The organism is Mucilaginibacter sp. OK098 (assembly GCF_900142915.1).
Taxonomy (GTDB): domain Bacteria; phylum Bacteroidota; class Bacteroidia; order Sphingobacteriales; family Sphingobacteriaceae; genus Mucilaginibacter.
This window is the reverse complement of the sequence record NZ_FRCM01000015.1, coordinates 1-81789: the sequence shown is the minus strand read 5'-3', so window position 1 is coordinate 81789 and position 81789 is coordinate 1. Positions and strand designations below refer to the sequence as shown.

General features: G+C 42.5%; 57 protein-coding genes and 1 pseudogene. 19 read left to right on the top strand and 39 right to left on the bottom strand.

Features of this window, described 5'->3' with window-relative positions:
- Positions 1 to 377: 377 nt before the first annotated feature.
- The gene (locus BUE31_RS30135; protein WP_073407643.1) at positions 378 to 1043 is read left to right on the top strand and encodes a Type 1 glutamine amidotransferase-like domain-containing protein; all 666 of its coding nucleotides are present in this window, start codon (positions 378 to 380) and stop codon (positions 1041 to 1043) included.
- A 259-nt stretch (positions 1044 to 1302) separates the two neighbouring features.
- Here the strand turns inward: BUE31_RS30135 and BUE31_RS30130 are convergent, their stop codons facing one another.
- The 5 genes from BUE31_RS30130 to BUE31_RS30110 form a co-directional block, all read right to left on the bottom strand.
- Entirely contained in the window at positions 1303 to 1638 is a 336-nt protein-coding gene (locus BUE31_RS30130) for a hypothetical protein (RefSeq protein ID WP_073407642.1), read from the bottom strand.
- A 43-nt stretch (positions 1639 to 1681) separates the two neighbouring features.
- Positions 1682 to 3253: a hypothetical protein gene (locus BUE31_RS30125; protein ID WP_073407641.1), complete on the bottom strand. Its 1572-nt coding sequence runs from the start codon at positions 3251 to 3253 to the stop codon at positions 1682 to 1684.
- Positions 3254 to 4328: 1075 nt separating this feature from the next.
- A complete protein-coding gene (locus tag BUE31_RS30120) occupies positions 4329 to 5195 on the bottom strand; it encodes an alpha/beta fold hydrolase (protein WP_073407640.1) in 867 nt (288 codons plus the stop codon).
- A 269-nt stretch (positions 5196 to 5464) separates the two neighbouring features.
- Complete coding sequence (locus BUE31_RS30115) at positions 5465 to 6382, bottom strand: TIGR01777 family oxidoreductase (RefSeq protein WP_073407639.1); 918 nt, start codon at positions 6380 to 6382, stop codon at positions 5465 to 5467.
- A gap of 38 nt (positions 6383 to 6420) precedes the next feature.
- Entirely contained in the window at positions 6421 to 7245 is an 825-nt protein-coding gene (locus tag BUE31_RS30110; RefSeq protein WP_073407638.1) for a thiol-disulfide oxidoreductase DCC family protein, read from the bottom strand.
- Between the two features lie 229 nt (positions 7246 to 7474).
- On the opposite strand from BUE31_RS30110, the gene BUE31_RS30105 reads away from it, so the two are divergent.
- Entirely contained in the window at positions 7475 to 8149 is a 675-nt protein-coding gene (locus BUE31_RS30105; protein WP_073407637.1) for a porin family protein, read from the top strand.
- Positions 8150 to 8264: 115 nt separating this feature from the next.
- Here the strand turns inward: BUE31_RS30105 and treA are convergent, their stop codons facing one another.
- From treA to BUE31_RS30060, 9 genes are all read right to left on the bottom strand, one after another.
- Positions 8265 to 9842 carry an alpha,alpha-trehalase TreA gene (treA, locus tag BUE31_RS30100; protein WP_073407636.1) on the bottom strand — a complete coding sequence of 526 codons (1578 nt, stop codon included), beginning with the start codon at positions 9840 to 9842 and terminating at the stop codon, positions 8265 to 8267.
- 337 nt (positions 9843 to 10179) lie between these two features.
- Positions 10180 to 11319, bottom strand: coding sequence for a formylglycine-generating enzyme family protein (locus BUE31_RS30095; protein ID WP_083620536.1), 1140 nt, complete (start codon positions 11317 to 11319; stop codon positions 10180 to 10182).
- A 16-nt stretch (positions 11320 to 11335) separates the two neighbouring features.
- Entirely contained in the window at positions 11336 to 13204 is a 1869-nt protein-coding gene (locus BUE31_RS30090; RefSeq protein WP_073407635.1) for an arylsulfatase, read from the bottom strand.
- A gap of 39 nt (positions 13205 to 13243) precedes the next feature.
- Positions 13244 to 14200: a sterol desaturase family protein gene (locus BUE31_RS30085; protein ID WP_073407634.1), complete on the bottom strand. Its 957-nt coding sequence runs from the start codon at positions 14198 to 14200 to the stop codon at positions 13244 to 13246.
- Positions 14184 to 14384 (bottom strand): hypothetical protein, encoded by a 201-nt coding sequence (locus tag BUE31_RS30080; protein ID WP_073407633.1) that lies wholly within the window; start codon positions 14382 to 14384, stop codon positions 14184 to 14186. Before BUE31_RS30080 ends, BUE31_RS30085 begins: the two co-directional genes overlap by 17 nt.
- Entirely contained in the window at positions 14381 to 14554 is a 174-nt protein-coding gene (locus BUE31_RS31260; RefSeq protein ID WP_159440770.1) for a hypothetical protein, read from the bottom strand. Before BUE31_RS31260 ends, BUE31_RS30080 begins: the two co-directional genes overlap by 4 nt.
- 31 nt (positions 14555 to 14585) lie before the next feature.
- Positions 14586 to 16067 (bottom strand): RagB/SusD family nutrient uptake outer membrane protein, encoded by a 1482-nt coding sequence (locus tag BUE31_RS30075; protein ID WP_073407632.1) that lies wholly within the window; start codon positions 16065 to 16067, stop codon positions 14586 to 14588.
- Positions 16068 to 16078: 11 nt separating this feature from the next.
- The gene (locus BUE31_RS30070) at positions 16079 to 19213 is read right to left on the bottom strand and encodes a SusC/RagA family TonB-linked outer membrane protein (RefSeq protein WP_073407631.1); all 3135 of its coding nucleotides are present in this window, start codon (positions 19211 to 19213) and stop codon (positions 16079 to 16081) included.
- Between the two features lie 1057 nt (positions 19214 to 20270).
- A complete protein-coding gene (locus BUE31_RS30060) occupies positions 20271 to 22649 on the bottom strand; it encodes a glycoside hydrolase family 3 C-terminal domain-containing protein (protein WP_073407629.1) in 2379 nt (792 codons plus the stop codon).
- Between the two features lie 495 nt (positions 22650 to 23144).
- Here BUE31_RS30060 and BUE31_RS30055 point away from each other — a divergent pair, with 495 nt between their 5' ends.
- Entirely contained in the window at positions 23145 to 24287 is a 1143-nt protein-coding gene (locus tag BUE31_RS30055; protein WP_073407628.1) for a putative sensor domain DACNV-containing protein, read from the top strand.
- 21 nt (positions 24288 to 24308) lie between these two features.
- On the opposite strand, the gene BUE31_RS30050 is transcribed toward BUE31_RS30055, so the two are convergent.
- Both BUE31_RS30050 and BUE31_RS30045 read right to left on the bottom strand, forming a co-directional pair.
- Positions 24309 to 24683, bottom strand: a complete 375-nt coding sequence (locus BUE31_RS30050) for a hypothetical protein (protein WP_073407627.1) — start codon at positions 24681 to 24683, stop codon at positions 24309 to 24311.
- A gap of 154 nt (positions 24684 to 24837) precedes the next feature.
- Positions 24838 to 25419, bottom strand: coding sequence for a hypothetical protein (locus tag BUE31_RS30045; protein ID WP_073407626.1), 582 nt, complete (start codon positions 25417 to 25419; stop codon positions 24838 to 24840).
- A gap of 374 nt (positions 25420 to 25793) precedes the next feature.
- On the opposite strand from BUE31_RS30045, the gene BUE31_RS30040 reads away from it, so the two are divergent.
- Positions 25794 to 26282 carry a DUF421 domain-containing protein gene (locus tag BUE31_RS30040; protein ID WP_073407625.1) on the top strand — a complete coding sequence of 163 codons (489 nt, stop codon included), beginning with the start codon at positions 25794 to 25796 and terminating at the stop codon, positions 26280 to 26282.
- Between the two features lies 1 nt (position 26283).
- On the opposite strand, the gene BUE31_RS30035 is transcribed toward BUE31_RS30040, so the two are convergent.
- The gene (locus BUE31_RS30035) at positions 26284 to 27489 is read right to left on the bottom strand and encodes a DUF2252 family protein (RefSeq protein WP_073407624.1); all 1206 of its coding nucleotides are present in this window, start codon (positions 27487 to 27489) and stop codon (positions 26284 to 26286) included.
- 597 nt (positions 27490 to 28086) lie between these two features.
- Here BUE31_RS30035 and BUE31_RS30030 point away from each other — a divergent pair.
- Positions 28087 to 28326 (top strand): hypothetical protein, encoded by a 240-nt coding sequence (locus tag BUE31_RS30030; RefSeq protein ID WP_073407623.1) that lies wholly within the window; start codon positions 28087 to 28089, stop codon positions 28324 to 28326.
- A 76-nt stretch (positions 28327 to 28402) separates the two neighbouring features.
- Entirely contained in the window at positions 28403 to 29203 is an 801-nt protein-coding gene (locus tag BUE31_RS30025) for an SDR family NAD(P)-dependent oxidoreductase (RefSeq protein ID WP_073407622.1), read from the top strand.
- An 82-nt stretch (positions 29204 to 29285) separates the two neighbouring features.
- Here the strand turns inward: BUE31_RS30025 and BUE31_RS31520 are convergent, their stop codons facing one another.
- Positions 29286 to 29477 (bottom strand): DUF2252 family protein, encoded by a 192-nt coding sequence (locus BUE31_RS31520; protein ID WP_073407621.1) that lies wholly within the window; start codon positions 29475 to 29477, stop codon positions 29286 to 29288.
- A 202-nt stretch (positions 29478 to 29679) separates the two neighbouring features.
- On the opposite strand from BUE31_RS31520, the gene BUE31_RS30015 reads away from it, so the two are divergent.
- Positions 29680 to 30450 (top strand): SDR family NAD(P)-dependent oxidoreductase, encoded by a 771-nt coding sequence (locus BUE31_RS30015; RefSeq protein ID WP_234997937.1) that lies wholly within the window; start codon positions 29680 to 29682, stop codon positions 30448 to 30450.
- 192 nt (positions 30451 to 30642) lie between these two features.
- Here the strand turns inward: BUE31_RS30015 and BUE31_RS30010 are convergent, their stop codons facing one another.
- A complete protein-coding gene (locus BUE31_RS30010) occupies positions 30643 to 32841 on the bottom strand; it encodes an alpha-galactosidase (RefSeq protein ID WP_073407620.1) in 2199 nt (732 codons plus the stop codon).
- 192 nt (positions 32842 to 33033) lie between these two features.
- Complete coding sequence (locus BUE31_RS30005; protein ID WP_073407619.1) at positions 33034 to 34302, bottom strand: metal-dependent hydrolase family protein; 1269 nt, start codon at positions 34300 to 34302, stop codon at positions 33034 to 33036.
- A gap of 91 nt (positions 34303 to 34393) precedes the next feature.
- Here BUE31_RS30005 and BUE31_RS30000 point away from each other — a divergent pair, with 91 nt between their 5' ends.
- The 3 genes from BUE31_RS30000 (at position 34394) to BUE31_RS29990 (ending at position 36667) form a co-directional block, all read left to right on the top strand.
- Positions 34394 to 34963, top strand: coding sequence for an RNA polymerase sigma factor (locus BUE31_RS30000; RefSeq protein ID WP_073407618.1), 570 nt, complete (start codon positions 34394 to 34396; stop codon positions 34961 to 34963).
- Complete coding sequence (locus BUE31_RS29995; protein WP_143167307.1) at positions 34953 to 35705, top strand: hypothetical protein; 753 nt, start codon at positions 34953 to 34955, stop codon at positions 35703 to 35705. The genes BUE31_RS30000 and BUE31_RS29995 overlap by 11 nt, the downstream gene beginning before the upstream one ends.
- A gap of 146 nt (positions 35706 to 35851) precedes the next feature.
- Complete coding sequence (locus tag BUE31_RS29990) at positions 35852 to 36667, top strand: outer membrane beta-barrel protein (RefSeq protein ID WP_073407616.1); 816 nt, start codon at positions 35852 to 35854, stop codon at positions 36665 to 36667.
- A 165-nt stretch (positions 36668 to 36832) separates the two neighbouring features.
- On the opposite strand, the gene BUE31_RS29985 is transcribed toward BUE31_RS29990, so the two are convergent.
- The 4 genes from BUE31_RS29985 to BUE31_RS29970 form a co-directional block, all read right to left on the bottom strand.
- Positions 36833 to 37924, bottom strand: coding sequence for a DUF6588 family protein (locus BUE31_RS29985; RefSeq protein WP_143167306.1), 1092 nt, complete (start codon positions 37922 to 37924; stop codon positions 36833 to 36835).
- 37 nt (positions 37925 to 37961) lie between these two features.
- Positions 37962 to 38660 carry a hypothetical protein gene (locus BUE31_RS29980; RefSeq protein WP_073407614.1) on the bottom strand — a complete coding sequence of 233 codons (699 nt, stop codon included), beginning with the start codon at positions 38658 to 38660 and terminating at the stop codon, positions 37962 to 37964.
- Positions 38661 to 38779: 119 nt separating this feature from the next.
- Positions 38780 to 39400, bottom strand: coding sequence for a response regulator transcription factor (locus BUE31_RS29975; protein ID WP_073407613.1), 621 nt, complete (start codon positions 39398 to 39400; stop codon positions 38780 to 38782).
- A 70-nt stretch (positions 39401 to 39470) separates the two neighbouring features.
- A complete protein-coding gene (locus tag BUE31_RS29970) occupies positions 39471 to 41441 on the bottom strand; it encodes a tetratricopeptide repeat-containing sensor histidine kinase (protein ID WP_073407612.1) in 1971 nt (656 codons plus the stop codon).
- A gap of 143 nt (positions 41442 to 41584) precedes the next feature.
- Here BUE31_RS29970 and BUE31_RS29965 point away from each other — a divergent pair, with 143 nt between their 5' ends.
- A complete protein-coding gene (locus BUE31_RS29965; RefSeq protein WP_073407611.1) occupies positions 41585 to 42583 on the top strand; it encodes an ABC transporter ATP-binding protein in 999 nt (332 codons plus the stop codon).
- A 256-nt stretch (positions 42584 to 42839) separates the two neighbouring features.
- On the opposite strand, the gene BUE31_RS29960 is transcribed toward BUE31_RS29965, so the two are convergent.
- Positions 42840 to 44567, bottom strand: coding sequence for a thiamine pyrophosphate-dependent enzyme (locus tag BUE31_RS29960; RefSeq protein WP_073407610.1), 1728 nt, complete (start codon positions 44565 to 44567; stop codon positions 42840 to 42842).
- 78 nt (positions 44568 to 44645) lie between these two features.
- On the opposite strand from BUE31_RS29960, the gene BUE31_RS29955 reads away from it, so the two are divergent.
- Positions 44646 to 44963, top strand: coding sequence for a hypothetical protein (locus BUE31_RS29955; protein WP_073407609.1), 318 nt, complete (start codon positions 44646 to 44648; stop codon positions 44961 to 44963).
- Positions 44964 to 45000: 37 nt separating this feature from the next.
- Here BUE31_RS29955 and ispG read toward each other — a convergent pair whose 3' ends face one another.
- Complete coding sequence (gene ispG / locus BUE31_RS29950; protein ID WP_073407608.1) at positions 45001 to 47100, bottom strand: (E)-4-hydroxy-3-methylbut-2-enyl-diphosphate synthase; 2100 nt, start codon at positions 47098 to 47100, stop codon at positions 45001 to 45003.
- Positions 47101 to 47204: 104 nt separating this feature from the next.
- Here ispG and BUE31_RS29945 point away from each other — a divergent pair, with 104 nt between their 5' ends.
- Positions 47205 to 47420 carry a hypothetical protein gene (locus tag BUE31_RS29945; RefSeq protein WP_143167305.1) on the top strand — a complete coding sequence of 72 codons (216 nt, stop codon included), beginning with the start codon at positions 47205 to 47207 and terminating at the stop codon, positions 47418 to 47420.
- Here BUE31_RS29945 and BUE31_RS29940 read toward each other — a convergent pair.
- Both BUE31_RS29940 and BUE31_RS29935 read right to left on the bottom strand, forming a co-directional pair.
- A complete protein-coding gene (locus tag BUE31_RS29940) occupies positions 47413 to 47700 on the bottom strand; it encodes a DUF2683 family protein (RefSeq protein WP_073407606.1) in 288 nt (95 codons plus the stop codon). The genes BUE31_RS29945 and BUE31_RS29940 overlap by 8 nt on opposite strands.
- Positions 47701 to 47768: 68 nt before the next feature.
- Positions 47769 to 48437 carry a hypothetical protein gene (locus BUE31_RS29935; RefSeq protein WP_073407605.1) on the bottom strand — a complete coding sequence of 223 codons (669 nt, stop codon included), beginning with the start codon at positions 48435 to 48437 and terminating at the stop codon, positions 47769 to 47771.
- A 103-nt stretch (positions 48438 to 48540) separates the two neighbouring features.
- Here BUE31_RS29935 and galB point away from each other — a divergent pair, with 103 nt between their 5' ends.
- Positions 48541 to 50982, top strand: coding sequence for a beta-galactosidase GalB (gene galB / locus BUE31_RS29930; RefSeq protein ID WP_234997936.1), 2442 nt, complete (start codon positions 48541 to 48543; stop codon positions 50980 to 50982).
- Positions 50983 to 51089: 107 nt separating this feature from the next.
- The gene (locus BUE31_RS29925) at positions 51090 to 51740 is read left to right on the top strand and encodes a DUF4136 domain-containing protein (protein WP_073407603.1); all 651 of its coding nucleotides are present in this window, start codon (positions 51090 to 51092) and stop codon (positions 51738 to 51740) included.
- A 37-nt stretch (positions 51741 to 51777) separates the two neighbouring features.
- Here BUE31_RS29925 and BUE31_RS29920 read toward each other — a convergent pair whose 3' ends face one another.
- From BUE31_RS29920 to BUE31_RS29910, 3 genes are all read right to left on the bottom strand, one after another.
- The gene (locus BUE31_RS29920; RefSeq protein ID WP_073407602.1) at positions 51778 to 52035 is read right to left on the bottom strand and encodes a hypothetical protein; all 258 of its coding nucleotides are present in this window, start codon (positions 52033 to 52035) and stop codon (positions 51778 to 51780) included.
- Between the two features lie 13 nt (positions 52036 to 52048).
- Positions 52049 to 55951: a LamG-like jellyroll fold domain-containing protein gene (locus tag BUE31_RS29915; RefSeq protein WP_159440768.1), complete on the bottom strand. Its 3903-nt coding sequence runs from the start codon at positions 55949 to 55951 to the stop codon at positions 52049 to 52051.
- Between the two features lie 674 nt (positions 55952 to 56625).
- On the bottom strand, positions 56626 to 60126 hold the full coding sequence (locus tag BUE31_RS29910) for a T9SS type A sorting domain-containing protein (protein ID WP_159440767.1): 3501 nt from the start codon (positions 60124 to 60126) through the stop codon (positions 56626 to 56628).
- A gap of 627 nt (positions 60127 to 60753) precedes the next feature.
- Here BUE31_RS29910 and BUE31_RS31745 point away from each other — a divergent pair.
- Positions 60754 to 60989 (top strand): annotated as a pseudogene (locus BUE31_RS31745) (peptide-methionine (S)-S-oxide reductase).
- A gap of 239 nt (positions 60990 to 61228) precedes the next feature.
- On the opposite strand, the gene BUE31_RS29890 reads toward BUE31_RS31745, so the two are convergent.
- From BUE31_RS29890 to lpdA, 3 genes are all read right to left on the bottom strand, one after another.
- Positions 61229 to 64744 carry a T9SS type A sorting domain-containing protein gene (locus BUE31_RS29890; protein ID WP_073407598.1) on the bottom strand — a complete coding sequence of 1172 codons (3516 nt, stop codon included), beginning with the start codon at positions 64742 to 64744 and terminating at the stop codon, positions 61229 to 61231.
- 262 nt (positions 64745 to 65006) lie between these two features.
- Positions 65007 to 67688, bottom strand: a complete 2682-nt coding sequence (locus BUE31_RS29885; protein ID WP_083620528.1) for a T9SS type A sorting domain-containing protein — start codon at positions 67686 to 67688, stop codon at positions 65007 to 65009.
- A gap of 581 nt (positions 67689 to 68269) precedes the next feature.
- Positions 68270 to 69673, bottom strand: a complete 1404-nt coding sequence (gene lpdA, locus BUE31_RS29880; protein WP_073407596.1) for a dihydrolipoyl dehydrogenase — start codon at positions 69671 to 69673, stop codon at positions 68270 to 68272.
- 278 nt (positions 69674 to 69951) lie between these two features.
- Here lpdA and BUE31_RS29875 point away from each other — a divergent pair, with 278 nt between their 5' ends.
- The gene (locus BUE31_RS29875) at positions 69952 to 70383 is read left to right on the top strand and encodes a hypothetical protein (protein WP_073407595.1); all 432 of its coding nucleotides are present in this window, start codon (positions 69952 to 69954) and stop codon (positions 70381 to 70383) included.
- Between the two features lie 243 nt (positions 70384 to 70626).
- The gene (locus tag BUE31_RS29870; protein ID WP_073407594.1) at positions 70627 to 72918 is read left to right on the top strand and encodes a family 20 glycosylhydrolase; all 2292 of its coding nucleotides are present in this window, start codon (positions 70627 to 70629) and stop codon (positions 72916 to 72918) included.
- A 230-nt stretch (positions 72919 to 73148) separates the two neighbouring features.
- On the opposite strand, the gene recA is transcribed toward BUE31_RS29870, so the two are convergent.
- The 4 genes from recA to BUE31_RS29850 all read right to left on the bottom strand — a co-directional run bounded on the left by recA (position 73149) and on the right by BUE31_RS29850 (position 76373).
- The gene (gene recA / locus BUE31_RS29865) at positions 73149 to 74156 is read right to left on the bottom strand and encodes a recombinase RecA (protein WP_073407593.1); all 1008 of its coding nucleotides are present in this window, start codon (positions 74154 to 74156) and stop codon (positions 73149 to 73151) included.
- 203 nt (positions 74157 to 74359) lie between these two features.
- Complete coding sequence (gene nth / locus BUE31_RS29860) at positions 74360 to 75124, bottom strand: endonuclease III (protein ID WP_073407592.1); 765 nt, start codon at positions 75122 to 75124, stop codon at positions 74360 to 74362.
- Positions 75125 to 75307: 183 nt separating this feature from the next.
- Positions 75308 to 75454, bottom strand: a complete 147-nt coding sequence (locus BUE31_RS31245; RefSeq protein WP_159440766.1) for a hypothetical protein — start codon at positions 75452 to 75454, stop codon at positions 75308 to 75310.
- A gap of 334 nt (positions 75455 to 75788) precedes the next feature.
- Entirely contained in the window at positions 75789 to 76373 is a 585-nt protein-coding gene (locus tag BUE31_RS29850; protein ID WP_073407590.1) for an RNA polymerase sigma factor, read from the bottom strand.
- 467 nt (positions 76374 to 76840) lie between these two features.
- Here BUE31_RS29850 and uvrA point away from each other — a divergent pair, with 467 nt between their 5' ends.
- On the top strand, positions 76841 to 79780 hold the full coding sequence (uvrA, locus tag BUE31_RS29845; RefSeq protein WP_073407589.1) for an excinuclease ABC subunit UvrA: 2940 nt from the start codon (positions 76841 to 76843) through the stop codon (positions 79778 to 79780).
- Between the two features lie 73 nt (positions 79781 to 79853).
- Here the strand turns inward: uvrA and nagB are convergent, their stop codons facing one another.
- Positions 79854 to 81773, bottom strand: coding sequence for a glucosamine-6-phosphate deaminase (gene nagB / locus BUE31_RS29840; RefSeq protein ID WP_073407644.1), 1920 nt, complete (start codon positions 81771 to 81773; stop codon positions 79854 to 79856).
- Positions 81774 to 81789: the final 16 nt, after the last annotated feature.

Here is an 81789-nt window from a genome sequence, read left to right as displayed (position 1 = left end):
ATGGAACGCATGAAGAAAAGCGAAACACGCTGATTATAAACCAATTACATAAACCCATCAAGAAATATTCAATTACGGAACGCTTGATTACCAGGTATTTACAATGTGTAAAAATGTAGTGTGCTGATAATGAGATCATTCCATAGCGTTCCGGGTGTTCCGCTGTGAAAAATGGAACGCTTGCGGTAATTTGCGGGGTGTGCAAAAAGCCGCAGACAATCATGCGGCATTCTGCAAAACATAAACAACGGCAGAAGATGTTGCATTAAATATTTCGCAAATTTGATTTATCTTCAATCTTTGAATTAACATCGGTTATTAACAAATACGATGCGGACTTATCAAACAAAACGATGATATAACCAAAGCAAGAAATTATGAAAATGCTTCTCACTTCCGCCGGCATTAGCAACGCAAGCATCCATAACGCCCTGGTTGAACTCCTGGGCAAACCGGTTGCCGAGTCGAGCGCCCTTTTTGTCCCTACCGCAATATACGGAATCCGCAATGGTGCCGATATCATACGAAGGGTGATCTGCGGAACATTAGGCGACCCTTTCTGCGAAATGGGGTGGAAGTCGATAGGCGTGCTGGAACTTACGGCCCTGCCCAGCATCAAAAAGGAGCTTTGGGTACCCATGCTGCAGGAAACCGACGCCTTACTGGTTGGCGGCGGCGACTGCCAGTACCTATGCTACTGGATGCAGCAGTCGGGATTGGCAGACCTGTTGCCGGCGCTGCTGCACAAGATGGTGTACGTAGGCCTGAGCGCCGGCAGTATGATAATGACCCGCTTTGGAACAACCTACGGCAACCATACGCTGCCGGCTGAAAGCGATAAATCATTGGGACTGGTTGATTTTGCTATACATCCGCACATGGACCATGAGTGGTTCCCGGAGAATTCCCTTGCCAGCCTGGAAAAGCTGGCCGCTACCCTACCGGTGCCGTCATATGCAATTGACGATCAGACGGCTATTAAAGTAACAGACGGCGGTGTAGAAGTTGTGTCGGAGGGGCATTGGAAGTTGTTTAACCCTTGAGATCCCTTCGTGGTGTAGAATGGCGCGCAAGCTAAAGAAGTGGGAGTTGATGCCCATGTTGGTCTTGTGACCAACATGCGATAATCTGCATGGTGTGCAAAAAGCCGCAGATAATCATGTGGTATTCTGCAAAACACAAACATTGTCGGTTATTGATGACAACACCAACAACGGCGGAGAAAGGCCGGCATCCCATCGAACGGATACCAGCCATTCAACCCCATTATTTACTATCCGGGCTACCGGAAATGTTTCCTTACTAATTCTCCGGGCAATTGCGGCTGATCCAGTCGGCAACAGATGCAACCTGGTCATCAGTAAAAAAAGGCGGGCCGACAGCGGGCATCCGACGGTAACCGCCAAAAGGGGCTTTCAAAATGCTGATAAGCGTAGATCCGTCCGGATTTCCCGGAATAAGCACGCGGAGCCTGCCGCCTCCTACCACAGGTACATTACCGGTAGTGAATTGCTGATAAGTCATGTGTTCCCAGAAAACGCCGTGCGGCGCACCGTCGGTATCGTCATACTGGCCGTTGTCAGTAATTACCTTGGTAAGGAAATTCTGCAACTCTTTGTAAGAATTAATTTTTGTCATGATGTGGTTTTATTGAATAAGATTTAGTGTACAATTGGCATAATTAGTGCTTTGCTTTTTTCGGTTCCGGTGTAAGCAGTTTTTCAAGTTCCTGCATCTGCTTACTTTGCGGATGGCCCGCCGCCCGTAAGCTTTTGAATAATAATGCCGGGTCGTTTGGAATTTCCGGTTTCGGACCGGCATGGTTAAACATAGTAAAAAGGAAATCGGCGTTATTTCTTGCTATATCATGACAGTTCATGCAGCCGGTGGAAATCAGCGACTGCTCGTATGTTTCCATCGTAATGTTCGCGAAAGAGGTGGAGTCGCTTTTTGGCCTGGGGTTTGCCGGGTCGTCATTATTTTTAGCACCGGGAATAGTATTCTTAGCCTTGCCGTTCATATCGGGCTTATTGGGGGGAGTAGGCCACTGTGTCATTACCAGCTTGTAATATTGCCCCACAGAGCCTGCATCTTTCAGCGCTTTCTGGTAACGCGCATTAGCCATTTTGGTATACTGGTTAAGCGGTTTGACACGGCTCAGGTTAAAGAATTTAGCAGGCCAGGTTAACGAAGGCAGCAGCACATTGGGGTTCGGGCCTGTAATATCGGCAGTATCGGCGCCCGCCCTGTTATAATTGTAAGGTGCTTCCGCCCCTTCTTCCCCACTAAGGTTATCTACCTGCTCGTATGTCGACCAGATCCATTGCGGGCGTGTTGGGGTCTTTTGCACTATGTGCATCCCTACCAGGCCCACTAACCGCTTCGTATATTTAAAATCGCCTTTAGGATCCTGGTCCATTACCCATGCCATGGTTGTATAATAACGCGCACGCTTTGCATCGCTCAGGCCTTCCATATCCATCCACGCAGTTTTTACGTCTATCGCCCCGTTTTGAAATCTAAGGCCGTCTTTAAGGTTTACTTTTAAGAACCATTTTTTGCCCTTTATCTCGTTAAATTCATTTTCGTTATAACCAGTAAGCACCATGGTATATTTATCATTCGACGTGGCTACCGGGCCATTAAGCTCGCCTGCAACCATACCCGCCTGCCCCAGGAAATCCAGGTGATTGTAGGAGCCGAGGACAATCTCGCCGAATGCGGGTGTAATACGCGCCGGGTTTTTAGCATCATACACATTCCAGTCCGAAGGTTCAGATGCATCCGGCTGGAATACTTCAGATACCGATTTATAGGTTTCGAACACGCGCGGCCCCGGGTCGGTAATTTTCTTTGAGCTGTCGGCTACTCCCCTGGCGCCTTGTTTCGCGGGCCATGTAAGCGCAACAAAAATCCTCCACGAGTAATCGTTAAAAAAAACAATCGGCTGCACTTTGGTACCTGCAGGAATCTGTACATCGCCGGGAATAACAGGTGACAAAACCGTTGCCGGCGTATCGGTTTTGGCAACAGCGGTAGTATCAGCAGCAGCCGATGTTGACTTTGAGCTGTTGTTACACCCCGTAATGAAAACAGATACCATGATAACGAGGGATAAAAACACCTTGTTTGCGGCGCCGCCTTTTTTTAAGAGCGCGGAGTTTCCTTCATGAAAATACAGGTTCAGCCCATCCAATAAGGGGCGAATAGCAATAGCGAATGTTTGTTTTGTGCGATCGGGTTTAGGTTTCATGTTATAAGAGTTAGGATTACTCAAAGCTAAGCTTTTGTTTGCCAGTTGCAACTTTTTCCGAAATAATTTTTACGGTAAAAGTTTGTTCAACTTAAAATATGCAATACGTTAAAAATAGCCCCCGTTTGGTTTAAGCGCATCTTTTTGCATTCTATGGACGATTCACAAGCCCCGAGGCAGCGGCATAGTCTGGCTAATTTGATGCCTATGTTGGCCGCAACACCAACTATGACAGAAAAATCATCAAATTTTGGCAAACTCAAAAACTGAAACACATTGATTATCAGCAATTTAAACCAATTCACCCATTGATAAAATTGAGAAACAACTGATAATCAACATGTTTCACTGCGTTCCGGGTGTTCCGTGTGTAAAAATGGAACGCTTGCGATAATCTGCATGATGTTCAAAAAGCCGCTGACAACCATGCGGCATCCTGCAAAACACAAACATCGTTGGTTGTTGCTGACAACACCACAGGTGTTCGAAAGATTTATAACCCTTCATTTTCATTGCCACAACGCTAAAAAATTACCAGAGACGTAGTCTCGGCCTATATTGTAACAACGGATTTTAATCCGTTGGCCATAAAAAGCAGATAAAAAAGAACCATAGGTTCGGCCCATATAAATTCATGCAAAATGGTAAATGCTTCCTAACATCGATATGCACCGTGCCGACGGCACTCCGTATGTGTGATATGAGTCCTCAACGGGTTGAAACCCGTTGTTACAAGATGGATCGAGCCGAAGGCTCTTACTGTAAGGGCCAATGAATCTTTCGAACACTCTTAGTGACAACACAAACAAGGGCAGAAAACCCGTCAATTTTAGTCAACTAAAAAACCGGAATACATTGATTATAAATAAATTACAGCTGAATATTCAAAACCTTCAATTTTGTATCTGCTGATTATCAGATACTTCCATTTTGATAAAAATTAGAACCACTGATAATGAGCGTGTTTCACAGCGTTCCGGGTGTTCGTGTGCAAAAGTGGAACGCTTTGCCGTCTTTGTCTCTCCGTGTTAAAAATTTTAAAGCAAAGTTCACAGCGGGTTAAGTTTTAAAATACTTACTTTTCCAACGCAATCTTCACCTCTTTAACCAAATCAACAATCATTTCCGGTGATTTCAGGATGCGTTCCTGCCCCGTGCCTTCATAATGCCTGGCATTAACAGATGGATGAGCGTTTAAAAACTCCTGTAGGTAAGGGTAGGGAGCAACAAGGTCGGCATTATCATAGGCCAGCCAATGGTTTGGCTCTATATCAAATAAATATTGCCGGTTTAAATTATAGTACGAAGCAGGGTAACCAAACAACACCTCAAAGCTTTCTAAAAATTCATCCTGCGCCGGCTGTTGAACACCGGCGGCATTCATACTTGCTTCAAAATTTTCTTTCAGGCGCACAAGCGGGGTGAGGCTTACCAGCAATGATGGCGCAATTTCCGTTTCCTTAATCGCCATCACATTGGCCATAGCCCCCAGCGAATGACCGATCAAAACATCCGGCTTTCCATATGCTTTTATGATAGCTTCAGCAGCCAGTATAAACAATAACAGGTTTGATAACTCAGCTTCCGAGCTTCCGTTACCAGGCGCATCAAAGGCAATTATCTCTACGTCTCCTATTTCTCTTAGCGCTGTAATTATATCGCCAAAGTCTGCCGCTTTTGAACCCCAGCCATGGGTGATGAGTATTTTATGTTTACCGTTGCCCCATTTAAAACCGTTAAAGGTTAGTTGTTTTTTGGCGAAGTAATCATCGTTTACTTTTAAACTGAAATGCTCAGCTTCATTCAGCAACTGTTCCTGCTGCAAACGCACCTGCATTTTGGGTGAGTAACAGATCAGTTGCCAAACCAAATCATTAAATCCGGCTGAGTTGGCCGCAGCAATTTCTTTTGTTTGGGTGATGATCTGTTTTAGTTTTTTCATAGATGATAAAATTAATCAAAAAGGATTCACTTTCCAGACACAATGGCGATCTTCTAACACTGAAATGACAAGTATTTCCCCATGTCATTGCGAGCGCAGCGTGGCAATCGCGAACTATACAGAGCGAACAGAAAAGTGTAGATCTTGCACCGGCGGTTGTGTACAGCGTGCGATTGCCGCGCTGCGCTCGCAATGACATGTTTTTCTGTCCCCGCAGGTTCTCCTGAAAGGGAATCTGCGCCGCGTGCCAGGTATGTAAGCGGCTTAATTCATGCCAAGATCTCCCTCACCGCCCCCTTCGCATCTCCATATTCAAACTCAAACCCGCTATCCAGTAATCGCTTTGGCAAAACCCAACGGCTTTTTAATATCAGCTCGCTTTCGGTACCGATAACTACAGAACCCATTTCCAGTAGCCATTTGGGAGCTGGCAAGCCAAAAGGCATTCCAAAGGCTTTGCGGATGATGTGCATCAGCGCTGCATTTTTTACCGGGTTAGGTGCGGTACAATTAAACACACCTTCCAGATACGGGTGATCCAGCAGCCATTCCGTTGTGCGGGCGGCATCATGCTCGTGCACCCATGAAACGTATTGCTCCCCATTGCCCTGCATGCCACCCATACCCAGCTTTACCAGGTTAAGCAGCCGCGGAAAAACGCCGTCTTCACGGCCAAGCACAATCCCCATCCGCAAAGCTACCTTCCGCGTTTTTGGTGTTTCATATTTATTAAAAGCCGCTTCCCACCGGTTACAAACATCAACAGAAAACCCAGTCCCAATTTCGCCCGTTTCTTCGTCCTGCGGGCGATCCTCCGCATGGCGATAAATAGTTGCAGAAGTTATATTGATCCAGAGCTTTGGCGGCTCAAAAAGATCCCGGATCACCTCACCCAGCAGCTCCGTTGGCTGCAATCTTGAAGCAAAGATCTCCGCTTTGTTTTTTTCGGTATAGCGGCAGTTTACATTTTTGCCGCAAAGGTTTACCAACATGTCGGCATTCACCAGTTCGGTGGTCCATTTGCCGCGGGTTTTGCCGTCCCAGGTAACGGTCCGGATATTTTCTTCTTCCTGTTTTTCATGGCGGCTTAATATCACCACCTCTTCCGTTCTATCTTTATAATAATTGGCCAAAACATTACCGAGGTAACCATTACCACCGGCAAGGACTATCTTTTTGTATTTCATTTTTTTAATTGATTGGGTTGGTTAAATTAGATTGGGTTTTAATTAAATAAAAAGATCACACCCAGCAGCATCACCCTATACAAAGCCCATGTTATCGTCATTGTCCAGCCCAGCTGCATTAATTTGGTTCGCCGGATATGTTCTAAAAACATCAACCCGGCAACCGCCATGAAATATAGGATAAAAAACAAAGGTTGGATATAAAACCATTTGCTTATTGCCAGCAGCACCAAAAGCAATAGGCTTCCGACGAAAGAGATAGTCATCATATTGCCCAGATAGTTCCAGCGTTTATCCTTTGCAAAAGTGCCGATAATAAGGCCCTGGAAAATGATCTGTCCCCCGCAGATCAGGTACTCGCGGTACGCATTGCCCAAAGGTACTATAGGGCTTAGCAAATGCGCATATGCCGTAAGAATATAGCCGGTACAAAACCAGGTGAACAACAAATAAGCTATGCGGTAATGTTTTTTAAATATGGGCTGGTAAGCAAATCCGTTGCCCTGTTGCCCGGCTGGGATAATAACCCTGCGGTTATATGATATAAATGCATAAAGCTTGCTCATTAACCAAATAAATGGCTTAAAAGCAAACAGTGGCTTAAATACAGGGCAGGCATTGCCAATAATTTTAAAGAGGCTTGCTACGCCATAGGTTACTTCACCATTTTCTAAATTGACCAAGGCAATTTCATTTACGGCCCTTTGCCTGTCAATCAGCGGACAAACATTATCCATCCCGTTTTGATAGGCCTCCCTGCCGTTAGCATCCAGCATTCCGGTTTTTACAAAGGCCTGGGTATACATTTTACACATGGGGCATTCGCCATCAAACAGTACCATGTGATTTTCTAACGTTTTCATATTTTCAGTAATTAATGAAATATGTGTTTAAAAATATATCAGCGTTTCAAGCTGATACGTGCATTGCGATTGCACATCACAAATATAATACTATTTTTAAACTTTCAGTAATTATTGAAAATAAAATCATACTTGATTTACAACTAATTGCATAGTTATACCTTTGTGATTTAAAAATACTAGCAATATTCTTATTGCCAGTGAGTTATATTGCTAAACAAATCATATCATGAAAAAAATATTTTTAATGCTTTTTGTATTGGCACTCTCGCTGCCAATATTTGCCCAATCTGTAAAATTTGGAGCAAAGGCGGGCTTAAATGAATCAACTGCCGATGTTGGTAAAACATCTTCTGACATTTCAAATCTTTCGGGACTTAACGCAGGTGCATTTGCTGAGTTTGAATTTGGAAAAATTTCTTTACAGCCCGGCTTGTATTTTACCCAAAAGGGATTTAACAGCAAAACATCAATTATTGTTCCAACCCCTCAGGGCGGCCCTTCTGGTTCGTTTAATGCAAGCGGCAGGGTTAGGCTTAATTACCTGCAGTTGCCGGTAAATATTTTATATAACATTGCGATAAAACCGGGTAAAATATTCTTTGGGGGCGGCCCCTATTATGGTTATGCTTTATCAGGTAATGTTAAAGGCAACACTATCAGTATTTATCCGGGGCAGGGCAATTTTACCGATAGCCAGAACAATAATATTGTGTTTGGCGGCGATAATGGATATAAACGATCGGATTTTGGTGTGAATGCATTGGCCGGTATTCAGCTAAAAAATGGCTTATTATTCAGTATTAATTATGAATACGGATTAACTAATATTTATAAATCGGCGAATGCCAACACCATTAAAAACAGGGTGCTGGGATTTTCTACTGGTTTTCAGTTTTTATAACATTTGATAAACTATAGCTAAAATATAATACTTTGTTCATCCCCGGTTTCCTGCAACCATACAGGGAATGGAGATGCACAAAGTTAACGGAACTCAGAAGCCAAACCCCATGTACCTATTGCGCAGGCTTTCCACCAGGCTTATACTTATCCATCAGGTTTAACAATACCCCGTTTGTCCAGCCAAAGCCATCTTGCAGCGGGTATTCGCCGCCGCCTGCTTTGGCAGCTGTATCAACCACATTATATTTCTCCATCAGTTTACCGGTGCTGTTAAATATATTAAGGTTAGTATTGATCCATGACGATGCAAAACTGGCTGCAAGGGTGGTTTTGTTATAATTATTTAAGCCATCAATTGCCATATATTGCAGCGGCGCCCAGGCATTCGGGCTATCCCATTGCTGGCCCGATCTGTTAAAAGTAGTAACCAAACCGCCCGGATGAAAGAATTTAGTTTTTAAGCCTGCGGCGATTTTTGCCGCCTGCCTGCTATCAGCAATCTTAAATTCCAGTGGGAACGTTCCGGCCAGCGTTTGCTGTGTTGACTGATGCTTCAATTTCCAGTTATAATCCATAAACCAGCCTTTGCCAGCGTTCCAGCAATATTTTAATATCGCCTTTTTCCGTGCCGTGGCTTTGTTTAAATACAAGGTGTACATCTTTTCATTTCCTTGCGTTTGGTAGGTCCGTGCAATGGAAAGCTCCAGGTGATATAGTAAACAATTTAAATCAACAGGAATAATATTGGTAGTTTGAATGCTTGCCAGCTTGCCGCTTTCATCAAACCAACGGGTACTAAAATCCCAGCCCGACTCGGCAGCGGCCCTTATATTGCGATAAAAATCTTCCGGTTTTTGTTTAGATAGCCGGGCTGCCGTTACATCCTGTTTATATGATTCCTCACGGGGTTTATCAGAATCATCCCAGTAACGGTTCAGCACTTCACCACCCGGCATCCGCACAACCATGCGATGTGCTTCCCCCGATTTTAATTGCTTGGCTCCCTCCATCCAAAACGCATATTCTTTTAAAAGCTCCGGCTGGTATTTTACCCTTAACTGTTCGCCCTTATCCTTCGCAAGCAGATCGACCATCATTGAAAAAAATGGCGGTTGAGACCGGGTTAAATAATAGCTGCGGTTTCCGTTTGGTATAAAGCCGAATTTATTGATGAGATAGGCAAAATTATCAACCATATTTTGCATAATAACCGTTTGATGGCTTTGCTGCAGCCCAAGCATGGTGAAGTACGAATCCCAGTAATAGATCTCCCGGAAACGCCCACCGGGAACAATAAAATCATTAGGCAAAGGGATCAATGACGAATAGGCGCTTACCTTGCCATGATGCCGGTAAAGCACTTGCCATAAGGTATCAATATGCTTGCGGATGCCGGCTGAAACATCCGTTTTAAAACCACTGTTAGGAACAATAGGCGAAGTAAAGTTTTCATTTACAAACTGTTTCAAATCAAAGCCCGGTTTATCTTTCCGGTCGTTATAATCCTTCATAATAAGCGCCGGGTCACGCATAGGAGTAGCATCAACAAAAGTTTTATTATCCGGGTACACATCCGACAGCTGCACGGCCTCAAACAACCCCGGAAACCACTGCCTCGGAGATTTAATCTGACCAAAAGCCGATACAATAATAAACAGCAGCAGCAGCAGGGTTAACCGTAATTTTTTCATAGTCGCAGGTAATAATCCGATAGCAAAAACGCTGTCAGGCAGGTTTTTATTGGTTCTCAAATATATTCAAATCATTTTAAAGACCCTTCATTGACACAAGAGTAATCAAATATGCCCTTCACCAGCCTAAAAAATCAACGTAATCCTCAAATCATCTTAAAATCAGCAGTCAAAAATCAGCGTAATCCTCAAATCAGCACACATCAGCGATCAAAAATCAGCTCAATCCCTAAATCATCTTAAAATCACTAGTCAAAAAAAGGCCCTGAAGCAAAATTGCTGCAGGGCCCGGTCAGTTAACAGTTAATTATTTTTATGCTGATAATATACAGTACTTTTATAAATCCTTTACACATCTAAAACCCAGGTGTTCCATCCCGCTGTCTTCTGTACTTTTCATCCTCCGCGATACCCTGTAGCCTGTACAATAACTCTCATTGCACAAAAAAGAGCCTCCCCTTATTACGCGTTTTTTAGCATAAGGTTCATCCGGATCAAAACTATTTGCGGGCCCCTTTGGATTAACCGAGCCCTTGGTAAGTGTGCTATAATATTTATTGTTATAATAATCGGCACACCACTCCCATACATTCCCGGCCATATCATACAATCCATACCCGTTAGCAGCAAATGAAGCAACCGGAGCCAGACCGTAAAATTTATCCTTTAAAGTATTCCGGTCAGGAAAGCGCCCCTGCCAGGTATTTGCTTTAACCTTACCCTCGTCAACCAGTTCATTCCCCCAGGGATAAGCCTTATCCTGTAAGCCGCCCCGGGCCGCCCATTCCCACTCTGATTCTGTGGGCAGGCGCTTGCCCGCCCATTTGCAGTACGCAGCCGCGTCGTACCATGAAATATGCACAACCGGGTAATTTGCTTTCCCTTTAATACTGCTGCCCTGTCCATGCGGATGTTTCCAGTCGGCCCCTTTTTTCCAGGCCCACCATTGGCTGTAATCATTTAACCCTACTGCATGATTCGGCGGAGTAAACACAAGTGAAGCCGCCACTAATAAACTGTCGTCAGGCTTAGGTGTTCCCGGCGGCAGCTGTTTCTTCATCTCGTTCCAGTCAGGTTTTCGTTCAGCTGTAGTGACATACCCGGTAGCTTTTACAAAGCTGCTGAACTGCGCATTTGTTACCTCTGTTGTATCCATCCAAAAGCCTTTTACAGTTACTTTATGTCGCGGATATTCATCTTCTTCGGCCTGGCTATTATTGCCACCCATTACAAAAGTACCTGGTTTTATCAAAACCATACCCGGATGCAATTCACTAATAGCACCTGCCTCAATAGCTGCAGGCACATTGAGTTTAACCGAAGCAAAACGGGCAGGGATATTTGATTCACAGCAAAGCTTCTTTTTACTGCTAATTGCTTCGGGCAATGCAGTATAATTGCCGGTAACAGCAACCGGTTTTTGCTTGCAGGCAAAGCAAAAACCGGTTAATAAAACTATTAGTTTTAATGATCTCATCACCAATTGGTTGCGGTTATTTACTTGGGTCAACCGGTGGCTTATCCGTTTTGTGGATCCTGCCTTTAATTACATCTTCCCAGTCAATAAAAGGATAAATATTATTCTTTTTAGCCTGGTCGTCATACAGCGCCTGTAATTCCTTTAACTTCTCCGGGTATTTCGCTGCCAGGTTGATCCGTTCATTAAAGTCGGTTTTCAGGTCATACAACTCCCATACATCCGCATCAAAATTTGTTGAGCCGGGTGCTTTATCAGTATGTGGTTTTGTGAGATCGGTAAAATCAGGATGATGATAAACCTCCGCTTTCCAGCCATCCTTATAAATTGAACGGGATCCAAAAATATAATAGTACTGTAAAGTATGTTTTGACGGAGCAGCAGCATTTTCAAACGAATATACCAGCGAAGTTCCCTGCAACGTATCCTGTTTAATGCCCCTGATATACTCCGGCGCTTTTATGCCCAGGTACTCCAGTGTGGTGGGTAAAATATCGTTTACATGCCCGTATTGTGTACGGATACTGCCTCCGTCTTTTATCCCTTTTGGATAATAAACAATAAGCGGGTTACGGGTACCGCCTTCGGCATTGGCATCCTGTTTCCAGTATTTAAACGGCGTATTGGCAGCCTGTGCCCATCCTAACGGATAGTTGGTTTGTGTTCCTTCAGGCGTTCCTATTTCACCAATTTTATCGAGGTTATGCTGCAGGTTTTCCTGGTCGTTAACCTGCAAACGTACCGCGCGGTCAATATCGCCATTTAACGTCCCCTCTTTACTGGCGCCATTATCGCCTATTACCACAAATATTAAGGTATTGTCCAGCTGCTTGCTGGTTTTCAGGTAAGTGATCAGCTTACCAACCTCGTTATCCGCATAGGTTAAATATCCGGCATACACTTCCATAAAACGCGCATACAACCTCTTTTCATCAGCAGAAAGTGATTTCCAGGCTTTAATGTTTGCGTTACGTTCAGGCAGCACCGCATTTGAAGGGATTATGCCCAGTTTTTTCTGCCTGGCAAAAACCGTTTCCCTGAATACGTCCCATCCTTCATCAAACTTCCCTTTATAAAGGTCGCTCCATTCTTTGGCTACCTGGTGCGGGGCATGGGTTGCACCAGGTGCGTAGTAAAGAAAGAACGGTTTGTCAGGCGCTACTTTTTGCTGCCTGCTGAGGTAGCTGATTGCCTTGTCAGTGATCTGCTCATTCAGGTTTCTGCCGTCAGTAGGTACATGGGCATTATCCTCAACCAGGTCTGGTTTATACTGGTCGGTTTGTGAACCTAAAAATCCAAAGAAATGATCAAACCCTTTACCCGATGGCCAGCGGTCAAATGGACCAGCATCTGTAGCGTCTTCATCAGGCGTTAACCCATATTTACCTACGGCAAAGGTGTTATACCCGTTTTCGCGGAGGATCTCGGCAATAGTGCCTTTGTCTGATGGGATGCGGCCATCATACCCCGGAAAACCTGCTGATAGTGCGGTATGCGCAAATCCGCCCATATGCACATAATGATGATTGCGCCCGGTTAGCAGGGATGAACGTGTTGGTGCGCAAATACCAGCCGTATGAAAATTGGTGTATCTGAGCCCCTTCCCTGCAAGCGAATCAAAATTAGGCGTACGGATAACCCCGCCAAAGGTTGAGCTTGCACCATAACCCACATCATCCAGCAAGATCCAAATCACATTAGGCGCTCCTTTTGGCGCTTTAGTATTAGTGGTCCATGATTCTTTTGAATCTGCAAGGGTTTTACCAACTGTGCCGGTAAACGGCTGTTGCTGCTGGGTAAAGTTTTGTGCCGATGCATAATTAACCATCAATAAGCCAGCTACTAAATAGCTGAGCTTATTGATGGTTTTTACTGATATTTTCATCTTTTAATAATTGATAAGAGTTTATATTTTGATAAACAGTTATGCCAGTTCGGGCGTCAAACTTGGCTGACTTGCTTTGTTATTATATCCTTTCGGCTCCGCTACCGCTAATTTATTAAAATCATCTGTACGCACCACCGGCCCGTTAGCTGCTAGTTCACTACCTTCTACTTTTGATTTAAATATCGGCCACAGTAATTGTGCATACCATTGGTCTCCTTCGTAGTGCGAGATCCCGTAGGCTTTAGGATATTGACGGGAGATCAATGCCGTACCGAAAATAATATCCCACAAAAAGAACATATTACCAAAGTTGCCTTTGTAATGCCCAACGCCGTCATCCGTAGTAGCGGCATGGTGCGCATGGTGGGTTGCCGGGGTTGATATGGTACGCTCCAGCACCCATGCTAACGGGTGCAGCACTTTATATTTGTAAAAAGGTTTATCCCACGGGATGCTTGAATGAGCAAGCGTTGTAATGGTTCCTTTTATGCCCCGCACAATAATGGCCGGGATACCTAAGCCCATATAAACCAAAGCAGCGGTTAAATAAGTTTGCGAAAAGAAAAGCGTATAAATGGCATTTTGCCTGCTTGCCATAGCCATCCCCATATACGAGGCTGAATGGTGCGTACGGTGAAAACGCCACAGCCAGGGAATTTCATGATGCAGCCTGTGATACCAGTATTGGGTCAGGTCGTCTGCCACAGCAATAATTATCAGGCTCCAAAACAGCGGAACCCAGCCAAATTCATTTTTAAATGCCGGAAGCGCCAATGGCAACAATTTAAGTGAGTAATAAGCTACTGCCGGCCTAATGATCAACCGGGGAAGCGTAAAGCAGGCGATATCAACAAATTTTTCATTTTTAGGCCACTTCCTTTTATACAGCCCGAATGAAAATTCGAGCACGCCGATAAAAAATACTAAAAATGGAAAACCATAACTGTCGAGGTTCGCCACTATCTTTTTTACAAATTCAATCGCTGTTTCCATTGTTTGTTGAGTTTTTAGTGTTTACTGATTTAGTTGCTTCGTTTTTATGCTGTTTTTTGTTCCATGGCCTTTGCCCGGTGATAGAAAAGGTGATGAACATAAGTGCTATAGGCAGCACATAAATGAATAAGCTCAGGAACGCATTCCTGATTATTCGCTGCTTGGTGGCTGGTTCTATCTTCATAGTTTATTGGTTATAATTTGTTTTGCCGTGGGTTGTTTAGTTGTTGCATTATCGGATAATAGTTTCCTGGTAAGCCACAATCCGCCGAAAATGATAATGAAAGGTACCAGTGTGACGATAATGCCAACCAGTATTTTCTTTCCTAAAATTGTTACATCTGATACTGTCATACGCTTGGTTTTTTAATGATTATTTATTGAATTAGTTATAGCCCGGATTTTGTTTTAACTGGGGATTTAGCTGGATCTCGACCTGCGGAATGGGGAACAGGTTATTCTTTGAACTTGCGGCAGATTTTGCCGGAATTTTATGCAGCGCATCAACCAGCACGGTGCCGCCCTGCCGCACCAAATCAAACCAGCGGTGCCCCTCCTGGATAAATTCTTTTCTCCGCTCCAGGAAAATCGAATCCCTGAAAGCTGATTGACCTAAACCAGCAGTAAGCCCGGCAACGCCGGCCCTGCTCCTTACCAAGTTTATGGCATTGTAAGCATCGCCATTAGGTGCGCCATTTATTTCATTCAGTACCTCGGCATAAAGCAGTAGCATATCGGCATAACGGATCACCGGGTAGTTAACCCCGCTTTGCGACTGGGTTGATAAGGGCGACAGGCTGTAATCAACAAACTTGTTAAAATAAGGAGTATATGCATTTTTATACACTACATACTTGCCCGTTGCTGCATTATAAACCGAATCGTAAAAAGTTACCGCCCTTCGGGTATCCGTTTTGCTGAATAGCTTAAACACGCTGCTATCTGCGGGTACATCAATGGGAAATGTGCCCGTGTTAAATGAAGTAAAGCTCAGGCTCAAATCCTGTACGCTGTTTGCCTCGCCTAAATTGGTTTCAAATTGCACCGAAAAAATGTGCTCAACGCCATTTTTAGTTGCTTTTTGAAAAACATCCCTGTAGTTAGGGAAAAGTGCATAGCCATAACCGCCATTAATTACTGTTGTAAGCTCAGTAAGCGCATCAGTCCAATCCTCGCGGGTTACATACACTTTTGCAAGTAAAGCATGTGCCGCTCCCCTGGTGGCCCGGCCCACATCAGCGCCTGCATAGGTTTTTGGCAGATTGGTAGCATCTTTCAGATCACTAACTATCTGCGTATAAACTGCATCAGCCGCAGCTCTTGACACAAAAAGTTTATCAAGGTCAATGCTGTTAGGGTTATGCAATACCAAAGGCACATCGCCATATAAGCGCACCAGGTCGAAATATAATAGCGCCCTTATAAATTTTGATTCTCGGATAAGCCTCGACTTTAACACCGTATCTATCTGAATGGCCGGGATGTTATCAATAGCAATATTGGCCCTGTTAATGCCATAATAAAGCTGCTGCCATACTTTTTGTACACGGCTGTTTGAGGCGATATAGGTGGTAGTACCCATGGCCCTTACGTCGGGGTTGGTATTGCTGGGACTGTAAACCTGGTTATCACTGCCGTTTTCAACCAGTAAGTTAAGCTGTCGCCCGTAAAGCGGGAAGTCGCCCGCGGGGTCACTGTTCAATGTGCCATAAACCGCATTTACAGCCGAAACAGCGTCAGATGAGGTCTTAAAAAACTGGGAGCTAACAATAACCGAGCTTGGGTTTTCATTCAGCTTATTGCAGGATGATAACGCAGTTGCCGATATAAGTAATGCTATAATTGTGTAGGTATGTAATTTTTTCATTTCAGTATTGTTTAGAAGGTGATGCTTAAGCCCGCCAGGAAAGTTCTTACCGATGGATAGGTGCCATAATCAATCCCCTGTTTGGTGTTATCATTATCGTAAAAATTTACTTCAGGGTCCTGCCCGGTGTATTTGGTAATGGTGAACAGGTTTTGTGCCGATACATAAACCCTTAGCTGTTTGGCATGAATTTTTGAAAGCAGATCGTTGGAGAAAGTGTAGCCAAACGAAGCGTTCTTCAACTTCAGATACGATCCATTTTCAATATACCTGTCAGTAACCTGCGGAACCGGTGAGTTGGTAGCCCGGGCAACCGTGCCGTTTGGATTTGACGGGCTCCACCTGTTCAGCAAAGTGGCCGATGCGTTGAGTGTAAGGGTAGGCCGCTCTAAACTTTGCTGCAGCAGGTTAAAGATCCTGTTGCCGTATGACCCGGCAAAAAATACCGACAGGTCAAAATGCCCGTAAGTGAACGTGTTGGTAATGCTCCCGGTAAATTTTGGCTGGGCGCTGCCAAGGTTATGTTTATCGGCAGTGGTAATTTTTCCATCGCCATTCTGATCTACATATTTGGTATCGCCAACCTGCTGGGGCACGCCTGCTAAAAGCGGTACGCCTTTAGCTATATCACTTGCACTTAAAAGCCCATGAGTTGTGTATCCCCAAAATGTGCCCACAGGCAAACCAACCTGCACAATCACCGGCGAAACCTGCCCGGTAGGCGCCAATGGATAAAAACTAGTAATTCCCTGGCCCAGATTTAAAATTTTATTCCGGTTTACAGCAAACACAATGTTGGTGTTCCATTTAAAGCCATCGTTTTTAATATTCTCCGTATTTAATGCCAGCTCAATACCCCTGTTTGATACGCTGCCCACGTTTTCAAGCGCGCTGGCATAACCTGTATAAAGTGGAAGCGGAACGTTCAGCAGCAGGTCGGTAGTTTTTTTATAATAGGCATCAAAAACCAGGTTAACGCGGCTGTTAAATAAGCCAATATCAACACCTGCATCATATTGTGTAGTGGTTTCCCATTTCAGATCCGGGTTTGCAAGCTGCACCGGGGCAATACCTGTTACCAGCTTACTGCCAAAATAGTAGTTCGTAGGAGCCAGTGCAGCCAGCGAGCTGTATGGCGGTACTTCCGAGTTTCCTGTTTGCCCTGCGCTTAGCCTTAATTTCAGGTTACTGATGGTTTCTGCCAGCGGTTTAAAAAAATCTTCCCGGCCTGCATTCCACGAAAAGCCTGCTGATGGAAAATACCCCCATTTATTGTTTGCCCCCAGCTTTGATGAGCCGTCTGCACGTTCAGAAAGGGTGAGGTTATATTTGTGCTGATAAGAGTAATTCACCCTGGCCAGGTAGGAGTTCATGGTTGAATTATGTGCCGATGACTGTGGCAGGTTTGCAATCCCGGCGTACGACAGGTTATTGTACGTGATCAGGTCATTCGGAAATTTTTGTGCAGAAGCTATCGACGATTCATCCCTTTCATATTGCGTAGTATAGCCAACCAGTACATTCAAAAAATGAGTGCGGTTAAAGGCATGATCGTAGGTTAACGTATTTTCATTCAGCCAGCTCAATGAATTTCCCGCGCCTATTGATGCATACCCGCTAGCAGCATACCCGGTTGAACCACCTGCCGGCGATCCAGTGTTTGATGGTGCATAATAATCCTGCCCGGTATTTAATATGTCAACGCCGGCAGTTACTTTCAGGGTAAGGTCAGTAGTAAATTTATATTCACCGCCCACATTTCCAAGTACACGGGTTAATGTGGTGGTATTGGTAGTATTTGTGATATCCTGCAGCGGGTTGGTTGGCGACGCGTTAAAAGGATTGGTTATATTATAGCTCCCATCCGCATTTCTTATCTGTGCTACAGGCGATGTAAGTATTAAGTTTGAATAGGCGCTGCTAAAGTTGATGCTGTTATAAGGGCTTCCGTAAAGCTTGTTTTCAATCGACCTGCTGCCGAATAAATTGGTCGAGATCTTAAATTTATCTGAAACATCCTTTTCATAATTTACCCTGGCCGAGTATCTTTTAAAACCGGTATGTAAAATGGTGCCGTCCTGGTCAAAGTAATTCCCGGAGATCAGGTATCTTGATTTTTCATCCCCTCCGGATATTGACAATTCATTGTTTGATACCGGTGCGCTCCTTAATGCGGCTCCCTGCCAGTTTGATCCTGTTCCAAACGCCGCTATCTGTGCATCGGTATGAGTTTTGGCAACGCCATCACTTACATTCACATCATTTACCAATGCTGCCCATTGTGCAGCGTTAAGCAGATCGAGCGTTTTGGCAACCCGCTGTGTGCCGAAATAGCCGCTGAAATTAACGTTATTGGTTCCTTTTTTTCCTCTTTTTGTGGTGATGATAACCACGCCGTTTGCCCCATGCGAGCCATAAATTGCCGTAGCCGATGCATCCTTTAAAACCTCTATCGATTCAATATCATTTGGATTAATGGTTGATAGTGCGTTTACGCTTGTACCATTTGCGCCTATGTTGGCATTATCGTTATTGTTATAAATAATAAAGCCGTCTATCACATATAAAGGGGCGTTACCAAAGGAGATGGAGTTTCCGCCCCTAACCCTTATGGTAGCCGTACTACCCGGCTGACCTGAGTTTTGTGTTACCGCAACTCCCGAAACAGCCCCCTGCAACAAATTATCAAATGATGCCGCCGGCTGATTGAGGATGTTTTTTGATACAGAGCCAATGGCCCCGGTTACGTCGCTTTTTTTCTGGGTGCCGTAGCCTACCACAACCACATCATTAAGCAGACTTACATTTTCGGCAAGCACTATGGCTATGGGGCTTCCGTCTGCTATAACTTCTTTTGTTTTATAGCCAACAAAGGTTATAATAAGTGTATAAGGAAATTTCTGGCCGGTTACAAACGAGAAGCTTCCATTTGCAGCTGCGGAAACGGCATGGGTGGTGCCTTTAATATGAATTACAGCCCCTGCTATGGGTTGTTTGGTTAATGAATCTTTAACCGTACCTATCAGTCTTGAATTAATAAGCGGCACTGTTTCTGTTTGTGCAAAAGCGCCTGATGAGATAAGTAAGAAAAAGAGCAGGTATAAAAACTTGAAAGGTATTGGTTTTGCATGGATATATATTTCCATATATTTAACGGTTTTATGTTAATGAGCAATTGTTAGTAAAACTATTTATGAGGATCGGTTAGTGATTGGCGTTACGGGCCGGTCTCTCGTTGAAATTACCGGCAAGGCTTCCTTGCCGGTATTGTTTTTTATGGGTATTTAAAGTTTCATTACAGTATTTTTAGTTGGATTAGGGGTTATACAGCATGACGGAAATCAACAGGCATAAAAGCCCGTCATATTTTAATTTGCCGGCAAGAATTAATAGGGTTAACGTTGCCGTGATCAGCAACAACAGCAAGTACAACACATTCGCATTTCGCGCGGTTGCATGTGGTATTTTGTACCAGAATGAGGATGTAAAAAAGTCTTCATTACTTTTATTTAACACCGCAAATATATAAATATATTTTATATACTACTAAAACTATAGAAATTATAGAATTTTATTAACATTTTTCTTCTTTTGCTAATAAAATGACCCTTTTCAATGTTTTTTTGATAGATTATAATTGATTACTGTAGTTTTATCGCCTCTTTCCGGCCCTCGCGGGACACAATATTGGTAGAAAAAGGCGAAAGAAAATTTTTCGTGCCATAGGTACGACACTCATACTCAATACAATTGTTTCGTATTAAAACATCAAACAATTGTATTTAGGTATGTCGTACAGGTGTTGCCCCTACAGGGCAAAAAATCATTTTGTTATTTTTTTCTACCAATATTGAGCTCCTAAAGGAGCTGCTTGCATGATGGCAATTTAAGAAATGAATAATTGACAATTCAGATCTTTGCCCGTCTTATGGCCCCGTCGGGGCCCAATATTGGTAGAAAAAATAATGAAAAGATTTCTCGTGTCATAGGTACGACACCTATCGAATATGCATGGTGGTGTTATCTACAGCACGCTATACACCGCTTATTTTTATGCTACCAATATTTGCCCCCAAAGCGGCGATGATACATTTCCTCGCAAACACAAATCAGCGAAATCCCTAAATCATCTTAAAATCAGCGGTCAAAAAACCCCGCAACATAAATGCTGCAGGGTTCAGATCAGTTATAGTTATTATCTTATTATTTGCCTTTCCACTCGCCAATGGCTACCTGCGGTGTGAGGCTTTTATTTGTTTTTTCGGTAACAATAGCCTTTGCAAGCTTAAATGAAACCGTTTTTTCAATGTTACGTGATGATGTACCCACTTTAACCTTATACTCGCCTGCATCAGCTATCCATGCAGATTTATTGGTATAAAAAGATGCAAGGTCGCCGGCATGTAGCTTAAATACTAAAAATTGAGAAGCGCCGGGTGCTAACAGATCTGTTTTAGCAAATGCTTTTAGTTCCTGCTCTGGTTTGTCGATATTTTTAGCAGGAGCGCTTACATAAAGCTGTACAACTTCTTTACCTGCCACATCACCGGTATTGGTAACCGTAACCTTTACTGATACGCTGCCCTTAAAATCAGGTGCGCTTACCTTTATATCGCTCAATTTAAATTTGGTGTATGATAAACCGTAGCCAAACTCATAGGCAGGTTTAACTTTATACGAATCGAAATAGCGGTAACCAACATAAACACCTTCTTCATAAGTAACCTTTTCAGGTTTTTTATCCGGTGTGCCCGGGAAATTTTTGGCTGTTGGCTCGTCTTTATAATCCATGGCAAAGGTTGTTGCCAGCCTGCCTGACGGGTTTACCTTGCCGCTTAACAGATCAGCAATGGCATTACCGCCTTCAAGGCCCGGCTGCCATGCTAATAAAATACCGTCAACGCTATCGCGCCAGCTGGCAGCTTCAATAACACCGCCAATGTTTAACACAACAATAACCTTTTTGCCTTTATCGTGAAAAGCTTTGCTAATGCCGGCTATCATTGCTTTCTCGTTTGAGGTTAGGTAGTAATCATCTTCTACCTTGCGGTCTGCTCCTTCGCCTGCGTTTCTGCCAATAGTTATAATGGCTTCATCTGCACCATCAGCTTCTTTTGCAAGCAGTGCGTTCACATCCATTTCGGGGATGGGCGGCGGCAGCATAAAAAAGTTACGTGGCTTTGGCTGTTTTGCTTTGGCATCGGCAATATAATCGGTATAAGTTTTTGCCAGCTCTTCCTGTACCTTAAACCCTGCATTGCTTAATCCCTGTACCAGCGGTACGGTATAGGCTTTGTTTACATCCCCGCTTCCTGATCCGCCTGCAATTAATTTGTACGAGGTATTCCCAAATACGGCAACTCTTTTGTTAACCGAAAGCGGCAACACACCGTCATCGTTTTTCAGCAATACCATCCCATCGGCAGCCGCCATACGGGCAACTTTTGCATGTGTTGTCAAATCAGGTTTATCTGAATATTTGTATCCTTTAAAGGTTGGCGATTTAAGAATGATCTTCAGCAGCCGCTCCACATTTGCATCCAGTTGTGCCATGCTCAGCTTGCCGCTTTTAACAGCGGCAACAATCGCGTCTGACTGATCAGGATTTCCCGGCATCAGCAGATCATTTCCGGCATTCATCTGGGCAACGGCATCTTTACCGCCAAACCAATCCGTCATCACAAAACCTTTAAAACCCCATTCGTTTTTCAGGATAGTAGTTAAAAGGTCGCGACGCTCAGAAGTAAAGGTGCCGTTCAATTTATTGTATGAAGACATTACCGTCCACGGTTGCGAGGTCTTAACAGCCAGCTCAAAACCACGCAGGTAGATCTCGCGCATGGCTCTTTCACTCACAATGGTGTTAATGCTGTTCCGCTGTGTTTCCTGGTTATTGGCAGCGTAGTGTTTAATTGATGTGCCCACACCATTGCTCTGGATCCCCTGAACAATAGCTGCAGTCATGCTGCCGGCAATCAGCGGATCTTCCGAGTAATATTCAAAATTCCTGCCACCCAGAGGATTCCGGTGAATGTTTAAAGCCGGCGCCAGTAATATATCAACTCCATATTCGCGCACCTCGTTGCCAAAAGCCACGCCAACTTTTTTAACCATTGCCGTATCCCAGGTTGAAGCTAATAAAGTAGCAACCGGGAATGCGGTAGCATAATAAGTGCTAGAGTCGTTTGGCCGTTTTGGCTCAATCCTTAACCCTGCCGGGCCATCAGAAACAGTGATCGATGGGATGCCTAAGCGCGCTACAGCATGCGTTCTGCCTGCTGCGCCCGGCACCTTTTCAGGAATGTTATAAGCATCAGGATCTGACGGGGGCAATTTAAATCCGCCGATATCAATGGCTTTGGGTTTTTCACCTTTAACAGGCGGAGGCACACCGGGCATTTTAAAGCCCATGCCAACTACCAGCTTTGATTTTTCCTGCAGGGTCATGGCATCAATTACCTGCTTTAAAGTGCTTTTACCCAACTGGGGGACTTGCTTTTTACCTTTCTGTTGGGCGTTTGCTGTTAGCTGAACGATGCTGAACAACATAAGCAATGCTGCTAACTTGTAACTTATCTTCATAATTAATAATTTATTGGTTTAATGGTAATTGGTACAGACTGCAATTTATCATTGTGTCATTAATACACAATACTAAAAATTAATTTTTGTAATTGCAATATTATTAGGCAGATATATTACAAACACAGACGGAGAGGTGTTTTTATACGATGAAAAGCTTAACGGATTAAAATCCGTTGTTACAATATAGGTCGAGGCATCGCCTCTGGATTTATCGTTTAATAAAAATAAATCTAAACCTTAATCTAAAGAGCCATCGGCTCGGCATATCTTGTAACAACGGATTTTAATCCGTTGTGCATCAACTGCCAAAAACGAGTGCAGTAGGCACGTCCAATATTTACATCATATTTTCTACAATATTTTGATCCTAAAGGCCCAATATTTTTAACTGATTGCTATTGCCAATCCCATCCTTATGTAATACTTAAGTTATTTGTTTTACATAAAGCATAATTGCGGTATTTTAGCTGTTCAAATCCGTTTTCAGCAAACATGGCTTACAGATCAACATATAAGGCGGCAAGTGCAGCAGCACCGGCAATTGAAAGTCATTTTATAAAGCTTTTGGCAACCGCCCTGGAGCAAGGTGGACAGGACCTTGCTCCCGAACCTTCCATGAATGTAATAGAGGCCATAATTGATGTTGCATTTTGGGCAAGCCTTCGCCGCGAAGAAGGCCGGTCACCAAAAGTTTCGCTTACCTACCTGCCACCACAACTGGCCGGTCAACCCTTAATTTTCGAGGAAAGAATATTGTTAACACCACATGTGCTTACCAAACTGGCCCCGGCTGTTGAGCGGTCAGGCATTCATTTAGGTGTATGGGACGAAGATGGCGAGCTTTATGTTTGGGGCACTACCCGTTCCGTACCCGACTGCAGCTTTGTTTTAGAAACCATTGAACCCGGCCTGCTGGTTATAAAACACAGGCGCATAAAAGGTTTCGGCAAATTTATTAATGTGGCTGTACTTAAGGGCGATGAAGTAAAAATCATAGATGAACTTAGCAAAAGTCTGCCCGACTGCCCTGCTATGCTTACCTCGCTGCTGGATTACAACTCACCAACCGGCTGGAACGATTCGGTAAACGTGCTGGTACAGTTGGCAGCTTCTATGCGGCTTCACGGGCATGGGGGTACTTTATTAGTTGTACCAGCTAACAGCAATGCGTGGCACGACTCTATTGTACACCCGATAACCTACCCTGTAACCCCCGCATTTGACGAGCTTAAAAAACTCATGAGCCAGGTAGTAAATGAACAAACTATGAGCCTTTGGCAGGAGGAGGTAAATCGCTCTGTAGATAGCGTGGCTGGTTTAACTGCTGTTGATGGCGCCACTATTATAAACGATCAGCTGGAACTGCTTGCTTTTGGCGCTAAAATAGGCTTATCATCAAACGGAATGCCTGTTGAAGAAACCCTGGTTACCGAACCCGTAGTTGGGAGCACCGCATCCATTATTCACCCCTCTCAAATGGGCGGCACAAGGCACCTTTCAGCAGCACAATTTGTATTCGATCAGCGCGATGCCATTGCGCTGGTATCGTCACAGGATGGCAGGTTCACTATCTTCTCCTGGTCGCCCTGCGAAAATATAGTGCATGCGCATTTTGTTGACTCGCTGTTGCTGTAAAGTGTAAAAAAAAATAGTTTTTTATATAGATGGAAACATAGTTTGCGCTCTATCACCTAAAAGCGGAATTTCCTTTTTCTCGCCCTGAACTGCACCTATAAAGCCAATTATCCAAAGTATAAAGAAAGCAAGGTCAACTAAACGCAGTAAGGAATATAATGAAATAAAGCCGGTGGATAACCACATGGCGCCTAAAATAATGCTAAGGCCCCACCTAACCACCATAAAAGCGATATGAAAAAGCAATGTTTGCCTTAGCTGGTAGCTGCCCAGGCTTGTTTTATTATTTTGATGAAAAGCAAAATAGGCAATAAGCCAGCCTATAATTGTGAAATAACTAATTATACCTGCCGTTTTACCATTGTCCTGTGTTCCGAAATTGTTGCCTGGTTCCATAAAATTTAAGGTTGAGTGATAATTGAAATTAAATGTAAATCAAATTATCATAACTTACTCATTTAATGATAAATAAATTTACCCGGCCTGAAATTCTATTCAACAAAAAGCCCGCCGTAATTAACGGCAGGCTTAAATAAAATTTCACAAAGGGTTACTTCATGTCGCTTTTAATTTTATTTGCCGTTTTTTGACCCGGCAGATAGATCTGGAGCCCGAATGATAGATCAAGGTTACTCCTGAAAGACTGATTGCCAAAACCTGCAAGTCCGTTAAATTTCAGTAAAGTTTCCAAACCTACATTGGGTGTTACAAAATAAGCAAAACCAGGGCCCACGCTAACCTCAAGGCCGTTGGTACTTCCGCCGCCATCACTTATATTCTGCCCTCCGAAACCTACCGTTGCTTCACCAAAAAAACGGCCATGTTTTAATATGGTAACATCAGACCCTGCATAGTATCTGCCCAAAGCTCCTAAGCCATAGCCGGTTGAAGTACGAGAGTCCTTTGCGGTTACAATACTGAAGTTAACATATCCACCCAGAGCTATATTATCTTCAACAAACCAGGCAGCTTTAGGCGTAATATTAAAAGTGAATACGTGCGGATAATTCAATCCCAGGTTAAGGTCGGCAAAGTTACTGCCCACTAAAATGTTGCCTTTCTGGATCTGCGCCCGGGCAGAAAACCCCGCTGCAAAAACCACTAATAGGCATACTAAAGTAAATCTTTTCATAATATTAAATTTAAGTAAATGTTAAATAATACTGCCATTAACAATACTTGTGCCAACCGGCAATTAAAGTTTTAATCTAATATTTACAAATCCATCCAGCTGCTTTCCTGATCGGATATTGTATTTATTGGTTTACAAGCTTTTAGCTTATTTAATAATTAAATGTTTTAAAGGTATATTAATGTGGAAAACAAAGTATTTGACAGGCCTGTTAAGCCATTTGAAAAAGGCAGGCGTTATTGGTTGAGTATTGAAAACAGGTCATTAAAATCAGCTATAAGAAAAGCCAGTTAAGGGCAGTTTTATCCCTTGTCTCAATTAAACAACTTATATCATTGGCTGTTTTATCTACTTTAACATTAATAACTGTTATAATGGAACTGATAAAAGAAATATTCGGCGAAGGGAAAGATTTGAATGTGCTGCAAATGAGCTGCAGGGGCATTCTTGTATTCCTCATCGCATTGCTGCTCATCCGAATCTCGGGCAGGCGCTCATTTGGCGTACGTACCGCCCTTGATAATATTATTTCCATTTCTCTCGGTGCCATTTTAAGCAGGGCTGTTGTGGGCGCGTCAGACTTTGTGCCTGTAGTGGTTACCTGCTTTGTTATTGTACTTTTGCACCGGTTTTTCGGGTGGATGACCGCTAATAATAAACACTTTAGCCGGATAATGGAAGGCAACAAGATCCTGCTTTATCACGATGGAAAATTTATTCCGCAAAATTTAAAGAGAGCACTGGTTGGTGAAGAAGATATTATGCAGGGCATAAGAAAATCAGCCCTTACGGAAGATCTGGCTAAAATTGATAAAGTTTATATTGAACGTAACGGCGAGATAAGCGCGATCCGGAAAGAATGAACTATCTGTCAAATACACCGTTTTTATAATCTTCCAAATACTGCTGGTAATCAGTTTTTACTTTGTTGCCATATTTAAAACAATAATCAAACAGGGTCTGCTGCCAGTTAATATTATTACCAAATGCTTTAAGCTCATCAATAGTAGCCGAACCATTCATACCGCCACTCCGCAACTGTGCCGAAGCTGTGAGTACAGCCATGTCACTAATCACCTGGTAAATGTCACGGTACTGATCCCGGATAAGCTTAAATTTAATGGCGTCTTTTACCGGCTGCAACTCCTGTATTACAAAAGGTTCACCTTTAAAAAGTGTGCTGCTTAACAATGATGCCGACACATTTTGCATCCGGCGTTGTACAGATATTATCCTGTCGGCATCCGATTCCCATTCCGGCTGCTTAATTTCAACGTATGGCGACAAGGATGATGGTCGGGACTGCTTCATATCAACCAACAGGTATTTATTTTTAGTATTGGTGCTTTTAAGTAAAAAAAGGTAACGCTTTACACCTATGCTCCCTGTACCTGCCAGGCGAAACACTGCGCCCTTAACTTTGTAATTATAAGGGCTGTCGCTGCTTTTTTCAATCCATTGCTGAACATGGTCCATCAAAACCAGCCGTAAATTTTTAGGGATTTTAAGCTGACTCTCGCCACTTAAAGAAAGCACTACTTTTTTCTTTTTCTTGTCCGTACACTTCTGCAAAATTATGGTTTCCTTACTTTCAGCAGCAGCGGTTAAAAAATCACGAACAATGCCTTTCGCGGTACGGGGTTCAATACTGGTAGCCTTTCCTTTACTCAGCGTAGCAGCATAAGTTTTTATAAAAAGCTGTGCCATATTATTTGTTTTTTCCTGCTCAATATCCAGGGCATCAAAAGCTACAAAAATGCTGGTAATCATTCGTGCCAGTTCCCAGGCGACCGGGGCCAGTATACTTTCGTCAAAATCGTTCAAATCAAAATACACCAGTTTATTATCTGCCTTGTAGCTGCCATAGTTTTCCAGGTGCAGATCACCGCAGATCCAGGTTATTGGCGACGTTGGGAACTTTTTACCGGCTGATAGGTCTTCATAAAATAAATGACAGGTGCCGCGATAGTACCGAAACACATTTTCGGCCATTGCATCATATTTCAGCTTAATCATTTCTGGTAGCAGATGATCATTAAATAATTTTAACCGTTCGGAAAGTTTGGCCATGATAATAAGCTGGTTGTATTAATACATTAAAGGTGTGGAATAGTTTGAGCTAATTGAGCGCAGTAGATAAACTCTAATCAAAATCTAATCCGACTTTAATTCATCTCTAATATGAGTAATATAAATTTGAGAAATCAAATTATTCTACCTCCAGAAATTTGATATCAGGGCGTAGATAACCAAGTGTTTAATAAAGCTGAATATCAACATATAATCTTTCAAATATTGCCGGTAATTAGTATCTCTATTTCTGCAATATTTAATTTTTAATTAAACAAAATAGAATTCCGTCAAAAAAAAGATCATTTTTTTGATAAATTAATCAAATAGATAATTTTTTTATTAAAAAATTGTTTATTTTTCGTGATAAAATAATAAAACAGTAGCTTTTTATATTACACTTCTAATTTTCCTAACTAAAAATGATTATTATGCTTAATATAGATAAAATAAAAACTTCAAAAACAGGATAAAAGCTCAACACAGAAGTCAAAATTGACCAAAAGTCCGAATATGTTAAGAAATTTATAAGGAATTGGTAAATTAAATGACAAAACCGCTCTAAATACAAGTAGAGACAGCTGGATTGGCCGGGCGGTGAGCGTACACTTTGCAAAGAAAGGCGACAATACTATTAATACCACTTCGATTACCGCCTATCGCTCATCACCAGGGCCTATTGATTACTCATCAACCAGGGGAGCCATCATAAGCTTTACCGGCACCATGGCGTCAAGCCTGGCCAAAAAAGACCAGGGTAAACGGAGTAGCCCCGGCCAACTATCTGAGCCGGGCCGGCTTATATTTTCCTGGCAAGTGATGATGCTTCATTTATAACAGGGCGGGTTATCCATATTAACGGTAGCGAAGTGGTGAATAGCTGATAAATTAAATGTTAACTAAATAAAACATTATGGAAACAAAGCAAAAATATGCCCTTATTACCGGAGCAACCAGTGGCATAGGCTTTGAGCTGGCAAAGCTATTTGCACATAATAATTACAACCTGGTTATTGTGGCACGCAGCCAGGAAGAGCTGGATGTGACCGCTATAAAACTTGAACTGTTGTTTGGTACAGATGTTATTAAAATTGCAAAGGACTTATTTAAAATGGATGAGGTATTTTCGCTTTGTGAGGAAATAAAAAACGAGGGCATTATAATAGATGTACTGGTTAATGATGCCGGCCAGGGTCTTTATGGCGAATTTAAAGATACCGATATTGAACGCGAGCTTAATATCATTCATCTTAACATTTGCGCAACTGTTATTTTAACCAAGTACTTTATGAAAGATATGCTAACCCGCGGTAAAGGTAAAATACTCAACCTGGGTTCGGTGGCCGACAAGTTGCCCGCACCATGGCAGTCGGTTTACCATGCAACAAAAGCTTTTGTACTATCTTTTACAACAGCTGTTCGTGAAGAATTAAAGGGCACCGGTATTACACTTACCACACTTGTGCCAGGCATTACGGATACCGATTTCTTTAACAAAGCAGGCATGAACGGAAGCAAAAATATGCAGTATAAAGAAACAATGGCTAAGCCCGCCGATGTTGCAATGGATGGTTACAAGGCATTAATGGCCGGTGAAGATCAGGTTACATCCGGCTTTAAAAACAAAGCACAGGGTAACATGCACAACATGGTACCCCATAATGGTGTTATCCATGCGTTATATGAGCAGCAAAAACCAGCGGGTAGCCGTTAATAGTTTTTTAAACTTTGGCTTATTATTTGCTTTTGCCTGCACAATATCTAAAGCATCGAAAACAATAAAAATGCTGGTCACCTCAGATCCAGGTTATTGGCAATGCAGGGAACTTTTTACCGGCAGATAGGTCTTCATAAAATAAATGACAGGTGCCCCGGTAATAACGAAATACATTTTCGGCCATTTCATCATACTTCAGCATATCTATTTCAGGTAGCAGATGATCATTAAATAATTTTAATAGTTCGAAAAGTTTGGCTGTTGCAGACAAACTCTAATCAAAATCTAATCCAGCATTAATATTTGCATAATATGAATAATATAATTTCGAAAAATCATATTATTGTATTTTAAAAGGTTTGGTATTGTTATAAGATGCGTAATTGGCATATTCTTTTAAAGAAGTGCGATATAGGTATTATTTATCAGGGCGTTGGTGGCTAAATATTTAATAAAACTAAATATTAACATACATGTTAACCAACCAAAAATACGCCCTTATTACCAGTGCAACCAATGGCATTGGCTTTGAGCTGGCAAAGTTATTTGCACGCCGTAATTATAACCTGGTTATTGTAGCAAGCAGCCAGGAAGAGCTGGATAATACTGCCGTAATGCTCGAACTCTTTGGTGTAGATATTATAAAAATAGTAAAAGACCTTTCTAAAGTGGACGAGGTGTTTTTGCTTTGCGAAGAAATAAGAACAGCCGGTATTTCAATAGATGTATTGGTTAATGATGCAGGCCAGGGTGTTTATAGCGAATTTGAAGATACAGGCATTCAACAGGAGCTTGACATTATTAATCTTAATATTTGTGCTACTGTTATTTTAACCAAACACTTTGTGAAAGATATGCTAACCCGTGGTGAAGGAAAAATACTCAATCTTGCTTCGGTTACAGATACGCTTCACTATCCATGGCAGGCGGTTTCTCAGGCAAGCGTGTCTTTTGTGCTATCATATACAACACTTGTTCGCGAAGAATTAAAGCATACAGGCATTACGCTTACCACACTTATGTTGGACGTAGCAGGTACCGGTTTCTTTAATAGTGCAGGCATGAATAAAAACAAAGCTGTACAGAATAAAGAAGCTGTAGTTAACCTTGCCGATGTGGCTTTGGATGCTTATAATGCATTAATGGCCGGTGATGACAGCGTAAATACCTGGCTTCAAAAACAAAATACAGGTAAACATGAGCAACATGACGCCCTGCAGTGCAGTTGCCTACAGGCTTCATAAGCAGCAAGACCAATAGAAAGCCATTAATACCTTTTTTGAACCGTGAATTATAGTATTCAGAGGATATTTGATGAATTTTTTATAAGTAAGAAAATCTTATAAACGATGAAACCTTCCTGAACGTCTTGAAAAAATGAACAACTTGTGAAAAATCACATTTCAAAATCATCCGCACATTTGCTTATCCGCATATCAATTCTCCTTCACTGCAATCAGCACGCTTGCTCTGTGTTCACTCACATCCGGGTTGATCCCTATCGTCATTAAAAACTTGCCGGTATAGGTTGCTTCGGTTATGGTTGATCTTGTGCCAGGAAATACATTCACTTCGCTTATGGTATATGTTTTATCCGGGTTTAATCCTTTTAAGCGGAGAGGCTCGTGTGTGCCTGCCTGATACCTGTTGTTTACCAGGTAGTTAAACATAATAGCCGTTGTTTTTGCAGGGTCTACGTACATTATAGATGCCACATCATTTTCGCGCGGATCCTGTAAACGGTATTGGTCGCCGTGCCAGATCTCTTCACTAAATTGCTTATACGTATTAACTGCTCCCTGGCAAAATGCAAGCTCGGCCGGTTTTAGTTTGCCTATCACAATATCAAAACCCAGCTTACCCATCATAGCAACATCAACCCTGAACTTTATAGGCTGTTTGCCCCAGTCGGTAACATGGTTTGAGCTGGCTATTGCCGGATAAAAGTACGAGTACTCCCACTGTATAAAGATCCTTTCAATAGGCTCGGTATTATCACTTGGCCAGTACTCGGTAAAGTATTTAAGGGCGCCGTAATCAACCCTGCCGCCACCGCCGGAGCATAACATCAGCGGTACCTTTGGGTACTTGGCCCTTATCCTGTCAAGCACTTTATACAATCCCAGCACGTAATCGGTATAAAAGTTCGACTGATTTTTTTCGTAAGCCGAGTAAGCGTTAAAAATAATCGAGTTGCAATCCCATTTAATATAAGCCAGGTCGGGGTTTTTAACAAAAAGGTTATCCACCACACCGAACACAAAATCCTGAACTTTAGGATTGGAGAGGTCAAGCACCAGTTGGTTGCGCATATAAATTTCGGGGCGCTGCGGCTGTTTTACCACCCAATCCGGATGCTTCTCATACAGCTCGCTTTTAGGGTTTACCATTTCCGGCTCAATCCAAATGCCAAATTTTACATCATTAGCTTTAGCTTCTTTTGTTAAAAAGGCAATATCATTAGGCAGTTTGGCTTTGTTAGTCTGCCAGTCGCCAAGGCCTGCATGATCGCCGTTGCGCGGGTATTTATTACCAAACCAGCCATCATCCAGCAAAAATAAATCTACACCCAGTTTTTTGGTATCTTTTAAAAGTCCGGCGAGCTTATCCTCGTTAAAATCAAAATAGGTTGATTCCCAATTGTTCAGCAAGGTTAACCGTGAGCCATTACCATCAACAATTTTATATTTACGCGCCCAGGTTTGCAGGTTGCGGCTGGCCTCGCCTTTGCCTTTATTGGTAAGGGTATAAACAAACTTTGGCGTCGCAAATTCCACACCGGCTTTAAGATTGTAATCAGCAGCAAAGTTATTTATTCCGGCTATCAAACGCAGGTTATTGGCAGGGTCAACTTCAAGGTCTATCCGAAAATTGCCGCTCCACTCCAGGTTCCCGTACATCACCTCGCCCTCATCTTCGGTAGCAGGCTTATTTAACGATACCATAAATACAGGCGGCTGAAAAAGATCGGCCCTTGAGCCAAGCTTTGAGTCGAGGGTTTTCAGGCCATGGTTAAGCTGCTCTTCTTCAGGGCGCATTTCCTTTGCCCAATCACCATGGTAATGTTTAAGCCAGTAGCTGTTGGCGTGGATGCAAAGGTTTGCCGATGCATATTTGTTGAGCACTACATCCTTTTTTTCATGATGCTTTATAACGCTCCACTGCTCAGTCACATCCTCGTTATAATAGGTTTGATAATTAAGCGTAACCTCAAAATCATAAACAGAATCTTTAAGGCTGATGCTTAGCAAGCTTACATCATCATTAATTTTTGTAACCGTATGATTAACATATTTTAGCTCTAATGATTTATTGCCATCGGCATGGGTTACTGCAATAGCAGGCTCCATAAGATTGCGGGTGCCGGCTGTTGTATACGCATTATTATAGGTACCAATGGTGCCTCCAAATTGGTATAGTTTAGCAAGAGCGGCGTATTCGTTTTTATCAGATAGCTTGCTGCCGAAATAAACCATGTTCAGCAGCTTGTCGGGCGTTACCTGCAATACCAGCGCATTCTCTTTTGTTTCGATAGGGATAATTACATCCTGCGCCTTTGTAAATGAAACATTGCACAATACATAAAGCGCAATAATTGCCCCTGTTAACAAACCTTTGGAGTTTATTTTATTCATGATGGTATTTTATTTTGATCGGTTTATAATGCAGCTAAGATTCAAGAAGTCAGGAATCAAGAGTCAGGATAAAAAACAAAAGGATTAATACATCACTTTTAAATCTCTGGCCTGATTAGTTTTCTTCGCCAGGAGATGTAAAACTTCTTATTTTCTTGATTCCTGACTCCTGATCTCTTGGCTCTCTTTCTCCTAATATATCACGCCGTCTTTCATCACCAGCTTTACCTGCTTTACTGATTTAATATCATCAGCAGGGTTGCCTTCAACGGCTATAATATCCGCAATATAACCAGTTTTTATATTACCAAGGTCTTTTAATTGAAAAACTGTCGCATTTACATTTGTAGCCGATCGTAATACATCAATTGGCTTCATTCCGTAGTCTGCCATCAGGATCATTTCACGGGCATTATCGCCATGCGGGAACACACCGACATCACCTCCCATACAAATGGTTACACCGGCTTGCAATGCCTCGGTAAACGAGATGTGCTTTTGCTTAACACTTTCCGGATCGGGGTCATTGCCTTTTTCCCAGCCCACATAAGTTGCTATCGCTTCGGTAGCGGCCAGCGTTGGGCAAAGGGCTATTCCCTTTTCTTTCATCAGCTTAAATAATTCCGGGGTACCGTTATCGCCATGCTCAATAGTGGTTACTCCGGCGGCTATAGCTCTCCGCATCCCCTCCGCTGTGCCAGAGTGTACGGCAACTATGCGGCCGCTGCTTTTGGCAACTTCTACCGCTGTTTTTAACTCTGCTTCGGTAAAGGTAGGCTCAGCTGTGCCATTAGGCCCCCAGCGGTAATCAACATAAATTTTAACCACATCAGCACCATAGCCTATTTGCGAGCGCACTGCATGGGTAATGCCATCAATCCCATCAGCTTCTTCGGCACCCTTAATTATGCTGGCTTCGGCAACCGTACTTTTGGGACCGTAGCTACCCGTAGCAACAATAGCACGCGTAGCAACCAGCATCCGCGGACCAGGAATAACACCTTTTATAATGGCTGCTTTTAGTCCCACGTCATCGTACCCTGCCCCCTCAGTGCCCAGGTCGCGAACGGTGGTAAAGCCTGCCATCAGGGTTGCTTTAGCATGTACCACTGCACGGGCCGTGCGCTCGGCACGGCTTTCGGTTAATACCTGGTTGTTCCAGATGGTTTCGCTATACGGGTGCAGAAATAAATGCGAATGTCCTTCAATCATACCGGGCATTAAGGTTTCCCCTTTTAAGTCTATGATCTTTGCCGATGACGGGGTAGTTATGGTATTTGGCTCACCTACAGCTTCAATACGGTTTCCTTTTACCAGCACCCACCAGCCGGCATGCATTTGTTGTCCGTCAAAAACACGGTCGGGTTTTAAAAGTGTGTAAGTATCATTCGGGTTTTGCTGCGCGGCAGAGCAGGTAAATAACACCCAAATAAAAATTAAGGTCAGGTTAAATGTTTTCATGTATTTATAAGTAGATAGAATAGCAAGTTATTAAAATTATTTTTAATCCCATGCAACCATTTCGCTCTCCTTTTCATCTTACCTTTAAATGATGTTTTTGGAGCATAAATATACTATCGACGAGCTGATTAAAAGATGCAAAGCCAACGAGCGAAAGGCCCAGGAATTGCTGTACAAACAATTTGCTTCAAAAATGATGGGCGTGTGCTTACGCTATGCTACCGACCGTATGGAAGCCGAAGACATGCTGCAGAATGGCTTCATTAAGGTTTTTCAAAAGATTGACGACTACCGGGGCGATGGCTCGTTTGAAGGATGGATCCGCCGGATAATGGTGCACAGCTCAATTGAACACTATCGCAAGTACCACAAAATGGTGCAGCTGGTTGATATTGAGGATGCTTCAGGACATACATCAGTTGATGCGCTTGCCATGTCAAAGCTGGCAGCTAGTGAACTGATGGCGTTGATCCAGCAGCTGGCGCCGGGTTACCGCATCGTATTTAACTTATTTGCCATTGAAGGCTATTCGCACAAGGAAATTGCCGAGATGACAGGAATAAGCGAGGGCGCATCAAAATCACAACTGTCGAGGGCGCGGTCGGTATTAAAAGAACAGGTAATAAAAATGGAAGGTAAAAGATATGGATATGCAGGATAAAGAATTTGATCGGTTATTTAGCGCAAAGCTGGATAATTTTGAAGCAGAGCCTACAAGCCAGGTTTGGGATGGCATTGTTGAAGGCCTTGATGGCAAACGCCGTTACAAAATGTTTGTGCCATATTTAAGCATTGCTGCTAACATTATTGTTTTAGCGGCAGCAGGGATCCTGTTGATCCCGCAAAAAACCGCCGTCACTACTAAATCTCCTGTTAAAACCGGGATTGTTAAAACAACACAACCAGCAATTGTTATCGCGGCTGTACAACAACCTGCAGTTGTAAACAGCACAGCTGGTGTTAAACATAGTAACCCGGTTGATAATACAGGTGACAATCATTCTGCCCCGATAGTAGTTGAATCTCAAAGCCCTGAAACACAGCAGCAGGAGCAGCCCTTATTAGCTGCAGCACAACAAAAGCAGGACGTAATTAACCCTGTTCTGCCTGATAATAATACACCATTGGTTACCAAACCAGTTATTGATGATGCACCTGCATTTATAACTAAGTCTGCATTAACTGCAAGCATCCAGCCGACCAGTAACAAGCAGGACGATGCGGCTTCAGTAAAACCCAAACGTAAAGCACACGGCATTGGAGGTTTGCTAAATGCAGTTATAGCTACAGTTGATAAAAGGAAAGAGAAATTAATTGAGTTTACCGACTCGGACGATGATGAAACCAATGTGATGTCGATTAACCTCAGAGCACTGAAATCTAAAAGAGAGAGCAGTAAATAAGGCGAGAATCAAGAATGTAAGAGTCAGGAATCAAGGGTAAAAACCAGGGTTCAGGAACTAAAAAATAGAATTTATAAAAATATCCGATAATCTTTGAATCCTGATTCCTGATCTCTTGAATCATGGTTCTCAATAACACATAAAATATGAAACTATTAATTTTTACCGCAATATTAAGCATAACATTATATGGTGCTTTTGCACAGAATACCCACGCAGACAGCAGCAAAACCAAGTCTGATTCAACAAAAGAGAAGGGCTTTAAACTTACAGTAGGCTATGGCGACGAAGCCGAACACCGCTGGCCAAAAGATACTACCTATCACAGCAAGGCCTATCCAAAGTTTTCTTTCGGCCTTACTTTTTCACGGTTCGACCTCGGTTTGGCTACCCTGGTTGATAATGGCAGCTTTACCCTATCGCCCCAAAATCAATTTTTACGCTACCGGTCATGGAAAACCAGTAACGTAGGCTTCGACCTGGTGCAAATGGGTGTAAGGTTTAACCCTAACTTTAAGATCTACCTTTCAGGCGGGTTCGACTGGACACTGATCCGGCTGCGTGATGACATTACCATCCTGCCCAATCAGCCGGTATTAACTTACCGCCAGGATAATATCGACTACAGTAAAAACCGCTTTTCATCAACCTATTTGCGCATCCCGCTTTCGTTTGATTTCCGTACCAACGAAAACTCAGAAGGTAAAAGAGCGCATTTTGTGATCGGCCCTGATGGCGGCTTTCTTTTAGGTGGCAGGGTTAAACAAATCAGCAAGGAAAACGGCAAACAAAAAATTGATGATGATTACCACTTTACTCATTTCCGTTATGGCGGCTTTGTACGCTTTGGTTACGGCGATATGGGCATCTTCGCCAAATATTATTTTAACGATATGTTTGAGAACAGCCCCGAACAAAAGGGCCTTAAAAACTTCTCATTTGGTTTCACACTAGGGTTTTAAATTAGATAGAGTTGTTAGGGCTATAATTGTTAAAGGTTAAAGTTGTCAGGAAAATCATTATCCCTTTCAAACTTTGCGATGCTTTAACTTTTTACAACCCTATTAAACAACTCCTCCCTAACTATTTTCCATAATATTATACAAGCCCGGGCAACACCAACCGATTTAAAAGCCAAAACCAATGCCTCCGTTAACAGATTGGTATTGTGCAGCGCTGTATGAGGCATAGATCCGGAAAAATCCAAGGGTTAGCTGAAACCCAATATCGGCACGGATGCCGTTTATGCTGGTTTCGTTAATATGTACGGGATCAGTAACAGTTGAATAGACCCCTGCAGATGTGGTAACCGGATAGTTACCAAGTATGCCCAAACTTGTATTGGAGTTTTGGTAAGCAACAGACAGGAACGGTGTAAAGAAAAGTAATTTTTTAGAGACAATGGCCTGTACGCTCGTTCCGCTAAAATGGCCATGAACACGTTGATTTGAAAAATCCGATTCACTTCCGGGTGCAGGTAGGGTGTTATTATCAGGCTGCACATTAAGCGGGGCATTATAGTTAATGCGGTTGTAATTTACTGCTATTGCGAGGTCAAAAGGGATTAATTTCGCCCCTGCTTTCCCGGCAAAATCCTGTATAATATCATGTTTAATGCCAAAGCCGATCATCCCAATAGAGCCTGAATTGTTACCAATATTAATGGTAGGCGTAGTACGTATAGTTAAATCGGTATTTCTTAATATTCCTATCGTAAGCTGAATGTTTGGCGCAGGGATATACTTTATTACCCCATTTGGCATATTAAAAGTTCCTATTGTGTTTCCGCCGTTATCTTTGATATCCATTAATGGCGTTGCTGCATTTTTACTACCCCCAAAGGTTGGTGCAATATTGGTTGATGATGATGGGTCAACCTGTAAATGGTTAGATAACCCTATCTTAGTTACATCAAAACTTTGGTCGCTGGTGGGTACCTGGGCAATATTAGCGGTGATCCGTAAGTCAAAATGTAAAAATTTCTTAGTTTTAGCAGTATTGTTCCATCCGCTGTTTACGCCTGTTCCCAAACCTTTGAACAAAGGTTCTGCAAAGTTTTTAAAAAGCAGCGTGGCATCAGCCGGGTTAGATTTAATTAATTGATCAAAACCACTACCGTTCCCATTGCCATTCCCGTTTCCGTTCCCATTTTGGGCGTTTGCCTTTACTGTCATAAAAATAAGGACAACAACGGCTGATAAGATGTAAAGCTTTTTCATGATTGGTTGGTTTTACTACTGGCTGTTTATTATCCTATCAGGATTTAAAAGACTTTACCAAATCCCCGGTACACCTTGTTATAAATTCTTCTAAAGCATTTACGGTTACGGTTTCTTTTAACTCCAGTGCTTTAGTATGTTTATTATAGGTCCAGTCGGTTAACGGGCAACCATTAGGGCATGGGGTATAATTATATTTATAGTTGCCGGCAACTTCATTCTTCCGTACCATTATCAGCCTGAACTCAACTGCCGCTCCTGGTTTTTTATAGTTTATGGGAGTTATGTTTGAGCTTTCTGCAGCATTACCGTTATTTACCAGTGTTATTTTATTGGTTGAATATAAAATATCAGTATTGATGCTTATCACCTCCAAAATCAGGTCAGTATCGGTTTCCTCTCCTAATTTCGAATAATCAGCCGATTTTGATTTATCCATGATCTCGTTAAACAACCCGCGATCACGAACATTAAAGCCTTCCTTCAAAAGTTCCTTTTCTATTGCATTATAAAGCACATTATTGTTTTGATTAATTATTGTATTGCTGGTGGCCTTATCATTTGTATTTGGAACGCGCAGCACAATTTTAGGGCTGTTATTATTTTTTAAATATTCTTTTAAATTATTGTTGGCATAAACATCGTCAGGCAGTTTTTGATACTTGATCAAACTGGTGTATGAACCGCAGCCGGTTATCATTAAAAAAATAGCGGGTAATAAATAAAGATTTTTCATGACCATTAATTTAGGGTTGGTTTTTTGCAATAGCTTACTATATAAAGGTATGCCATAAAAAAACCGCTATAAAGTACCCAAAGGGGTACCACCCTAAACTGGCGCCGGGAGGAACATGATTACTTGAATTTCCATTTCATTACGGCTTCAACCTTATTTTGCACGTGCATTTTAAGGTAGATATTTTTAATATGCTTTTTAATAGCATGTACCGTAACATCCAGGTTGCCGGCAATCTCCTTCACCAACTTTCCTTCAGCCATCAGGTCAAGCACCTGTTTTTCGCGGGTGGTAAAAATTTGGTGCCCATCCTTAATTAAAGATGGTTGAAAATGACTGATTATTTTACGTGCAATACCGGGGCTCATGGGCGAACCGCCGTTATGGATCTCTTTAATCGAGTTGAAAATTGTTTCGGGCGGGGCGCTTTTAAGCAAATAACCTGTTGCCCCTGCGTTTAAAGCTTCAAATATTTTCTCATCCTCTTCAAACACGGTCAATATCATAAACTGGATACTGGGGCATTCTATTTTTAATTTACGAATGCACTCAATGCCGTTCATGCCAGGCAATTGAATATCAGTTAAAATAACATCAGGTAAAATTTCGGGCACTTTCAATATGGCGCTTTCGGCATCTTTCCAGATCCCGGCAAGCTGTACCTCGTCAGACAATCTGAGCAGAGATGCCACAGCCGCACTGTAATTTTCGGTGTCTTCAATAAGTCCCACTGATATCATTGCATCAAAAATTATGTGAACAGAAAAGTACGGATAGCTATGTTATAATACAACTACCTGTTTGTGTACCCTATAAGTTAAGCTCAATACTAATTAAAGTGCCCCCATCATTCAAAAATTGAAATTTACCATCAATTTTATCCATCCGGCGCTGTATGTTTTTAAGCCCGTTACCAAAAAGCTTACCATCAGAATTACAAGGAAAACCGGTCCCGTTATCTTTAATGCTGATTATAAGTTTATCGGGGTCCAATTGTACTTTCAGTTCAACCCAATCGGCATTTGCATGCTTTATAACATTGTTAAGCGTTTCTTTTATACTCAAATAAACATTACGCCTAATCACTCCTTTAAGCGCAACCGCTGGTATTACTGAAGGAAAAACAATGCTGGTGCGATAAGGCATTGGCTCAAATAATTGTGCAAAATATTGTCTTATAAATATCAGCAAACTTTCAAGGCTATCATTATCAGGGTTTAATGACCATACTATTTCTTTCATTTGCGCCACAAGCTCGTCACCAAGCGAGGCAACTCTTTCAATATCCGGGTATTCAAGTTTGCCGCTGAGTTTTGATTTAAGCAGGTTTACATAAATAAGCATGGTTGAGAGGCCTGTACCTATGTCATCGTGCATATCGCCGCTAATGCGTTGCCGTTCATTTTGTACGGCTAATTGCTTTTCCTGGGCCTGTTTTTGTTTTTTGTGGGTGTTGTCGATATATAAAATGAGGTATGAAATAACCGCAAGCAATGTAAAAAAGCCTACAACAATATTGAGGAAAAGGCTTTTGTTTTCAGATTCCGTTTCTTTTAACTTTTGTCGCTGGTTCAACAATGCTATCTCCCTATCTTTTCTATCGCTTTCAAAACTACTCCTCACCTGCTCAATAGCGCGGCTTACCTTTTCGCTGATCATTGAATCCTTAAGGGCCACATACAATTCCTGGTAATGGTAGGCATTATCATATCTTTTTTGCAGCACAAATATTTTTGAAAGTCCACTATAAGCCTCAAGGATATCCTCCCGGTGCCTGATGGCTTTTGAAAGCGATAGCCCATTGTTTAAAAACTGCATGGCATGTGTATAATCTTTTAATGCCATATATACTTCGCCGGTAGTAATATAATAGCTGGCAAGATCATATGGATTACCTGTACTGGCGCCATTTTCATTAATATAACTAAACCCCTTTAAGGCATATTGTAACGAGAGCTGATAATGGCCCTGTAACTTATAGGCATTACTTATTTTAAATAAAGTATAAATAACCCTGTCACTTTTATGTACGCGGTTATTTTTGTTGGGCGTTTGGCCACTATTAATTTTTTTATAGAGACCTAAAGCGGTAAAATGGTAATGAAGGGCGGCTTTGTAATCATTTTCAAGTAAATAAGCATCGGCCATACAGTTATAGGAATCAGCCAGGATCGCGGGACTACCTATTTGCATAGCCAGCTTTAAATATTGACCGTAATATTTTATGGATTCGGCTGGTTTTTCTTGTTTCAGGTAAATAAAACCAAACTGATTATTATAATGGGCGAGCTTTTCTTTATCATTTTGCCGTTCAGCAAAAACGAGGCCCTTTTGCGCAATAGCCATGGCACCGGGATAGTCGCCAAAATAATAATACATATTTAAAAGGCATCCGTAGGATAAATGTATATCAGTATATAATCGTTGTGTTTCTGAAATTTTAATAGCCTTTTTGTAATAGCTGATGGCTTCTGCATAATCTTTTTTTGTTACCTCATAAAAAGAACCAAGCTTAATGAGTGAAAGAACAAGGCCATGGGAGTATTTTAGTTTACCAGCCAGTAACCATGCTTTTTGGTCTATAATAAACGCAGTATCCGGAAAGTTTTCCCTGTTAAGCGTATCTGCAAGACTCATATAAAGCAAAACTTTATTGGTGTCGTCTTTGCATAATGCTATTTTCTTTTCAAGCAAGGCAATATTTTTTTTTACAGGTTGGGAAATTGCTGTAAAGCAAAGCAGTAAAAAGCACAAATAAAAAATGCATCCACGTGTACTCATGCAATAGGAATTGGCTGGTTGAATATAAGCAAAATCTAACTTCGCCGGGTAATTTAAAACAGGCGCTCAAAATAGCTTAAACAACTTTTTCAACTCTTGCAACAACTACAACCATTTCCAACTAAACAAGTATCTTTACCCCGATGGCAGATACCCCCTTTTTACAGGCAATTTCAGTAAGCAAGGTTTATCCCGGGGCACAAAGTTCGGGAGTTAAAAAGATCAGTTTAAAAATAGATCCGGGACAAATAACCGCTATAATTGGCGAAAGCGGGAGCGGGAAAAGCACTTTATTAAAGTTATTGTACGGTTTGCTCTCACCTGATAATGGTGAGGTGCTTTTTATGGGCGACAGGATTTGGGGGCCTGAAGAAAAGCTGATCCCCGGACATGATGCCATGAAAATGGTTACCCAGCAAACCGATGACCTAAACCTTTTTGCCAAAGTGTGGGATAATGTAGCAATTATGCTGCCCAGTACCGATCTGAAAGCCAGGCAGCAGAAAACCGAACAAATGCTTACCCAGTTAAAGATGAACCACCTTGCCGATAAAAAGATAGTAGAGCTAAGCGGCGGTGAAAAACAGCGGGTTGCCATAGCAAGGGCGCTGATAACCAGTCCGCAGGTGCTTTTGCTTGATGAACCTTTTAACCAGGTGGATACTTCCTTTCGCGAGGGATTACAGCAGGATATCAGGCGTATTGTTAAAGAAACCGGGTTAACGGTTATCATCGTATCGCATGACCCGGCCGAGGTGTTATCAATGGCCGATGAATTGATCGTATTGAAGGATGGTGAGATATTGGAGTCGGGCCACCCTAAAGCGCTTTATCAAAACCCAAAATACTTATATACGGCGCAGTTGCTTACCAATTGCACAGTATTAACCAGTGCCGAGGCCCGGATCTGCGGATTGAAAACAAAATCAGACCATGTAGTTATCTATCCCGAATGGATAGAAACCATTAAAACATGGACCCATAACGACTGGGAAGTAAAGCAAGTGCTATTCAAAGGCTGTTACGAAGACCTGATAATGGAAAACAAAGGCGTAACTATCCGCGTACTAAATGACCAATTCGGCAAATATGCTGAAGGAACCAAGATTAATTTGAAGCTGAATAAGTGGCTGGAGTATTAGGAGGATGTGCGGATTTTTGATGTGCAAATGTGCGGATGAAAAATTAAGGGAACGGTAAAAAACGTGGACACATCCAATCATTCGCATATCTGCATATTCGCACATCATTTTTCTCATTCGCACATCTGCATATCCGCACATTTGCACATCATTTTCTCATTCGCACATTTGCATATCTGCATATTTGCACATCATTTTTCTCATTCGCACATCTGCATATCCGCACATTTGCACATCATTTTTCTCATCTGCACATCTAAAACAAATGCTTATAATTAGCTTTAACGGTATCTAGAACTTCGTCCATGCGGCCGTTGAGGATTAGTTTAGTCATGGACAAGGCCATGCCTTTTACTTGTTCAAACTCAATTTTCGGGGGCATGGCAAGGGCATTAGGATCGGTCATAATATTAACCAGGGCCGGGCCTTTATACATAAAAGCTTCCTGTAATGCCTGTTTTACACCATCCGGATCGGTAACTGTAAACCCTTTAATACCCATGGCCTGTGCCACCAGTGCAAAATCGGGGTTATGCATATCGGTTTGCCAGTCGGGCAGGCCGGCAACTTCCATCTCCAGCTTTACCATCCCTAATGAGCGGTTATTAAATACAATGATCTTTATTGGTAATTTATATTGGGTGATGGTTGCCAGATCGCCAAGCATCATTGACAGGCCGCCATCGCCACAAAGGGCAATAACCTGCCTGCCGGGGCAAGCCAAAGCGGCACCAATGGCCTGCGGCATGGCATTAGCCATTGAACCATGATTAAACGAACCCAGCATTTTACGTTTGCCTGTAGCATGAATATACCGCGATCCCCATACACAGCACATACCGGTATCCACAGTAAATATGGCATCTGCGGTTGCCAGTTCATTAATAGTGCTTGCCACAAATTCAGGATGAATGAGGTCCTTCTTACCGGGATCATCAACATAGGTTTGCATTTTTTGCTTAACCTCTGCATAAATAGCCAGCTGCGCTTTTAAAAAGCTATCATCCTGCTTCTGCACTATCAAAGGTAATAAGGCTTTCAGCGTATCTTTTACCGATCCATGTAAACCAACGTCAACCTTTGCCCGGCGGCCAAGGCGTTCGGGTTTAAGATCTACCTGAACTATTTTGCAATCAGTCGGCATAAAAGGTGTGTACGGGAAATCGGTTCCCAGTAATATCAGCAGGTCACTTTCGTGCATACTGTGATAAGCCGCAGGTAAACCTAACAAGCCGGTCATCCCTATCTCGTTCGGGTTACCATACTGAATATCCATTTTAGCACGGAAAGAGTAGGCGACGGTGGCATTTATTTTTGCTGAAAGTTCAACAATCTCATCATGTGCATCTGCAGCACCTATTCCGCAAAATATGGTTATTTTATTATGCTGACCGATCAACCCTACAAACTGCTGCAGGTCATCCGCCGAAGGCGTAACCTCCGCTGCCGCTTTAAAAACCTGTGTAGCTGTGGTTATTTCTGCGGCATTCTGCTCTGTTAAATCACCGGGCAGGCCTATAACCGCAACACCTTTTTGGTGGATAGCTGTTTGAATAGCCGCCTGCAGCATTCGTGGCAGCTGTTTTGGCGTGGTTGCTATTTGGTTGTATAAGCTGCAATCGTCAAACAGCTTAATGGTATTGGTCTCCTGGAAATAATCGCTGCCAAACTCAAAGCTGGCTATGGTTGAGGCTATGGCAATTACCGGCGCACCTGACCGGTTTGCATCATACAAACCATTTATTAAATGCACATGCCCGGGGCCGCTGCTACCCGCACAACAAGCCAAACCATTTAACTGCGCTTCGGCGCCTGCGGCATAAGCACCTGCTTCTTCGTGCCGCACATGGATCCATTCAATGCTTCCTTCGCGCCTTACGGCATCATTCACATTATTTAAACTATCGCCGGTAACAGCGTAGATCCTTTTTATGCCTGCATTAACCAGCATTTCAACCAGCTGATCGGCCACATTTTTTGCCATAATAAAACTATTTAATAGCCAAACCAATTAAACACGCCAAGAGTTTTAAAAATTGTAAATTGCTTTAAAATATTATTTATGGGACGTATAGTTATAGTGGCTTATAAACCCAAACCGGGCAAAGCCGAAGCATTAAAGGAACTCACCAAAACTCACGTACCCCGCCTTAAAATGGAAGGGTTGGTAACAGATAGAGAACCTGTTATTATGGAAACCGCAGACGGTACAATTATAGAAGTTTTTGAATGGCTATCGGCAGAGGCTATTACCCAGGCCCACTCCAACCCGGCTGTCCACCAAATGTGGGCCGAATATGCAGCAGTTTGTGATTATGTACCGCTAAATAGTTTGGGCGAAGCAAGTAATATGTTTGCTGAGTTTGATGCCGTAGGTTAATTTTTATCCGCACATCAAAAATCCGCACATCCGCACATTATTCAACTTCCACCCAATTGCCGTCTTCTTTAATAATTCCTATCAGCTCATCAAGCGCATTAACCGAGCTGATGTTTTTCTTTACGGCCTCCTTGCCACGGTAAAGGGTAACCTTATCAGTGCCTGAGCCTACATAACCATAGTCAGCATCGGCCATTTCGCCAGGCCCATTTACTATGCAGCCCATAATGCCGATCTTTAAGCCTTTTAAATGGCTTGTACGGCTACGGATCATTTGTGTAGTGATCATTAGGTCGAACAAGGTACGGCCGCAGCTTGGGCACGAGATATATTCTGTTTTGGAGATGCGCGAACGGGTAGCCTGCAAAATGCCAAAAGCAGTTGATGTAATAACTTTTGTGTCAATCTCCGGTGCATCAATCCATACGCCATCACCAAAACCATCAACCAGTAAAGCGCCGAGGTCAGTAGCGGCGTATAGTTGAAGGAGTGTGGTATTATCACAAACACTATTCAAAGCCCCCTCTGAATCTCCTCCGCTGGTTAGCGGAGAGACTTTAACTTCGTCCGTTGGGGTTTGAAAAATCCCACTTTCGGACTCAAAAGAATAGCTTCTTTTTACTATAACAGGTACATCCAATCCTAACTCTTCCATCTTAAAGAAGAATGAGCGTTGGTCTGTCATCCCTGACAAAGAATCGGTTTCCAGCACAAACACTAACGACTTATCAAAAGGCAAAGCGCCAAACTCATCCGAATCAATATCGGCAGGTTTTAGTTTTACCAGGTTTAAGGCTGATAACCGGTCACCGGCCTCAATATATTCCTTTAAGGTAAATAAAGGATGGCACATAGTTTTGTCAACCAGCTTTTGCCATGTTTTGTAATTGTATAACTGTTTAAGGTTGCCGGGCAGGTTAAATGAGGGCAGCTCATCAGCAAAATATACAAAATCAACCGATTGCTCGGCCATGTTATATTTATCGAGCAATGCAGAATACAGGTAACCTGCATCACCTAATATTGCCGGATCTTTCAGGTTCTTTTTAGACAGATCAATAACAACCCTCGGTACCATATGCCCGCCAATAAAGGCATTAGCCTCATAGGTATGGCGACGTTTGTATTCGTAAGGCGAGAAGTGGGATGTGAGAGAAATTTGACCATGGACCATGGACGATGGACTATGGTCATTTTCACCTTTCGCCCTTAACCTTTTGCCTTTAACCCTATCTGTATATCTTTTCACCAGTGCAATAGCCACCGGCGCTTCGGCTTCTGGTTCTTCGGTTAGGGATACACGTACGGTATCACCCAGTCCATCTTCCAGCAGGGTACCGATACCAACTGCTGATTTTATCCGGCCATCCTCACCATCGCCTGCTTCGGTTACACCAAGGTGCAGCGGGTAGTTCATACCTTCGGCAACCATGGTTTCAACCAGCAGGCGGTAGGCCTGCACCATAACCTGCGGGTTGCTTGATTTCATGGAGATCACCAAATTATAATAGTTCAGCGTTTCGCAGATCCGCATAAACTCCATTGCCGATTCAACCATTCCCTGCGGGGTATCGCCATAACGGCTCATGATCCTGTCGCTTAGTGAACCGTGGTTGGTGCCTATCCGCATGGCAGTACCATATTCCTTACAGATGTTTACCAGCGGTGCAAATTTTTGATAGATGCGTTCCAGCTCGCCCTGGTATTCGGCATCGGTATAATCAATCTGGTCAAATTTCTTTTTATCGGCATAGTTGCCGGGGTTAACCCTTACTTTTTCAACTATCCGGGCAGCTACTTCGGCAGCATTGGGGGTAAAGTGGATATCGGCCACTAACGGCACATTATATCCCCGCAACCGCAGTTGTTTTTTTATTTCGGCAAGGTTTTTTGCTTCTTTAATACTGGGAGCGGTAATGCGTACGTATTCGCAGCCGGCATCAACCATCCTTATGCTTTGCTCAACCGTGCCAATAGTATCCATGGTATCGGTGGTAGTCATACTTTGGATGCGGATAGGATTATTGCCGCCCATAGGCACCTCGCCAATAAAAACCTCGCGGGTTACAAACCGCGAATATTCAGTGAGCGAATTACAATAACGGCCTTGCAGCAATTTAACAGCATCAGTATCCATATTGCAAAAATACGAATTTGTTGGTTTGTTGTAATGTTATTGAATTTCAGATTTGCGAAGTTTTAAAAACTTCGCAAATCTTACCTCGGCAATTATTAAATTTGATGATGGGCATTCAATTCATCATTAATGACGAGGGAGAAAAAACGGCAATAATAATCCCAATAAATGAGTATGAAAACCTGTTGCATCAAAGGCATTTAAACTTTGAAATAACTGATGAATATAAAACGATGATCGATAAGATGCTTCAACAGGAAGCTGATGGATCAGCGCGGTACGTAAGTTTAAGCAATATTAAAAGCTGTTTCTTTATTTGAGAAACTTTTGTTTAGCTTCTTTCAATTCAAGCACCCTACCATCTTCAATATCTTTAAACCCCTTTTCAATTTTCTCAACAAAAATATTCTTTATATCAAATTCTGAAACAACTCGGGTCTCTCCTCTTTTAACTTGTTCCCGGCTCATCTCAATTTTGGTGACAAATTCAGGATCATAAGCGGATCCACTTACTTCAAATGGGATTTTAAAAGCTTTCATTAAGCCTTTCAAGGCATTCAATTGTTGCTTATTTTCCGGATGAATGATTAATGTACTCATAATACGAAATACTAATTGGTAATATTCAAACTCACGAAGTTTTAAAAACTTCGTGAGTTTATGGACGGTTACAAACTTCTATCAATCATCTTTATAGCCTCATCATATTTTTTTATTAATGCAGGAGCGCGGTCAAAGGCCCAACCCCGGTAATTATCCCGCATAAGTATTAATGTTTCACGGATAAACTCCGGCCTCCTTGATTCATAATTTAAAAACACATCGCCCTCCTTGTCTTCAAGCTTATCAATCCGCGCCTGCTGGTCATAAATATCAGTTAGCTTTTCAACCAATTTGAATTCAAGTTTAGGCGTAATATTATGGCTTTGCGCTACCTGCCATGCTACCCGGCTCAGGTCGTGCAACAAGATTCCATCGGGAGCTATATAATTTAAATGGAATTCTCCGTTGGTCAGTACTTTCTTTTGCAAAACCTGGTCTTTTAAAACCGAATCAATACGCCTCAAAACACCTTGCTGATAAACATATTGTTCCTGCTCGGCCTGTTTATTTTTTATAAGCTCTTCTTTTATATTATTTAGTAGCTCTTTAGTCTGCGATTTCTCGTGCTGATCATTAATAAACTCGGTTAAAAACAGCGCCAGCAAAACGCTGAATACAATAAGCAGCGATTCGCCTAAGTATTCTTTCAAATCCCTTAACACATAAACATGCTGGGCAGCTTTGTGATCTGCCTTTATTGATTTGTGGCGATTGGGTTGGGCTTTTTCTTCCATGGTTCAATAATCTCCTCTAAAATAAAAAAAATGAATTAACCATTATATTCTAATAATTTATAAATTAGTGTCGATTTTACACTTATTGCCTAAAACACCCATTATGATGAATTATAAAACCTTTATACCAAAGGCCGCGAGTCTGTTGAGCTTGCTTTTTTGCTTTCTGATATCCTCAAATAGTTTTGCCCAGCAAACCCGCTCCGTTGCCGACTTTGATAAAGGCTGGCATTTTCATTTAGGGGATGTTAATGATGGCGAAAAAGCCAGTGTAAGCGATGCAAGCTGGCGCCTGCTTAACCTGCCGCACGACTGGAGCATTGAAGGAAAATTCAGTAAGGATAACCCGGCAACTCCCGAAGGTGGCGCATTACCCGGCGGCATGGGCTGGTATCGCAAAACATTTACTGTTCCTGCAGTATCAAAAGGCAAACTGGTTTATATCGATTTTGATGGTGTATACCAAAAAAGCGATGTTTGGGTAAACGGACACCATCTTGGTTTCAGGCCCAATGGCTATATCTCATTCCGTTACGAGCTTACTCCGTATTTAAACTTTGGCGGAGCAAACACTATTGCCGTTAAGGTTGATAATTCGGTACAGCCAAATTCACGCTGGTATTCGGGCTCGGGCATTTACCGCAATGTGTGGCTGGTTACAACCAATAAAGTAGCGATAGATCATTGGGGAACTTATGTTACCACTACTGATATAAGCACAAAATCGGCAATGGTTAATCTAAAAGTGAGGGTAAAGAACGAGGTTAAATCATCAGCAATTACTGTAAAAACTGTTATTTATGATGCTGCCGGTAAAGAGGTTTCAGGGTCTGGCGACATTGTAACAAAGGCTAACTTAAAAGATACCATCATCAACTTAAACCAAAACATCACCGTAAAAAATCCTGTTTTATGGTCTATTGAGCGTCCATATCTGTATAAAGTGGTAACCATTGTAATAGCAGATAATAAAATTGCAGATGTATATAGCACGCCATTAGGCATCCGTTATTTTAATTTTGACGCAGATAAAGGCTTCACCCTAAATGGCAAGCCCATGAAAATATTAGGCGTTTGTGATCACCATGACCTGGGATCTTTGGGTGCCGCTATTAATACCCGCGCACTGGAACGCCAGCTGCAAATGTTAAAGGCTATGGGCTGCAATGGCATCCGTACTTCGCATAATCCGCCAGCGCCTGAACTGCTTGACCTTTGCGACAAAATGGGCTTTATTGTAATGGACGAAGCCTTTGATTGCTGGGAATGGAAAAAAGCCACCTTTGATTATCACCTGTATTTTAAAGAATGGCACAAACGCGACCTGGAAGACCAGATCCTGCGCGACCGGAACCACCCAAGTATTATGATCTGGAGCATTGGCAATGAGATTCCGCAGCAAAGTGACACCAGCGCATTAAGGATTGCACCTGAACTGACGGGTATTGTTCATAGTCTTGATACCACCCGTCCAATTACTACTGCCAACGATAATCCGGGTAAAAACAATAAAATTATCCAATCAGGCGCTATCGATCTGATTGGCTATAACTACCATGAGTTTGATTATGCTAAATTTCATGCCAGGTATCCCGGTAAAAAATTCATAGCTACAGAAACCACATCGGGTTTAGAAACCCGCGGACATTATGATATGCCGTCAGACAGTATCCGGGTTTGGCCGTCAAGATACGACAAACCTTTTACGGATGGTAATCCGGACAATAGTGTTTCAGCCTATGATAACGTACGGCCGGCCTGGGGATCAACTCATGAGGCTACCTGGAAAGTGATGAAGAAGTATGATTTCCTTTCGGGCATGTTCATCTGGACAGGCTTTGATTATCTTGGCGAGCCTACACCTTACTCATGGCCGTCGCGCAGCTCATACTTTGGCATTATTGACCTGGCTGGTTTCCCTAAGGATGTTTACTACATGTACCAGAGCGAATGGACAGATAAAACCGTGCTGCACATATTCCCTCATTGGAATTGGGAAGCGGGTAAAACAGTTGATGTATGGGCATTTTATAACCATGCCGATGAGGTAGAGCTATACCTGAACGGGAAATCAGTTGGTATAAAAAAGAAAGCGGGGGATGACCTGCATGTAATGTGGCGTTTAAAATATGAGCCGGGCACACTTAAAGCAGTTTCACGTAAAAATGGGAAGATAGTTTTAACGCAGGAGATTCACACCGCAGGAAAACCAGCCAAAATTGAGCTTATTGCCGACAGGAAAAACATAAAAGCCGATGGTAAGGATCTATCATTCATAACTGTTAAAATATTGGATAAAGAGGGCAACGTAGTACCTGATGCAGCCAACCTGGTAAAGCTTAAAATTAACGGTGAGGCATTTATTGCCGGGGTTGATAATGGCGACCCGGTTAGTCACGATTCTTTTAAAGTTGATTACCGTAAGGCATTTAACGGCCTGGCCCTGGCAATTGTACAGGCAAAGGAAAAAGCAGGTAACATTACCTTTACAGCTTCATCAAAAGGTTTACAATCTGCCACTATATTGATACAAACAAAACCTTAACTTAGTGCGTAACTTTAGGGCGGGTTAAATTTTAATTAGAAATATTTTTTTCGCAATTAAACCTTTTCTAAACCGTTTGTCTAAGTGAATATAAGGGAGTTAATATTATGAAAAGATCAATTTATTTGGCGCTCACTGCCTTGATGGTTTCAGGGCTATCAGCATGTACCAGCTACGATTATTACACTGCCGCCATTAACAAAACCAATTTAAGCAGTTACCATACATTTGCATGGATGCCTCCTGAAAATAGCGGTGATAAAAAAATTGGCGGTAGCGAGGCTGATGCTAAAATTAAAGATGCCGCTACCAATGTTTTGGTTGCAAAAGGACTGCGCTTAAGCCAACGCAACCCCGACCTTGTGGTTACCTATACAAACAAAGTTGGCCGAGGCGCCCGTACCAACTATTATTCGCCTAATTACTATGGTGGTTGGGGTGGTTATTATGGCGGCTGGGGTGGATTTGGACTTGGCTACGGTTTTGGCTGGGGCTGGGGTGGTTATTACAGGCCTTACTACTATGCATACGGCGCACCATTTGCTTACGGAGGCCCAACTTATTCCGAGAAGGAACACTTTAAAGAAGGAACTTTAATAATAGATTTGATTGACCCGCGCACCCGCCGCATTGTATGGCGCGGTTTTGGCGTTGGCGAAGTGCATAAAAACCCGCAAAAAAATATTGATGATCTGCCTAAAGTTGTAAATGGCTTACTTGACCAGTTACAATTAACGCCATCATACGCCGCGAGGTAATAATTAGCGATCCTCTTTTAAGATAGCGTGTTAAAACTTATTTAATCCCTTTTGCCACCGGCTGAAGGGATTTTTGTTTCCGGTGTAAATAGATAGCCGCAAAAATAACCGCAAAAAATGCTAAAGCAATTACCCAGGTATCAAGCGGACAGCTGGTACCTATAGGATCTATACCTCCACAATCCGGGCCGCCTTCCTGTGCAAAAGAAATTACGGGAAGTAAAAGTAAGCTGCCCAAGAATATAATAACCGAAACTATTTTATAAATAAAAATAAACCGTCCTGCACTATACATTTGCTTTTCTTTTTTAATTGGTTTTTACAAATTTAGACTTTCCTATCAAATTTCCACTATTATCTTTTAATTGAATAATATAAGCTCCTGGGGTGTATTGGGTTACATCCTCGGTCCAGCTGTTGCTGCTTACCGATCTTTGCATCATCAGCTGCCCTGCCGAATTATAAATATTGGCTTTATAAGTCGGCGCTGCCGATGTCATACTTGATACATTTACACTGATGGTTGCTTTTGTGGGGTTGGGGTAAACGCTCATTAAGCCAGCCTGACCCGCCGGGTTATAAATGATGGTTATTGCCGGCGACAGGCTGATTGCCCCCACTATGTTATCCTGCTGTAAACGGTAGGTATTGGCGCCGGTTACCGGACTGGGGTCAGTAAAGGTATAAATGCCGCCGCCATCACCTTGTTTGCTATACAGCGGGTTAAAGGTGGTGCCGTCCTGCTTTTGTAATACAAAGCCCGTATAATTGCTTTCCGCTTCTGTTTTCCAGCTTACCTGTACCCCGCCGCTTACCTTTTGAGCGGTAAAGTTTAACAGCCGGTACACCGGTAATGGCCGCGGGCGTACCGACAACTCAAAACGCGAAGCCCCAAAAGAGGACGTATCTGCTTTACTGATATCAAATAAATACGTTCCGTAACGCCGGATATCCAGCGAGTCTTTTTTATAATGATCGATCAGGTAGATATCATACAGCGTATCAATGTTCCTGATGTCTTCTATCTTTAATTTATACTGCCCGTCTGCACTGGCATTGGCGTAAAGCTTTACATTAACACCTTTGGTATAATCGGGCATGTGGTTTACCGAAGCGCGGATGTTATCCGAAGTTAAGCTGGAGATGATAGCAGGCCCGCTTGTTGCATTCATGTCTTTGGCATCGTCTTCTGCAAAGGTTGCCGACCAGTCTTTCCTGAAATAGATCCCGCAATAATTATATGTTACGCTATCCTTCTCTATTTTCATATATAAGCCAGTAAGCGCATCGCCCTGCGGCACGGCTGCCGCCAGTGAGTTTTGGCCAAATGCTACCTGACCGCCCACTCCCTTAACCTGCGTGTTAGGGGTTGACATGATCAATGCTGCACCGGTTAACTGGGTGGCCGGTACTTTTTCCGACTCCAGGAAGGTCAGTGTCTTACCTGTACCCGTTGCCCTTACAAAAAAACCTTCCCCGCTTACTGCATAACCCTGGTTGGGGGCTGATGTGCCGTTAGCTGTATAAGCAAGATAGGTTTGGTTAGGACTGTTCCTTGCTGACAGCACATAAATACCATTAATACTGGCAGCATTATCACTGAGTACCTTGCTCAGATCTATAGTGCTCGGATACGGATTCCCTACCATATTCAGTCCCGGGTATGGATGGGTGACAGCTGTACCCGTTGTATATGATAGCGTTGTGGCGCTTGTCCATAGTTTTACCGGGATAGTCCCCTGGTTCAGGTGACCGTTTGCGGTCATCGTTACATCCGCCGGCAGGGTAGCCGCCCAGGCGTCCGTCCGGCTGCTTGGTCCTACAAAGTACATTAAAAAACCATTCCCTACAGGTACGCTTACATTGGTTAATGAGCCAATATTTTCTGTGCTAGTTGTGATAAGGTTTACCCCTGACCCTGAACTTGTTGAATTTATGGCATATACCGGGGCATGGTTGCCCTGGGTAAAGCTCCGACCGTTAAAAACCTGTGATTCATCGTAAAAATAGATCGTGGGGTTATTGTTGCTTAAGCCAAACCCTTTTGCCACGCCGCCTATGCCTATGGTTAATGCACCCGGATAATTATTAACACCGCCGTAGGAATGAAGGCCCAGGTAAAATAAACCAAAGGTATTGGGTGTTGTTAGTATCCCCGCTACGTCTGCTGTTTGGTTTACCGGCGATGATAATAACCGGTAGCCCCGGTTGCCGGCTAAGCCTCCGCCATTTAAAAATCGCTCTACGTTTACTATCCCCTGGACGCTGTAGGATGATGGCATAACATCAACTGCGGCCGTTTGTGTGGCATTGCTTTTTAGTGTTAAAAGTCCGCTGTTTGAATTATCAATAACCAAATTGCCCTGGCTAATTTTAAGGATATTATAGATATCCATTGGGCCGCCCGTAATGGTTATAGTGCCCGGCGACAAGTTAGTGTTGCTAACAGTCATATTGCTTAACTCGGCGGTATTGGACACATTGTTAGTTGACTTGTAAACCTGAAACTTTAAAGTACCATTCCAATTAATAGTCCCCGTTGCATTAGCACTATTTCCAGTGGTGACAGCCAATAAAATACTGGCATCTAAAATGCCCACTCCACCAGTTGTTACCTTATTGATGATGTTACATCCAACATTAAGGGTTTTTCCGTTTAAATCTATTGATGCACCATTAGCGATTGTAAGCCCATAAATACTGCCTGAAGCCGTTAACTTGGGATAATTTGCACATCCGGTTGGAATAACCAGCGATGTTTTCCCGGTTGAAAGATCAGGAACTCCGATATCCCAGTTTGCGGCAGTTGTCAGACTGTTACTTGAGCTGCCTTTCCAGCTATAAATTAATGCTCCTGCATTTAAGGTTTGGCCATTGATTGCATTGGTTGCTACTGCATTGCAAACGGTAAAAAGTTTAGGGTTCTTTTGATTATAATATTCAGCACTTACCCAATCGGCAGATTTTGCTATATTTGAAATACGTACTTCATCCATTACGCCGCTAAAAAAATAAGCATCGTTATAACCTCCATTTGCTGTTCCCGTACCGTGATCCAAACCCATGGTAAGATAATTACCGGCTTCCGGCGGGGCATTCGTGCTATTAGTGCCAGGTTTAAATGCACCGCCAGTAGCAAAACTTCCGTTTAAATAATTCAGAAACGATGATCCATTATATTCTCCCTGTACATATGACCATGTGTTAGGAGAAACAGGTGTACCGGCATCCCATACATTCCCCGGAACGGGGTTCGCAGCTGTCCTGGTTTCACTTTCAATGGTACTGTTTCTTACGCTCAATTTATAGCCATGGCCATAATCAAGCTGATCAGATACCAGCTTATTATCACTTGTTGATGTTCCGGTATAGGTTACCCAGGCAGATACAGTAAATTGACTTGTACAATCGGGAAAGGTCCCTGTATTTTGAATAATGCTTGTGTTGGTTCCGTTAAAGGTGTAAGCTCCGCCGGTTGTTGGTATGCCTGCAGCAACATGTATTTCGTCGTTGGTTATAGCGGTATTCGCCTGCACGGCGTTCCTCGCGTGAAGTGTAGCGTCCAACACGGTGGCAGTGGGCGAACCTTCACTAAAATGGTAAACCGCTAAATAATCACTTGGCCATGTTGAAGCGGAAAACGCCGAGGAATGAGATGGACTTTGAGAACCAAAATAAAAGGTAAGGGTTTTGTCGGCCTTGGTTAATGCAGGCACCTGCACCCATGCCAGCAAGATCCCGTTAACTGAATCGTAAGTATCAACCTGGTAATAAAGTTCGGTATTAGTGCCTGTTTCTGTAAATGCAAAATCATAATTTGTTCCGACAGCGGCGCCTCCTCCGTTACCAGTTGGGAATTGAACTTTGTCTCCGCAAACTTTGCCGATCTTCAATGAATCACTTTGTATATAAACCAAGGCCGGGAAAGCAGTTAATGATGCGCCGGCGCTAACACTCGTACTTGACATCTTGAGGGTAATTGGTATGCTAAAACCATAACTACCCGTAGTAATATCAGGCTGTACGGGCTTTACCAGGAAAGTTATGCTATTGGTTTTGGTAACATTAGACCCGATAAAAGGGTGAAATATACCTGTTACAGTTAATGTATGCGCTCCATACGATAGGCCTGTAGTTGGAATGCTTGCGCTACCTGTTGTGCCACTCATAGTTGCTGCAATGGAAGAGCCCCCGTCTACGGCGAAAGACATGCTTAGAAGCGTATAACCATTGAGGGTCTCCAAGACACTTGCAGTGAATGGAGTACCAATTGTTACAATCGTATTATCTGCAGGAGATGTGATACTTACGCTTTGGGCAGTACTGTTCTTAACGAAACAGATAGTAATAATAAACGCAAGTAAAAATTTAATCAGGAGGTAGCGATGAAATAGCATTTTAGCGATAATGTTAAGACCTGGCCTTTTACGTAAACTGTTCCTAATTGTTACAGCAACTATGCTCAAGATCTTTACTTAACAGCAAATTGCTGAATATGAGCGTAATACTTTTAAAATAAAGCTATTTTAGGCAATCAAACTATCATAGTAAGCCCCCGGAAGTCCACATAAATCTTCATGTATTACATTTGGTAATGGCGGCTTTTTGTGCACCAGACAATATTGAAAACGTTAAAGGGGGCTAAAAGCCTGGCTATGATAAAAAGGTTAACGGATGAAAAGATTTTTAACCGGCCTATTGTAACAGAAGTTAATCCGGCAAGTTAGTTTTACAAGGCGGAAGATTATCATCAAAATTACTTTGCCAACAATCCACATAATTCTTATTGCGCTGCCGTTATACAGCCAAAGCTGTATAAATTTACAAAGGAGTTCGCTGAAAAGATAAGGCCTGAATTGCTCTAACTTAGTAGTAGGTTATTGAATTAATTGGTTTTTACAAATTTTGATTTCCCGATCAAATTTCCACTATTATCTTTTAATTGAATAATATAGGTCCCCGGGGTATACTGGGTTACATCCTCGGTCCAGCTGTTGCTGCTTACCGATCTTTGCATCATCATCTGCCCTGCCGAATTATAAATATTGGCTTTATACGTTGGCGCTGCCGATGTCATACTTGATACATTTACACTGATGGTGGCTTTTGTGGGGTTGGGATAAACGCTCATTAAGCCCGCCTGACCCGCCGGGTTATAAATAATAGTTATTGCCGGCGACAGGCTGATTGCCCCCACTATGTTATCCTGCTGCAGCCGGTAGGTATTGGCCCCGGTTACCGGGCTGGGGTCAATAAAGGTATAAATGCCGCCGCCATCACCTTGTTTGCTATACAGCGGGTCAAAGGTGGTGCCGTCCTGCTTTTGTAATACAAAGCCTGTGTAATTGCTTTCCGCTTCTGTTTTCCAGCTTACCTGTACGCCTCCGCTTACCTTTTGAGCGGTAAAGTTTAACAGCCGGTACACCGGTAATGGCCGCGGACGTACCGACAGCTCAAAACGCGAACCTCCATAGGAGGACGTATCTGCTTTACTGATATCAAATAAATAGGTTCCGTATCGGCGGATATCCAGCGAATCTTTTTTATAATGATCGATCAGGTAGATATTATACAGCGTATCAATGTTCCTGATGTCTTCTATCTTTAATTTATACTGTCCGTTTGTACTGGCATTGGCATAAAGCTTTACGTTAACGCCTTTGGTATAATCGGGCATGTGGTTTACTGAAGCACGGATGTTATCCGCGCTTAAGCTTGACATCACAACCGGACCGCTTGTTGCGTTCATGTCTTTGGCATCGTCTTCTGCAAATGTTGCCGACCAGTCTTTCCTAAAATAGATCCCGCAATAATCATAAGTGGCGCTGTCACGTTCTATTTTCATATATAAGCCAGTAAGCGCATCGCCCTGCGGCACGGCTGCCGCCAGTGAGTTTTGGCCAAATGCTACCTGGCCGCCCACTCCCTTAACCTGCGCGTTGGGGGTTGACATGATCAACGCTGCACCAGTTAACTGGGTGGCCGGTACTTTTTGCGATTCATTAAAGGTCAGGGCATTGGTATTAGCCGGGCCTTTTGCCGTTACAAAAAAACCTTCTCCGCTTACCGCATAACCCGCACTTGGTGCTGATGTGCCGTTTGGCGTATAAGCAATATATTTTTGGTTTGGGCTGTTCCTTGCCGACAGCACATAAATACTGTTAATTTGGGTAAGATTTTGACTAAGCACAACACTCAGATCTATGGTGCTCGGATACGGGTTGCCTACCATATTTAACCCCGGATATGGATGAGTACTAGGCGCACCTGTTGTATACGATAATGTTGCGAGCCCTGTCCACAACTTTACCGTAAAAGTTCCCTGGTTGATATAACCGTTTGCCGTTAATGTTGCATCAGTCGGCAAGATGGCTGTAGTTGCATTTGCACGCCCGGTAGCACCTACAAAGTACATTAAAAAACCATTCCCTATAGGGATAGTTTTACCAGAAGTTGCACCAACCGTTTCGGTAGTTGCCGCAATTGCATTTACCGGGACATGGTTGCCAAGCGTAAAGCTCTTGCCGTTATAAATTTGTGACTCGTCATATAAATAGATGGTAGCATTGTTGTTACTTGTGCTAAACCCGCTGCCCCCGGGTCCTGCTGTATAGGCCCCTGAGGAAGTAATACCGCCGTAGGTATGACTGGTATTGAGATAAAATAATCCGTAAGTATTTGATGCGGTGGTTGGCAAACTGGTTTGACTTACCGGTGATGACAATAACCGGTAGCCACGGTTGGTTAATGATGAACCACCATTTAAAAAACGCTCAACATATACAAGGCCCTTTATCACTGATGGTGATGTGATAATATCTACCGCTGCTGAACTTGTACTGGCAGACCTAAGGGTCAACACGCCGCCTGCATCTAAGGTTGTAGTAGCCCCAACCATGGTTAATATGCCGGTAGAGGATACCGCAAAACCGCCAGATCCTGACATCGTTTTTGCATTTGCAAGCGTGTTGCCGCTAAAGCTAACTTTATTAAACTGGGTGCCCGATGTGCTTATATCTGATAATGATTGCGCCGCTGTTCCGTTAAAATATACGGTGCCCGAACCGGCTGTAAATGTTGAAGTGTTTTGGTAAGTGCCTCCATTAATATAAAGGTTTTCGGCATTACACTGGTAAGTACCACCGTTATTTTGAAAAGTATTACTAACTGTTACAACACCCGGCCCGGCCCCGCCAGCTATTGTCCCTCCACTATTTTGCAATGTGCTGGTTGTTAAGTTTCCTGTACCTAGTTGAATGGTGCCACTGGTGTTTTGAAGCACATTGGTTACCGTAATATTACCTGCGCCCTGGGTTACATTTGCAGCATTTGTCCAATTATTCCCAACTGTTACTGTAGGATTGTTGGTATTTAAATTTACAGCGCCACCGCCTGTTGTAGTAAAATCATTAGCTACCGCCAAAGTGCCCGATGCAGGAGTTTCGGTACCGCCGGACAAGGTAAGATTATAATACGCCATGCCACCTGAAACGTTAGCTGCTGTGGAGGTGTAAACCGTTTGGCTTGTGCCCGAATAATTAACCGTAGTATAAGTGTTATTTACGTCAACAACGTTTGTACCTGAAGCCGACAACCCTGATAGCGCTGTTGCGCCAACTAGCTTGAGGACTGCACCGGCCGAAGAAGATGGATTAATTTGTAAAGTAGATGTAGGATAAGTGACAGTACCTGAAACCGTGTTTAAAGTTTGGATAACACCGTCTATTTCGGTTGTGCCACTATTAAGATAAAAACTAGCATACTGATTATAAAGAGTAAAAAACGAATAATAATTTTCAGATGTTAACACCATATTACCTGTTAGAATAAGGTTAGCAATAGATGATATTACCGCTTGTTGAGTAGATTGAGCAGCCGATGAGCCATAATTTGCATAAATATACATGTTAGTAGCCTGTAGGGTACCTGCCCCGGTAATCTGGAATTGATTAGTAGGCAATGTTCCCCCATTGTACGTATAGCTACCCGGATTAGTATCTGTAATAACATTGATATCGCCGGTAACAGTTAGGTTACAGCCGCTGCTTACACTTATACCCGGATAGTTTACATTGCCACTGGTAAAGCTACCCCCAAAAATGAGTTTTGCTATCTTAGTAGTTCCGGCAGTACTTAATACAGGTATGCAATTAGCTGTATTAAGCGAATAATTTACAGCAATCTGTACAATATCAGTAGTTGACCCTAACTGTCCGGGATAGTTGACACCCGCAGTACCGGATCCGCTTCTCGACCAGTTTGACGAATTGGTCCACGAGGTTGAAGAGGAGCCAGTCCAGTCAAAAGTCCATACAGCCAAACATTTTCCGGCAAAAAGAAAGGAGAAGAAACAAAGTAAAAAAAATCTAAGTAACAGTGTTTTCAATATTTTATTTTTTAGCATAAATCAGCATTCATAATATTATTAAGCCAGTATTATTTATAAAATTGATTTAGGCCATTTTTCGCAACAAATTTTTTCTAACGAGGTAGTACTTGTTGCCGTTTGATGTGATTTTTTTCCGGGTCTGTTAACTGAATAGCTGCTGCTGCCGGTTTACCCTGAATAGGGCTGATAAGTGTTACGTTACCGGCACTTTCAGGACGTTCGCCTTCCATACCATCTGTAACAGGACAGCGATAAAAAAAATAAGATGAAAGCATTCTTACAATAGCAGTTTAACCGGATAATTTAGCCGTTAATAACGCTGAACATCACTACACAACCTTGTTATTAACAGTGTTTTTACCGGTGGATTTATTCAATAATTAAATCAATCCCCACAAAGAACCAACTTTTGTTATTTTTTGAGACAGGTACTTATTAACATGTTAACAATCCCTGAATTTGTTAAAAAAGGGGTTTTCGTGAAACATTTGATTGCTTAATTTATACTATAAACCATGGAGATGAATTAAGAGAGACAGTTATCAAATTGCCATTTAATAGCCTGCATATCCATTACAAATCAATCAAATCTTATCTTCATTATTAGCATATGAATATTGAAAAATAATATTTGGAAATGGGTGTTTTTGGTGCACTGAGGCTATATTTGAAACTGTTAAAGGGGCCAAAAGTCTGGCTACGGGTTATATGGGCGGCCATACTAAAATCCTGCCTATAAGGATGTTTGTAATGGCGATACCGGGCACACAGAGGTTCTTCAGCTGGAATCCGATGCTGATGAATTATCGTTTGACGAATTATTACTAATATTTAAAAAACTCATAATCCAACCACATTAAACCGCCGGGGAGGCGATGTTGGCACATTGTCTTGGGTCACAATGCAAGATTGGGAAAAGTGGGTTTACATGGGTTTATATATTTTGCGTAATACAGCGTTGCGTTTATATACTCAACTTTCAGGAAGCTAAGGAAACAGTCGTAATTTGAAAAGGCACTTGCCTCAAGTCAGGGGTGCCTTTGGTCGTTCTGTTAGTTGAAGGCTACAGGCTAAACGTCAATTCACAAGTGACTTAACACTAGTTGGTTTTTACAAATTTTGATTTCCCTATCAAATTTCCACTGTTATCTTTTAATTGAATAATATAGGTCCCCGGGGTATATTGGGTTACATCCTCGGTCCAGCTGTTGCTGCTTACCGATCTTTGCATCATCAGCTGCCCTGCCGAATTATAAATATTGGCTTTATAAGTCGGCGCTGCCGACGTCATACTTGATACATTTACACTGATGGTTGCTTTTGTGGGGTTGGGGTAAACATTCATTAAGCCCACCTGACCCGCAGGGTTATAAATGATAGTTATTGCCGGCGACAGGCTGATTGCCCCTACTATGTTATCCTGCTGTAAACGGTAGGTATTGGCCCCGGTTACCGGGCTGGGGTCAATAAAGGTATAAATGCCGCCGCCATCACCCTGTTTGCTGTACAGCGGGTTAAAGGTGGTGCCGTCCTGCTTTTGTAATACAAAGCCCGTATAATTGCTTTCCGCCTCCGTTTTCCAGCTTACCTGCACTCCACCGGTTACTTTTTGGGCGGTAAAGTTTAACAGCCGGTACACCGGTAATGGCCGCGGGCGTACCGATAGCTCAAAACGCGAACCTCCATAGGAGGACGTATCTGCTTTACTGATATCAAATAGATACGTTCCGTATCGGCGGATATCCAGCGAGTCTTTTTTATAATGATCGATCAGGTAGATATCATACAGCGTATCAATATTCCTGATATCTTCTATCTTTAATTTATACTGCCCGTCTGCACGGGCATTGGCATACAGTTTTACATTAACACCTTTGGTATAATCGGGCATGTGGTTTACTGAAGCACGGATATTGTCTGAACTTAAGCTGGACATAACAACCGGGCCCGTTGTGCCATTCATATCTTTGGCATCATCTTCTGCAAAGGTTGCCGACCAGTCTTTCCTGAAGTAGATCCCGCAATAATCATAAGTTGTGCTGTCACGTTCTATTTTCATGTACAAGCCCGTAAGCGCATCGCCCTGTGGCACGGCTGCTGCCAGTGAGTTTTGACTATTTGGCAGCTTGCCGCTCAATGTTTTTGCCTGGGTATTAGGGGTTGACATGATCAAGGCGGAACCGCTTAACTGGCTGGCCGGTACTTTTTGCGATTCATTAAAGGTGAGGGTATTACCTGTAGTTTTTGCCGTTACAAAAAAACCTTCTCCGCTTACTGCATAACCCGCACTTGGTGCTGATGTGCCGTTTGGCGTAAAAGCAATATATTTTTGGTTCGGGCTGTTCCTTGCCGACAGCACATAAATACTGTTAATTTGGGTAAGATTTTGATTAAGCACCAGATTCAGATCTATGGTACTGGGATACGGGTTGCCTACCATGTTTAACCCCGGATATGGATGATTCGCATCGGGAGTAGTATATGATAGTGTTGCTGCCCCTGTTGTCCACAACTTTACAATAAAAGTTCCCTGGTTGATATAACCGTTTGCCGTTAGGGTTGCATCAGTCGGCAGGATGGCTGTAGTTGCATTTGCACGCCCGGTAGCACCTACAAAGTACATTAAAAAACCATTCCCTATGGGGATAGTTTTACCTGAAGCTGCACCAACCGTTTCGGTAGTTGCCGCAATTGCATTTACCGGGACATGGTTGCCAAGCGTAAAGCTCCTGCCGTTATAAATTTGTGATTCATCATATAAATAGATGGTGGCATTGTTATTACTTGTGCTAAACCCGCTGCCCCCGGGGCCTGCCGTATAGGCCCCTACAGAAGTATTACCCCCATAGCTATGGCTGGTATTGAGATAAAATAACCCGTATGTATTTGACGCGCTGGTTGCAAAACTGGTTTGATTTACCGGCGATGACAACAACCGGTAACCCCGGTTGGTTAACGTTCCACCACCGTTTAAAAAACGCTCTGCATATACAAGGCCCTTAATCACTGATCCTGTTGGGATAATATCTACCGCTGCAGAACTTGTGCTGGCAGACCTAAAGGTCAACACGCCGCCTGCATCTAAGGTTGTAGTAGCCCCAACAATGGTTAATATGCCGGTAGAGGATACGGCAAAACCACCTGTTCCTGACATTGCCTTTGCATTTGCAAGCGTGTTACTGGTAAAGCTAACTTTATTAAACTGGGTGCCTGCCGTAGTATTATCAATAAGTGATTGTGCCACGTTCCCGCTAAAAAATGTAGTCCCGGTACTTTGGGTGTAAATACCTGAACCTGAATTAGTATAATTACCGTTCATTGTAAAATTTCCGGAGCCAAGAGTTAAGGTACCGGTATTAGCAACCGGGCCGGTAACGCTAATGTTACCTAAATTTTGAGTAACGACAGCTGAATTTGTCCAGCCGCCGGTAACGGTTACCGTAGGGCTATTGGTGTTTAAATTTACTGCACCGCCGCTGGTTGCCCAGGTGCCTCCAACGGTTAGGCCTTGTGGTGTGGCCCCTGTTATAGTGCTATTTTGATCTACAACTTTTGTGCTGGCACCTGAAAACGTTAAATTATAGTAAGAAGTAGTGGCATTTGGATTAGTTGAATTTATATAACTTGCAGAAGTGGTTACAGAGGGTTCATTGGCCGTATAAATAGTTTGGTTTTCAACTGTAGGATCATCATATAAAACAGTGCCATTATTACCACCATATGTAAGATAAACATAAAATTTATCGGCAGGGACAATGGGGGTTTTATATTTTAGTTCAAGTGTGCTGGCACTAGCGGTTGTATTATCTGCGGTGAACTTCCCATATCCCGGGTAGGTAGTTAGGGGCGGGTTATAAGAGTCAACAGCATCTGCAAAAGGCGCGTTATTAGTAGCGAAAACAACCTGTTTTAATAATGTTGTTATGCCTTTTTCCACAGAAAACCATGGATAACAAATACCCCGGTTAGGTGCCGTTAGAATAGTATTTCCATTTGAATTCAGAACAAGGTTGCCGCTAATTGTTAACTGGTTAACCTGGGCGCTAAATTTGGTTACATCAGCAACAGTAAGGGCTGGCTGAGTTGAAGCGTCGCCAACAAGAAAATTGCTTTGGCATAGCACCGTCCCGGCACCCGAAAAAGTCACGTTTACAAAATTATTTGTTGAACTGGTAGCACTTGCATAATTGTTTATGGTAATATTTCCGCTAACCGTTAAAGTAACGCCACTGTTAACAATTATTGATGATGTAAACGCTGTATTGGTAGTACCGGTAACAGGATTAGGATTGAGATAGCCGGTAGTAGCAGAATTATATCCGTAAGTAAACCCAACTGTTAATGATTTCCACGTTGTTGATGCTGTTACATTTAAATTGCTATATACAAAAGTATTGGCTATGCCAACCTGTACATCATCACCTGCGATAGGAACAAAGTGAAGCCCAAATATGTTTTCATTCTGCCAATTGAGGGCATTCGTCGCATCAGTATTAAAAGCACCAGTCCAGTCGAAAATATCAGCAAATACATTAGTAGTTAATAGTGATAAAATCAGGGCGCTGAATACTATCTTAGATATTCTTGACAGGTAACTTTTGTAAACTTTTCTCATAACAAATATTTTTTAAATATTGCATGAATGTCCCGCTGAAATATATGTTCGTATAACTTAAGCCATATTATATAAACATAATAAATTATCAATACTATACAATAATACCAATTTTTAATTAAAAAACTTTAATTAAAAATAAATATAATTTACCTTATATAAATTATATCTATTAAATTAAAAATCATGAGAGCGCTAGAATTAACATTTATTAAACGGAATATAAGTACCCGGGAACAGGGTGGTGACGAGATAGTCGATTTTACTCCGCTTTTATGAATTTTGATTTTCCTACCAAATTTCCACTATTATCTTTTAATTGAATGATATAGGTCCCCGGGGTATATTGGGTTACATCCTCGGTCCAGCTGTTGCTGCTTACCGATCTTTGCATCATCAGCTGCCCTGCCGAATTATAAATATTGGCTTTATAAGTCGGCGCTGTTGAGGTCATGGTTGATACAGATACACTGATGGTGGCTTTTGTGGGGTTGGGGTAAACATTCATTAAGCCCGCCTGACCCGCCGGGTTATAAATGATAGTTATTGCCGGCGACAGGCTGATTGCCCCTACTATGTTATCCTGCTGCAGCCGGTAGGTATTGGCCCCGGTTACCGGGCTGGGGTCAATAAAGGTATAAATGCCGCCGCCATCACCTTGTTTGCTGTACAGCGGGTTAAAGGTGGTGCCGTCCTGCTTTTGTAATACAAAGCCTGTATAATTGCTTTCCGCTTCTGTTTTCCAGCTTACCTGTACGCCTCCGCTTACTTTTTGAGCGGTAAAGTTTAACAGCCGGTACATCGGTAATGGCCGCGGGCGTACCGACAGCTCAAAACGCGACCCTCCATAGGAGGACGTATCTGCTTTACTGATATCAAATAGATACGTTCCGTATCGGCGGATATCCAGCGAGTCTTTTTTATAATGATCGATCAGGTAGATATCATACAGCGTATCAATGTTCCTGATATCTTCTATCTTTAATTTATACTGCCCGTCTGCACGGGCATTGGCATACAGTTTTACATTAACACCTTTGGTATAATCGGGCATGTGGTTTACCGAAGCGCGGATATTATCCGAAGTTAAGCTGGAGATGATAGCAGGCCCGCTTGTTGCATTCATGTCTTTCGCATCATCTTCTGCAAATGTTGCCGACCAATCTTTCCTAAAATAGATCCCGCAATAATTATATGTTACGCTATCCTTCTCTATTTTCATGTATAATCCCGTAAGCGCATTGTTTTGCGGTTCTGTTGCTGCCAGGGAGTTTTGACTATTTGATAACTTGCCGCCCACTCCTTTAACCTGTGCGTTGGGGGTTGACATGATCAATGCGGCACCAGTTAACTGGGTGGCCGGTACTTTTTCCGTTTCCTTAAAAGTCAGTGCGGTACCTGTACCAGTTGCCGTTACAAAAAAGCCTTCGCCGCTCACCGCATATCCCGCGCTTGGGGCTGATGACCCGTTTACCGTATAAGCAATATAGGTTTGGTTGGGGCTGTTCTTTGCTGATAATAAATATATGTTATTGATCCCGGAGTTATCAAGGAGAACCTGATGCAGGTCAATCGTACAGGGATATGGATTGCCTACCATGTTTAATCCCGGGTATGGATGGGTGATAGCCGTACCCGTGGTATATGATAGCGTTGTGGCGCTTGTCCATAGTTTTACCGGGATAGTCCCCTGGTTCAGGTGACCGTTTGCAGTCATCGTTACATCCACCGGCGGGGTAGCCGCCCAGGCGTCAGTCCGGCTGCTCGGCCCTACAAAGTACATTAAAAAACCATTCCCTACAGGTACATTTACGTTGGTTAGTGAGCCAATATTTTCTTTACTTGTGGTTATAAGATTTACCCCTGAACCTGTGCTTGTTGATGTGATGGCATACACAGGGGCGTGGTTGCCCTGGGTAAAGCTCCGTCCGTTATAAACCTGTGATTCATCGTAAAAATAGATCGTGGGGTTATTGTTGTTCAAACCAAATCCGTTTGTTGAGCCGCCTATGCCTATAGTTAATGCACCCGGGTAATTATTAACCCCGCCGTAGGAATGAAGGCCCAGGTAGAATAAGCCAAAAGTATTGGGTGTTGTTAGTGTGCCCGCTGCATCTGCAGTTTGGTTTACCGGCGATGATAATAACCGGTAGCCCCGGTTGCTGGATAAGCCTCCGCCACTTAAAAATCGCTCTACGTTAAAAATGCCGGTAAATACTGTGGAACTACTTGCCCCAATTGCAGCCGAGCCGGTCGCATTCGATTTTAAAGTAAATATTCCGGGACTGGTATTAGTTACAGAGGCTGTGGTTGAGGTTGGATAAATTATGGAAGCGGTACCAAGATTAAATGTCCCTGTATTTGCAATACTGCAGTTATTGCCGGTTAAATTAAATGTTGATGAAGTAGCCGTTACAGTACCATTACAATTAATTGTTGAGTTGTCGTAACTTGTAACCGTTGCACTGTTGAAAGTGACATTTGTACCCGAACTAAAAGTAAGACTAACAGCAGGATAAGCATTAACCGCTGTATTTAGGGTAACTGCTCCTGAGCCTGTAATTGTAAGTGATGTTGCAAGCAAAATTGAAACAGCACCAACATTTAAACTGTTTGCAACTGTTAAAGTTTGTCCACTTGTATTGATGGTTACGCCACCTAATAATCCTATTGTGCTATTTACGGTTATAGAGTTGGCATTAGACGCAGCCGATAACGTTATAGTAAAACCCAGCAATAATTCATTAATTGTAACATCATCAGAAACTGTTGGCACGCCACTGGGCGACCAGTTTCCGGCTGTATTCCAACTGCCGTTACCCAGGAATCCGCCCACCCACAATTTTGCAACACCAAAAGATTGATTTGATAAACAAAGCAACACCAATCCTATTAAAACCGGCTTTAAAACTCCGGAACTACAAATAGTTCGAAACTTTCCCATAATAAATACTTAAAAATAAATATTCATTGAGCACCCTGTTTAAATGAAAGTATCCCCTGAGTTAAATTTGCTTTAACCTATACAAAATAAAATAATATGTAAAGCTAATTCCATATGTGTATATTTCATACAGTTTAATAACCCATTTTCTGTGGTTAAAACACCCATTTTTCCAGATCAATACACCCGGTTATTTTGCGTAAAAACACGTATTAACCTGCGTTAAAACACCCCCTGCTTCACCATTATAACATCTTATAAAACCTATATATTTATTCCTTATACTATTATTATTATATTATTGTTACGTTAAGTTAATATTAAGTATATGCCAATGTTATGAAACAGTTTTTTAAGCTTAAGTAGCTTAAAAAGCACTATATACATAGAGGAATTTATGGCCTGTATAAGTTTTTGAAAAAGATAATGCTGAGGTAGGGGTACTGTAATAAATAACTACAGGGGCGGCAACACATTACAGTTAAGGGGGGGGTAATTGAAAAGAGATTTGACAACTTTAAAAAAGCTGCCAAATCCTAAATCATCAAAAAAATGAATCCGAATTCGAAAATTCGAAATCCTTATATATGGATCGCCCTGTTTTCAGTAGCTGCCAAGCAAGCTTCGCGCATAGCTTCTGTATAGGTAGGATGTGCATGGCTAATACGCGATATATCTTCGGCAGATGCGCGGTATTCCATTGCTACAACAGCTTCGGCTATCATATCTGCAGCGCGGGGGCCAATCATGTGCACACCTAATATTTCGTCGGTAGTTGCATCAGCAAGCACTTTTACAAATCCATCCAGATCGCCGCTGGCACGTGCACGGCCACTGGCTTTGAATGGGAACGAGCCGGTTTTATATTTTACACCTGCTGCTTTTAGTTGCTCTTCAGTTTGCCCTACTGCGGCAACTTCCGGCCAGGTATAAACAACACCGGGGATAAGGTTATAATCAATATGTGGTTTTTGTCCGGCAATAATTTCGGCAACAAGTGTGCCCTCATCTTCGGCTTTATGGGCAAGCATGGCTCCTTTTATAACGTCGCCAATGGCATAAACACCTTTTACACTGGTTTCCAAATGGTCATTAACAGTTATTTTACGCCCGCGTTCTTCAACAGTTAAGCCTATTTTATCTAAACCCAGTCCATCGGTATAAGCTATGCGGCCTACTGCCACCAGGCAATAATCACCTTTTAATTCTTTCTTTTCACCTTTAGGGTCATCAAAAGCCACGGTTACTTCTTTGCCTTTTACTGTAGCACCGGTAACCTTATGTCCCAGGTAAAACTCCATACCCAGTTTTTGCAATACCTTTTGCAACTCGCGGCCTAAACCCTTATCCATTGTAGGGATAATGCCGTCCATAAACTCAATTACAGAAACCTTTGAACCTAAACGGGCATATACCGAGCCAAGCTCCAGGCCAATAACCCCGCCGCCAATTAATACCAGGTGCTTAGGGATCTCTTTAAGCGTTAAGGCCTCTGTTGAGGTAATAATGCGTTTTTTATCGATCTTTAAAAATGGCAAAGCTGATGGCTTTGAACCGGTAGCTATAATAACGTTAGTACTGGTTATCTCGGTAGTAGTACCATCGGCTTTAGCTACAATAATGGTATTTTTATCTTTAAAGGAACCTACACCTGTGTGTACATCAATCTTGTTCTTTTTCATCAGGTAAGTAATTCCGCTGGTATTTGCGGTAACTACTTCTTCCTTACGTTTTATCATCTGCCCAAAATCAACTTTCAGGTTTTCAAGCTGGATGCCATGGGATGAAAAAGCGTGGGCAGCATTGTGGAAATGTTCGGATGAATCGAGCAGGGCCTTTGAGGGGATACAACCTACATTAAGGCAGGTACCGCCTAAAGTATTATATTTTTCAATAATCGCAGTTTTTAAACCCAGTTGGGCACAACGTATAGCGGCCACATAGCCACCTGGGCCCGAACCGATAACGATAACATCATATTGCATAAGCTTGTAATTTGTTGGAGCGCAAAGTTAAACAATATTAAAGGCCGATAAAACTGTAAGTTGATAAAGTTGACACAGGTATTATCAAGCAGGCCACCCCATAATAATTTCCTTTAAGTTATTTCAAATACCCCATGGTATTAATTTTTTTTTACAGGAAAAATGCTTTTAATAATAATTAATTACATTAAAATATTCAGTAGATTGCAGTACCTAAAATTATCAGAGCCTAAACTTATTTGCACCAACTATTTAAAAACCATTAAATTCTAAAAATCATGAAAAGAAATTTGATTTTCTCATTAATCATGGGATCTGTTTTTTTAACTATGTTGTCTTTTTCCTCAATTACAGAAAAGCCTATTAAAAAAGAAGTCCCTGTTAAATCACCTCAAAAGTTCACCTGCGTTGCTGATATGGGCCCGGTTACCCTGGTTTCTATAAACAGCTCTTCTTTTACTATTTCCTGGACATACACAGGTTCGCCTGCATCCTTTAATTATGGCGGTTATTTTAATAATACTAATGGCTCTTCCTCCCCGCTTCCACCGGGTAACGTCCAATTGCCAACAACCACATTAACGCTGTCAAGGCCAGCCGGCAGCTGCGGCTTCCGCATCGGGTTAGCTTGCGTTTGTTCTGATGGAACAGTTGTTGGTTCAGGCCATGGCATATTGTATACCTGCGGTGGTGGTGTTATACCTTTCTAATATTTTACAAAGGCTTTGATATATAAATTAAACTATTAATTATCCCCGGGTTTTTATTAACCCGGGGATTTTTTTAATGAAAAACCTGTAAGTTTATTAAGTTCTAATCGTAATTAATTTGTATCAATGTAATTACATTTAAAATGGTGCAATGATAATTAGTTATTTTATATTTCATAACCAGATAATTAGAAGTTTTACATCAATCATTCCCATTTAATAATATTACTTTTTAGAAAAAAAATGAAATCTGCAGCAACTATCCTTATTTCCTTTCTTGCTATTTTATTGCTAAACACCGCCAGCGCCCAGGACACTGACCCCTATTTGGGCATTATACCGGCACCGGCCTCGCTTGTTAAATCTCCTGGCACATTTATATTTAGCAAGCTTACAGTTGTGAAAGCTGATAACCCTAAAGATAAGGCTGTTGAGCTGTTTAAAGATTTCCTTTTAAATAATCGCGGATTAAACAACAAAGTGGTTAAATATAGCCCCAGGGTAAAAGGCAAAGGCATTTCGGTAATACTTACCGCCCGTGGTTCAGAAAACCTGCCTGCCGAAGGCTATAAATTAACTATCACGCCGCGTAAAATTACCGTTATTGGCAAAGGCGCCGGACTGTTTTATGGTATTCAAACTTTGATACAGCTGTTCCCTGTAGATCAAAAAATTGCTGCAAATCTACCCTGCCTGGTTATTAGTGATGAACCGCGCTTTGGCTACAGAGGCATGATGCTTGATGTTTCCCGGCATTTTTTTACAGTACAGCAGGTAAAAAAGGTAATAGACCTGATGGCTGCCTACAAGCTAAACAATTTTCACTGGCATTTGGTTGACGGACAAGGCTGGCGCATCGAAATAAAAAAATATCCAAAACTTACCGAAGTTGGTGGTACCCGCCAGCAAACCATGTTCGGCAACAACCGCGACTGGCCGGATGGGGAACCCTATACCGGTTTTTATACACAGGATGAGATCCGGGATGTAGTTAAATACGCATCCGGAAAATACATCAATATAGTACCCGAAATTGAAATGCCAGCCCACTCAGACGCTGCCTTACGTGCCTATCCTGAGCTGATGTGCACGCCTGATACTGCTGTTAAAACCCCGGCCCGCACAACCGGATTGTACTGCCCTACCGAAGAAACTTTTACCTTTTTGGAGAATGTGCTTACCGAAGTAATGGAGCTTTTCCCAAGCAAATACATTCATATAGGTGGAGATGAAGCCAACAAGCAGCCATGGAAAGAATCGGCTTTTTGCCAAAACCTGATCAAACAGCTTAATCTGAAAGACGAAAATGCGTTGCAAAGCTATTTTATACAGCGGATGGAAAAATTCCTGAACTCAAAAGGCAGGAGTATTATTGGCTGGGACGAGATCCTGGAGGGCGGTTTAGCACCAAACGCAACCGTAATGAGCTGGACAGGCGAGCAAGGCGGGATTGCGGCAGCACAGCAGAAACACAATGTTATTATGACGCCGCAAACCACCGGTTTGTATTTTGATCATTATCAAAGCCGTTCCCCTCTTGAGCCTGTATCATTTGGCCGATATGCCGAATTTTCTGAAACTTATAAGTACGAGCCCGTTCCCAAAGTTTTAACTGAAGATGAAAGAAAATACATTGTTGGCGTACAGGGGAATTTATGGACAGAGTATGTGCCAACAGTTGCCAAGCTGCAATACCAGATCTTACCACGCCTTTTTGCATTATCAGAAATAGCATGGAGCAAACCCGAAAGAAAAGATTACAAGGATTTTTCGGAAGTACGCCTGGCTAAACATTTTGAAAGACTTGATGCTATGCATTACAACTACCGGGTGCCCACTGCCTTTGAAGTAATTGATACCATGATGATAGGCTCCCAATTTACAATGGCTCCAAAATCAGTAGTGCCCGGGGCAAAAATAGTTTACACCCTTAACGGTCGTGATCCATTGGATACTGACCTGGGATACGAATCGCCCATTATATTTAATATCCCGGCAGGCGAAAAGCGAACTTTTAAAACTGTTGTGATAACGCCATCAGGAAGGCGCAGTTTACCCACAAGCACCGTTATGTATAACCAGGCTCCTGTTGCAGCCATTAATTATACCGGTAATAGTCAGGGCTTAAAATTTACGCTTATTAAAGGCAACTTCACCTCGCCTGACCAACTGGACTACGCGCCAACTGACACCACAGGTATAACCAAAACGTTGGAAACCGCTGAGTTCCGAAAAATCCGGCCAAGTTCAGGGATAGTTTTTGAAGGCTATATATCAATCCCTTCCGATGGGGTATATAACTTTTCAACCGCTACCTATAATGATACCCAATTATTTATTGACGATAATAAGCTGATTGAAAATGAAGTGGCGATCTCCTTGTTAAAAGGATATCATAAAATAAAGATCAAGAATTTTTATAACGCGCCCGCACCCGGCGCACGCCGCAGGGGGAACCCTACATTACGGATCTATATGATAGCGCCTGGTACAATGGATAAAAAATTGGTAACCGCGGATCTGTTGTATAATTGATAATGGGCTGTCATGCTCCTTCAAAATGGATAAAACTTGTTTAACTCGAGGTTATATATTGTTTAACGGCCTCGTTGAGGGCTTTGCCGTTTCAAAACTTCGTAAGTTTCCTTTTCCGCCAAATCCTTATAAAACAAAAAAGTCCCGGCAATTACCAGGACTTCTTCTATATCGGTGAAATCACCTTTTAAAAATCAGTGTAATCATACACTAATCAGTGAAATCAAAAACTAAACTTCAGCTAAATGATCGCCGGTTACTGTTTCTTTGATCTTAGCTTCCAACTCTTCCATCAGCTCAGGGTTATCAAGGATCAGCTGTTTAACGGCATCGCGACCCTGGCCAAGGCGGGTTTCGCCATAGCTGAACCATGAGCCTGCTTTTTTAATGATGTTGTGCTCAACACCCAGGTCAATGATCTCGCCGGCTTTTGAAATACCTTCGCCAAACATAATATCAAACTCAGCTATCCGGAATGGAGGAGCAACTTTATTTTTTACAATTTTTACTTTAACGCGGTTACCTGATACCTCATCGCTATCTTTAATTTGCGAAATGCGGCGCACATCTAAACGTACTGATGCATAAAACTTAAGGGCATTACCACCGGTAGTAGTTTCTGGGTTACCAAACATTACACCAATCTTATCACGCAGCTGATTAATAAAAATACAGCAACATCCTGTTTTGCTAATAGTACCGGTTAGCTTACGCAAAGCCTGCGACATTAAACGTGCGTGTAAACCCATTTTCGAATCACCCATTTCGCCCTCAATTTCGGCTTTGGGAACAAGGGCGGCAACAGAGTCGATAACCAGAATATCGATAGCTCCTGAACGGATCAGGTTATCGGCAATTTCTAATGCCTGCTCACCATTGTCTGGCTGAGAGATTAAAAGATTCTCCACATCAACACCCAATTTCTTGGCATAAAAACGGTCGAAAGCGTGCTCAGCATCAATAAATGCGGCAATCCCCCCATTTTTTTGCGATTCGGCAATGGCGTGGATAGCCAGGGTTGTTTTACCTGATGATTCAGGCCCGTATATTTCTATAACACGGCCTTTTGGTAAACCGCCCACACCCAATGCGATGTCGAGCCCTAAAGAACCGGTTGAGATCACTTCGGTAGGTTCAATAACAGAATCGCCCAGTTTCATGATGGTGCCTTTTCCGTATGATTTTTCCAGCTTGTCTAAGGTTAGCTGTAATGCTTTTAATTTCTCTGCGCTACTCATGTTAAAAATTGTATATACAAATGTAAAATATATTATTTACAAATACTAATATTTTTAGTAATTTATTCTGCACTTGTCATTGCGAGGTACGAAGCAATCGCGAACTATGCACTACGGCTCTGTAAAGTATGCGATTGTTTCGTACCTCGCAATGACAAGCGGTTTATTATTTTTATGAAAATTACCTAACTTAACAGTATCAATCAAATATCTTTATCAACACTTCTCTTCTTCAGTTCCTTGCTAATCTTATTCAAAGCATTCTTCTTTTTCTGATCCTTCACCTTCTTCAGCTTCAACGCCTCGGCCTTTAATAAAGCCGATTCTGTATGCGTTTGTTCATAATATTTACAAAACCAGCTAATGGGACAAATCTCGCATTTGGGACTTCGGGCTACACAGATATAACGGCCATGCAGTATCAGCCAGTGATGCGCTACACCAAGTGTATCCTGCGGTAAATATTGTACCAGCTGTTTTTCAACGGCAAGCGGAGTGGTGGCTTTACTATTGGTGAGGCCTATCCGCGCAGACACCCTGAATACATGAGTATCCACCGCAATTGCAGGGGCATCAAATACCACGGACGAAATAACATTGGCTGTTTTACGACCAACGCCAGGCATTTTTTGCAGATCATCAATTCCCGAAGGCACCTCGCTATTAAAAACATCAACCAAAATTTTAGCCATGCCCACCAAATGCTTCGCTTTATTATTAGGATAGCTTACACTGCGGATATAAGTAAAAACCTCTTCAGGCGTTGAAGCAGCAAGTGATTCAGGTGTAGAAAAGCGCTCAAATAAAGCAGGTGTTACCTGGTTAATCCGCTTATCGGTACATTGTGCCGATAGGATAACAGCGATTAATAACTGGAAGGAATTACCATAATGCAACTCGGTTTCGGCATCAGGTTGATTTTTTGAAAAATATTCTACAAAATATTGATAACGTTCTTTCCTTGTCATTGATTAGTTCATAGTTAATGGATCATAGCCATTTATCCATCCGGCAAAACTACTAATAAGCTTTCAATACTATGAACTATCAACCATGAACTATGAACCAGCATAAATAGAAAGGTTCACAAATCATAGACTATTTATCACAAAACAGCTATGACCCGTGAACCAGTTAGGTAAATTGTACTACTAACGCAAACTCTTTGAATGATCGAGAATGTGGTGAATGGTTTGAACTTTAGGGCTTCTTTTCAAAAGGTCCAGATCAGCACGAAGAGAATGATAGAACATTAACTCGTCGCCTTCCAGGTTCTCCTGCAATTCCTCGTTTACCATGGCTTTGTCAGTCAGTAAATTTAAAGTCGTTGTAAAAGTTTCATCCATAAGCTTTATTAAATTTTTTTGGTTTACAGATACTAAACGAAAGCTTAAATATAATATTTTATGAAGATGAAAATTAAATGAAATTTATTTTTGAGTCCGAAAGTCGGGAATGTCCGGAAGTCCGAAAGAAAGAAGTGATGTAGCTTCAAAAACTAAATTTTCGTAAAAAAAATAACGCGAACCAGCTATTATAAAGCTAGTTCGCGTCACAAATTTTTTACTAAAGTATCTTTCTCCTTCTTTCGGTCTTTCCGACTTCCGGACATTCCCGACTTTCGGACTACAACTAATTCTTTAAACTTAATTCCTTACTCTGCATCATTTTGCGCAGGTTATTAAGGGCATAGCGCATGCGGCCAAGGGCGGTATTAATGCTTACATCGGTAATATCAGCTATTTCTTTAAAGCTCATATCCCCAAAATGGCGCATAATTAATACTTCCTTTTGCTCGGCGGGTAATAAATGAATTAATGATTTTAGGTCCTTATAAGTTTGTTCCCTAACCATGCGGTCTTCGGTACTCTCGTCATAATTGCCCAAAACTTCAAAAATGTCAAAGTCATCGCCATTGCTTATCATCGGCGCGCGCTTTTCGCGGCGGAAATGGTCTATCACCAAATTATGGGCAATCCGTGTTACCCACGGTAAAAATTTACCTTCTTCGTTATATTTTCCGGCTTTTAAAGTATTTATTACTTTAATAAAGGTATCCTGAAAAATATCCTCGGCAAGATATTCGTCTTTAACAAGCAAATAAACTGAAGTATATATTTTTGATTGATAGCGGCGGATTAATTCTACCAGCCCTCCTTCATCACCCGCAATGTAAAGATGGATTAGATCCTGGTCACTCTTCAATTGAAAATCCATAGAAAAACTACTAAACTTAATTAATCAAATATTTTATTAGAGTAGAGTTTTATCTATAGCGTTATCTTTTAGGGATTAAGAAATTGTTATCCCAAATAAAACAAATTATCACCAAAAAAACAAATATTATTTCCCACCATAACGCCACAACAGAATATTTAACATTTTTTAACACTTTGCGACACAATAAACATGCGATGTGTGCGATTGCAAAACCGGTTATTGTCAGCCCAATGCAAAGTCTGCAACAAATTGCCAATTAACCAGATACATTTCTCAAACTCATTTGGATTCTGCTAAATATTTTAGGATTTTTGCAGTTTGGGAGTAGTTCATGGTTGATAGATCATAGTTCATAGCCGGATAAGGTTAATATGAGCTATAAATCAGTAATTACAACCCAAAGTCATTCATGTTTCGGGGCAATTTACTTTGCCATGAACTATGAACCATGAACCAAGAACTCAATGAAAGAAGCAGATAAAGATCCTCAAAAACATATTATTATAAAGGGCGCAAGGGTACACAACCTTAAAAATATGGATGTGGCCATTCCTAAAAACAAGCTGGTGGTGGTTACCGGCATGTCGGGCTCTGGTAAGTCATCGCTTGCTTTTGACACCTTATATGCTGAAGGGCAGCGCCGCTATGTGGAAAGCCTTTCATCATACGCGCGCCAGTTTTTGGGAAGGATGAATAAGCCTGATGTTGATTATATAAAAGGAATTGCCCCTGCTATTGCCATTGAGCAAAAGGTAATTACATCAAATCCGCGTTCAACTGTTGGTACCTCAACCGAGATCTATGATTATTTGAAGCTACTTTTCTCGCGAATTGGTAAAACTATATCCCCAATATCAGGAGAGATAGTTAAAAAAGATTCAGTTACCGATGTCATCAATTTTATTATGACACTACCTGCCGAAACGCAGGTTACCATATTATGCCCGCTGTACCCACACAACAACCGCAGCTTAAAAGAAGAGCTGGCTGTGCTGATGCAAAAAGGTTTTGTACGTGTTGAGTTTCGCGGCAAGCTTTCAAAAATTGAAGACCTGCTGGAGGATATGAGCATCGTTGACGATGGGAGCTGGTTGGTGGAAGAGGTTAGTGGAGAAGGGGTTAAAGGCGAAAAATTAAAAGCTAAAGGCAAAAGCAAAAAGGCTAAAGTTGAAAGCGCGGAGCCGGAAGCTGAAATCTCAGGCCCTGCTTCTAAAATCATAACTAATGTTAGGATAGTTATTGACCGGATCTCAAAAAACGAAGAAGATGAAACCGTAAGCCGGTTAGGGGATTCTATCCAAACTGCATTTTTTGAAGGCAAAGGAGATTGCTATGTACGCTTTACCGAGCCTGACGCAGATAAGGAAACCGAACGCTTTTTTTGCGACAGGTTCGAGCTGGATGGGATCCGCTTTGAAGAGCCTACGCCAAACTTTTTCAGTTTTAATAATCCTTACGGCGCTTGTAAACGCTGCGAAGGTTACGGTAAAGTAATAGGCATTGATGAGGATTTAGTAATTCCCGATAAAAGTAAAAGTGTTTATGAAGGCGCCATTGCACCATGGCGCGGCGAAAAGATGCGCGAATGGAATGAGGTGCTTATTAAAAATGCGCTGAAATTTGATTTCCCTATCCATCGCCAATACAACCAGCTTTCCGAGCAGCAGCAAAGATTATTGTGGAAAGGTAATAGCTATTTCCGTGGCCTTGATGATTTTTTCAAGGAGATGGAGGAGCAAACTTATAAAATTCAGTACCGGGTTTTGCTCTCGCGATATAGGGGAAAGACTACCTGCCCTGAATGTAAAGGAAGCCGCTTAAGGCAGGATGCATCCTACGTAAAGATCAACGGCAAATCAATTACCGATGTGGTTTTGATGGCCCTGGATAAGGCGCTTGATTTCTTTAAAACCATTGAGCTTAACGAAACTGATGCAAAAATAGGCAAGCGTTTGCTGATGGAAATAACTAACCGGCTTTTGTTTTTGAACGATGTTGGCTTAAGCTATTTAACGCTTAACCGGTTGTCAAATACATTATCAGGCGGTGAATCGCAACGGATCAATTTAGCAACCTCTTTAGGCAGCAGCCTGGTAGGTTCAGTTTATGTACTGGATGAGCCGAGCATTGGCTTGCACCCGCGCGATACGCAACGCTTGATTGGTGTGCTAAAATCCCTGCGTGATGTTGGCAACACCGTACTGGTGGTTGAGCACGAGGAAGAAATAATGAAAGCTGCCGATCACATTATTGATATTGGCCCCGAAGCCGGTACACATGGCGGCAACCTGATGTTCAGCGGTACTTATGATGAAATTATAAAGGATGACAACAGCTTAACTGGTCGTTACCTGAGTGGCAAGGAAGAAATTGCCATCCCGAAAAGCCGACGCAAATGGAACGACTTTATAGAGATTAAAGGCGCAAGGGAAAATAACCTGCAGCATGTAAATGCCAAATTCCCATTAGGGATTTTAACAGTGGTAACCGGTGTATCCGGCTCGGGTAAAACAAGTTTGGTAAAACGCATCCTGGCCCCTGCCCTGCAAAAAACACTCGGCAATTATAATGCGGAGCAAACCGGCGCCTATGACAGTATTGAAGGCGATTACCAGAAAATTGAACAGGTTGAAATGGTTGATCAAAATCCGATCGGCCGTTCATCACGATCAAACCCGGTTACTTATGTAAAGGCCTGGGACGAGATCCGCAATCTGTATGCTGCGCTGCCTGTTGCGAAGGCTGCTGGCCTAAAGCCATCTGCATTTTCCTTTAACGTGGAAGGCGGCCGCTGTGATGTTTGCCAAGGCGAAGGTGAGGTAAAAATAGAGATGCAGTTTATGGCCGATATATTTTTAACCTGCGAAACCTGCGGCGGCAAACGTTTTAAACAGCACATTTTGGATGTTACTTACCATGATAAAAATGTATCGGATGTTTTAAGCATGACGATTGAGGAAGGCCTGGAATTTTTCGCCAAAGAGCCAAAGATCATCGCTAAAATAAAACCGTTGATGGATGTTGGCTTAGGCTATGTGCAGTTGGGCCAATCTTCAAATACCTTATCCGGCGGCGAAGCACAGCGGATTAAGCTGGCATCTTTCCTTGTTAAAGGGAACAATACTCATAAAACACTTTTCATTTTTGATGAGCCAACTACCGGCTTGCATTTTGCCGATATTAAAAAACTGTTGAAATCATTTGATGCACTCCTTGATCATGGCAACACCATTATAGTTATTGAACACAATATGGATGTGATAAAATGCGCCGACTGGGTGATTGATATCGGCCCCGAAGGCGGTGATCGCGGCGGAAAAGTTGTATTTGAAGGCTTGCCGGAGAATTTGATAAAGGAAAAAGATTCTTATACAGGCAAATTCCTGAAGGAAAGATTTATGTGATTTCACAGATTATGAAAAATGATTACACCGATTTAAAAGGCAATCGGTGTAATCCTATCAAAATCAGTGCAATCTAGAAATGATACCTAACAAAAGCTTCCATAGCCTCATACTCAGCCATGCCCAGCTTGTCATAAGCCCTGGCAGTTTCTCTTGTACGGTCTTCAGCTCTCACCCAAAACTCCCTGGCATCATCACCCGGGAATACAGGCCTGTCTTTTTGACTTTGGTGTTTGAAGATGGCATTCCTTTTCCTGATCACCTCCTGTGGGGATAACGGTACGGCCATTTCTATTTCATGGGTTTCAAACTCCAGCCAGGCACCCCGGTACATCCACAACCAGCAGTCTTTTACCCAGTCTTCCGTTTCCCTTAGTCTTTTTAAGGCGGCTATAATGATGTTAAAACAAACCAGGTGCGTTCCGTTCGGGTCGGCAAAGTCGCCCGCTGCAAAGATCTGCTGCGGTTTTACTTTTTGCAGCAGCTCAATGGTGAGCTTGATGTCTGCCTCGCCTGCCGTGTTCTTCTTGATCTTGCCGGTTTCATAAAACGGCAGGGCCATAAAGTGGATATGGTCGTCCTGTAATCCGGCATACCTTGCTCCCGAGATCGCTTCTGTCTTTCTTATAAATCCTTTTACATCCCTGATCTCTTTGGTATCTACCTGGTTGGGCTTTTTGGTCGGGATAAAGGCCCGCATCTCTTCATATACCTTTTTTAACTTGGTATTGTCATCGCCTATGCTGTTGTTAAAATCTATTGCAAATTCTACGAATCTTAGCACGTCATCATCCCATACGGCCGTATTGCCCGAGGTTTGGTAAGCTACATGCACATCATGCCCCTGGTCAACTAGCCGGATAAAGGTGCCGCCCATGGAGATCACATCATCATCCGGGTGGGGAGAGAAGATGATCGAGCGTTTCCTTGCAGGCTGTGCTCTTTCCGGTCTTTGGCTGTCATCCGCATCCGGTTTACCTCCCGGCCAGCCGGTAATGGTATGCTGCAGCTGGTTAAAAATATCGATGTTGATATTGTATACCGGGCCCTGCTCTACTGCAAGCTGGGCCATGCCATGGTTGTTATAATCTTCTTCGGTAAGTTTCAGGATCGGTTTGTTCAGGTTATCGGCCAACCAGATCACCGCTTTCTTTTTCAGACCGTTTTCCCATACGCAGTCTTTTACCAGCCATGGGGTATTGAACCGAGTTAATGAACTTGCAGCAGGTTCATCCAACACAAATTCCACATTATCCGAGAGCTGCAGGTAAGTAGCCGGTACATCACCGGAGATCTCGCCTTCTACCGCTTTTTTGATGATCGGCGCTTTCTTCCCGCTCCAGGCCATCAGGATGATCTCTCTAGCTTTGAAGATGGTGCCGATGCCCATGGTGATGGCCTTGGTAGGCACATTCTGTTTACCGCCAAAGTCTCTTGAAGCATCATTCCGGGTCAAATCATCCAGGGTTACCAGCCGGGTACCCGAGTTGGGCGCCGAGCCCGGCTCGTTAAAGCCGATGTGGCCGGTTCGGCCAATCCCTAAGATCTGCAGATCCAGTCCACCCAATGCGGTGATCTTTTTTTCATAATCCAAGCAAAAGGCGGCTACCGCTTCCTGGTCAAGGGTGCCATCAGGGATGTGCACATTATCTTTATCGATATCTACATGCGAGAACAGGTTCTCATTCATGAACGTTACATAGCTTTGTGCCGCATTAGGCTGCATGGGGTAGTATTCGTCCAGGTTAAAGGTGATCACGTTTTTAAAGCTTAAGCCTTCCTGCTGGTGCTGGCGCACCAGCTCGGCATATACCCCTATCGGGGTTACACCAGTGGCTAAGCCCAGCACGGTCTTTTCGCCTTTTGCAGTTTTGCTCTTTATCAGCTTGGCTATTCGCTGGGCTACTGCCAGCGATGCTTCTTTCTGATTGCTGTACACCGTTACCGGCAGCTTCTCGTAACGCGTCTCTTCTAGTAAATTTAATCTCGCCATTGGGTTGGTTGGGTTG

Bases quoted from the DNA above. Each gene is read 5' to 3' on its own strand.
- BUE31_RS30135 (WP_073407643.1), top strand. From the start codon at position 378: ATGAAAATGCTTCTCACTTCCGCCGGCATTAGCAACGCAAGCATCCAT.
- BUE31_RS30130 (WP_073407642.1), bottom strand. From the start codon at position 1,638: ATGACAAAAATTAATTCTTACAAAGAGTTGCAGAATTTCCTTACCAAG.
- BUE31_RS30125 (WP_073407641.1), bottom strand. From the start codon at position 3,253: ATGAAACCTAAACCCGATCGCACAAAACAAACATTCGCTATTGCTATT.
- BUE31_RS30120 (WP_073407640.1), bottom strand. From the start codon at position 5,195: ATGAAAAAACTAAAACAGATCATCACCCAAACAAAAGAAATTGCTGCG.
- BUE31_RS30115 (WP_073407639.1), bottom strand. From the start codon at position 6,382: ATGAAATACAAAAAGATAGTCCTTGCCGGTGGTAATGGTTACCTCGGT.
- BUE31_RS30110 (WP_073407638.1), bottom strand. From the start codon at position 7,245: ATGAAAACGTTAGAAAATCACATGGTACTGTTTGATGGCGAATGCCCC.
- BUE31_RS30105 (WP_073407637.1), top strand. From the start codon at position 7,475: ATGAAAAAAATATTTTTAATGCTTTTTGTATTGGCACTCTCGCTGCCA.
- treA (WP_073407636.1), bottom strand. From the start codon at position 9,842: ATGAAAAAATTACGGTTAACCCTGCTGCTGCTGCTGTTTATTATTGTA.
- BUE31_RS30095 (WP_083620536.1), bottom strand. From the start codon at position 11,319: ATGAGATCATTAAAACTAATAGTTTTATTAACCGGTTTTTGCTTTGCC.
- BUE31_RS30090 (WP_073407635.1), bottom strand. From the start codon at position 13,204: ATGAAAATATCAGTAAAAACCATCAATAAGCTCAGCTATTTAGTAGCT.
- BUE31_RS30085 (WP_073407634.1), bottom strand. From the start codon at position 14,200: ATGGAAACAGCGATTGAATTTGTAAAAAAGATAGTGGCGAACCTCGAC.
- BUE31_RS30080 (WP_073407633.1), bottom strand. From the start codon at position 14,384: ATGAAGATAGAACCAGCCACCAAGCAGCGAATAATCAGGAATGCGTTC.
- BUE31_RS31260 (WP_159440770.1), bottom strand. From the start codon at position 14,554: ATGACAGTATCAGATGTAACAATTTTAGGAAAGAAAATACTGGTTGGC.
- BUE31_RS30075 (WP_073407632.1), bottom strand. From the start codon at position 16,067: ATGAAAAAATTACATACCTACACAATTATAGCATTACTTATATCGGCA.
- BUE31_RS30070 (WP_073407631.1), bottom strand. From the start codon at position 19,213: ATGGAAATATATATCCATGCAAAACCAATACCTTTCAAGTTTTTATAC.
- BUE31_RS30060 (WP_073407629.1), bottom strand. From the start codon at position 22,649: ATGAAGATAAGTTACAAGTTAGCAGCATTGCTTATGTTGTTCAGCATC.
- BUE31_RS30055 (WP_073407628.1), top strand. From the start codon at position 23,145: ATGGCTTACAGATCAACATATAAGGCGGCAAGTGCAGCAGCACCGGCA.
- BUE31_RS30050 (WP_073407627.1), bottom strand. From the start codon at position 24,683: ATGGAACCAGGCAACAATTTCGGAACACAGGACAATGGTAAAACGGCA.
- BUE31_RS30045 (WP_073407626.1), bottom strand. From the start codon at position 25,419: ATGAAAAGATTTACTTTAGTATGCCTATTAGTGGTTTTTGCAGCGGGG.
- BUE31_RS30040 (WP_073407625.1), top strand. From the start codon at position 25,794: ATGGAACTGATAAAAGAAATATTCGGCGAAGGGAAAGATTTGAATGTG.
- BUE31_RS30035 (WP_073407624.1), bottom strand. From the start codon at position 27,489: ATGGCCAAACTTTCCGAACGGTTAAAATTATTTAATGATCATCTGCTA.
- BUE31_RS30025 (WP_073407622.1), top strand. From the start codon at position 28,403: ATGGAAACAAAGCAAAAATATGCCCTTATTACCGGAGCAACCAGTGGC.
- BUE31_RS30015 (WP_234997937.1), top strand. From the start codon at position 29,680: ATGTTAACCAACCAAAAATACGCCCTTATTACCAGTGCAACCAATGGC.
- BUE31_RS30010 (WP_073407620.1), bottom strand. From the start codon at position 32,841: ATGAATAAAATAAACTCCAAAGGTTTGTTAACAGGGGCAATTATTGCG.
- BUE31_RS30005 (WP_073407619.1), bottom strand. From the start codon at position 34,302: ATGAAAACATTTAACCTGACCTTAATTTTTATTTGGGTGTTATTTACC.
- BUE31_RS30000 (WP_073407618.1), top strand. From the start codon at position 34,394: ATGTTTTTGGAGCATAAATATACTATCGACGAGCTGATTAAAAGATGC.
- BUE31_RS29995 (WP_143167307.1), top strand. From the start codon at position 34,953: ATGCAGGATAAAGAATTTGATCGGTTATTTAGCGCAAAGCTGGATAAT.
- BUE31_RS29990 (WP_073407616.1), top strand. From the start codon at position 35,852: ATGAAACTATTAATTTTTACCGCAATATTAAGCATAACATTATATGGT.
- BUE31_RS29985 (WP_143167306.1), bottom strand. From the start codon at position 37,924: ATGAAAAAGCTTTACATCTTATCAGCCGTTGTTGTCCTTATTTTTATG.
- BUE31_RS29980 (WP_073407614.1), bottom strand. From the start codon at position 38,660: ATGAAAAATCTTTATTTATTACCCGCTATTTTTTTAATGATAACCGGC.
- BUE31_RS29975 (WP_073407613.1), bottom strand. From the start codon at position 39,400: ATGATATCAGTGGGACTTATTGAAGACACCGAAAATTACAGTGCGGCT.
- BUE31_RS29970 (WP_073407612.1), bottom strand. From the start codon at position 41,441: ATGAGTACACGTGGATGCATTTTTTATTTGTGCTTTTTACTGCTTTGC.
- BUE31_RS29965 (WP_073407611.1), top strand. From the start codon at position 41,585: ATGGCAGATACCCCCTTTTTACAGGCAATTTCAGTAAGCAAGGTTTAT.
- BUE31_RS29960 (WP_073407610.1), bottom strand. From the start codon at position 44,567: ATGGCAAAAAATGTGGCCGATCAGCTGGTTGAAATGCTGGTTAATGCA.
- BUE31_RS29955 (WP_073407609.1), top strand. From the start codon at position 44,646: ATGGGACGTATAGTTATAGTGGCTTATAAACCCAAACCGGGCAAAGCC.
- ispG (WP_073407608.1), bottom strand. From the start codon at position 47,100: ATGGATACTGATGCTGTTAAATTGCTGCAAGGCCGTTATTGTAATTCG.
- BUE31_RS29945 (WP_143167305.1), top strand. From the start codon at position 47,205: ATGATGGGCATTCAATTCATCATTAATGACGAGGGAGAAAAAACGGCA.
- BUE31_RS29940 (WP_073407606.1), bottom strand. From the start codon at position 47,700: ATGAGTACATTAATCATTCATCCGGAAAATAAGCAACAATTGAATGCC.
- BUE31_RS29935 (WP_073407605.1), bottom strand. From the start codon at position 48,437: ATGGAAGAAAAAGCCCAACCCAATCGCCACAAATCAATAAAGGCAGAT.
- galB (WP_234997936.1), top strand. From the start codon at position 48,541: ATGATGAATTATAAAACCTTTATACCAAAGGCCGCGAGTCTGTTGAGC.
- BUE31_RS29925 (WP_073407603.1), top strand. From the start codon at position 51,090: ATGAAAAGATCAATTTATTTGGCGCTCACTGCCTTGATGGTTTCAGGG.
- BUE31_RS29920 (WP_073407602.1), bottom strand. From the start codon at position 52,035: ATGTATAGTGCAGGACGGTTTATTTTTATTTATAAAATAGTTTCGGTT.
- BUE31_RS29915 (WP_159440768.1), bottom strand. From the start codon at position 55,951: ATGTCTTTCGCCGTAGACGGGGGCTCTTCCATTGCAGCAACTATGAGT.
- BUE31_RS29890 (WP_073407598.1), bottom strand. From the start codon at position 64,744: ATGAGAAAAGTTTACAAAAGTTACCTGTCAAGAATATCTAAGATAGTA.
- BUE31_RS29885 (WP_083620528.1), bottom strand. From the start codon at position 67,688: ATGGGAAAGTTTCGAACTATTTGTAGTTCCGGAGTTTTAAAGCCGGTT.
- lpdA (WP_073407596.1), bottom strand. From the start codon at position 69,673: ATGCAATATGATGTTATCGTTATCGGTTCGGGCCCAGGTGGCTATGTG.
- BUE31_RS29875 (WP_073407595.1), top strand. From the start codon at position 69,952: ATGAAAAGAAATTTGATTTTCTCATTAATCATGGGATCTGTTTTTTTA.
- BUE31_RS29870 (WP_073407594.1), top strand. From the start codon at position 70,627: ATGAAATCTGCAGCAACTATCCTTATTTCCTTTCTTGCTATTTTATTG.
- recA (WP_073407593.1), bottom strand. From the start codon at position 74,156: ATGAGTAGCGCAGAGAAATTAAAAGCATTACAGCTAACCTTAGACAAG.
- nth (WP_073407592.1), bottom strand. From the start codon at position 75,124: ATGACAAGGAAAGAACGTTATCAATATTTTGTAGAATATTTTTCAAAA.
- BUE31_RS31245 (WP_159440766.1), bottom strand. From the start codon at position 75,454: ATGGTAAACGAGGAATTGCAGGAGAACCTGGAAGGCGACGAGTTAATG.
- BUE31_RS29850 (WP_073407590.1), bottom strand. From the start codon at position 76,373: ATGGATTTTCAATTGAAGAGTGACCAGGATCTAATCCATCTTTACATT.
- uvrA (WP_073407589.1), top strand. From the start codon at position 76,841: ATGAAAGAAGCAGATAAAGATCCTCAAAAACATATTATTATAAAGGGC.
- nagB (WP_073407644.1), bottom strand. From the start codon at position 81,773: ATGGCGAGATTAAATTTACTAGAAGAGACGCGTTACGAGAAGCTGCCG.